120 protein-coding genes, 1 tRNA gene and 1 pseudogene (2 of these 122 running past the window's edge) are annotated in these 107,403 nt (G+C 62.6%); 52 read left to right on the top strand and 70 right to left on the bottom strand.

Going from position 1 to position 107,403, the window contains the following annotated elements; all coding sequences use genetic code 11:
- Positions 1-494, top strand: partial view of a glutathione S-transferase family protein gene (locus C5J24_RS15265; RefSeq protein ID WP_105405137.1) — the 3' portion only. 166 nt of this gene lie to the left of the window's left edge; the window shows 494 of its 660 coding nt (coding positions 167-660); its start codon lies beyond the left edge, outside the window; its stop codon occupies positions 492-494.
- A 56-nt stretch (positions 495-550) separates the two neighbouring features.
- Here C5J24_RS15265 and C5J24_RS15260 read toward each other — a convergent pair whose 3' ends face one another.
- Positions 551-886, bottom strand: a complete 336-nt coding sequence (locus C5J24_RS15260) for a hypothetical protein (protein WP_105405138.1) — start codon at positions 884-886, stop codon at positions 551-553.
- A gap of 107 nt (positions 887-993) precedes the next feature.
- On the bottom strand, positions 994-1,887 hold the full coding sequence (locus C5J24_RS15255; RefSeq protein ID WP_105418960.1) for a LysR family transcriptional regulator: 894 nt from the start codon (positions 1,885-1,887) through the stop codon (positions 994-996).
- Positions 1,888-2,274: 387 nt separating this feature from the next.
- On the opposite strand from C5J24_RS15255, the gene C5J24_RS15245 reads away from it, so the two are divergent.
- From C5J24_RS15245 to C5J24_RS15235, 3 genes are all read left to right on the top strand, one after another.
- On the top strand, positions 2,275-3,471 hold the full coding sequence (locus C5J24_RS15245) for an MFS transporter (protein ID WP_105418959.1): 1,197 nt from the start codon (positions 2,275-2,277) through the stop codon (positions 3,469-3,471).
- A 24-nt stretch (positions 3,472-3,495) separates the two neighbouring features.
- Positions 3,496-4,533 (top strand): aldo/keto reductase, encoded by a 1,038-nt coding sequence (locus C5J24_RS15240; protein WP_105418957.1) that lies wholly within the window; start codon positions 3,496-3,498, stop codon positions 4,531-4,533.
- A 104-nt stretch (positions 4,534-4,637) separates the two neighbouring features.
- Complete coding sequence (locus tag C5J24_RS15235; protein ID WP_105418954.1) at positions 4,638-5,465, top strand: aldo/keto reductase; 828 nt, start codon at positions 4,638-4,640, stop codon at positions 5,463-5,465.
- Positions 5,466-5,715: 250 nt separating this feature from the next.
- Here the strand turns inward: C5J24_RS15235 and C5J24_RS15230 are convergent, their stop codons facing one another.
- The 4 genes from C5J24_RS15230 to C5J24_RS15215 all read right to left on the bottom strand — a co-directional run bounded on the left by C5J24_RS15230 (position 5,716) and on the right by C5J24_RS15215 (position 8,985).
- Complete coding sequence (locus C5J24_RS15230; RefSeq protein ID WP_105418952.1) at positions 5,716-6,759, bottom strand: magnesium transporter CorA family protein; 1,044 nt, start codon at positions 6,757-6,759, stop codon at positions 5,716-5,718.
- Positions 6,760-7,061: 302 nt separating this feature from the next.
- Entirely contained in the window at positions 7,062-7,346 is a 285-nt protein-coding gene (locus C5J24_RS15225) for an acylphosphatase (RefSeq protein WP_105418950.1), read from the bottom strand.
- 173 nt (positions 7,347-7,519) lie between these two features.
- Entirely contained in the window at positions 7,520-7,909 is a 390-nt protein-coding gene (locus C5J24_RS15220) for a hypothetical protein (protein ID WP_007764435.1), read from the bottom strand.
- Positions 7,910-8,001: 92 nt separating this feature from the next.
- Positions 8,002-8,985 carry a YihY/virulence factor BrkB family protein gene (locus C5J24_RS15215; protein ID WP_105418948.1) on the bottom strand — a complete coding sequence of 328 codons (984 nt, stop codon included), beginning with the start codon at positions 8,983-8,985 and terminating at the stop codon, positions 8,002-8,004.
- Positions 8,986-9,101: 116 nt separating this feature from the next.
- On the opposite strand from C5J24_RS15215, the gene C5J24_RS15210 reads away from it, so the two are divergent.
- Positions 9,102-10,670, top strand: coding sequence for a helicase HerA-like C-terminal domain-containing protein (locus C5J24_RS15210; RefSeq protein ID WP_105418947.1), 1,569 nt, complete (start codon positions 9,102-9,104; stop codon positions 10,668-10,670).
- A gap of 289 nt (positions 10,671-10,959) precedes the next feature.
- On the opposite strand, the gene C5J24_RS15200 is transcribed toward C5J24_RS15210, so the two are convergent.
- Positions 10,960-11,265, bottom strand: coding sequence for an alkylphosphonate utilization protein (locus C5J24_RS15200; protein WP_046631329.1), 306 nt, complete (start codon positions 11,263-11,265; stop codon positions 10,960-10,962).
- A 425-nt stretch (positions 11,266-11,690) separates the two neighbouring features.
- Here C5J24_RS15200 and C5J24_RS15190 point away from each other — a divergent pair, with 425 nt between their 5' ends.
- Positions 11,691-13,211 (top strand): ABC-F family ATP-binding cassette domain-containing protein, encoded by a 1,521-nt coding sequence (locus tag C5J24_RS15190; RefSeq protein ID WP_105418943.1) that lies wholly within the window; start codon positions 11,691-11,693, stop codon positions 13,209-13,211.
- 275 nt (positions 13,212-13,486) lie between these two features.
- Here the strand turns inward: C5J24_RS15190 and C5J24_RS15185 are convergent, their stop codons facing one another.
- On the bottom strand, positions 13,487-13,882 hold the full coding sequence (locus C5J24_RS15185; protein ID WP_105418941.1) for a helix-turn-helix domain-containing protein: 396 nt from the start codon (positions 13,880-13,882) through the stop codon (positions 13,487-13,489).
- Positions 13,883-14,008: 126 nt separating this feature from the next.
- On the opposite strand from C5J24_RS15185, the gene C5J24_RS15180 reads away from it, so the two are divergent.
- The gene (locus tag C5J24_RS15180) at positions 14,009-14,767 is read left to right on the top strand and encodes an SDR family oxidoreductase (protein WP_105418939.1); all 759 of its coding nucleotides are present in this window, start codon (positions 14,009-14,011) and stop codon (positions 14,765-14,767) included.
- 71 nt (positions 14,768-14,838) lie between these two features.
- Here C5J24_RS15180 and C5J24_RS15175 read toward each other — a convergent pair whose 3' ends face one another.
- The 5 genes from C5J24_RS15175 to C5J24_RS15155 form a co-directional block, all read right to left on the bottom strand.
- On the bottom strand, positions 14,839-15,369 hold the full coding sequence (locus C5J24_RS15175) for a dihydrofolate reductase family protein (RefSeq protein ID WP_105418937.1): 531 nt from the start codon (positions 15,367-15,369) through the stop codon (positions 14,839-14,841).
- A 26-nt stretch (positions 15,370-15,395) separates the two neighbouring features.
- Positions 15,396-16,079, bottom strand: coding sequence for an alpha/beta fold hydrolase (locus C5J24_RS15170; RefSeq protein ID WP_105418936.1), 684 nt, complete (start codon positions 16,077-16,079; stop codon positions 15,396-15,398).
- Positions 16,080-16,271: 192 nt separating this feature from the next.
- Positions 16,272-17,084 carry a VOC family protein gene (locus C5J24_RS15165; RefSeq protein ID WP_105418934.1) on the bottom strand — a complete coding sequence of 271 codons (813 nt, stop codon included), beginning with the start codon at positions 17,082-17,084 and terminating at the stop codon, positions 16,272-16,274.
- Between the two features lie 75 nt (positions 17,085-17,159).
- Positions 17,160-17,639, bottom strand: coding sequence for a DUF1579 domain-containing protein (locus tag C5J24_RS15160; RefSeq protein ID WP_371674364.1), 480 nt, complete (start codon positions 17,637-17,639; stop codon positions 17,160-17,162).
- Positions 17,640-17,680: 41 nt separating this feature from the next.
- A complete protein-coding gene (locus C5J24_RS15155) occupies positions 17,681-18,433 on the bottom strand; it encodes a thioredoxin family protein (RefSeq protein WP_205836942.1) in 753 nt (250 codons plus the stop codon).
- Positions 18,434-18,487: 54 nt separating this feature from the next.
- On the opposite strand from C5J24_RS15155, the gene C5J24_RS15150 reads away from it, so the two are divergent.
- Both C5J24_RS15150 and C5J24_RS15145 read left to right on the top strand, forming a co-directional pair.
- Positions 18,488-18,946: a MarR family winged helix-turn-helix transcriptional regulator gene (locus tag C5J24_RS15150; RefSeq protein WP_105418930.1), complete on the top strand. Its 459-nt coding sequence runs from the start codon at positions 18,488-18,490 to the stop codon at positions 18,944-18,946.
- A 71-nt stretch (positions 18,947-19,017) separates the two neighbouring features.
- Entirely contained in the window at positions 19,018-19,392 is a 375-nt protein-coding gene (locus C5J24_RS15145; RefSeq protein WP_105418928.1) for a TfoX/Sxy family protein, read from the top strand.
- Positions 19,393-19,404: 12 nt separating this feature from the next.
- Here the strand turns inward: C5J24_RS15145 and C5J24_RS15140 are convergent, their stop codons facing one another.
- Positions 19,405-19,827, bottom strand: coding sequence for an organic hydroperoxide resistance protein (locus C5J24_RS15140; RefSeq protein ID WP_046631314.1), 423 nt, complete (start codon positions 19,825-19,827; stop codon positions 19,405-19,407).
- Between the two features lie 157 nt (positions 19,828-19,984).
- Between C5J24_RS15140 and C5J24_RS15135 the strand changes: the two genes are divergently transcribed.
- Positions 19,985-20,470: a MarR family winged helix-turn-helix transcriptional regulator gene (locus tag C5J24_RS15135; protein ID WP_205836941.1), complete on the top strand. Its 486-nt coding sequence runs from the start codon at positions 19,985-19,987 to the stop codon at positions 20,468-20,470.
- A gap of 59 nt (positions 20,471-20,529) precedes the next feature.
- Here C5J24_RS15135 and C5J24_RS15130 read toward each other — a convergent pair whose 3' ends face one another.
- The 5 genes from C5J24_RS15130 to C5J24_RS15110 all read right to left on the bottom strand — a co-directional run bounded on the left by C5J24_RS15130 (position 20,530) and on the right by C5J24_RS15110 (position 24,237).
- Positions 20,530-20,937, bottom strand: a complete 408-nt coding sequence (locus C5J24_RS15130) for a DUF6766 family protein (protein ID WP_105418926.1) — start codon at positions 20,935-20,937, stop codon at positions 20,530-20,532.
- Positions 20,938-20,999: 62 nt separating this feature from the next.
- On the bottom strand, positions 21,000-21,884 hold the full coding sequence (locus C5J24_RS15125) for an aminoglycoside phosphotransferase family protein (protein ID WP_105418924.1): 885 nt from the start codon (positions 21,882-21,884) through the stop codon (positions 21,000-21,002).
- A gap of 61 nt (positions 21,885-21,945) precedes the next feature.
- On the bottom strand, positions 21,946-22,647 hold the full coding sequence (locus C5J24_RS15120) for a L,D-transpeptidase (RefSeq protein WP_105402179.1): 702 nt from the start codon (positions 22,645-22,647) through the stop codon (positions 21,946-21,948).
- 224 nt (positions 22,648-22,871) lie between these two features.
- Positions 22,872-23,648, bottom strand: coding sequence for a L,D-transpeptidase (locus C5J24_RS15115; protein WP_245437345.1), 777 nt, complete (start codon positions 23,646-23,648; stop codon positions 22,872-22,874).
- Between the two features lie 121 nt (positions 23,649-23,769).
- Positions 23,770-24,237, bottom strand: coding sequence for an Rrf2 family transcriptional regulator (locus C5J24_RS15110; RefSeq protein ID WP_105401898.1), 468 nt, complete (start codon positions 24,235-24,237; stop codon positions 23,770-23,772).
- A 136-nt stretch (positions 24,238-24,373) separates the two neighbouring features.
- Between C5J24_RS15110 and C5J24_RS15105 the strand changes: the two genes are divergently transcribed.
- Positions 24,374-25,255, top strand: coding sequence for an NAD(P)/FAD-dependent oxidoreductase (locus tag C5J24_RS15105; protein ID WP_105418920.1), 882 nt, complete (start codon positions 24,374-24,376; stop codon positions 25,253-25,255).
- 32 nt (positions 25,256-25,287) lie between these two features.
- Here the strand turns inward: C5J24_RS15105 and C5J24_RS15100 are convergent, their stop codons facing one another.
- The 6 genes from C5J24_RS15100 to C5J24_RS15070 all read right to left on the bottom strand — a co-directional run bounded on the left by C5J24_RS15100 (position 25,288) and on the right by C5J24_RS15070 (position 31,509).
- A complete protein-coding gene (locus C5J24_RS15100; RefSeq protein ID WP_105418918.1) occupies positions 25,288-25,707 on the bottom strand; it encodes a thiol-disulfide oxidoreductase DCC family protein in 420 nt (139 codons plus the stop codon).
- Positions 25,708-25,733: 26 nt separating this feature from the next.
- Entirely contained in the window at positions 25,734-26,687 is a 954-nt protein-coding gene (locus C5J24_RS15095) for an alpha/beta hydrolase family protein (protein ID WP_371674358.1), read from the bottom strand.
- A gap of 109 nt (positions 26,688-26,796) precedes the next feature.
- The gene (locus C5J24_RS15090) at positions 26,797-27,003 is read right to left on the bottom strand and encodes a hypothetical protein (RefSeq protein ID WP_105418914.1); all 207 of its coding nucleotides are present in this window, start codon (positions 27,001-27,003) and stop codon (positions 26,797-26,799) included.
- A 64-nt stretch (positions 27,004-27,067) separates the two neighbouring features.
- Entirely contained in the window at positions 27,068-28,693 is a 1,626-nt protein-coding gene (locus C5J24_RS15085) for a cisplatin damage response ATP-dependent DNA ligase (RefSeq protein ID WP_105418912.1), read from the bottom strand.
- Positions 28,694-28,928: 235 nt separating this feature from the next.
- On the bottom strand, positions 28,929-29,939 hold the full coding sequence (locus C5J24_RS15075) for a ligase-associated DNA damage response exonuclease (protein ID WP_105418910.1): 1,011 nt from the start codon (positions 29,937-29,939) through the stop codon (positions 28,929-28,931).
- 37 nt (positions 29,940-29,976) lie between these two features.
- The gene (locus tag C5J24_RS15070) at positions 29,977-31,509 is read right to left on the bottom strand and encodes an MDR family MFS transporter (protein WP_172723985.1); all 1,533 of its coding nucleotides are present in this window, start codon (positions 31,507-31,509) and stop codon (positions 29,977-29,979) included.
- A 118-nt stretch (positions 31,510-31,627) separates the two neighbouring features.
- Here C5J24_RS15070 and C5J24_RS15065 point away from each other — a divergent pair, with 118 nt between their 5' ends.
- Genes C5J24_RS15065 through C5J24_RS15055 form a run of 3 tightly spaced genes read left to right on the top strand, consistent with a single transcriptional unit; the run spans position 31,628 to position 32,808 of the window.
- Complete coding sequence (locus C5J24_RS15065; RefSeq protein WP_105419103.1) at positions 31,628-32,179, top strand: MarR family winged helix-turn-helix transcriptional regulator; 552 nt, start codon at positions 31,628-31,630, stop codon at positions 32,177-32,179.
- Between the two features lie 56 nt (positions 32,180-32,235).
- Complete coding sequence (locus C5J24_RS15060) at positions 32,236-32,481, top strand: type II toxin-antitoxin system ParD family antitoxin (protein ID WP_105418908.1); 246 nt, start codon at positions 32,236-32,238, stop codon at positions 32,479-32,481.
- Entirely contained in the window at positions 32,482-32,808 is a 327-nt protein-coding gene (locus C5J24_RS15055) for a type II toxin-antitoxin system RelE/ParE family toxin (RefSeq protein ID WP_105418906.1), read from the top strand.
- On the opposite strand, the gene C5J24_RS15050 is transcribed toward C5J24_RS15055, so the two are convergent.
- The gene (locus C5J24_RS15050; RefSeq protein WP_105401906.1) at positions 32,805-34,319 is read right to left on the bottom strand and encodes a diguanylate cyclase domain-containing protein; all 1,515 of its coding nucleotides are present in this window, start codon (positions 34,317-34,319) and stop codon (positions 32,805-32,807) included. The genes C5J24_RS15055 and C5J24_RS15050 overlap by 4 nt on opposite strands.
- Before the next feature lie 227 nt (positions 34,320-34,546).
- Between C5J24_RS15050 and C5J24_RS15045 the strand changes: the two genes are divergently transcribed.
- Positions 34,547-35,926, top strand: coding sequence for a TIGR03808 family TAT-translocated repetitive protein (locus C5J24_RS15045; protein ID WP_105418904.1), 1,380 nt, complete (start codon positions 34,547-34,549; stop codon positions 35,924-35,926).
- Here the strand turns inward: C5J24_RS15045 and C5J24_RS15040 are convergent.
- Positions 35,923-36,201, bottom strand: a complete 279-nt coding sequence (locus C5J24_RS15040) for a type II toxin-antitoxin system ParD family antitoxin (protein WP_105418902.1) — start codon at positions 36,199-36,201, stop codon at positions 35,923-35,925. The two genes, C5J24_RS15045 and C5J24_RS15040, sit on opposite strands and share 4 nt — an antisense overlap.
- A gap of 133 nt (positions 36,202-36,334) precedes the next feature.
- Here C5J24_RS15040 and C5J24_RS15035 point away from each other — a divergent pair, with 133 nt between their 5' ends.
- Positions 36,335-36,994 (top strand): glutathione S-transferase family protein, encoded by a 660-nt coding sequence (locus C5J24_RS15035; protein ID WP_105418900.1) that lies wholly within the window; start codon positions 36,335-36,337, stop codon positions 36,992-36,994.
- Positions 36,995-36,998: 4 nt separating this feature from the next.
- Here C5J24_RS15035 and C5J24_RS15030 read toward each other — a convergent pair whose 3' ends face one another.
- A complete protein-coding gene (locus C5J24_RS15030; RefSeq protein WP_105418898.1) occupies positions 36,999-37,895 on the bottom strand; it encodes a LysR substrate-binding domain-containing protein in 897 nt (298 codons plus the stop codon).
- A 102-nt stretch (positions 37,896-37,997) separates the two neighbouring features.
- Between C5J24_RS15030 and C5J24_RS15025 the strand changes: the two genes are divergently transcribed.
- On the top strand, positions 37,998-38,198 hold the full coding sequence (locus tag C5J24_RS15025; RefSeq protein ID WP_105418896.1) for a hypothetical protein: 201 nt from the start codon (positions 37,998-38,000) through the stop codon (positions 38,196-38,198).
- Between the two features lie 83 nt (positions 38,199-38,281).
- Here C5J24_RS15025 and C5J24_RS15020 read toward each other — a convergent pair whose 3' ends face one another.
- On the bottom strand, positions 38,282-38,914 hold the full coding sequence (locus tag C5J24_RS15020) for a glutathione S-transferase family protein (RefSeq protein WP_046664465.1): 633 nt from the start codon (positions 38,912-38,914) through the stop codon (positions 38,282-38,284).
- A 68-nt stretch (positions 38,915-38,982) separates the two neighbouring features.
- Entirely contained in the window at positions 38,983-39,339 is a 357-nt protein-coding gene (locus C5J24_RS15015) for a hypothetical protein (RefSeq protein WP_046641593.1), read from the bottom strand.
- Positions 39,340-39,466: 127 nt separating this feature from the next.
- Between C5J24_RS15015 and C5J24_RS15010 the strand changes: the two genes are divergently transcribed.
- Positions 39,467-40,222, top strand: a complete 756-nt coding sequence (locus tag C5J24_RS15010) for a DeoR/GlpR family DNA-binding transcription regulator (RefSeq protein ID WP_105418894.1) — start codon at positions 39,467-39,469, stop codon at positions 40,220-40,222.
- Between the two features lie 406 nt (positions 40,223-40,628).
- Here C5J24_RS15010 and C5J24_RS15005 read toward each other — a convergent pair whose 3' ends face one another.
- Together C5J24_RS15005 and C5J24_RS15000 are read right to left on the bottom strand one after the other, a co-directional pair.
- A complete protein-coding gene (locus C5J24_RS15005) occupies positions 40,629-41,546 on the bottom strand; it encodes a LysR family transcriptional regulator (RefSeq protein ID WP_105418892.1) in 918 nt (305 codons plus the stop codon).
- Positions 41,547-41,670: 124 nt separating this feature from the next.
- Positions 41,671-42,678: an asparaginase gene (locus tag C5J24_RS15000; protein WP_105418890.1), complete on the bottom strand. Its 1,008-nt coding sequence runs from the start codon at positions 42,676-42,678 to the stop codon at positions 41,671-41,673.
- A 94-nt stretch (positions 42,679-42,772) separates the two neighbouring features.
- Here C5J24_RS15000 and C5J24_RS14995 point away from each other — a divergent pair, with 94 nt between their 5' ends.
- Entirely contained in the window at positions 42,773-43,510 is a 738-nt protein-coding gene (locus C5J24_RS14995) for a DUF3750 domain-containing protein (RefSeq protein WP_105418888.1), read from the top strand.
- A gap of 73 nt (positions 43,511-43,583) precedes the next feature.
- On the opposite strand, the gene C5J24_RS14990 is transcribed toward C5J24_RS14995, so the two are convergent.
- The 7 genes and pseudogenes from C5J24_RS14990 to C5J24_RS14965 all read right to left on the bottom strand — a co-directional run bounded on the left by C5J24_RS14990 (position 43,584) and on the right by C5J24_RS14965 (position 48,579).
- Positions 43,584-43,730 carry a DUF1127 domain-containing protein gene (locus C5J24_RS14990; RefSeq protein WP_007751079.1) on the bottom strand — a complete coding sequence of 49 codons (147 nt, stop codon included), beginning with the start codon at positions 43,728-43,730 and terminating at the stop codon, positions 43,584-43,586.
- 606 nt (positions 43,731-44,336) lie between these two features.
- The gene (locus tag C5J24_RS14985; RefSeq protein ID WP_038540835.1) at positions 44,337-44,618 is read right to left on the bottom strand and encodes a helix-turn-helix domain-containing protein; all 282 of its coding nucleotides are present in this window, start codon (positions 44,616-44,618) and stop codon (positions 44,337-44,339) included.
- Positions 44,619-44,631: 13 nt separating this feature from the next.
- A complete protein-coding gene (locus tag C5J24_RS14980) occupies positions 44,632-44,943 on the bottom strand; it encodes a type II toxin-antitoxin system RelE/ParE family toxin (RefSeq protein WP_105418886.1) in 312 nt (103 codons plus the stop codon).
- A gap of 36 nt (positions 44,944-44,979) precedes the next feature.
- Positions 44,980-45,978 (bottom strand): NAD(P)H-quinone oxidoreductase, encoded by a 999-nt coding sequence (locus C5J24_RS14975; RefSeq protein WP_105418884.1) that lies wholly within the window; start codon positions 45,976-45,978, stop codon positions 44,980-44,982.
- A gap of 101 nt (positions 45,979-46,079) precedes the next feature.
- Positions 46,080-47,885, bottom strand: a complete 1,806-nt coding sequence (locus C5J24_RS14970; protein WP_105418882.1) for a bifunctional diguanylate cyclase/phosphodiesterase — start codon at positions 47,883-47,885, stop codon at positions 46,080-46,082.
- Between the two features lie 173 nt (positions 47,886-48,058).
- Positions 48,059-48,240 (bottom strand): annotated as a pseudogene (locus C5J24_RS31885) (HdeD family acid-resistance protein); the annotation flags it as partial.
- Positions 48,241-48,270: 30 nt separating this feature from the next.
- Positions 48,271-48,579 carry a HigA family addiction module antitoxin gene (locus C5J24_RS14965; RefSeq protein ID WP_105419101.1) on the bottom strand — a complete coding sequence of 103 codons (309 nt, stop codon included), beginning with the start codon at positions 48,577-48,579 and terminating at the stop codon, positions 48,271-48,273.
- 488 nt (positions 48,580-49,067) lie between these two features.
- On the opposite strand from C5J24_RS14965, the gene betC reads away from it, so the two are divergent.
- The 3 genes from betC to betA all read left to right on the top strand — a co-directional run bounded on the left by betC (position 49,068) and on the right by betA (position 53,955).
- Positions 49,068-50,591, top strand: coding sequence for a choline-sulfatase (gene betC, locus C5J24_RS14955; RefSeq protein ID WP_105418878.1), 1,524 nt, complete (start codon positions 49,068-49,070; stop codon positions 50,589-50,591).
- Between the two features lies 1 nt (position 50,592).
- On the top strand, positions 50,593-52,056 hold the full coding sequence (gene betB, locus C5J24_RS14950; protein WP_105418876.1) for a betaine-aldehyde dehydrogenase: 1,464 nt from the start codon (positions 50,593-50,595) through the stop codon (positions 52,054-52,056).
- Between the two features lie 246 nt (positions 52,057-52,302).
- Entirely contained in the window at positions 52,303-53,955 is a 1,653-nt protein-coding gene (betA, locus tag C5J24_RS14940; RefSeq protein WP_105418874.1) for a choline dehydrogenase, read from the top strand.
- A gap of 278 nt (positions 53,956-54,233) precedes the next feature.
- Here the strand turns inward: betA and C5J24_RS14935 are convergent, their stop codons facing one another.
- From C5J24_RS14935 to C5J24_RS14890, 10 genes are all read right to left on the bottom strand, one after another.
- Positions 54,234-54,704: a DUF6644 family protein gene (locus C5J24_RS14935; protein WP_105418872.1), complete on the bottom strand. Its 471-nt coding sequence runs from the start codon at positions 54,702-54,704 to the stop codon at positions 54,234-54,236.
- Positions 54,705-54,711: 7 nt separating this feature from the next.
- A complete protein-coding gene (locus C5J24_RS14930) occupies positions 54,712-55,095 on the bottom strand; it encodes a DUF6152 family protein (protein ID WP_105418870.1) in 384 nt (127 codons plus the stop codon).
- Between the two features lie 102 nt (positions 55,096-55,197).
- Entirely contained in the window at positions 55,198-56,559 is a 1,362-nt protein-coding gene (locus tag C5J24_RS14925) for a virulence factor family protein (protein ID WP_172723983.1), read from the bottom strand.
- Positions 56,556-57,875 (bottom strand): phosphatidylglycerol lysyltransferase domain-containing protein, encoded by a 1,320-nt coding sequence (locus tag C5J24_RS14920; protein WP_105418866.1) that lies wholly within the window; start codon positions 57,873-57,875, stop codon positions 56,556-56,558. The genes C5J24_RS14925 and C5J24_RS14920 overlap by 4 nt, the downstream gene beginning before the upstream one ends.
- Positions 57,876-58,109: 234 nt before the next feature.
- The gene (locus tag C5J24_RS14915; protein ID WP_105418864.1) at positions 58,110-59,147 is read right to left on the bottom strand and encodes a sulfate/molybdate ABC transporter ATP-binding protein; all 1,038 of its coding nucleotides are present in this window, start codon (positions 59,145-59,147) and stop codon (positions 58,110-58,112) included.
- Between the two features lie 15 nt (positions 59,148-59,162).
- A complete protein-coding gene (gene cysW, locus C5J24_RS14910) occupies positions 59,163-60,041 on the bottom strand; it encodes a sulfate ABC transporter permease subunit CysW (protein ID WP_105401930.1) in 879 nt (292 codons plus the stop codon).
- The gene (gene cysT, locus C5J24_RS14905) at positions 60,034-60,891 is read right to left on the bottom strand and encodes a sulfate ABC transporter permease subunit CysT (protein ID WP_105418862.1); all 858 of its coding nucleotides are present in this window, start codon (positions 60,889-60,891) and stop codon (positions 60,034-60,036) included. The genes cysW and cysT overlap by 8 nt, the downstream gene beginning before the upstream one ends.
- 13 nt (positions 60,892-60,904) lie before the next feature.
- Positions 60,905-61,963: a sulfate ABC transporter substrate-binding protein gene (locus C5J24_RS14900; RefSeq protein ID WP_046631246.1), complete on the bottom strand. Its 1,059-nt coding sequence runs from the start codon at positions 61,961-61,963 to the stop codon at positions 60,905-60,907.
- A 435-nt stretch (positions 61,964-62,398) separates the two neighbouring features.
- The gene (locus C5J24_RS14895; protein ID WP_105419099.1) at positions 62,399-62,551 is read right to left on the bottom strand and encodes a type II toxin-antitoxin system ParD family antitoxin; all 153 of its coding nucleotides are present in this window, start codon (positions 62,549-62,551) and stop codon (positions 62,399-62,401) included.
- Positions 62,552-62,614: 63 nt separating this feature from the next.
- On the bottom strand, positions 62,615-63,070 hold the full coding sequence (locus C5J24_RS14890) for an Rrf2 family transcriptional regulator (protein ID WP_105418860.1): 456 nt from the start codon (positions 63,068-63,070) through the stop codon (positions 62,615-62,617).
- Between the two features lie 359 nt (positions 63,071-63,429).
- On the opposite strand from C5J24_RS14890, the gene C5J24_RS14885 reads away from it, so the two are divergent.
- Genes C5J24_RS14885 through cysN form a run of 3 tightly spaced genes read left to right on the top strand, consistent with a single transcriptional unit; the run spans position 63,430 to position 66,697 of the window.
- Entirely contained in the window at positions 63,430-64,200 is a 771-nt protein-coding gene (locus tag C5J24_RS14885; RefSeq protein WP_105418858.1) for a phosphoadenylyl-sulfate reductase, read from the top strand.
- Positions 64,201-64,242: 42 nt separating this feature from the next.
- On the top strand, positions 64,243-65,196 hold the full coding sequence (gene cysD / locus C5J24_RS14880) for a sulfate adenylyltransferase subunit CysD (RefSeq protein ID WP_038540771.1): 954 nt from the start codon (positions 64,243-64,245) through the stop codon (positions 65,194-65,196).
- 1 nt (position 65,197) lies between these two features.
- Positions 65,198-66,697, top strand: coding sequence for a sulfate adenylyltransferase subunit CysN (cysN, locus tag C5J24_RS14875; RefSeq protein ID WP_105401934.1), 1,500 nt, complete (start codon positions 65,198-65,200; stop codon positions 66,695-66,697).
- Positions 66,698-66,762: 65 nt separating this feature from the next.
- Here cysN and C5J24_RS14870 read toward each other — a convergent pair whose 3' ends face one another.
- Positions 66,763-67,788 carry a LacI family DNA-binding transcriptional regulator gene (locus C5J24_RS14870; protein ID WP_105418856.1) on the bottom strand — a complete coding sequence of 342 codons (1,026 nt, stop codon included), beginning with the start codon at positions 67,786-67,788 and terminating at the stop codon, positions 66,763-66,765.
- 278 nt (positions 67,789-68,066) lie between these two features.
- Positions 68,067-68,143 (bottom strand) — tRNA-Pro (locus C5J24_RS14865).
- A 259-nt stretch (positions 68,144-68,402) separates the two neighbouring features.
- Between C5J24_RS14865 and C5J24_RS14860 the strand changes: the two genes are divergently transcribed.
- Both C5J24_RS14860 and C5J24_RS14855 read left to right on the top strand, forming a co-directional pair.
- Entirely contained in the window at positions 68,403-68,759 is a 357-nt protein-coding gene (locus tag C5J24_RS14860; protein WP_046631230.1) for a hypothetical protein, read from the top strand.
- A 221-nt stretch (positions 68,760-68,980) separates the two neighbouring features.
- Positions 68,981-69,892 (top strand): MBL fold metallo-hydrolase, encoded by a 912-nt coding sequence (locus C5J24_RS14855; protein WP_105418855.1) that lies wholly within the window; start codon positions 68,981-68,983, stop codon positions 69,890-69,892.
- 99 nt (positions 69,893-69,991) lie between these two features.
- Here the strand turns inward: C5J24_RS14855 and C5J24_RS14850 are convergent, their stop codons facing one another.
- Positions 69,992-70,885, bottom strand: a complete 894-nt coding sequence (locus tag C5J24_RS14850; protein WP_105418853.1) for a DUF1499 domain-containing protein — start codon at positions 70,883-70,885, stop codon at positions 69,992-69,994.
- 109 nt (positions 70,886-70,994) lie between these two features.
- On the opposite strand from C5J24_RS14850, the gene C5J24_RS14845 reads away from it, so the two are divergent.
- The gene (locus tag C5J24_RS14845) at positions 70,995-71,273 is read left to right on the top strand and encodes a hypothetical protein (protein ID WP_046631224.1); all 279 of its coding nucleotides are present in this window, start codon (positions 70,995-70,997) and stop codon (positions 71,271-71,273) included.
- 77 nt (positions 71,274-71,350) lie between these two features.
- Here C5J24_RS14845 and C5J24_RS14840 read toward each other — a convergent pair whose 3' ends face one another.
- Both C5J24_RS14840 and C5J24_RS14835 read right to left on the bottom strand, forming a co-directional pair.
- Entirely contained in the window at positions 71,351-71,710 is a 360-nt protein-coding gene (locus C5J24_RS14840; protein ID WP_105418851.1) for a VOC family protein, read from the bottom strand.
- A 75-nt stretch (positions 71,711-71,785) separates the two neighbouring features.
- Positions 71,786-72,217, bottom strand: coding sequence for a GNAT family N-acetyltransferase (locus C5J24_RS14835; RefSeq protein ID WP_105419097.1), 432 nt, complete (start codon positions 72,215-72,217; stop codon positions 71,786-71,788).
- A 117-nt stretch (positions 72,218-72,334) separates the two neighbouring features.
- On the opposite strand from C5J24_RS14835, the gene C5J24_RS14830 reads away from it, so the two are divergent.
- Positions 72,335-72,523 (top strand): hypothetical protein, encoded by a 189-nt coding sequence (locus tag C5J24_RS14830; protein ID WP_105401940.1) that lies wholly within the window; start codon positions 72,335-72,337, stop codon positions 72,521-72,523.
- The gene (locus C5J24_RS14825; protein ID WP_105401941.1) at positions 72,516-72,803 is read left to right on the top strand and encodes a type II toxin-antitoxin system RelE/ParE family toxin; all 288 of its coding nucleotides are present in this window, start codon (positions 72,516-72,518) and stop codon (positions 72,801-72,803) included. The genes C5J24_RS14830 and C5J24_RS14825 overlap by 8 nt, the downstream gene beginning before the upstream one ends.
- A gap of 16 nt (positions 72,804-72,819) precedes the next feature.
- On the opposite strand, the gene ppdK is transcribed toward C5J24_RS14825, so the two are convergent.
- The 4 genes from ppdK to C5J24_RS14805 form a co-directional block, all read right to left on the bottom strand.
- Positions 72,820-75,489 (bottom strand): pyruvate, phosphate dikinase, encoded by a 2,670-nt coding sequence (gene ppdK / locus C5J24_RS14820; protein WP_105418849.1) that lies wholly within the window; start codon positions 75,487-75,489, stop codon positions 72,820-72,822.
- 442 nt (positions 75,490-75,931) lie between these two features.
- Positions 75,932-79,393: a chromosome segregation SMC family protein gene (locus tag C5J24_RS14815; protein ID WP_105418847.1), complete on the bottom strand. Its 3,462-nt coding sequence runs from the start codon at positions 79,391-79,393 to the stop codon at positions 75,932-75,934.
- Between the two features lie 36 nt (positions 79,394-79,429).
- A complete protein-coding gene (locus tag C5J24_RS14810) occupies positions 79,430-80,134 on the bottom strand; it encodes a DsbA family protein (RefSeq protein ID WP_105418845.1) in 705 nt (234 codons plus the stop codon).
- A 144-nt stretch (positions 80,135-80,278) separates the two neighbouring features.
- Positions 80,279-80,782 (bottom strand): DUF721 domain-containing protein, encoded by a 504-nt coding sequence (locus C5J24_RS14805; protein WP_046631622.1) that lies wholly within the window; start codon positions 80,780-80,782, stop codon positions 80,279-80,281.
- An 87-nt stretch (positions 80,783-80,869) separates the two neighbouring features.
- On the opposite strand from C5J24_RS14805, the gene mutY reads away from it, so the two are divergent.
- From mutY to C5J24_RS14790, 3 genes are all read left to right on the top strand, one after another.
- The gene (gene mutY / locus C5J24_RS14800) at positions 80,870-81,949 is read left to right on the top strand and encodes an A/G-specific adenine glycosylase (protein ID WP_105418843.1); all 1,080 of its coding nucleotides are present in this window, start codon (positions 80,870-80,872) and stop codon (positions 81,947-81,949) included.
- A gap of 84 nt (positions 81,950-82,033) precedes the next feature.
- Positions 82,034-83,326 carry an NAD(P)/FAD-dependent oxidoreductase gene (locus tag C5J24_RS14795; protein WP_245446643.1) on the top strand — a complete coding sequence of 431 codons (1,293 nt, stop codon included), beginning with the start codon at positions 82,034-82,036 and terminating at the stop codon, positions 83,324-83,326.
- A gap of 101 nt (positions 83,327-83,427) precedes the next feature.
- A complete protein-coding gene (locus C5J24_RS14790; protein ID WP_105418839.1) occupies positions 83,428-84,042 on the top strand; it encodes an HAD family phosphatase in 615 nt (204 codons plus the stop codon).
- A gap of 25 nt (positions 84,043-84,067) precedes the next feature.
- On the opposite strand, the gene C5J24_RS14785 is transcribed toward C5J24_RS14790, so the two are convergent.
- Positions 84,068-84,832: a S24 family peptidase gene (locus tag C5J24_RS14785; protein ID WP_172723982.1), complete on the bottom strand. Its 765-nt coding sequence runs from the start codon at positions 84,830-84,832 to the stop codon at positions 84,068-84,070.
- Positions 84,833-85,084: 252 nt separating this feature from the next.
- Positions 85,085-86,215 (bottom strand): site-specific DNA-methyltransferase, encoded by a 1,131-nt coding sequence (locus tag C5J24_RS14780; protein WP_105418835.1) that lies wholly within the window; start codon positions 86,213-86,215, stop codon positions 85,085-85,087.
- Between the two features lie 145 nt (positions 86,216-86,360).
- On the opposite strand from C5J24_RS14780, the gene C5J24_RS14775 reads away from it, so the two are divergent.
- Positions 86,361-86,657 (top strand): nucleotidyltransferase family protein, encoded by a 297-nt coding sequence (locus C5J24_RS14775; protein ID WP_105418833.1) that lies wholly within the window; start codon positions 86,361-86,363, stop codon positions 86,655-86,657.
- Positions 86,657-87,004, top strand: a complete 348-nt coding sequence (locus C5J24_RS14770; protein WP_105418831.1) for a DUF86 domain-containing protein — start codon at positions 86,657-86,659, stop codon at positions 87,002-87,004. Before C5J24_RS14775 ends, C5J24_RS14770 begins: the two co-directional genes overlap by 1 nt.
- Here C5J24_RS14770 and C5J24_RS14765 read toward each other — a convergent pair whose 3' ends face one another.
- Together C5J24_RS14765 and C5J24_RS14760 are read right to left on the bottom strand one after the other, a co-directional pair.
- Positions 87,005-87,352 (bottom strand): antibiotic biosynthesis monooxygenase, encoded by a 348-nt coding sequence (locus C5J24_RS14765; protein WP_105418829.1) that lies wholly within the window; start codon positions 87,350-87,352, stop codon positions 87,005-87,007.
- A complete protein-coding gene (locus tag C5J24_RS14760) occupies positions 87,349-87,678 on the bottom strand; it encodes an NIPSNAP family protein (protein WP_105418827.1) in 330 nt (109 codons plus the stop codon). Before C5J24_RS14760 ends, C5J24_RS14765 begins: the two co-directional genes overlap by 4 nt.
- A gap of 72 nt (positions 87,679-87,750) precedes the next feature.
- Between C5J24_RS14760 and C5J24_RS14755 the strand changes: the two genes are divergently transcribed.
- Positions 87,751-88,434, top strand: coding sequence for a helix-turn-helix transcriptional regulator (locus tag C5J24_RS14755; RefSeq protein ID WP_105418825.1), 684 nt, complete (start codon positions 87,751-87,753; stop codon positions 88,432-88,434).
- On the opposite strand, the gene C5J24_RS14750 is transcribed toward C5J24_RS14755, so the two are convergent.
- The 3 genes from C5J24_RS14750 to C5J24_RS14740 all read right to left on the bottom strand — a co-directional run bounded on the left by C5J24_RS14750 (position 88,385) and on the right by C5J24_RS14740 (position 90,299).
- Positions 88,385-88,855 carry a DUF1284 domain-containing protein gene (locus C5J24_RS14750; RefSeq protein WP_105418823.1) on the bottom strand — a complete coding sequence of 157 codons (471 nt, stop codon included), beginning with the start codon at positions 88,853-88,855 and terminating at the stop codon, positions 88,385-88,387. The two genes, C5J24_RS14755 and C5J24_RS14750, sit on opposite strands and share 50 nt — an antisense overlap.
- Positions 88,852-89,439, bottom strand: a complete 588-nt coding sequence (locus C5J24_RS14745; RefSeq protein WP_105418821.1) for a biotin transporter BioY — start codon at positions 89,437-89,439, stop codon at positions 88,852-88,854. The genes C5J24_RS14750 and C5J24_RS14745 overlap by 4 nt, the downstream gene beginning before the upstream one ends.
- A 191-nt stretch (positions 89,440-89,630) precedes the next feature.
- Entirely contained in the window at positions 89,631-90,299 is a 669-nt protein-coding gene (locus C5J24_RS14740) for a GntR family transcriptional regulator (RefSeq protein WP_105418819.1), read from the bottom strand.
- Between the two features lie 147 nt (positions 90,300-90,446).
- Between C5J24_RS14740 and C5J24_RS14735 the strand changes: the two genes are divergently transcribed.
- The gene (locus C5J24_RS14735; RefSeq protein WP_105401955.1) at positions 90,447-91,136 is read left to right on the top strand and encodes an HAD family hydrolase; all 690 of its coding nucleotides are present in this window, start codon (positions 90,447-90,449) and stop codon (positions 91,134-91,136) included.
- A 281-nt stretch (positions 91,137-91,417) separates the two neighbouring features.
- Here the strand turns inward: C5J24_RS14735 and C5J24_RS14730 are convergent, their stop codons facing one another.
- Positions 91,418-91,987: a PilZ domain-containing protein gene (locus C5J24_RS14730; protein ID WP_105419095.1), complete on the bottom strand. Its 570-nt coding sequence runs from the start codon at positions 91,985-91,987 to the stop codon at positions 91,418-91,420.
- 126 nt (positions 91,988-92,113) lie between these two features.
- Between C5J24_RS14730 and thrC the strand changes: the two genes are divergently transcribed.
- From thrC to C5J24_RS14710, 4 genes are all read left to right on the top strand, one after another.
- Positions 92,114-93,517, top strand: coding sequence for a threonine synthase (gene thrC, locus C5J24_RS14725; protein WP_205412867.1), 1,404 nt, complete (start codon positions 92,114-92,116; stop codon positions 93,515-93,517).
- Positions 93,518-93,550: 33 nt separating this feature from the next.
- Entirely contained in the window at positions 93,551-94,849 is a 1,299-nt protein-coding gene (locus tag C5J24_RS14720; RefSeq protein WP_105401957.1) for a pitrilysin family protein, read from the top strand.
- Between the two features lie 30 nt (positions 94,850-94,879).
- Positions 94,880-95,491 carry a GNAT family N-acetyltransferase gene (locus C5J24_RS14715; RefSeq protein WP_046607106.1) on the top strand — a complete coding sequence of 204 codons (612 nt, stop codon included), beginning with the start codon at positions 94,880-94,882 and terminating at the stop codon, positions 95,489-95,491.
- Between the two features lie 71 nt (positions 95,492-95,562).
- Positions 95,563-98,400, top strand: a complete 2,838-nt coding sequence (locus C5J24_RS14710) for an EAL domain-containing protein (RefSeq protein WP_245446651.1) — start codon at positions 95,563-95,565, stop codon at positions 98,398-98,400.
- Positions 98,401-98,406: 6 nt separating this feature from the next.
- Here the strand turns inward: C5J24_RS14710 and C5J24_RS14705 are convergent, their stop codons facing one another.
- Positions 98,407-99,111, bottom strand: a complete 705-nt coding sequence (locus tag C5J24_RS14705) for a helix-turn-helix domain-containing protein (protein ID WP_105401959.1) — start codon at positions 99,109-99,111, stop codon at positions 98,407-98,409.
- A 293-nt stretch (positions 99,112-99,404) separates the two neighbouring features.
- On the opposite strand from C5J24_RS14705, the gene C5J24_RS14700 reads away from it, so the two are divergent.
- The 6 genes from C5J24_RS14700 (at position 99,405) to C5J24_RS14675 (ending at position 102,754) form a co-directional block, all read left to right on the top strand.
- Positions 99,405-99,728 carry a helix-turn-helix transcriptional regulator gene (locus tag C5J24_RS14700; RefSeq protein WP_046631613.1) on the top strand — a complete coding sequence of 108 codons (324 nt, stop codon included), beginning with the start codon at positions 99,405-99,407 and terminating at the stop codon, positions 99,726-99,728.
- Complete coding sequence (locus C5J24_RS14695) at positions 99,725-100,156, top strand: SRPBCC domain-containing protein (RefSeq protein WP_105418815.1); 432 nt, start codon at positions 99,725-99,727, stop codon at positions 100,154-100,156. Before C5J24_RS14700 ends, C5J24_RS14695 begins: the two co-directional genes overlap by 4 nt.
- Before the next feature lie 72 nt (positions 100,157-100,228).
- On the top strand, positions 100,229-100,444 hold the full coding sequence (locus C5J24_RS14690; RefSeq protein ID WP_105418813.1) for a hypothetical protein: 216 nt from the start codon (positions 100,229-100,231) through the stop codon (positions 100,442-100,444).
- Between the two features lie 11 nt (positions 100,445-100,455).
- Positions 100,456-100,923 (top strand): DUF1801 domain-containing protein, encoded by a 468-nt coding sequence (locus C5J24_RS14685; protein WP_105418811.1) that lies wholly within the window; start codon positions 100,456-100,458, stop codon positions 100,921-100,923.
- 21 nt (positions 100,924-100,944) lie between these two features.
- Positions 100,945-101,397 carry a DUF1801 domain-containing protein gene (locus C5J24_RS14680; RefSeq protein ID WP_105418809.1) on the top strand — a complete coding sequence of 151 codons (453 nt, stop codon included), beginning with the start codon at positions 100,945-100,947 and terminating at the stop codon, positions 101,395-101,397.
- Between the two features lie 202 nt (positions 101,398-101,599).
- Positions 101,600-102,754, top strand: coding sequence for an acyl-CoA dehydrogenase family protein (locus tag C5J24_RS14675; RefSeq protein WP_105418807.1), 1,155 nt, complete (start codon positions 101,600-101,602; stop codon positions 102,752-102,754).
- Between the two features lie 243 nt (positions 102,755-102,997).
- Here the strand turns inward: C5J24_RS14675 and C5J24_RS14670 are convergent, their stop codons facing one another.
- The 3 genes from C5J24_RS14670 to C5J24_RS14660 form a co-directional block, all read right to left on the bottom strand.
- Positions 102,998-104,065, bottom strand: a complete 1,068-nt coding sequence (locus tag C5J24_RS14670) for a putative zinc-binding metallopeptidase (protein WP_105418805.1) — start codon at positions 104,063-104,065, stop codon at positions 102,998-103,000.
- Positions 104,066-104,157: 92 nt separating this feature from the next.
- A complete protein-coding gene (locus C5J24_RS14665) occupies positions 104,158-104,349 on the bottom strand; it encodes a CsbD family protein (RefSeq protein ID WP_105418803.1) in 192 nt (63 codons plus the stop codon).
- A 93-nt stretch (positions 104,350-104,442) separates the two neighbouring features.
- Positions 104,443-105,048, bottom strand: a complete 606-nt coding sequence (locus C5J24_RS14660) for a YqgE/AlgH family protein (RefSeq protein ID WP_105418801.1) — start codon at positions 105,046-105,048, stop codon at positions 104,443-104,445.
- A gap of 162 nt (positions 105,049-105,210) precedes the next feature.
- Here C5J24_RS14660 and C5J24_RS14655 point away from each other — a divergent pair, with 162 nt between their 5' ends.
- The 5 genes from C5J24_RS14655 to C5J24_RS14640 form a co-directional block, all read left to right on the top strand.
- Positions 105,211-106,068, top strand: a complete 858-nt coding sequence (locus C5J24_RS14655) for a protein-disulfide reductase DsbD domain-containing protein (protein ID WP_245446642.1) — start codon at positions 105,211-105,213, stop codon at positions 106,066-106,068.
- Positions 106,069-106,207: 139 nt separating this feature from the next.
- Entirely contained in the window at positions 106,208-106,693 is a 486-nt protein-coding gene (locus C5J24_RS14650) for a peroxiredoxin (protein WP_046631163.1), read from the top strand.
- 119 nt (positions 106,694-106,812) lie between these two features.
- Positions 106,813-107,094: a hypothetical protein gene (locus C5J24_RS14645; RefSeq protein WP_046631161.1), complete on the top strand. Its 282-nt coding sequence runs from the start codon at positions 106,813-106,815 to the stop codon at positions 107,092-107,094.
- Between the two features lie 174 nt (positions 107,095-107,268).
- A complete protein-coding gene (locus C5J24_RS32570) occupies positions 107,269-107,391 on the top strand; it encodes a hypothetical protein (protein ID WP_256427175.1) in 123 nt (40 codons plus the stop codon).
- Positions 107,388-107,403 carry the 5' end (the start) of a metal ABC transporter ATP-binding protein gene (locus tag C5J24_RS14640; RefSeq protein WP_105418797.1) on the top strand. The gene runs 752 nt beyond the window's last position, so only the first 16 of its 768 coding nucleotides appear in the window; it begins with the start codon at positions 107,388-107,390; its stop codon lies off the right edge, out of view. The genes C5J24_RS32570 and C5J24_RS14640 overlap by 4 nt, the downstream gene beginning before the upstream one ends.

The following is a 107,403-nucleotide window of genomic DNA, read 5'->3' as shown; positions in this document are numbered from 1 at the left end:
TGCTCGACGGGGAGAAACGGGTCTTCGAATCGTCGATCGTCATCGAATATCTGGATCTTCATTATCCCGGCCCGGTGAAGCTGATCCCCGACGATGCGGATGCGGCGCTCGATGTGCGGATGATGGATCGCTTCTTTGACAACTACATTTCCACCCCACAGCAAAAGGTGGTCTTCAACGCCATCCGGCCGGAAGAGCACCGCGATCCATACGGCGTGCAGGAAGCGCGCGGCATGCTGGATGCCGCCTATGGCTGGCTGGACGAACGGATGGCGGGTCGGGAATGGGCGGCGGCCGATGCGTTCAGCCTCGCCGATTGCGCCGCGGCGCCTGCCCTCTTCTACGCGGACTGGACGCACCGGATCGGCGAGCAGTTCGCCCATGTGCGGGCCTATCGCAGCCGGCTGCTCGCCCGGCCGTCTTTTGCGCGTGCGGTGGACGAGGCCCGGCCCTACCGCTCGTTCTTCCCCCTCGGCGCACCGGACAGGGACTGACAGGTCGGCGGCGCGTCTATCCGGCTACCGATCCGGCCCAGCGTGCCCCGCAACGCTTAGAACGTGCTCTCGGTCGCCAGGACGTGACCGTTCATGGCAGCCCAGATCATCCGTACCTCGCGGCGAAGCACGGCGCTGGGACGAACGCCGCCGTTGCCATAGTTCTTATATTTGTCGCGGTAAGCTGCAATAAAGACTTCGACGGCTTCTACGACTTCCGCGTGCTGTTCCACGCGGCGGCGCAGCGCTTCCTTCTCCGCATGAAGGATTTCGAAGCTCTGGACGATGAGCCGCAGGTCTTCCAGCGGCACGTTCACGTGTGGGTACTCCGACGAATCGGCAATTACCTCCGCCCGCAGACGGGCGATGATGTCGTTCAGTTGGTCACTCATGCCGGGATTCTCCTGAACCCGGGATTTGGGTACGGAAATCGGCTAAAGCAAGGCGAATCTGTGGCATAGAAGACACGTTTGCCGATCAACACGACCAGAACGGTCTCTTAAAGTCGTGCCGCGAGGAAGTCGATATAGGTGCGGATGCGCAGGGCGAGGTGCTCGTGGCCGGCATAAACGGCGTGGATTTCCTCGATGTCCTCCGGGTTGAAATCCTCCAGAACCGGTACGAGCCGGCCGGCCTCGATATCCGGCTCCACATGGAAACGCCCAACGCGGCCGATGCCGAGGTGATCCAGGCAGAACTGGCGGATGATCGAGCCGTTGCTCGCCTTGAGGTTTCCGGAAACCGGCAACAGCTCCCGGCTGCCGGTTTTCGGATCACGAAAAGGCCAGCCTTCGACCGCCCGCCGGAAATTGAAATTGATGCAGTTGTGATGGATGAGCTCGGCCGGCATCTTCGGGACACCGTGACGCTCCAGATAACCCGGCGAGGCGATCACCACCTGACGGCTCTCGCCCAGCTTTCGCGCCATCAGGGACGAGTTGCGCATCGGCCCGTGGCGGATGGCGATATCGACCCGCTCGCGGATCAAATCGACGATGTCGTCGGTCAGCGTGATATCGAGCTGCACATCCGGGAAAAGCTGCTGGAATTCGCAGGTGAGCGGCAGGACATACCGTTCTCCGAAGCCGACCGAAGCGTTGATCGACAGCGGCCCGCGCGGCAGCGTGCGGCCACCGCCGGAGACCATCTCTTCCGTATCGGCGATCTCGGCCAGGATGCGCTGCGCCCGCGCCAGATAGGTCTCCCCCTCCGGCGTCAGCTGCAGCATGCGGGTGGAACGGACCACGAGGCGGGTGCCGAGCCGATCCTCCAGCCGGGTGACCAGCTTGCTGACCGCCGACGGGGAGAGTTTCAGCTTTCGCCCCGCGGCGGAAAAGCTCTTCAGCTCGGCTGCCAGCGCAAAGACTTCCATTTCGCCGGCGCGGTTGTCCATCGTATGTTCCTAGCTTTCAATTTCCAAAACCACCGGCACCGTGGCTCCCGCCCCCCTCTGCCCTGCCGGGCATCTCCCCCACGGGTGGGGAGATCGCAAGCGGGGCGACCGTCGCTTCCAAATAAGCGTCGCGCACTCCAGCCGGAAGGCGTGCAGCAAGACACGTTGAATGGAACGTGGTGAGCAGGCGCCCAGCTGATCTCCCCACCCGTGGGGGAGATGGCCGGCAGGCCAGAGGGGGGCGGGCTTGCTCCACCATCAACGTCACCTGTGACTTCAATTCACAAATGATTATCCGCTTATGCGGCTACACACGCAAGTCCGAGGTGACGATATTGCGCTGCATCAAACTCAATTCCTTCCTCCCAAGGACAAGGACCCAAGCCAATGCCTCTCGCTCTCTACGCGCTGACGGCCGGTGCCTTCGGCATCGGGGTCACCGAATTCGTCATCATGGGCCTGCTGATCGACGTCAGCAAAGATCTCGGCGTGTCGATCTCGGCCGCCGGCCTGCTGATCTCCGGTTACGCGCTCGGCGTCGTCGCCGGTGCGCCCATCCTCGGCATGCTGACCGGCAAATGGTCGCGCAAGACCCTGCTGATGAGCCTGATGGTGGTGTTCACCGTCGGCAACCTCGCCTGTGCGCTGGCACCCGACTACTGGACGCTGATGGCGGCACGGGTGCTGACCGCATTCGCGCATGCCTCGTTCTTCGGCGTCGGTTCGGTGGTCGCCACCAGCCTCGTCGCCCCGAATAAAAAGGCTTCGGCCATCGCCATCATGTTCACCGGCCTGACGGTCGCCAACATTCTCGGCGTGCCCTTCGGCACCTGGCTCGGCCAGGCCTTTGGCTGGCGCTCGACGTTCTTTGCCGTCACCCTGATCGGCATCGTGGCGCTCGCCGTCATCGCGCTCTTCGTTCCAAAGGACAAGGCCGCGGACAATCAGGAGGAAAGCTCGCAGGGCGCGCTTGCCGTGCTCGGCCGCCGCTCGGTTCTGCTCGGGCTTCTGATCACCGTGCTGAGCTGGGTCGGCGTGTTTGCGGGCTTCACCTATATCGCCCCGATCCTCACGCAGATCACCGGCTTTTCGGAAGCCGCGGTCTCGCCGATCCTGCTCGTCTTCGGCGGCGGTCTGGTGATCGGCAACCTTGCCGGCGGGTGGCTTGCCGACCGTCATCTGGTGCCGACCATCGTCGCCAGCCTCATCGCGCTCTCCGTCGTGCTGCTGGCATTGACGGCCGCGATCCACCAGCCGGTGCTCGCCGTCATCGCCATCGGCCTGTTCGGCGCCGCAGCCTTCGCCACCGTCTCGCCGTTGCAGATCTGGGTGCTGCAGAAGGCCGAAGGCGCCGGCCAGGGGCTTGCCTCGTCGTTCAACATCGCCGCCTTCAACCTCGGCAATGCGATCGGCGCCTGGCTCGGCGGCGTGGTCATCGACCATGGCCCGGGGCTCGGCTCGGTCACCCTGATCGCCGGCCTGGTGCCGCTCGCAGCCCTTGCCGTCGCCCTCTTCGCCATCCGGCTGGACAGGCGCGAGACCACCGTCAGCGGCAATCCCGCCCTCTCCTGCCCGGCCGAATAGTTTTCACACTCGAGGATCACCATCATGGAATACCGCAATCTCGGACAATCCGGCCTCAGAGTGCCGGTCTTAAGCTTCGGAGCCGGCACATTCGGCGGCTCCGGCCCGCTGTTCAGCCACTGGGGCACGACCGATGTCGAAGAAGCCCGCCGCCTTGTCGACATTTGCCTCGAGGCCGGCGTCAACCTGTTCGACACGGCCGACGTCTATTCGGCCGGTGCTTCGGAAGAGGTGCTGGGTGAGGCGATCAAGGGCCGGCGGGGCGAGGTGCTGATCTCCACCAAGGCCAGCCTGCCGACCGGCGACGGGCCGAACGACTGGGGCTCGTCGCGATCCCGCCTGATCGGCGCGGTGGATGCGGCCCTGAAGCGGCTCGGCACCGACCATATCGACATCTTCCAGTTGCATGCCTTCGATGCCTCCACGCCTGTCGAAGAGGTCGTCTCGACGCTCGACCAGCTCGTGAAGGATGGCAAGCTGCGTTACATCGGCGTCTCGAACTTCTCCGGCTGGCAGATCATGAAGTCGCTCGCCGCCGCCGAGAAACATGGCTGGACGCGTTATGTCGTGAACCAGGTCTATTATTCGCTGGTCGGCCGCGACTACGAATGGGACCTGATGCCATTGGGACAGGACCAGGGGCTTGGCGCGCTCGTCTGGAGCCCGCTCGGCTGGGGACGCCTCACCGGCAAGATCAGCCGCGGCAAGCCGCTTCCGGAAGGCAGCCGTCTGCACGAGACGGCGGATTTCGGCCCGCCCGTCGAAGACGAGCTGCTCTACCGCGTCGTAGATGCGTTGCAGGTGGTGGCCGACGAGACGGGCAAGACGGTGCCGCAGGTGGCGATCAACTGGCTCACCAGCCGGCCGACCGTCTCCTCGGTAATCATAGGCGCCCGCAACGAGGAGCAGCTTCGCCAGAATCTGGGGGCCGTCGGCTGGTCGCTGACTGCGGAACAGATCGGCGGGCTGGATGCGGCCAGCGCCGTCACAGCCCCCTACCCGCATTTCCCCTATCGGCGCCAGGAAGGTTTTGCCAGCCTCAACCCGCCGCTTGCCGGCTGACGCCTCCTGAAATCAAGGTGGTTGATCCGTCACCGAATCGGTCCATGTAATACGGGCCTCATTTGGCCCGGCCGTATGCCGGGCTTTCCCCATAGGAGTTCCATATGTTCACAGTCAGCGCCAACGGCGCCAACATTCCCGCCCTCGGTTTCGGCACCTTCCGCATGCCTGACGAAGACGTCGCCCGCGTGCTGCCGGAGGCGTTGAAGCTCGGCTTCCGCCATGTCGATACCGCGCAGATCTACAAGAACGAGGCGGCCGTCGGCGATGTGCTTTCGAAATCCGGCATCCCGCGCGCCGACATCTTCCTCACCACCAAGGTCTGGGTCGACCGCGTCGGCCATGCCGCCTTCCTCGCCTCGGTCGACGAGAGCCTCGCCAAGCTGAAGACTGACTATGTCGACCTGCTTCTCCTCCACTGGCCGCAGAGCGAAATGCCGCTCGCCGACCGCATGGGCGCGCTGAACGAGCTCAAGAAGGCCGGCAAGGTGAAGAATATCGGCGTCTCCAATTTTTCCGTCGCGCTGATCGCAGAAGCGGTGAAGCTTTCGGATGCGCCGCTTGCCACCAACCAGGTGGAATACCATCCCTATCTCGACCAGACGAAGGTTCTGGCCGAAGTGGCCGAGCACGGCATGTCGCTGACCGCCTATTACCTGATGGCGAACGGCGCGGTGCCGGGCGACGCGGTGCTGAAGGATATCGGCGCCAAGCACGGCAAGACGGCCGCGCAGGTGACGCTGCGCTGGGCGATCCAGCAGAAGGACGTGATCGCGCTTTCCAAGACCGCGACCGTTTCCCGCCTGCCGGAAAACTTCGACCTGTTCGATTTCGCGCTGTCTGAGGACGAAATGCAGGCGATCCACGCCCTCGCCAAGCCGACCGGCCGCATCGTCAGCCCCGGCCATCTGGCGCCGGAATGGGATCTTTGAGGATTATCTTCTCCCCAGCGGGGAGAAGGTGGCCCGGAGGGCCGGATGAGGGGGGCGAAGCCACATTCTGCCTCAAACATTACGGTTCGCGTGTTCGTCGCTGCAATCGATCCAGTGGATCGATTGCTCCGGCTTCGCCGGACCGCTCCTCATCCCCCTCATCGCCTCGCTTATGCTCGGCACTTCTCCCCGCCGGGGAGAAGAGGGAGCAAACCGCGGCCTCCGCGAGAAAACGGGAGGCCTTCCTTGATCACAGCCAGCCTCTCCGCTTGAAATACAGATAAGGCATGGCCATCGAGAAGATCATCAGCGCGATCGCGGCGTGATAGCCATAGTGCCATTGCAGCTCCGGCTGGTAGGCGAAGTTCATGCCGTAGATCGAGGCGACCAGCGTCGGCGGCAGGAAGACGACCGAGGCGACCGAGAAGATCTTGATGATCTGGTTCTGTTCGAGATTGATCAGCCCCAGCGTCGCATCGAGCAGGAAATTGATCTTGCCGGACAGGAAAGCGGAGTGATCGCCAAGCGAGGTGGCGTCCCGCTGCAGCAGTTTCAGGCGCTGGCGCAGTTCCTTCGACAGCTTGCGGTCGACGCCGTCGAGCGCTGCGTAATAGGCGACGACCCTGGAGACGCTGACGAGGCTCTCGCGCACCACGGTGATGAACTCGCCCTTCTGGCCGACCTCGCGTATGAGGTCCTGCAAGTCGCGGGTCTTCTTGTTGGCCTTGGCGGCCTTGGTCGAAAAGACTTCCTGGGAAATCTGGTCGATCTCGGTGCCGAGCCGTTCCAGCGTGTCGGCCATGCGGTCGATGATCGCCTCGATCAACCCGGTCATGATCAGTTCGCCGTAACCGCAATGCAGGCCGGCGCCGTTCGGCTTGCGGGCACGCGCCATGAAGGCATCGAAGGGGCGCGGCTCGGCATAACGAACGGTGACGAGGACCTGGCCCTTGACGATGAAGGTGACGGGGACCTTCCGCGGCGTGCCGGCGTCGGGCCTGGTCAGCACCGTCATGGTCATGAACTCGGCGCCGTCCTCCTGGTAGAGGCGGGCGGAGAGTTCGATATCCTCCATCTCGTCCATGGTCGGCACGGTGATGCCGAGGCGCTCGCCAACGATGCGTTCCTCGTCGGGCGTCGGGCTGACCAGGTCGTACCAGACGACTGCAGGGGTTGCGAGGGCGGGCGTGACCGGTGCCGACGGATCGGTAGCGACCGGCGCTGCGGCAACGGCCGGCACGTCGGAAGCGACGGAAACAAGGCGATCAAGGTCGTAGGCATGGATGCGCAGCATGACGGCTCCTTTTTCGGACCATCGGTCCCTTCGGAGCGCGCATCCTTTCAAGCAAGGACTAGAGCCCCGGAGGAACGGGTCGGTATGATGACGTCGAACTTCGACTGTCGGGGTTCATCTCAATTGTCCTTTGAAAGAGTGGCGCCCGGTCGGGCGTCACTTCATTTTTGGAAATGTGCCTTAGAGGATGAAAAGTCAATGGCTTTTCTGTCGCAGCCGACGCAAAACAACTGCCGCCGCTTCGGGTCGGATAGCCGCGGAAGATGGGCCACCGAGAACCGGGAACCGAGCGATCGGCCGGGTCATCTGGTGATCCGGAAGCCGACCGGCTTTTCCGCGAGCGTTGCCGGTTGTCGCTCCGCACCGGAGACCGACGCGCCGGGCGGACCGTGCCGGAAACGCTCGAGCATTTGCGATATGCCGGCGGGTGATCCCGCGAGCAAAGCAAGGACGGAACCATCCGGCTCGTTGCGGACCCAGCCCGTCAAACCCAGCCGTTCCGCCTCCTCACGGGTCCAGGCACGGAAACCGACACCTTGCACCCTTCCGGTTATCCGCACCATGGCGGCCTCGTCATCATCGGACATGGCAACCTCCCATCTTGGGGCTACTCTCAATGACATGGAGAGTGCGAAGCCGAGGACAAGCCTGCAAGGGTGCCGACAGTATCCGATTGGTCCTCGCCGGCCTCATTGCCTTGGACAAGACAAAAAGCCGCCGGCCTCGCGGCCGACGGCTTGGAAAAGTCGAAGGATGCAGATCAGACGAACTGCGACAGGCCCGGGACCGAAGCGATGACCGTATCGACGACCTCGTCGCCGGCGTGTTCGCGGGCGACCGCCATGGTTTCCTTGGCAAGGCCGGTGATCTCGCCCATGCCGAGACCCTGGCTCATCAGCTGCTGGCCGAGCGCCATGACGCCACCGCCGAAGCTTGCCATCAGGCCGCCGAGGAGACCGCCGCCGCCGGCACCTTCGCCGTTGAACTTGGCAACCAGTTCGGAAGCACCGGGGATCGCCTCGATCATCTTGGCAACCGCGCCGTCGTCGGCCTCGCGCTGCAGGAAACCGAGCATCATGCCGATCGCCTTTTCGGCGACGTCAGGGGCAATGCCGACATTCTCGGCGACGCGGGAAACCAGTTCGTTCATCAATCTCTCTCCTGAAGGTTTTGACGTTCACGTCAAGGTAATACACACAGTCTTAGCCGAAGCCAACAGGGAGCGTGAAGCATCTCCAGGCTTCATGTTTCGCCGGAACTCTCGCCCACCGTATCGGCCATGTGGGCGCCGCGGGCGCCCAAGGGCACCGGCGTGCCGGTGGTCGAATCGCGGGCCGTCTGGTGTTCGAGTTCGGCATTGATCTCGGCACCGACGATGACGATGATGACCGATATCCATGTCCAGACCATGAAACCGATCAGCGCGCCGAGCGTGCCGTAGGTGGCGTTGTAGTCGGCAATATTCCCCAGATAGAAGGAAACCGCAATCGAGGCGGCAAGCCATGCGACGGTCGAGAATGCCGCACCCCAGGTGAGCCACTTGAGCTTGGCCGGTTCGCGGCTCGGGCCGAAGCGGTAGAGTATCATGATGCCGCCCGCGACGAACAGCATCATCACCGGCCATCTGGCCAGCCGGATGATGATTTCCGTGAAGCGGTCCAGCCAGAGATAACGCAGCACCGCCGGCACGACGCCCATCGCAAACAGGATGACGATCGCCAGCAAAAGCGCGCCGAGCGTGAAGAGAAGCGAGATGAGGTTGAGGCGGACGATGCTGCGCTTTTCCTCTTCCGCATAGGCGACGTTCATCGCCTCGAACAGCGCCTTCATGCCGTTATTGGCGCTCCACAGCGCCAGCGCCAGGCCGCCGATCAGGGCGATCGACAGCGTCGTGTTGCGCTCCGACGTCAGCGCCCGCAACTGCTCGAGAAAGATGTTCAGTCCGTCCGCCGGCATGACGGAGGTTAGGAAGGTGATTCGGTCTACGATCGCGACCGGATCCGCGACGAAACCGTAAAGGGATACGAGTGCGCTTGCCGCCGGGAACAGTGCCAGCAGCAGATAATAGGTGACGCCCGCGGCGATCAGCATGATGCGGTCCCTGGTGACACCGGCATAGACGCGCCAGAAGACGTCCTTCAGGCCCGGGGAGGGAATCTCCTCCGGAGCGTCTGCCTCGCGGCCCCTGTCGGTTTCCAATGCGGCCGCCCTTTCGCCGGTCGTCATGCCTACCCAGCCTTCCCTCGCAAGCGGGCGCGGGCCGATCTCGTTGCCGTTGCCCGGCGCCTCCGCACATCCTATAAGCAGTTGCCACAGAACGCGGTCAGGGAGCGCATAGTTGCATGGACGATACGGGAAAGCTCTTCATCGGCGGCAGCCGCAAGCCGGACGATTCGCTCAACAAGGCTGAATATCTGGAACTGAAGTTCGGCAACCGCCACGGTCTCGTCACCGGCGCCACCGGCACCGGCAAGACGGTGACCCTGCAGGTTCTCGCCGAAGGTTTTTCGAAGGCCGGCGTGCCCGTGTTCGCCGCCGACATCAAGGGCGACCTGTCCGGCATCGCCCTGAAGGGCGAGCCTAAGGATTTTCTCCTGAAGCGCGCCGAGCAGATCGGCTTTGCGGACTATGATTTCGAACAGTTCCCGGTGATCTTCTGGGATCTGTTCGGCGAAAAGGGCCACCGGGTGCGCACCACCATCGCCGAGATGGGGCCGCTCTTGCTGTCGCGGCTGATGGATGCATCCGAGCCGCAGGAAGGCGTCATCAACATCGCCTTCAAGATCGCCGACAAGGCGAACCTGCCGCTGCTCGACCTCAAGGATTTCGCCTCGCTGCTCAACTACATGGCCGAGAATGCCAGCGAGTTGTCGAGCCAGTTCGGGCTGATCTCGAAAAGCTCCGTTGCCTCGATCCAGCGTGGGCTGCTGGTGCTCGAACAACAGGGCGCCGAGCATTTCTTCGGAGAGCCGGCGCTGAAGATTTCAGACATCATGCGGACCAACCCGAACACCGGCTACGGGCAGATTTCGGTGCTCGCCGCCGACAAGCTGATGATGAACCCCAGGCTTTACGCGACCTTCCTTCTGTGGCTGCTCTCGGAACTGTTCGAGGAACTGCCGGAAGTGGGCGATCCGGAACAGCCGAAGCTGGTGTTCTTCTTCGACGAGGCGCATCTGCTCTTCAACGACGCGCCAAAGGTGCTGACCGAGCGCGTCGAACAGGTGGTGCGCCTGATCCGCTCCAAGGGCGTCGGCGTCTATTTCGTCACCCAGAACCCGCTCGACGTGCCGGAAACCGTGCTTGCCCAGCTCGGCAACCGAGTGCAGCACGCATTGCGGGCCTATACGCCGCGCGAGCAGAAGGCGGTGAAGACGGCGGCCGACACGTTCCGCCCCAACCCCGATTTCGACTGCGCCACGGCGATCACCAATCTCGGCACCGGCGAGGCGCTGGTCTCGACGCTTGAGGGCAAGGGTGCGCCTTCGATCGTGGAACGCACGCTGGTGCGCCCGCCGTCGGGACGCATCGGCCCGCTTTCCGACCAGGAGCGGCAGATGATCCTCGACAAGAGCCCGGTGCTCGGCCTCTATGACGAGGACATGGACCGCGAATCCGCCTTCGAGATCCTCGCCGCACGCGCCAAGCAGGCTGCCGATGCGGCCGCCGCCAGAAAGGCGCAGGACGAGCTGCAATCCGCCCCACCCGCCGGTTCCGGCGAGACGACCGGCTGGACCCTGCCGGGCTTCGGCGGCGGCAAGGACGACGACCAGGGCCGCGCCCAGCCGCGCCGCTCCGGCTACCAGCGCGAGACGATCATCGAAGCGGCGATGAAGAGCGTGACCCGCACGGTTGCGACACAGGTCGGCCGGGCGATCGTGCGCGGGATCTTGGGGAGCTTGAAGCGGTAGGGTTCGAGGCAGACGGGTAGATTACAGAATACGATCATAGACCTTGATCGACTGGGTTTACCCCCCTCTGCCCTGCCGGGCATCTCCCCCACAAGGAGGGAGATCGGATGGGGCGTGCGCCCTGCCCTAATCAATATGCCAGACTTGGCGACAAATCGCGGACGCCGCCCAATGGGCAGTTAGGAGCTGGCCTCTGGCCAATCTCCCCCCTTGTGGGGGAGATGCCCGGCAGGGCAGAGGGGGGTGCGCCGCGCCCGAAACCTATCGGGCTTGGCAGCGACCCGACTCCTCAGCGCTTGCGCACGAATTCCGTCCGCAGCACCAGGCCCTTGATCGCCTCGTGGCGGCAGTCGATTTCTTCGGGGTTGTCGGTCAGCTTGATCGACTTGATGACCGTGCCCTGCTTCAGGGTCTGGCCGGCGCCCTTGACCTTGAGGTCCTTGATCAGGGTGACGGAATCGCCGTCCTTGAGGACGGTTCCGGATGCGTCGCGAACCTCGGCGGCACCGGCACCTGCGGCCGCAGCCAGTTCGGAGGCCGGGCGCCAGTCGCCGGTCGCTTCGTCATAGACGTATTCGTCGTCATCGCCAGCCATCGGCGTCTCTCCTGAAAATCAACAATTCGCCAGTCGGCGATGGCCGCTTATAACAGCCGAACCGTCCCGGGCAAGCGCCGCGGCGATAACCCGGCCGAGTATGGTCCGGTTGCATTCGCCTGAGTGCGATGGTATTTCGCCAATGTGCTTTTCAAGAGAAAGGAGGATCACGTGCACAATTTCTATTTCCGGTACTACCGGACGCGTGGTCCCGTCGACGCCCTGCAAATGCGTTTGCAGGGCTGACCAGAGGCCGTTTCTCTTAAAATACACCTTCCTGGTCTGCCCTTCGTGGCCCGCAGCGCCGAGCGCCCGCTCGTGCATAGCTGCGATTTTCGAACACGCTGCAAACTGTGCATGACATCGATGATGGCCGCGAGTGCCCGCGATGTCCTGTGTCCGCAAGCCAAGACCAGAGAACAACAATGAGCCTCATCAACCTCCGCAATCTCGGAATTACCCTTTCCAGCCCGCTATTTTCCGGGCTCAACCTCACCGTCAATGCCGGCGACCGGATCGGCATCGTCGCGGCCAACGGGCGCGGCAAGTCCACGCTCTTGAAATGCATCGCCGGCACGCTCGATGCGAGCGAGGGCGAGATCACCAGAAGCCGGGGACTGACGATCGGCATGGTGGAGCAGAACGTGCCCCCTGCCCTGATGCCGGCGAGTTTTCGCGAAGCCGTGCTCCAGGCGCTCCCGGCCGACCAGATCGACAGCGAAAGCTGGCGCGCCGATGTCGCGCTCGAAGGAATGGACGTCCCCGAGGAGTTGCGTGAGCGGCCGCTTGCCGCGCTGAGCGGCGGCTGGCAAAGGCTGGCGCTGATCGCTCGGGCCTGGGTGACGGAACCAGATGCGCTGCTGCTCGACGAGCCGACCAACCATCTCGATCTTGCCAAGATCGCGCTTCTGGAAGACTGGCTGAACGCGCTCCCCCGCGACATGCCGGTGATCCTGTCGAGCCACGACCGCGCCTTCCTCGACACTGTGACCAACCGCACGCTTTTCCTGCGGCCGGAGAACTCCCAAGCCTTCTCCCTGCCCTATTTCAGAGCACGGGCAGCGCTCGACGAGGCGGATGCGGCGGACGCGAAGCGCTACGAGCGCGACATGAAGACGGCCGATCAGCTGCGCCGGCAGGCGGCGAAGCTGAAGAATATCGGCATCAACTCCGGCAGCGACCTGCTGGTGGTCAAGACCAAGCAGCTGAAAGAACGGGCCGAAAAGCTGGAGGATACGGCCAAGCCGGCGCATCTGGAACGCTCGGCCGGCGCCATCCGCCTCGCCAATCGGGGTACCCATGCCAAGGTGCTGGTAACGCTGGAGGATGCGGCGGTGACGACGCCGGACGGCACGCTGCTGTTCAGGACCGGCAAGCAGTTCATCTGCCAGGGCGACCGGATCGTGCTGCTCGGCCGCAACGGCACCGGCAAGACGCGGCTGGTGACGATGCTGCGCCGGGCGATCGCCGAACCCTCGTCAACGATCGGCGGCATCAAGGCGACACCGACGCTGATCCTCGGCTACGGCGACCAGTCGCTCGCCGATCTTGACGACCGGCAGACGCCGAACGAAACGATCATCCACCGGTTCGACATCGGCGACCAGAAGGCCCGCTCACTGCTCGCCGGCATAGGCATCACCGTGGAGATGCAGGCGCGGCCTGTGGCAGAGCTTTCGGGCGGGCAGAAGGCACGGCTCGGCCTTTTGGCGCTGCGGCTGCTCGAGCCGAATTTCTACCTGCTCGACGAACCGACCAACCATCTCGACATCGACGGGCAGGAAGCATTGGAAAGCGAGCTGATGGCGCACCAGGCAAGCTGCCTGCTGGTCTCCCACGACCGCAGTTTCGTGCGCGCCGTCGGCACCCGTTTCTGGCAGGTGGAAGGCCGGCGGCTGGTCGAGGTGGAGGGGCCGGAGAGCTTCTTTACGGCGAGCCGTTGCTGACTCGATAGAAATTGCTCCTCACCCTTTTCCCCGCTCGCGGTATGGCGATAGAATTTGAGGGGACGACGGTGCGTGGAGCCCCTCCCCCTTGTGGGGAGGGGTTGGGGAGGGGCCTTCAACCAGTATAAAAACCCCGCCCGCCTGCCGGCCACCCTCCCCACAAGGGGGAGGGTTAGGGACGCCGCACCGCCTCACGTCCCACATGCGAAAACGGGGAAGCGGTGGTGGCAGCCGGCTAAGGAGATCCCTTCCCTCCCCTCCATAAGGAGAAAAACTCAGGCTTTCCCATTCCGCTCCTCGAAGGCTTTTCGGGATGCGTCGATATCGGCGTGGTGGACCGCTGCCCATTCCCACACCGCGCAGAAGGCGGCGCTGAGGCTTCGGCCGAGTTCCGTGAGGTTGTATTCGACTTTCGGGGGGATGACCGGATAGACCTTGCGCGACACAAAACCGTCCCGTTCCATCTGCCGCAGCGTCTGGGTCAGCATCTTCTGGCTGATGCCGCCGGTCAACTTTCCGATCTGGGTGAACCGCAGCGTGCCGTGCTCCTCCAGTACCTCGAGGATCAGCATGGTCCACTTGTCGGCCACCCGGCCGATGATGCCGCGCACCAGTTCTTCCAATACCGGATCGATCTCGTCGGGGATTTCACGACCTGAGGGTGACCGCATCGACGGGCGAGTTCCTTGATCCACAGTCACTCTCCTTTTGGTGCGTATAAATCTTTTGGGTGCCTTCTTCCGAGAAGAGATTGATAGCCGTATTTTCCGGCCACGCAACACGGAAAGGCGACGACCATGAAAATGAACGGCAATACGATCCTCATCACCGGCGGCAATTCGGGCATCGGCCGGGCGCTCGCCGAGGCGTTCCATGCGCTCGGCAACCAGGTGATCATCACCGGCCGACGCCAGGCGACGCTCGACGCGGTGACCGCCGCCAATCCCGGCATGAAAGGCATGGTGCTCGATCTTTCCGATGCCGACGCGATCAAGACATTCTCGGCCGAGCTTGCGGCCGCCTATCCGTCGCTGAACGCTGTCATCAACAATGCCGGCATCATGGTGCCGGAACATATCGGCGCCGGCTCGGATTATCTCTCGACCGCCGAGCAGACGATCACCGCCAACCTGCTCGGCCCGATCCGGCTGATCGCGGCGCTGCTGCCGCAGTTGAGCACCCAGAAAGATGCCGCGATCCTGACCGTATCCTCGGGCCTTGCCTTCGTGCCGATGGCGCTGACGCCGACCTATTCCGCCACCAAGGCCGCCATCCATTCCTATTCGATGGCGATCCGCGAGCAGCTCAAGGAGGCGGGGCCGCAGGTGATCGAGATCGTGCCGCCCTATGTGCAGACATCCCTGATGGGCGAGCGCCAGGCGAGCGACCCGAACGCCATGCCGCTTGCCGATTTCATCTCGGAGGTCATGGACATCCTGACGCGGCAGCCGGACGTCAAGGAAGTGGTCGTCGAACGCTGCAAGCCGCTGCGTCATGCGGTCGAGAACGGCAATTTCGACGCGATGTTCAACGGCATCAATTCCATGAGCCACTGACTACCGACGCGTCCCGACCGCCCCTGTGGGCCTGATCCGTCGGCGCAAATCCGTCTGGCGAGGAGCGTGGTTCAGGCAGGCACGTATGTCAGCCTGATCACGTCCTCGCCAACGCGATCTGTAGAAACAAGGCGGAGCGGTGGCCGCGGGCCGGCGAAGAATGGTTTGCCGCGACCAAGTACGACGGGGTGGAGGTAGAGCCGGTACTCGTCGATAAGACCAAGGTCGGTCAGGCTTCCCGCGAGGTCCGGTCCGGACACCGAAATCTCCCCGGCGAGCCCCGCCTTCAGCCCGCGGATCACCGCCTCGACGTCACCTTCGACAAGCGTGGCGTTGGGTCCGACAGACTTCAGCGAGCGCGACACGACCCATTTCGGCAGGCGCCGCCAGGCCGCGGCGAATTCGTGGCGCTCGGCATCCCATTCGGGGCGGTCTTCGTCCCAATAGCGCATGGTCTCGTACATGTGGCGACCATACACACTGCCGGTCAGATCACGGACGTGCTCTATCCAGTGACGAAAGAGCACGGGGCCTGTCTCCATTTTTTCGTGGTCGACATAACCGTCGAGGGACAGGTTCATTCCAAAGATGAGCTTCGCCATGTCGCAAAATCTCCACTGCAGGGTATTCAGGCCGCCTCGATCAGCAGTGCCGTCAGTTCGTCCGGCATGTCGATCGGGATGTCATGGCCGCAGGCAAGCTCCCGCACGGTCCAGCCGGGGGCGCCGCGGTATTTCTCCGACATCTGGCCGAACGGCCCGTCCCAGCCGGTCGCGACGATGAAGGTCTTTTTCGGGACGCGCTCGTAGGCGCCGGTGACTTTCAGCTTCTGCCGCAACGTGCCGGAAGGCTGAGGCGTCGCCTTGGGTGCGGCCCACAGCTCGTCCTCTTCGCGCATATGCCCGCCCGGTCCTTCCGGCACAGGGATCATCGGCGCGGAATAATCTCCCTCCGGATCGTAGTCCGTGAAGCTCATGCCGTCCTCGGGAATGAAGGCCTCGACGTAAACGATCGAGCGGATGCGTTCGGGGATGCGCTCGACAACGCCGGTGGCGACGATGCCGCCATAGGAATGGCCGACCAGCACGAGATCCGTCAGGTCCTTGTAGACCGCCTCGTTGACGATGTCGTCGATATGGGTGTCGAGGTTCACGGACGGGCCTGCCAAGTGCTTGCGTTCGCAAAGCCCGGTCAGCGTCGGCGCATAAGCGCGGTGGCCTCCGGCATGCAGGCGGTTCAGCACCCTCTCCCAGGACCATCCGCCGGTCCAGGCTCCGTGAACGATCAGGAATGTCAGTTTTCGATCCGTCATGGGTCTTCCTCTCAAACCAGTTGCGATTTGCAATTGGTTGAAGCTTACCAATCCAATTTCATTTTGAAACCGGTTTTATCGAGGTGGAAAAGAGGAAGGCCCTCACCCCTTGGCGACATGCGGGCGTCTCTTTCAACGCCTCGCATGCCCTTCAGGATGAGGGCCAACACCCGCCAAAACAGACTGTGCCGCTTATTTCTTCGCGGAAGTCAGCGCGAAGAATGCTCCCTGCGGATCGAGCGCCTGGACGATCCAGGAGCCGCCGGGGACTTCCATCGGGCCGTGGACGACCTTGCCGCCGCCTGCCGTCAACCGGGTGATGGCGGCGTCGATCGAGTCGACGATGAAATAGTAGCACCAGCAGGCCATCGGCACTTCCGCCGGCTTGGTCATCATGCCGCCGATCTGACGACCGTTATGGGAGAAGATGTGGTAGACGCCCATCGGGCCCATGTCGAAGTCCTGGTCGAGGGTCCAGCCGAACATCTTGCCGTAGAAGTCCATGGCTTCCTTGCCGTTGCCGGCATAAAGTTCCCGCCAGCCGACATTGCCGACGGCGTCCGCGGCGAGTTCCTGCGGCGGATTCTCCATCGGCAGCGGCGTCATGATGCAGATGACAGCACCATGCGGATCGGCAACCACCGCGAAGCGGCCGATGCCCGGAATGTCCTCCGGCTCGCGCTGCACGCGTCCGCCATTGGCGACGAAATCCTTGGCCATCTGGTCGACGTCATCGACTGCGACATAACCCGTCCAGTTCGGCGGGATCTTGCCTTCGAGTTCCGGCGGAAAGTTCATCATACCGCCGATGCCGGGGCAATTGTCGCCCTCGCCCATCTCGAACAGGAAATAGGCGGGCATGTCGGGCACGCTCATTTCCTTGACTTTCCAGCCGACCACCGACGAATAGAATTTTCCGCCGGCATCGGTATCGGGCGTCATCAGCTCGACCCAGATGAATTTGCCATGGGTCTCCGATCTGGTCCCGGTAACGGTCTGCAACATGGTCGTCTCCTCTCCGAATGACTGCGCCGTTCGGCGCGTTGGCCGTTCGGCACGTTGATTGAGCACCCGCAAGGCTCAGCGCTTGCGGGCGTAGTTCGCTTCCATGAACTGCTGCCAGGTGCCGTCCGGCTGTTTGGCGCTGGAATTGAAGGTCCGGTGATCGTCGTCGGTGAAGATGATCTGCTCGCGGTAGTCGCCGGTCTTGCCGGGATTGGCGAAATCCGGACCGGTCGTGTAGAGATTGAGCGTCGATCCGTCGTCCGACACCTCCCCCTCGTAGACCCAAAGATGGTTCATCATCGTGCCGAGCCAGGTGCCGACATATTTGCCCTTGGCCGGATCGTAGCCGAGGGTGAGAATGGTGGTGGCGGGGCCACCGCCCCCCGGCATCTCGCCGCTGCCTTCGGCAACGAACCAGATGCCGTTCAGCGACCGGCAGACCTCGACCCATTTTTCGTCATGGCCCATGCTGGTGGAGGTCACCTCCCAGAGGCCGACCATTCTTTCCAGAAAGCCGTGTTCGGCCTGGGGTTTGGGCATTTCCATAGCGCTCATCTTTTCCTCCTCCTCTTTTCGAAGCTCCAGAATGAACCCGTTCAATGGCAGCAGGATGAAGCCGTCTCTTGTGGTTTCTGTTCGTATTCGTCGTGACGCTTGACGAAGTTCATCGTCGAGTCCTCGTTGCGACCAAGCGGCGCCCGGTCGAGGATCATCAGCGTGCCGATCAGCTCTTCGCCGCCTCGGGCATAGCTGGAATAGGTATGAAAGACCTCGCCCGCCTCGTTCCTGTAGAAGGCTGAAAGGCCCGGCAGTTCATCATGCGCCTCGGACGGCGGCACTTCACGGAAGTTATAATACACCTTCTCCTTGGCAAGGTCTTCCTTGGAAAAGGAGACGTGATAGTCGAAATTGAAATCACTGCCGAAGGACGAGACCCAGGGAAATTTCCAGCCCATGCGCTTCTTGTAGGCCTCGATCTTATCGAGCGGCGCGCGGGCGACTGCGATGAAGGTGACGTCGTGGTTGTTGAGATGCGGCAGCGTGCCGTCGATATGGTCCGACAGGAACGAGCAGCCGAGGCAACCGGCATCCCAATCCGGACCGAGCATGAAGTGATAGATGATCAATTGGCTGCGGCCCTCGAAAAGATCGGCGAGCGACTTTCTGCCCTTCGGCGTGTCGAACACATAATCCTTGTCGACCTTGACCCAGGGCATGGCCAGGCGCTCGGCGCGCACCTTGTCGCGCAGCTTCGTCTCTTCCTTCTCGAGCGCTAGAAGTCTGCGGCTGGCTTCCAGCCATTCCTCGCGACTGACGACAGGGTTTTTCGGGGACATGGTGACATCCATGACAGGTCTCCTCCTACACTTGACAGAATAAGTTGATATCAACATACTCTTTCCATGCTGTCAAACACCCCGACCATAGAAGTGATTCCCTTTTCAACGACGCTGCTGGTACGCGACACGTGCCTCTGCCTGCATGTACAGCGGGCGGCGCGGGCGCTGGCCCGACGTTTCGACAATGCGATGAAGCCGATCGGGCTCACCAACGGGCAGTTTTCGCTGATGATGTCGCTGAACCGGCCGCAGCCGGCGCCGATGGGCCAGGTCGCCAGCCTGCTCGCGATGGACCGCACGACACTGACGGCGGCACTGAAAGTACTGGAACGGCGCGGCCTGGTTGAAACCACCGTCGACCCGAAGGACCGGCGCGGCCGGCTCCTGCGCCTGACGGACGACGGAATGACCATGCTTTCCGCCGCACTGCCGATCTGGAAGCGGGTGCATGCGGAAGTCGACGCGGAGCTTGGCGAGGGCGGCCCGGAAGAGCTGCGGGCGACGCTAGGCGTGATCCGGTAAGGCGGCGGCTTGACCGGAGACGGGTGCCGGAGAGATAACCAAAACCCCTCGACCTCGAATTCCGAGAACCCATGTCCCTTTCGACCTCACGCCAGATGGCTTTAGACATTGCGGATCGGCTGACGTCGGTCGAGCCCGCCACGGTGACCCGCTATTTTGCCGGCGCCGCTATACGCGTCGGCGGCGCACAAATCGGCTTCGTGATGAAGAATTCGCTGTATTTTCGCGTGGACGATGAAAGTCGGCCGCAGTTCGAAGCGCTGGAGTCACGCCCCTTTTCCTACAAGACATCCGCCCGGAATGTCCTTGTCGCGAGCTACTACGAGGTGCCGGCCGATGTGCTCGACGATGACGACCGGCTCAACGATTGGGCAACGGCCGCCTATCGCGCGGCACGGTCGTCGCCGGACAGCAAACAAAAGAAAGCGGCCGAAGCCGCTTCCTGAAAGAGGCCCGCCTCAGGCGACCGTGACCGGGACTTCGGTCGAGGTGCGCATCGCGTGGCTATAGGGGCAGACGATGTGGGCCTTGGCGGCGAGGTCTTCGGCAACCGACCGTTCGACGCCCGGGATGCTGACCAGAAGCGATACTTCGATGCCGAAACCGCCGCCGTCTTCGCGAGGGCCGATGCCGACAGTCGCCGTCACCTTGGCGTCATCCGGGATCTTTACCTTTTCCTTGCCGGCGACAAATTTCAGCGCACCGAGGAAGCAGGCGGAATAACCGGTGGCAAAGAGCTGTTCCGGATTGGTGCCGCGGGCACCGTCGCCGCCGAGTTCCTTCGGAACCGTCAGCGTGACGTCGAGGACGCCGTCTTCCGAGGCGCCATGGCCGGCGCGGCCGCCGGTGGCGGAAGCCTTGGTGGTGTAGAGAATGGGCATGGGTCTAACTCCCTTGGTTCTAGTCCTGGGTGATAAATATCGTCCGCAATTCAATTGCGCACAATCTAATTACGCGCATTGCATTTTCCCGTCAAGCCTGCGAAAATGCGTTTGCTCGAAAAAGATAGAGCACAGGCACGTGAAGACAGGACCGGCCATGCAGAAAAAACCGCGCGACGCGGATAATTTCGAGATCGAGCTCGATGCGCAGCTGTGCTTTGCGATCTACGGCGCGGCGCATGCCTTCACGCGCACCTACAAGCCGCTGCTCGAGCCGCTCGGCCTCACCTATCCGCAATACCTGGTGATGATCGCGCTGTGGGAGGAGGACGACCAGCCGGTGAAGGCGATCGGCGACCGGCTGGGGCTCGATTCCGGCACGCTCTCCCCTCTCCTCAAGCGGCTGGAGCAATCCGGCCTCGTCGCCCGCAAGCGCGACCGCGATGACGAGCGGCAGGTGAGGATTTCGCTGACGAAAAAGGGAGCGGAGCTGAAAACCCAGGCGGCGGGCGTCGCCGGTGCGATCGGCAAGGCCGTCGGCTGCAGCTTCGAAGAGGCGGTGGCGCTGCGCGACGAACTGATCGCGCTGAAGCAGAGGCTGACCAATACGGGAAGCGAAAAAGACCCACTGCCCTCTGTTTGACAGACCTTCCACGACCGGCCGAGGCCGGTCTTCAGCAGATCGCAACGAAGCCGTCGGGCTCACGGCTTGTGGGCTTCGGGTTCGTCCGTATGGCGGCCCGAATATTGCTCGTCCAGGTCCCGGATCACGCCGTCGCCATCGACCGGATCCACCTTGCGGAGGATGACGTCGATCTTCGCCTCCAGCCGGTCGGACCCTTCCTTCGATTGCGGCGAGCCCAAAAACAGGAAGAAGGCCAGGCCCCCGACCTGCCAGAGCAGCTGCAGGAATTCCGACTGCCAGTTTTCAAAAGTGTCGCGCAACATTTCCGTCAGATAGGGGGAAAATTCGACCGGCTGTCCGTGTTCGGCCTGTTCCTGCACGAAGGCAAACCAGCCGAACAGCCAATGCCCGAAGAGACTGAAAACGAAAAATGCCAAGGTTATCCAGGCGTAGCTATACGCACGCCATAGTGAATGCTGCTGCATGGCTTCCTCCAGAACGCCCCGCGCAAAGTAACGACAAAGTTCCGAGGTGGTTCCCGCAGAGATCAGGTTCGACTTAGGTGATCTGAGACGATCCGGTCGATCCAGCGGCGGTGCTGTTCCTTGACCAGCGGGTTCGTTCCGGGTTCGCCGGCAACCGTGATCAGCGCTTTCCAAAGACACCAGCCGCGCGCCCTTTCCCAGGTCTCCGCGTCGAGCCCCACCCGGTTGCGGAAAGCGCGGGCAGCCGGTTCGTCGAACAGAGTCCAGGCGATGACGAGGTCGCAGGCCGGGTCGCCGGTGCCGGAACTGCCGAAATCGATCACCGCGGCAAGCCGTCCGCCGCGCACCAGGAGATTGCCCTCGGCGACGTCGCCATGCACCCAGACCGGCGTATTCTTCCAGGTCGAGGCGAGCGCCCGTTCCCATATTTCGGTGATCAGCGGCACATCGATTTCGCCTGAGAGAATGTCGATCGAGCGGCGCGTCTCCGCGTCATAGACTTCCAACGATCCGCCGCGGAAAAAGTTATGGGTGCCGGCCGGCGGGCCGTCGGATGCGTCGATCTTCCAGAGCGCCAAGAGGAAAACCGCGACGTCCTCTGCAAAAACGGTGAGGTCGGCGATCGCCTGGAGGCTGGATCGGTCACCCGCGATCCAGGCATAGACCGACCAGGGCCAGGGATAACCTCCGCCCGGTTTTCCGAGCCCGAGGGGCACGGGAATGGGAAGTGGCAATCGGGGGCCAAGCGCCGGCAGGAAACGGTGCTCCTTCTCCACCTGCGCGACGTAACGTTCGGCGCTCGGCAGGCGGACCGACATGCTGTCGCCGAGATGAAAGGTGCGGTTGTCCCAGCCGCCGTTCGTGACCGGCCGCACGTCCAGGCCCGCCCATTCGGGGAATTGTTCGGCGATCAGCCCTCTGACGAGAGGGACATCGATTTCAACCATGTAAACCTCCCGGCACGGCGGATCAGGCCGGGTTGATAGCAGCCCTCTGTGACAGAAAAACCTACTGCCACACCACGATGCGCGCTTTTTCCGGCACGCGGTCGTAGAGGTCGATGATATCCTGGTTCATCAGCCGCACGCAGCCGGACGACGCGGCGGTGCCGATAGAATTCCATTCCGGCGAACCGTGCAGGCGGTAGAGCGTGTCCTTGCCGTTCTGGAAGATGTAGAGCGCGCGGGCGCCGAGGGGGTTCAGAAGGCCGGGCGGCATGCCGCCGTTCTTTGCCGAATATTTGGTCAGTTCCGGCTGGCGCGCAACCATCTCGTCCGGCGGCGTCCATTTCGGCCATCTCTGCCGCCACTGGATGACGCCCTCGCCCTGCCAGGCAAAACCCTCGCGGCCGATGCCGACGCCGTAGCGCATGGCAGTGCCGCCCGGCTCGATGAGGTAGAGGAAGCGGGAGGCCGTGTCGACCACCACCGTGCCCGGGCGTTCGCCGGTCGGATCGACGACCTGCTGGCGATAATAGCGCGGGTTGACCTGGCGATAGGGGATTGCCGGGATGACGAAACCGCCGTCGACCACGGTGCCGTACATGACATCCAGTTCCGACGAGGGGCCTTCAATAGGCTCCGGACGAAAGGCAACCGTCGTCGCCAGCGGACGCGGCACGGACGAGGCGCAGCCGGCAAGCGTGGAGGCGGCGCCCGCGCCGAGGAGAGACAAAAAACTCCGGCGGGAAAAGGAAGGGTTCAGGATCATCTGAGGCAGGACCGCTCGATAGTAAAACGCAGGGAACAGCAAAATCGCTCTTTAACGGCAGGGCGGTCGAAAGGTTCCGACTCGCTCCTTGAGCTGGAGGATAGGTCTGCGGTCCTTAATCAACTATTCACGAGACCTACACGGCAGTTCAATCCCCTGAGATGACGAATAAAAAAGAGCGGCAACGCCGCTCTTTCCGCTCATCGAAGAGAATGTTTCCGTGGTCAGATGACCACGATCGCCGTGCCCGAAGGCACGCGGTCGAAGAGGTCGATGACATCCTGGTTGAGCATGCGCACGCAGCCGGACGAGGTCTGCTTGCCGACGGACTGCCAGTCCGGCGTGCCGTGCACGCGGTAAAGCGTGTCCTGGCCATCCTTGAAGATATAGAGCGCGCGGGCGCCGAGCGGATTGTTGAGGCCCGGATTGGCACCGCCCTCGGCGGCCGAAAATTTGCGCAGATCCGGCTGGCGGGCGACCATCTCGTCCGGCGGCGTCCAGCGCGGCCATTCGGCCTTGCGCTGGATCACGCCACGGCCCTGCCACGAGAAACCGGCCTTGCCGAGGCCGACGCCGTAGCGGATCGCCTTGCCGCCCGGCTGCACGAGATAGAGGTAACGTTCCCTGGTATCGACGACGATCGTGCCCGGCGCTTCGTTGGTGCGGTAATCGACGTCCTGGCGCAGATAACGGGCATCGATGCGCGAATAGGGGATGGCCGGGAGCGTGTGGCCGTCGTCGCGGATGACGCCGTACATGGCCCGGTGGACCGGATTGGAAACCGGCAGTCCATAGGTCTGGTGGAAAGTCGACGGATAGAGCTGGCGCTTGTGCGGAATGGCGCCCGGCATCGGAGGCGGCTGGTTCGACGGCGGATCGGCATAGGGCGCGACGTTGAACACCGGCGCCGTCTGCTGCACGAAGACGTCCGGGTTCATCCGGCTGGTATCGGTGACCAAGGGGATTTGGCAGCCACTGAGCGCCACGGACGCTGCGAGCATGACGGAAAGGCCAAGGGGTCGGCGGAAAGGTCGAAAGGAGAATGGCATGGGAACCCGCTTCCAGCAGATGAAGTCCCGCCGACAATGGCAGATGCGGCTGGCGCGAAGCTGGTGGAACCGTTCACGCGTGCCAGCCAGCACCGGCATGGGCCACCAATGCAGGACGGCGTGCCATGCGAGCATCGAAATCGCGGGCGATATCTGCCAGCGTCACCTTGCCGAAGCGGCTGAGAAGCAGCTTTTCTGCCTCCTCGAAAGCTTCGGAAAGGGCTGCATTGACCGCCTGCTCCACCAGGCATGCCGGCTGGTCGCAGGCAGGGCCGACCGCAAAGACCGCAGGTTCGCCAACCGCTTCGTAGATATCGAGCAACGTCATTTCCGACAGGGGGCGACCCAGTCTCCAGCCGCCGCCATGGCCCTTTTCCGAGCTCACATAGCCCTTTTCCCGAAGCCCCGCCATGGTGCGGCGGACCACGACCGGATTGGTGTTGAGCATCGCGGCGATGGTTTCCGACGTGGCCGCGCCTTCGTGGCGATCCATATGGATCAGCACATGCAGCATGCGGGACAGGCGGCTGTCATGTCTCATCGCGGCACTCCCTACGCGTTTTCGGCCGGGCATTCCTAACACGCGCACTCATTCGCAACAACATAAGTTACGAACCTATTGACCGCACGTCATCATGTAACTTATGTTGTTTCAAGACTCGTGAGGAGGATTTCGCATGGATTACGAAGCAATCGTCATCGGCGGCAGCTATGCCGGCCTCTCCGCCGCCCTGCAGCTCGCCCGCGCCCGGCGGCGCATCCTCGTCATCGACGACGGCCGCCGCAGAAACCGTTTTGCCGAAACTTCTCATGGGTTCCTCACCCGCGACGGGGAACGACCCGAGATCATCGCCGGCGAGGCCCGCTCCCAGCTGATGGCCTATCCGACCGTCGAATGGCTCGACGCACGGGCCGACGATGCCCGGAAAAGCGACGCCGGTTTCTCGGTGACATCAGGGGGCAGAGAGCTTGCGGCGAAACGGCTGGTGCTCGCCGTGGGCGTCAAGGATCACCTGCCCGAGATTCCCGGGCTGATCGACCGGTGGGGCAAAAGCGTCTTTCATTGCCCCTATTGCCACGGTTACGAATTGAACCGCGGACAGGTCGGCGTGATCGGCGTCTCCGCCATGTCGATGCATCACGCGCTGATGCTGCCCGACTGGGGACCAACCACCCTGTTGCTCAACGATGCGTTCCGACCTGACGAGGAACAGGCCGGCCAGCTGGCGGCACGCGGCGTCAACATCGAGGAAACTCCGATCTCGTCGATCGGCGGCCATGCCGAAGTCCTTCTGCAGGATGGCCGGGCCTTGAGTTTCGCCGGACTTTTCGTGCTGTCGCGGACGGAATTGGCAAGTCCCATTGCCGAACAGCTCGGCTGCGCCCTGGAGGACGGCCCGGTGGGCAAATTCATCCGCACCGACATGACCCAGCAAACCAGCATTCCCGGCGTTTTCGCCTGCGGCGATGCAGCCCGCGCGGCGGGCTCGGTGGCGATCTCCGTCGGTGACGGCGCCATGGCGGGCGCGGGGACGCACCGGTCGCTGATGTTCGGGTAATTTTTACGACACCCTCTTCACAGGATGCGGCTTCACAGGATGCGGCGAGCCTGTTCCGGTGACGGAAGCCAGCAGGCCTCTCGCCGTCCGAAGATGCGATAGCGATTTCTGGCGATCAGGCGGTAAAGCGGATCGCGAATGAACCGCGGCACCAGCCTGACGATCGACAGCGCCTTCCAGGGCCATCCGAGCCCTTCATAGATTGCCAGGACCGCGTCGCTGTCGCGCAGGACGCTCTGCCCATCCACGACGATCATGGTTTCGGGGTTTTCGGGATCGATCCCGCACCGACGGTACAGCGCCGTGCCGACCTCGCCCTGCATCGACGCCAGGCGGAACCTTGCGGCGCGATCGTGCCGAAGCACGAACTGGGCATTGGCCGAACACAGGACGCACATCGCATCGAAGACGATGATCGGCCCGCCCAAATCCATTCTGTCACTGCCGCTCATACATGCGCTCCGGCGAAGGCTCGGCCTTAACCCGTGACCTGGTTGAAGAAGCGGATGCTTTCGGCGACCGCGCCCGGCACAACGCCGTTGTGGTTGCCGGGCAGGAGCTTGGCCTCGATCTCAACGCCGGCCGATTTCGCCCGGTCCATCAGCAGCCGGTGATCGGCGTCGAAGGGCCGTTCCTCGGTGCCGCGCAGCAGGAGCGTCGGGCATTTGAGGCTGTGGCCGAAGCAGACCGAGGAGCGCATGATGAATTCCTTCTGGTCGCTCTCGTCGAAACGCACTTCCCGCTCGAACCGGCCGAAATAACGCCAGGAATTGACGCCGGCCGAGATCGGCGCGGAGGCGCGGAACTTTCGCGTCATCGAGGCGAGCAGCGCCAGCGTGCCGCCATTCGAATGGCCGGCGAGGAAGAAGCGGTTCTTGTCGATCCCCGGCAGTTGCTCCAGATAGGCGGCTGCCGCCAGCGCGTCCGAAGTCTCGTCGTAGAAGCCCGAATAATTGCCGGCCTGGCCGTTTTCGCCGCGGAACGAGGGCAGCATGACGACGTAACCCGCTTCCCAATAGGCCTTCATCAGTTCCCAATGGCCGTCGCCGGTGGCGTTGCCGCCATGCAGGAAAAGGACCGCGGGCTTCAGTTTCGCGGAAGGCTCATAGGGCGAAATCCAGGCAATCAGTTCGATCGAGCCGTCCGGTCCGCCGCGATACATCACCTTCTTCGAACCGGCGGGCGTGCCGAGCGGGGGCGACTGTTCCGGAGACGGCCCCTTGCGGATGAGGTTGGTGTGGAAATGCCGGCGAGCATCGCCGTAATCCTGCTTTTCGAGCGGCGGAACCTCGGGCACGGGAAACTCAGCGCGGGCCGCGGCCGGCAGCATGGCTGCAACCGAGAGGCCGGCGGCGCCAGCCAGCAGGGCACGGCGGGTCAGACCGCCGTCTTCCATGAGATTTCGGGAAGGAAGAATGCGGTGATCTGTCATATGTGATGAGCCTGAAGAGCGTTTCGCCGGGCCGATATCAGCATTTGCAGGAAACGCTGTCCATTCACTCATTCGCGAACTTCATAGGGAAACCCGAGGCTTGGATTGCCTACAGCTTCTTCGCGCGCATCGCATCCTTCTCCTTGCGCCACTGAACGAGCGCCTGAAGAAACGGTCCGGCAGTCACTCCAAGAACAGCGCCGCCGACCACCCATCCGAGAGCGGCGCCGCCCAGGAGTTCCTGGCCGACATAAGCGGCCGCGACGCAACCGATGAGCGCGACAATGCCCTTGATGATAAAACTCGATTTCGTCATGCCGTCATCCCCCGGGAACAAAGATCTGCAATATCGGGATTTAGATAGGCGAATTTCGCTACATTCAACCCTCGCGTGCCTCCACCATTGCCGTGAGCGTCGCCAGCCGGTCGGCGTCGCGCGGCAGCTTGTCCTGGCGCAGGCGGGCGATCCGAGGAAAGCGCATGGCGACGCCCGACTTGTGGCGGGTCGAGCGGTTGATGCCCTCGAAGGCGACTTCCAGCACGAAGCCGAAATCCGGTTCCGCACGCACCGCCCGGACCGGCCCGAAACGGTCGACCGTGTTGTCGCGCACGAACTTGTCGAGCACTTCCAGTTCCGCATCGGTAAAGCCGAAATAGGCTTTTCCGACCGGCACCAGTTCCTCGCCATCAGGCGTTTCGGCCCAGACGCCGAAGGTGAAGTCGGAATAGTAGCTCGACCGCTTGCCGTGGCCGCGCTGGGCGTAGAGCATCACCGCGTCGATATTGTAGGGGTCCCGCTTCCACTTGAACCACGGCCCCTTGAGACGGCCGGCCTGGTATGGGCTGTCCTTGCGCTTGATCATCACCCCTTCGATGACCGGATCGGGTGGTGCGATACGGATGCGGTCGAGCTCGTCCCAGGTGGTGAAGGGCACGAGATCGGAGAGGTCGAAACGATCGTGCGGCGCCCGCTGGATGATGTCGCCGAGGCGTTTGCGGCGTTCGAGAAAACTCTCGGCGCGGATATCGAGGTCGCTTTCGAACAGCAGGTCATAGGCGCGCACGAAGGCGGGGTAGTCGTCGAGCATCTTGGCCGTCACCGTCTTGCGGTTCAGCCGCTGCTGCAGGTCGGAGAAAGTGCGCGTCGGATTGTTGGAGCGGGCGGTGCCGCCGACCAGCAGTTCGCCGTCGATGACGCCTTCGAAATTGATCGACCCGACGACATCCGGAAAAGCGCCGGTGATGTCGTCGCCGGAGCGGGAATAGAGCTTCTTCGTGCCGCCGTAGCTCGACATCTGGACGCGGATGCCATCCCATTTCCACTCGGCGGCGTAATCGGCGGGGTCCAGTTTTTCGAGATCGCCCGTCTCCACCGGATTGGCCAGCATGACCGAGTGGAAGATCGCCGGCGTGGCGAGGACCGGCTTTTCCGCCCTGCCCTCCAGCCAGGCGAACAGCGGTTCATAGGGCGGCGTCAATCCGTGCCAGAGCGTCTCGATTTCGGCGACGTCCTTTCCGCTCATATCCGACAGCGCCTGCTTGGCGAGACGGGCGGAGACGCCGATGCGGAGCGCACCGGTGACGAGCTTCAGGAAGGCGAAACGGCTCGACGTATCGAGCTTGTCGAGCAGGTCGCGCACGGCCGAGCGCACCTCGGTGCGGCCGAGCGAGTTCATTCTGGTGACGACTTCGCCGAGGCGCGGCTGGTGATCGTCGTCGATCACATCCTTGGCGCCGCCATCCCAGACCAGCGAGATGGTCTCGGCAAGATCGCCGACATAGTCGTAGGAATACTGGAAGAGGACCGGGTCCATGCGTTCCAGCACGAGGTCGCGCAGCATGGCCGGCTTGACGCTTTTCAGATCGAGCCCGCCGGCCAATGCGGCCAGGCCGTAACCGCGGTCGGGATCGGGCGTATCGCGAAAATAGTCGGCGAGAAGGGTGAGCTTGCCGTTTCGGGATGGGGTGAGGACGAGGCGGTCCAGGAGGGCGGCGAAGGGTTTCATCGTGCCACCTCGTCGATGGCGTGCGTGGCATACCCCCCTCTGCCCTGCCGGGCATCTCCCCCACAAGGAGGGAGATCGACTCGCGGCATCGCCACTGCCTCGTTTTGGCCCGTCTGCTTTGCAGCAAACAAAGCGGTGGTTATTTTGGGAAGGTCGTGCCACATCCGATCTCCCCCCTTGTGGGGGAGATGGCCGGCAGGCCAGAGGGGGGTGTGACGGTGCAAGCGGCTCACCCTCAATCCCCCTCATCCTCGTAACCCACCAGATGCAGCGGCCGGGCGGGAATGTTCTTCAGTTCGCACCAGCGCACCAGCGCCTCTTCGCGGCCGTGCGTCACCCAGACTTCGGATGGGCCGATCTCCTCGATGGTCGACAGCAGTTCCGGCCAGTCGCAGTGATCGGAGATGACCAGCGGCAGTTCGACGCCCCCTTGTTTGGCGCGCTGGCGCACCATCATCCAGCCCGAAGCAAAGGCGATCAGCGGTTCGTTGAAGCGGCGCGCCCAGCGATCCTGGAAAGCCGAGGGCGGGCCAACGATGACGGCGCCCTTGAAGGCGTCGGGGCTGCTCTTCTCGACGGTCGCAGGTCTTATGTCGCCGAGATCGATGCCCTGGCCGACGTAATAGTCGCAGAGTTTTGCCAAGGCGCCATGGATGAAGATCGGCTCGGAATACCCGCAATCGCGGATCAGCCGGATCACCCGCTGCGCCTTGCCGAGCGCATAGGCGCCGACGAGATGACTGCGTTCGGGGAACTGTTTCAGCGAGGTCAGCAGCTTGTCGATCTCGTCTTTCGGGTCCGGGTGGTGGAAGACCGGCAGGCCGAAGGTCGCCTCGGTGATGAAGACGTCGCAGGCGACCGGCACGAAGGAGGCGCAGGTGGGATCGATGCCGCGTTTGTAATCGCCCGAAACCACGATCCGCAGACCGTCCTTCTCGATGGCGATCTGGGCCGAGCCGAGCACATGGCCGGCGGGATGGAAACTCACCCGCACACCGTCGACATCGATCTCCTCGCCGAAGGCGGCTGCCTGTTCCTCGCCACAAAAATCCTCGCCGTAGCGCAGCCGCATGATGTCGAGCGTCTGGCGGGTCGCCAGAACCTTGGCATGGCCGGCGCGGGCGTGGTCGGAATGGCCATGGGTGATCAGCGCCCGCTCGACGGGACGGACCGGATCGACATGGAAACGGCCGATGGGGCAGAACAGCCCGGCCGGGGTGGGATGAAGCAGCGCCTCTGGTTTCATGCCCTTGAAGATAGGGCAAAAACGCCGCCGCGCCAGATCACTCCGAGGCGGCGGCCGGCTTGTTTTCGGCCATCACCGCCTGCGGCAAACGGACCGGTTTCAGCATCAGGGCGGCGATGAGGCCGATCAGTGCCATGGCGCTGCCGGCCAGGAACACGGGCGTGAAGGCCTCGGTGTAGAGCGTGTGGACCGCGATCCGTGACGGCTCGGGCAAGGCGAGCATCATCAGCGGCGTCAGCGAGCCGATATCCTCGACGCCCGGAATGCTGGTGCCGACGCCTCGGATGCCGGCGGCGACGATCGCGCCATAGACCGAGATGGCGATCGAGGCGCCGGCCATGCGCATCAGCGTCACGGCGCCGGTTGCCGCGCCGACGTCCTCGCGGGGGGCTGAATTCTGTACGCCGATGATCGGCGCCTGCTGGCCGAAACCGATCGCCAGCCCCTGCATCAGCATGAAGCCGAGGATGACATAGATCGGGGTTCCGACCGGTAGCTGCGAGAAGATGAACAGAGCAACGATATTCAGCGACAGACCGATCAGCGTGAACGGCTTGTAGCGGCCGGTGATCGAGATCAGCCGGCCGGTCGAGATCGAGCCGATGACGATGCCGAGGGTCGTGGCGACAAAGCAGAAGCTCGCAGTCGTCGGCGACAGGCCGGTGGTCGTCTGCAGGAAGAGCGCAAAATAGTTCGCCATGCCGATCGCTACCGCACCGGTGCAGAAGGAAACGATGAGGAACAACGAAAAGGTCGAATCGCGGAAGAGTTTCAGCGGCACGATCGGCTCGGGCACCTTTCCCTCGACGATGACCCAGAGGATGGCGCAGAGGCTGCCGACCGCCACGACGACCATCGACTGCCAGGCGACCAGCGAACCGAACAACGTGACGCTGTCAGCCCAGACGACGATGCTCGCAACGGTTCCCGCCAGCAGGACGGCACCGAGATAATCGATCTTCGGCTTGCGGATCGGGCGGCGATAGGGAAGCAGAAGCGAAATGCCGGTGACCGCGACGATGCCGACCGGCAGGTTGATCAGGAAGATGGACCGCCAGCCGAACAGTTCGCTCATGGTGCCGCCGAGCAACGGCCCGAGGCTGCCGGAGGCCATGATCACCAGGCTCGAATAACTCTGGTATTTCGCCCGCTCGCGCGGCTCGAACAGGTCGGCATTGATGGAGAAGATCGATACCATGATGCCGCCGCCACCAAAGCCCTGCAGCACGCGCGAGGCGATCAGCGAATCCATCGACCATGCAAGCCCGCAGGTGAGCGAACCGACGGTGAAGATGACGATTGCCGCCAGCATCACGTATTTGCGGCCGAACAGATCGCCGAGCTTGCCGTAGATCGGCATCGAGGTGCTGCTGGCGAGAAGATAGGCTGAGCCGACCCAGCCGAAACGCTCCAGTTCGCCGAACTCGCCGATAATCGTCGGCAGCGCGGTCGAGACGATCTGGTTGTCCAGCGTCGCCATGAACAGCGCCGTCAGCAAAAAGCAGAAGATCACCAACCGCTGGCGGTGGTTGGCGACAAGCGGCACATGGGCCGGGCGGGTCATATCCATGGGTCAATCCAAAGTGTCCTGAATTTATGTGCCTTCAGCATATAATTGTCAACGGCACTCTGATGCGCAGTGCAAAGAGTGGTTGGAAAGCCTCATGGGCTTTGATATGTTTCACGCCATGACGACGAAGAGCCTTTTGAAAGAGAAACCCGCTGCCGCCTCGCCTTCCCCTGAGGATGTGGCCCGCGTGAGCGAAACGCTCGGGCGGATGCGGATCCTGATCGGCCGGCGGATCATCGGCCGCACGGCGATCGCCAATATCGCGCCGGGCCTGGAAATCTCGCATCTCGACGTGCTCGACGTGATGCGCCGGATCGAGGGCGAAGTGACGGTCGGCGCTATCGCCGAGGCGATGCGCATCGACCCCTCGCGCGGTAGCCGGCTGGTCGCCGATCTCGTCACCCGCGGCATCCTGCGCCGCGATGCCTCTCAGGCCGACGGCCGCCGTTCGCTGGTGGTGCGCACCGAATTCGGCGACAGCCTGCTGGCCGAGATCCGCGCCGTCAAACGCACCCTGCTGGCACGCGTCCTGGAGGACTGGCCGGAAGACGAACTCAACGCCTTTTCGGTGCTGTTCGAAAAGTTCGTGTCGGGTTTTGAGGAGGCTTTCGTGACGCCGGAAAAACTGCCGGAAGGCGAGCTTCCCGAAGCGTCTCCGCCGAGGCCATAGATTGCGCATAAATTTTACTCCAGATATAATTTTGGGTAGAAACTGGAGGCAGGCGCATGAATGTTTCGATCGATCCCCGCTGGGAAAAATTCATCGAGGAAGCCGTGCAGGACGGGCGCTACAGCTCGGCCAGCGACGTGGTGCGCGAAGGCCTGCGACTGGTGCAGGAGCGCGAGGCGAAGCTTTCGGCGCTGAGGGACACGCTGCAGCGGTCTTTCGAAAGAGGAGGAGATGTCAGCGAGGAAGAGCTCGACGCTTCGCTGGAAGCGGCAGCCGAAGAATTGCGCAAAGAGGGCTATTGATTGGCCCGGTTGCGATATCTCGACAGTGCCCAAGACGACTTAATCCATATCTTCAAATACATCGCCCGCGAAAGCGGCAATATCTCAACCGCAGAGCGCTTTGTGAAGGCGTTGCGCCAGAGATGCCGGCATCTGGCAAGTCTTCCGGGAGAGATGGGGCGTACTCGATCGGAACTTGGTCCAAACCTACGTAGCTCCGTCTACCGCGGATATATCATCTACTTCCGCTATCAAACTGGAACGCTTGAGGTTGGCAACATCCTCGAAGGCCATCGGGATGCGGCGCGGCATTTCGGTGTGGATATCGCCTCGGAGGACGAGGACTAGATCCCCTCGCCTCCCGAAACACGCAGACGGTCGCGGCCGAGATCCTTGGCTTCGTACATGGCGCGGTCGGCGCGGGCGAGCAGTTCTTCCGGCGTATCGCCGTCCTGCGGGAAGAAGGCGACGCCCATGCTGCAGGTGGCGGTGACGCTCTTGCCGTCGATGACGATGGGTTTCGAGATCGCGGTGCGCAACTCCTGAAGCCGGCGCACCAGGCCGAGCTCGTCCTGGCTGACATTGCTGAAGACGATCGCGAACTCGTCGCCACCAAGGCGAACCAGAAGATCGGTGACGCGAACGCAGTTGACCATGCGCCACGACAGCGTTTTCAACACCTCGTCCCCGGCCGCATGCCCCAGCGTATCGTTGATCTGCTTGAAATTGTCGAGGTCGAGATAGGCGACCGTGACCTTGCGTTTCTCGCGGCGGGCCTCATGCAGCGCGCGGCTGAACTGCGCCCAGAACAGCGTGCGGTTCGGAAGGCTGGTCAGCGGATCGTGATGGGCCATGTGCTGGATGCGCTCTTCCGCGCGGGCGCGTTCGATGGCGATGCCGGCGATGTCGGTCGCCATCGCCGTCAGCTCGAGTTCGAGCTCGGTCGGTTCGCGCGGCGCATCCGAATACAGAGCGAACGTGCCCAGCACCAGCCCGTCAGCGCTCATGATCGGCGTCGACCAACAGGAGCGGAAACCGAACCTCAGCGCCAGTTCGCGATAATTGTCCCAGAGCGGATCGGCCAGCACATCCTTGACGAAGACCGGTTCGCGCCGCCAGGCGGCCGTGCCGCAGGAGCCGACCTTCGGGCCGATCTCGATGCCATCGATCAGCTTCACATAATCGGGCGGAAGGCGGGTCGCCGCGCCGTGGCGCAGCCGGTCCGTACCCTCTTCGAGAAGCAGGACCGAGGCGATGACGTCGTCCAGTTCCTCTTCGACCGTTTTGACGATCGCATCCAGAACCGCCGACAAAGGCTGGCCCCGGGCGACCATTTCGAGAAGGCGCGCATGGCCATGCCGGCGATCGTCCTGGCGTTTGCGCTCGGTAATGTCGCGTGAGATCCCGACCAGACCGACGATCTGGCCGTGAACATCGCGCAGCGGCATTTTCGAGGTGGTGAGCCAGAGCATGCGGCCATCGCCGAGCTTGACGCGTTCCTCGCGGCCGTCGATGGCCACGCCGGTCGACATGATCTCCTGTTCGACGAGAAACAGTTCGCGTGCGGTTTCATGATCGAGAATATCGAAATCCGTCTTGCCGATCAGATCGTTGCCTTTATGCAGCTTGCTGCTGCGTCCGGCTGCGGCATTGGCAAAAACGAAGCGGCCGCGACGGTCCTTTACGTAGATGAAGTCCGGAAGCTGATCGAGAAGGGTGCGGGTTTCAAGTTCGCGGGTAGCCAGTGCGATGTCGAGGTCTATCTCGCTGTCGGCGGAAACGCGCAGGAGGCGGCTGCAGAGTTCGTCCAGCGGATCGACAAAAGTCAAGGGCATGCTATGCGACATGGGTCCCGCCATCCGAGTGCCTCCTTTTCATTTTCCAAAGAAAATACGCGGGAACTCGCGCCAAGTGCCGTATAGCATGGCGGAGAATTCCTTATCGTTGCTTAAGATCATTGTGAAATTGCCATGATTGAAGCTTCAAAAGAAGCCTTTTTACTCAATTGGTCGGAACCTTCGAGCATAGTAACAATATAAAGGGCCGGCATGGAAAATGCTTTATTGACGCAGAGGAGACGCGCTGGATGATTTCGAGACGCACGGCATTGACGATGATCGCAGGCGCGGCGGCGGCAGGAGCCGTGCCTCGGCCCCTCTTCGCCGCCGCCCAGGGTTTTTCGACGAATGATCTGCGCGGCTCGATCGATGCCGGCGCCCACGGCGTCACCCCGGACGGAGGCGACAAGCAGAACCGCAAACTCGCGGAGATCATCGCCAAGGCGGCGCGTCAGAACATGCCGGTCTTCCTGCCACCCGGAAACTACCCGGTGTCCAATCTCGATCTGCCCGAAGGCACCCGCATGACCGGCGTGGCCGGGGCTTCCCGGCTCGTCTATTCCGGTGGCGGGCGGATGTTGACGGCCGACGGGGCGCGCCGCATCGAGCTTTCCAACATCGTCATCGACGGGGCCAACCTCGGGCTCGACGACCGGAGCCCGGCGCTCGTCACCATGCGCGGCATCAGTGAGATCGTCATCGACAATTGCGAGATCATCGGCGCGCGCAAGACGGCCGTGCAACTCGAACGCTGCGGCGGGCGGATCGAGCGGAACCGCATTTCCGGCGCCGCCGAATACGGTCTCTATGCGGTCGAGAGCGCCGGGCTTTCGGTCACCGGCAATACGGTCTCCGATTGCGGCAATGGCGGCATCCTCATCCATCGCTGGACCAAGGGCGCCGACGGCACGATCGTTTCCGGCAACCGCATCTTCCGGATCGGCGCCACAAACGGCGGCACCGGCCAGTACGGAAACGCTATCAACCTGTTCCGGGCCGGCAACGTGATGGTGACCGGCAACCAGATTTCGCATTCGGCCCTTTCGGCGATCCGCGCCAACAGCGCCTCAAACGCGCAGATCGCCAACAATACATGCCTGGCCTCCGGCGAAACGGCGATCTATGCGGAATTCGCCTTCGAGGGCGCACTGGTCTCGGGTAACATCGTCGACGGCGCGGCGAACGGTATTTCGGTCGTCAATTTCAACGAGGGCGGGCGACTTGCGACCGTCGCAAACAATATCGTCCGCAACCTTATCCCCACCGGTCCCTATGTGCTCGACGGAGCGATCTTTGGCGTCGGCATCAGCGTCGAGGCGGATACCGCGGTGACCGGCAACGTCATCGAGAATGTGCCGCTCTGGGGCATGGCGCTTGGTTTCGGGCCGTACCTGCGCAACGTGCTCGCCAGCAACAACATCGTCCGGCAGGCGAAGGTCGGCTGTGCGGTGACGGTGGTCGAAGGCGCCGGCGGAGCGCTGATTTCCGGTAACCTGTTCGAGTCGGTAAAGGACGGCGCGGTGATCGGCCACCGGTGGAAGACGCCTTCCACGACCGAACTGGCTCGCGGAGACGGTCAGGCCCAGGGGTTCAAGCATCTGACGATCGCGAACAACCGGATTGTTTAGTCTTTCCCCACCATCTTTTCAAAACGGGCGTCAAGGCGTTTTCGGACCTCTTCAGGAGACAAGAGGCGCTCCGGGTGCGCTTCGATCTCATCCAGCGTCGGAACCACCTCCTCCACCAACCACTTCTCGATTGCCGCATCGCGGGCGAGCAGCGTGCGCAACCCGTCGCGGATGACTTCGCTTTCGGTGGCGTATTCTCCGGAAGCGACCTTGGCCTTGACCATCTGCGCCATTTCGAGCGGCAGGGTGATGCTGAGCGACTGAGTGGTGCGCATGATCGGATCCTTTCCAAGAAATTGGACACGATTAAATCCTATCGAAAACTTTCATGGTCGTCCAACGCGGATTGGTCTTCCGTTTTGGGCGGCCTGCCCGTAGCTTGCGCTCGCATTTCCTGGAGGGACTTTAATGCTGAAAATATATGGTGTTTACCGTTCGCGCGCCACGCGGCCGCTGTGGCTCATCGAGGAACTGGGTATTCCTTTCGAACTTATTCCGATCATCCAGGGCTACCGCCTGCCCGAACCGATGGCACCGGGCGCACCGGTCAACACGCTGTCGCCGGAATTCCTGAGCATCAACCCGATGGGCTCGATCCCGTCGATGGACGATGACGGTTTCGTGCTGCACGAGTCGCTGGCGATCACGCTCTATCTCGCCCGCAAATACGGCGGCGAACTCGGCCCGAAGGATATTGCCGAGGAAGGCCAGATGGTCCAGTGGTCGCTGTTCGGCGCGACCAGCGTCGAGACGCCGGCCCTGAAGATCTCGGCCACGATCGCCGGCGGAAGAGCGGAAACGGAAGAAGGCAAGGCCGACATCGAGGTTGCGGCCCGCACCCTGAAGCGGCCCTTCGACGTGCTCGAAAAGCACCTGTCGCAGAACAGCCACATGGTCGGCGGCCGTTTCACCGTGGCGGATATCAATGTCGGAGAAGTCGTGCGTTATGCGCAAGGATATGCGCCGCTGTTCGACAGCCGCCCGGCCTTGAAGGCCTGGATCGAGGCAGCCCAAGCCCGCCCTGGCTTCAAGGCAATGTGGGACAAGCGGACCGCCGAACCGGCGTAACGCTTTACTTCCGGCTTTCCGTGAGCGGCGGCAGTTCCGTCTTCAGCCAGTCCCGAAAAGCCCTCACCTTCGCCGGCACCCGAGCGCCGGCGCGGGTGACGAGATAATGCGCCATGCCGGTGCGTGCCCGGATCGAAAACGGCTCGACCAGCCGCCCCTGTTCCAGCGCGTAGGTCGCCAGCGTATGCCAGGCGAGCATCACGCCTTGGCCCGCAATCGTCGCATCGAGGCAGAGCGAGGCGTCGTTGAACACATGCCGCGTCGCCATGCCGGCGCCGGACAATCCCGCTTCGTTCAGCCAGATCTCCCAGGAGAACATCGAGGGGCCATCGATGATCGCCGGCAGTTTCAGGATATCCTTCGGCTCCTTCAGCTTTTCTGCAAGCGCGGGCGAGCAGACCGGAAAGACCGTCTGCTCGATCAGCAGTTCGGCATCGACGCCCGGCCAGCTGCCCGGCCCGACGCGGATGCCGAGATCGATGTCGTCGACTCCAAGATCGGCGAGCCTGGTCGTCGCGTCGATGCGCAGCCGGATTTCCGGGTGCAGGCTCGAAAACCGATCGAGCCGGTGGACGAGGAATCGGGCTGCAAACACGGGTGCGACGGAAATGGTCAGCAGCGCATCGTCCTGCCGCCTGCCGATCGCCACAGCTTCGGAAAGCGCATGGAAACCTTCGCTCAATCGCGCCAGCATGGGCCGCGCCGAATCGACCGGCATCATGCCCTTCGGCAAGCGTTGAAAGACCGGCTGACCGAGTTGGGCTTCGGCCTTGATGACCTGCTGGCTGACGGCACCCACCGAGACGCCGAGTTCGTCGGCAGCCGCCTGCAGCGAGCCCAGGCGCCCGACCGCCTCAAGAGCCCGCAAACCGTTGAGATGCACGAGGTTGAGATTGCTCATATAGCTTTTCTATAGCCACGCTCTCAAGAACTCAATTGAAAAACCGAGCGGCAAAGCGGATGTTACGTTTGCAAATGGTCACATATTTGCGAGGTAACGGTCATGGCACCGCTGAAGATTTTCTTGAACTTGAAAGCCTGGTTGGAAACGGCCGAAACATTGACGGACCTGCAGTCGAACGATCCGTTCCGTCATCCCGATATCCGCGCGATGGACCTGCGGCAACTCGCCGACCTGCCCTTCCCGCGCCCGCTTCAAGCCGATACGAACTGGAATAAGGCGCCTCTGGCGAAATGCGCCTGACGCTCCCATGATCCGCTTCCCTCGAGGGGCGGATCATGGGCTGAAGTGGGTCCGTATTTGGACAGAAAAACTTGCTTCCGGCGTTAGACCGCGGTCGCGGCCGCCTGTTCGGCCAGAGCGCGCTGAACGGCCGGGCGCTGCTTCATCCGCTCGTAGTGCGCATTGACCTTCGGAAAATCCGCACGGTCGAGCTTCATGTTGGCGAGCCAGTCGGTCATCAGGTAGAGATAGGCATCGGCCACCGAATAGGTTTCCCCGAGCACATAGGGGCCTTCGAGCAACGAGTCCTCGATCACCTGAAAACAATCGTGAAACACTTTTGGTGCCTTGGCGGCCATGTCGTCGAAGGAGGACTGGTTGTCCGCCCAGCGGTAACCGCGGCGCCAATGGGCGTAAGCGACATGCACCGTCGAGGCGATATAGGCGTTGAACGCCTGCATCTTGCCGAACAGGAACGGGTCGTCTAGCGGTGCCAGCTTTGCCTCGGGTGCGGCCTGGGCGATGAATGCGAGAATCGCGACGGACTCGGTGATAATCCCCCGGTCCGTTGCGAGTGCCGGGACGCGGCCCTTCGGATTGATCTTCAGGTAGGTTTCCGACTGCTGTTCCTTGTCGGCGAATTTCACCCATTTGATCTCGTAGGGAAGACCGGATTCGGCAAGCGCGATGTGGCTCGCCAGCGAACAGGCGTTGGGCGAAAAGAACAGCGTATACATGAAAATCCTCCTTTGGACCGCGTGTGTTCTAGCACGGTTTTTTCAGGCCAGAAGTCTCAAACCGCCGGTCAACTGACACCGGGCACATCTTCCAGCCGATGCCAGACCGGAATGCCGCGTTCGTTGGCGATCCGGACGTCGTTGTCGGCGCCCTTGGAGGCACCCGGCAGGCGCAGGACGCCTTCGCAGAGCTGCAGCAGACGTCCCGCCACCGGGTGAAAGATCTCCTCGTAGAGGTCGTCGCCCACGTGCTTTCCGCCGGCCGCATGCCAGACCGGCAGCGCCACCCATTCGCCGATCATCGGCACATGGCCAGCCTTGAACAGCGCATGCGACGGCGCTTCGAGCCGCTTCAGGTTCTCGGCCATCTTCTCGGGGTCGTCTCCGGTGCCGGAGCGGTAGGGGCCAGCGATCAAAATCAACATCTTCGTTTCTCCAAACTTGTCCGCATTCATCGCGGAATTACACGAATATGCCGGAAATTCTTTACATCGTCCGCGTTTTCAGGCATATTTGCGCTTATTCATGCAATTTCGTGCAGAGTCAATAGCCATGCTGACAACCCAACGCAAGAGCCTCATCCTCGACATGCTGCGCCGGGAGGGGCAGGTCATCGCCAAACGGGCCGCGGAAGAGTTCTCGCTTTCGGAGGACACGATCCGGCGGGACCTTCGGGAAATGGCGGCGGAAGGGCTGTTGCGGCGGGTGCATGGCGGGGCGATGCCGATCTCTCCCGACCTGCCGGATTTATCCGCCCGGCGGGCGGTGTCATCAGTTGTGAAGCAGCGGCTCGGCAGGGCTGGGGCTGATATGGTGAAGCCGGGCCAGACGATCTTTCTGGACGGCGGCACGTCGACGGCCGAGATCGCCCGCGCCCTGCCCCGCGATTTTGGCTTCACCGTCGTCACCCACAGCCCGACGATTGCGGCGGAACTGGAACACCATCCGACGGCCGAGGTGATCCTGATCGGCGGGCGGCTGTACAAACATTCGATGGTGGCGACGGGTGCAGCGGCAATGGCCCAGATTGCGCTGATGCGGCCGGACATATTCTTCCTCGGCGTCACTGCGGTACATCCCGCCCGCGGGCTTTCGACCGGCGATTTCGAGGAGGCGGCGATCAAGCGCCATATCGCCGCCTGTTCCTCAGAGACTATCACGCTCGTGACGGTGGAAAAGCTGGATGCGGCCTCGCCGCATGTGATCACGCCGGTTTCGGCATTGTCAGGCATGATCGTGCAGGAGGGCATCGACAAGGAGCGGCTGGCGTCCTACAGGGCTTTGGGGATCGCCTTGCTGGAAGCCTGAGGCCTGTCGTCGAGAGGCGGTCCAGGCGGCTTTCTCACCAATGGGCGGCAGACCACGCGAAAACAATCGACAAAAACACGGCGGATTGCGGCGTTCCGCAATTGGCGGGCGAGCCGTCCGTGATGCCTTATCACATCGGATGTCACGATAAGCTGGGGGGCCTCCTGCCGCTTCGGAAACAGGCGTGCGTATATTATTTCGCTTCCGCCTTCCTTTGCCGGGCGCGGCCGTGAACGACATCTTTGACGCTGGAACAATCGCGTGAGGAAGACAGGGGCGATCATAGGGCGGGCTCCTCTAAACACCGGGAACCGACACGCGGGGTCGCGTCGTGGCCGCTCGGGTCCGTTCCAGAAGAGGATGAGCGCCGCTCAACTATAAATCAAATGCATTGTTTCTATAATGATTATGCCTCGGACGAGGAGCCCTCGAGTCTCTTGGTCAAGGCGCTCGCCAGTCGATCGACCGCCGGGTCGAAGCGTCTCGGCATAGCGCTGCGGACCAGGGTGACGGTTGCGGGGATGACGAAATCCACCACGGACAGGATCTGCCGGCCTTCGCGATGCGGGCTGTGCTCGAACAACCGGCGCGGGACGAGCGCAAGACCTCCCGCCTTGGACAGAAGCGACAGCTGAAGATCTTCTCCGAAAATCTCGGCAGCGATTCGCATGGAAAGCTGCTGGCGATCGAAAGATCGTTCCAACGCTGCGCGACATCCACATCCCGACGGATTGAGAAACCAGTCTTCTTCGGCCAAATCCCGCAAGCGCCACGGACTGCCGTCCCGTTTTGTGGGGAGCCGCGACGCAGAAACCACGACGACCTGTTCCGCTCCGAGCGCAACACGCTGCAGCCCGGCTGGGACCGTGTGGGCGTCGGTCAACAATCCGACGGCGCAATCGATGGCGCCACTCCGCACTTCTTCGATGAGGCCGATGCTCCAATTCGAACTGATCTGGAGCCGGAGGCGGGGAAAATCCTGCCGAAGCGTTTCCAGCGGCGTGCTGAGAACTATCTCTCCCAAGCCGTGGGCCACCCCGATCTTCAGTTCGCCGGCCGGATCGGCGGCGCTCGTCGTGCAGGCTTCCAGTTCCGTCACGGCAGCAAGCACGCGCCTGCAATGTTCGAGCACATGGCTGCCAAGCGCCGTCAGTATGGCGGGCTTGACCGTGCGATTGAAAAGAAGCCCTTCTCCCACGGCGATTTCGAAGCTTTGGATGCGCCGCGTCATGGCAGGCTGGGTGAGATTGAGGCGCGCTGCCGCGCGACTCACGGAGCCCGTTTCCGCCACTGCCACGAAGGCCTCTATATCCTGAAGATTCATGCCTTTGATTTATAAACACCGGCAGATTATGCACAAGTGGGAAAAGCCCGAGCGCGGCAGAGAAGATCCATCCTTCCGCTCGATGCGAGAGGGCGCTGTAGGTCCTACCCTGCCAGTGTCGATCTCACGCAAACAGCGCGTCGGTCACCCTCACGTCACCCACATGGATGCCGTTCCAGTTCTTCATCGGCTTATTGGCCATCGCCATCAGCTTGGCGTGCACCTCGCCGCCCTTTTCGAAATAGCGGGCGATCAAGGCGAAGATCATCGCTTCGGCGGCGCGGGTGGTGCCGTCCTCGCATTTCACCGCCATGGCGATGCCCTGGTCCGGCAGCGCGGCGACGAAGACGCCTTCGGCGCCGGTCTTGGCAAAAATCTTGCCGGGGGCGACTTCCATCAGCTTGGTGCAGGCGCGGTTGGTGCCGGCAACGTAAAAGGGCTCGGCCATGCAGGCATCCATCAGCCGGCGCGAGGCTTTGGCACGTTCGGCCGACAGCGTGTTGCCCGTCGCCATCTTTGCAAAACCGTGGGCGAGGCCCTTCAACGGCACCGCATAGGTGGGGATCGAGCAGCCGTCGGTGCCGCAATTCTGGTGGCCGATGATGGCGCCGGTCAGGGTTTCCATCGTGCCGCGGATTTCGGCCTGCAGCGGATGGTCGTAATCGACATAGCCTTTCAGATTCATCCCCGTGTGGACGCAGGTGCAGACGAAGCCGGAATGTTTGCCGGAGCAGTTGTTGTGAAGTGCCGTCGGCGCCTCGATGGTGCGGGCCTGATGGATCAGCACCGCCTGTTCCGAGGACCAATGGGCGCCGCATTCGAGCGCGCTGTCGTCGCGGCCGGCCTTGCCCAGCATCGAGGCGGCCATCGCCACATGCGCGTCCTCGCCGGAGTGGGAGGCGCAGGCAAACGCCAGTTCCCGGTTGCCGAAACCGTAGGCGTCCGCCGCACCGCTTTCGATGAGCGGCAGCGCCTGCATCGCCTTGCTGGCGGAACGGGGGAAAACATGCGCGTCCGCCTCGCCGAACGAGAACAGCACCTTGCCGTCGCCATCCACCACGGCGCCGAGGCCGCGATGACGGCTTTCGACCAGCTTGCCTCTAGTAACTTCGACGGTAACGGGGTTTTGCATGGTCTGTCCTGAAAATGCCGGTTTCAATGTGCCTATCGTCTGGCGATATCACAGGCTCTTAAACGAGTCCGAGGGGATTTTCATGGGGGACCGTATGAAATCGGTTAAGCGGTTGTTTCTGGTCATCTTCATCGTCTACCTGGTTCCGACCTTCGCGTCGGCGGGGTTATGGGCGATGAAGGAGCGACCGTCGGGCTGGCGCGATGCGCGCTGGTCGTCGGCGGGCATCCTGCCGAAGCCCGAGACAAGCAACGAAGCGGCAATCTACGTCTTCTCGGCGATGACGGGAGGCATGAAGGGCGCGGTTGCAAGCCATGCCTGGATCGTCTTCAAGGAAAAAGGCGCGAAAACCTACACGCGCTTCGACAAGGTGGGCTGGGGCAATCCGATCCGCCGCAACGGCTATTCGCCTGATGCCTACTGGTATTCCAACACGCCTCAGCCCGTCACCTCGGTGACCGGCTCGAAGGCGGAACTGCTGATCCCCAAGATCGAGGGCGCGATCGCCGCCTACCCCTATGCCGAGCCGGGCGGCTACACGATCTGGCCGGGGCCCAACTCCAACACCTTCGTCGCCCACGTGTTGCGCAGCGTGCCGGAGCTCGACGCCGTGCTGCCGCCGCATGCAGTCGGGCGCGACTATCTGCCGGACGGCGAATTCATTCATGTGGACGACGACTGGCGCGACATACACCTGACCGTGCGCGGCCTCATCGGCCTGTCCGCCGGTTTGCGCAGCGGGTTCGAGGTGCACTTCCTCGGCCTGGTCGCAGGCCTCGATATCGCCAATCCCGGCATCAAGGTGCCGGCGCTCGGGCGGATCGGGATTTAAGATGGCAGCTATGCATGAAATGCAAAACGCCCGCGGATGCGGGCGTTCGACATAAATAGATGTCAGATGGCGATCAGAAGCCGACGGCCTGACGCGCAACCCGGCGGATATCGCCCTGGGCGATGCCGAGATCATTGAGTTCGCGCGGTGTCATACGGCCCAGTTCGGCAACCGTCTGACGATACTTGCGCCAATTGTTGAGAGTGCGTGCGACGTTCATGATGGTTCCCCTTTCCTGGGATTTTCGAAGCCCAGCTGCCAGTCCTTGGCGCTCTCGTTTGCTTCGATGACGCTTATATAAGCTCATCAAACGTGCACTGAAAGCGCCCACTTAGCAGGCCACCTATGCGAGGGGCGCATGGGTGTTTTCATATCAGAAATAATGAAAAATGAAGAACCGCCGGCCGTCATTAAAGCGGCTTTGAACGAAGGGCCATAAAATGGAAAAGGGCCGCTCGAGGCGACCCTTCCATGAGTTTGGTCCGGTTCAACGAACCCGGGGCGCTTCGTGAGCTCCCCGAAGGAAGATGAGGTTCAGGCCGAGGGTTGCCCCGTCAAGACCGCCACCTTTCCATTGCCCGTTACACAGACCGAAATCTCACTAGACATTGGACCACCTTCCTTTCACTACGTTGATGATGATTAAAAGGTAGGGGCCAAAGCCTGAGTCTGCAAGCCACGTTATATAAACGATCGCGAATTTAATTGAGTTGCGGAAGCGTCCATCCGCCCCTAGAATTCGCCAGCTTCGATCGAGGCAGATTCTCCCCTTCAGCTCAACGTCACCACGATCCTGCCGATTTCCGCCAGCTTGTAGGATCGGAGATCAGGCTGCGTCCGCGATATCCAGCCGCACGGAAAGCCCAACTTTCCCAGCCAATTCAACCAGTGCGTCCAGACTGAAATTTGCGATCCTGCCCCGCAGCAAGTCGTTCAGGCGCGGCTGGGTGATGCCCAGGCGAGCCGCGGCATCCTTCTGGGTCACATTCCAGTTCCGGACCTTCTGCTCGATCGCAATCAGCAGGGCCGAACGCATAGACATATTGGCCGCTTCCGCCGGGGTGTCTTCCAGCGCGTCCCAGACATTTGAAAAGCTCTGACGTTCCATAGGTCCAATCCAATCAGATCTGCCGAAGACGCGCGGTGGCGATATCCAGATCCCGCTTTGCAGTCTGCTGCGTCTTCTTTTGAAATGCATGCAAGACGTAGACGGCATCCTCTATTCTGGTCACGTAGATGATGCGAAAAGCGCCCGCTTCGTCGCGGATGCGGATTTCCCGCACGCCCGCTCCGATCGTCGCCATGGGCTTCCAGTCGCTCGGATCGAGGCCGAGCTGCACCTTGTGAAGCTGGACGCCCGCTTCCTTACGGGCTCCTTCCGGAAAGTCCCGCAGCTGGTCCAAGGCACCACCGAGAAAAACGACCGGCTTCATCACTTATACCAAAGCTGATATAATTTGACAAATTTGTCAAAGGGTCACCACGATCTTGCCGATATGGCTGCTGGTTTCCATCAGCTTGTGGGCCTCGACGACCTCTGCGAGCGGCAGGACGGAGTGGATGACCGGGGCAACCGTTCCGTCCTCCAGGAGCGGCCAGACCTGGGCCAAAAGATCGTCGCGGATGGCGCGTTTTTCGTCCGCGGTGCGCGGGCGCATGGTCGAGCCGGTGACCGTCAGGCGCTTGACCATGATCGGTGACAAGTTGACCTTTTCGGCGATGTTGCCGCCGAGGAAAGCGATGATCGACAGGCAGCCGTCCTTGGCGAGAACCGAGAGGTTCTTTTCGAGATAGGCAGCACCGATCATGTCGAGCACGACGTCGACGCCCTTGCCGCCGGTGATGTCCTTGATGACCTCGGCAAAGTCCTCGGTCTTGTAGTCGATGCCTCTCACGGCACCGAGCTTTTCGCAGGCCTCGCATTTTTCCCTGGAGCCGGCGGTCGCGTAGACCGTCGCGCCGAACGCCTTGGCGAGCTGAATGGCGGTCGTGCCGATGCCGCTGGTGCCGCCGTGGATCAGCACGCTCTCGCCTTCGGTCAGGCCCGCCATCTGGAACAGATTGGCCCAGACGGTGAAAAAGGTTTCCGGCAGCGCCGCGGCTTTCACTGCGTCAAAACCCTTCGGCCATGACAGAGCTTGCCCCGCCGGCACGACGCAATATTCCGCATAACCGCCGCCGTTTGCGAGCCCGCAGACCTTGTCGCCGGGCTTGAATTCGCTGACGCCCTCCCCGATTGCCACCACTTCGCCTGATATTTCCAGACCGAAGATCGGGCTTGCATCCTTCGGCGGCGGATAAGCGCCCTTGCGCTGCTGCACGTCCGGACGGTTGATGCCGGCCGCCTCCACCTTGACCAGGATTTCGCCCGGCCGTACCGCCGGCAGCGGCCCCCTGGCAATGGTCATTACCTCCGGCTCTCCGAAGGACGGCAGATCGACGAAACGCATTTCGGTGGGAAGCGGCATGGCGGGTCTCCTCTCAGTGCGGCCACCGACGGGATCGGTGATAGGCCCCCTGACTTAGGATAGTCGCCTTGCGATAGGAAGGCGGCGTTCCGTCGCCTAGGTCATTTTGTCTCGCCGAAACTTGCGAAAACCAGACCGCCGTCGCTTTCCTTGGCTTCCGCCTTGACGGCGGCGATCTCCGAACCGATGCGGCCGACATCGTCGAGCAGCAGGCCCTGTGGCAGTTCGAGCACGCCAATCGAGCAGCGCAGCAGCGGGAAATCCCGCTCCGTGCCGGAGCGGTCGTGGCCGCGGATCTTGCCGGCCGCGCGCTCTTCCGGGGAATAGAGTTCGACGACATCGTCATGGAAATCGGAGAGCAGGCGTTCGAGGATTTCATTGAGTTCGTCGCGGGTCCAGCCGCGCACGCCAATGAAGAAATCGTCGCCACCGACATGGCCGAGGAAATCGCCGTCGGAGAAGAAATAACGCTTCACCAGGGCGGCAAACAGCGAGATCGCATGATCGCCCATCTGGAAGCCGTAGTGATCGTTGAACGGCTTGAAGTTGTCGAAGTCGCAATAACAGAAGAAGCGGGTCTCGTCGTCGTCGCGACCGGTTTCCTGCATGAAGTCGCGGATGGCGCGATTGCCCGGCAGGCCGGTCAGCGGGTTCTGGTCCTGGGCGATCTTGAGCTGCTTTTCGTTGATGACCTTGATCAGCGAGGCGGCGGAGACGACGCCCGCATACCGCATGTTTTCGGTGAGGATGACGCAGGCGCTGTTTTCCATGTTGGCAAACAGGGTCATCAGCTCTTCGGCTTCCGCATCCAGCCCGACGATCGGGGCGCGGTCGACGAAATGCGAGATCGAGCGTTCGTAGACCTTGTTCTTCAGGAGATCGCGGCCGAAGGGCTGATAGATATATTCCTTGAGATGGTATTCGTTGATGACGCCGCGCGGCTCGCCGTTTGCATTCAGCACCGGGAAGAATGCCTGGCGCGGATTGCGACGAAACAGGTCGAAGACGCTGTCGATGCTCTGGTTCTCATAGACGGTCGGCAGGTGTTCGATCTGCTTGCGGATGAGGATTTCGTCGAGCGACTGGCTGGAGCGACGGGAACGGCCGATATCGGCGAGATAGGGGAAGGAGGGCTGCAGTTCGGACACGAATGTGGTCGGTCGGGCAATGAACCAGCCCTGGACGAGGTCGACGCCATATTCGCGGCAGACGAGGAATTCCGCCTCCGTCTCAATGCCCTCGGCGATGACGCGGATGCCGAGCACGTGGGCGATGCTGACGATGTTCTTGACGAGGTGGCGCTTGCGCGGGTTCTTATCGATGCCGGCGACGAAATGGCGGTCGATCTTCAGATAATCGACCGGATAGTCGCAGAGCAGTTTCATTTCGCCATGGCCGACGCCGAAATCGTCGATCGCCAGCTTGAAGCCTTCCTTCCGCATCTGGGTGACCAGATCGGAGAATTCCGGCACGCTGGTATTGTCGAAACGCTCGGAGAATTCGAAGCAGACGGAAGACGGAGCGATATTCGCCTTGCGCAGGTGCTGCACGACCTTTTCGAGGAAATGTTTGCCGTGGCGGATCAGCCGGACGTCGAGATTGAGAAACAGGGTCTGGGACGAGAAATCCGGCAGGCTGGCAAATTTCGCCAATGCCCGGGTTGCCATCATCTGTTCGAGCGCCAGAAGCTGGTTGGTCTCCTGGGCCTCATCGAGCAGTTCGAGCGGTGACGAGAACCCGATCCGTTCCTGGCCGCGCAGCAGCGATTCATAACCGAAGACGGACCCGGTGCCGACCTCGACAATCGGCTGAAAGGCATTTTCCAAAACCAATTTGGCCAGAGTGACAAGCTGATCGCTCGCATACCGACGGAAAACGCCCGGTTCCAAGATGGCCGCAGACGACATTACTCATTACTCCACTGCGCAATGGCCTAAAACATGCCTCAACACGAACGTCAGGTTCCCAGCAATTGGTCAAAAATACCTTTCCCGAACATGAAGGCTGGATGAAAGTTTTGTGACGATGAAAAGCATTTTTATACAAGATTTTAGAGACTTAGCGGCAACCTCTGCGTGCCTCAGGACTTGGCCGCAAGCGCTACCGCGATCAGGGCCCAGCCCTGCATCGTGAGGTCGATCGCGAGGAACAGGCCGAGGATCCAGAGGCTATTCACCGGCCAGCCGAGCGCGATCACCAGGCCTGCGAGCGCCGTTATGACGCCGCCGAAAATGACACCCAGCGGGAACCGCGCATCGGCCGCATCAACGCGTCAACGGCTCAAGGGGTCGATCATGCGGCATCGTAGAGCGGGCGGGCGCGCTCGATCCGCTCGATCTCCCTGGGGTCATGCATGGCCGCCCAGAGATCGTTGCGCCGCTGGATATTCAGCCAGAAATCCGGGCTGTTGCCGAACACCCGTGCCAAGATGAGCGCGGTCGGCGCGGTCACGCTCCGGCGGCCGTTGCAGAGTTCATTGACGTGCTTGCGCTGCACGCCCATGGCCTCTGCCAGCGCCGCCTGCGTAAGGCTCATCGGCACCATGAATTCTTCGACGAGGATTTCGCCGACCGTTACCGGTTTACGCTTGGTCGTCAGCATGCTCATGTTGAGTCACCTGCGCTTTTGGAACAGGAAGGTTCGCAAACTATCCTTGATTGCCGACACGATCAAAAATAACTCAAATCACTGAAGGAATCTAAGGCAAAATCGAAATGATGATAGCCGAGCGACGACGCATGACGCCCCGCCTCCTCAAAAGCGGCGACATTGCAGGTGGTGAAGTATCGTGGCCTATCCGCAGCAGAGCGCGCGGCTGGATCCTCGGGTCAAGCCCGAGGATGACGACGGAGAGGCCCCGGGATGACGACGGAGAGGCCCGAGGATGACCATTAAGAGGGAGGTGCGACAGATGCCCAAAGAGACCTCTGAGCGAATTGCAATGTTTCCTATTTCGCCGATCGATCCCACGCGCTCCGTCATCCTCGGGCTTGACCCGAGGATCCATGCCCCACCGAGCGGCATGCTATCGCCTACAGCATGCGTGAAAATCTGCGCCTTGGGCGCCCACGTCGACAATTGAGGACAGCATGACCAAACCCAATATCCTCATCGTCATGGTCGACCAGTTGAACGGGACGCTGTTTCCCGACGGGCCGGCTTCGTTCCTGCATGCGCCGAACCTCAAGGCGCTTGCCGCGCGCGGTGCCCGGTTTGTCAACAACTACACGTCATCGCCGCTCTGCGCGCCGGCGCGTGCCTCGTTCATGGCGGGCCAGCTGCCCAGCCGGACGCAGGTCTACGACAATGCCGCCGAATATGTTTCGTCGATCCCGACCTTCGCCCATCACCTGCGCCGCGCCGGGTATTACACGGCGCTTTCGGGAAAGATGCATTTCGTCGGGCCGGACCAGTTGCATGGGTTCGAGGACCGGCTGACGACCGATATCTATCCCGCCGATTTCGGCTGGACGCCGGATTACCGCAAGCCGGGCGAGCGTATCGACTGGTGGTACCACAATCTCGGTTCGGTGACCGGCGCGGGCGTGGCCGAGATCACCAACCAGATGGAATATGACGACGAGGTCGCCTTCCTCGCCAATCAGAAGCTCTATCACCTGGCCCGCGAGCGGGACGATGCGAAGCGGCGCCCCTGGGCGCTGACCGTCTCCTTCACCCATCCGCACGACCCCTATGTGGCGCGGAAGAAGTTCTGGGATCTCTACGAGGATTGCGTGCACCTGCTGCCGGAAGTCGGGCCGATCCCGCTCGAAGACCAGGACCCCCATTCGAAGCGGATCATCTTTTCCTGCGACTACAAGAATTTCGACGTGACGGAAGAAAATGTCCGCCGTTCGCGAAGAGCCTATTTCGCCAACATCTCCTATATCGACGAGAAGGTCGGCGAGCTGGTCGACACGCTGACGCGGACGCGGATGCTGGACGACACGCTGATCCTGTTCTGCTCCGACCATGGCGACATGCTCGGCGAGCGCGGGCTGTGGTTCAAGATGAACTTCTTCGAAGGTTCGGCCCGCGTGCCGCTGATGATCGCCGGTCCCGGCGTGCCCGCTGCCCTGCATCTGGCGCCGGCCTCCAACCTCGACGTCACCCCGACGCTCTGCGACCTCGCCGGCATTTCGATGGACGAGATCAAGCCCTGGACGGACGGCGAGAGCCTGAAGCCGATGATGGAGGGTGTTCCGCGCACGAGCCCGGTGCTGATGGAATATGCCGCCGAAGGTTCCCATGCGCCGCTCGTCGCCATCCGCGAGGGCAAATGGAAATATGTCCATTGCCTACTCGATCCGGACCAGCTGTTCGACCTGGAAAGCGATCCCAAGGAGCTCAACAACCTTGCCGACGATCCGGAACTTGCCGAAGTGGTTGCTCAGTTCCGGCGCCAGCGCGAAGAGCGGTGGGACATGGGCGCCTTCGACGCGGCGGTGCGTGAAAGCCAGGCGCGGCGCTGGGTGGTCTACGAGGCGTTGCGCAACGGCGCCTATTATCCCTGGGACCACCAGCCCTTGCAGAAAGCATCGGAGCGCTACATGCGCAACCACATGAACCTCGACAATCTCGAAGAGTCCAAACGCTACCCGCGCGGAGAATGAGATGAAAGCCCAGCCGATCGCCAGCCATTTCATCGATGGCGAATATGTCGAGGATACCGACGGCACCGTCATCGAAAGCCTCTATCCGGCGACCGGAGAGGTGATCGCGCGGCTGCATGCGGCGACGCCCGCGATCGTCGAGAGGGCGATTGCGGCCGCCAAGCGCGCTCAGCCTGAATGGGCGGCCATGAGCCCGACCGCCCGCGGCCGCATCCTCAAGCGCGCCGCCGACATCATGCGGGAGCGCAACCGTGAGCTTTCCGAACTGGAGACTCTCGATACGGGCAAGCCGATCCAGGAAACCATCGTCGCCGACCCGACATCGGGCGCCGACAGCTTCGAATTCTTCGGGGGTATCGCAGCGGCAGGACTCAACGGAAGCTATATCCCGCTGGGGCAGGACTTTGCCTATACGAAACGGGTGCCTCTGGGCGTCTGTGTCGGCATCGGCGCCTGGAACTATCCACAGCAGATCGCCTGCTGGAAAGGTGCGCCGGCGCTGATCTGCGGCAATGCGATGGTGTTCAAGCCATCCGAAAACACGCCGCTCGGGGCGCTGAAGATTGCCGAAATCCTGATCGAGGCCGGGTTGCCGAAGGGGCTCTACAACGTCATCCAGGGCGACCGGACGACCGGGCCGCTGCTGGTCAACCATCCCGATGTCGCCAAGGTGTCGCTGACCGGCTCGGTGCCGACCGGCCGCAAGGTGGCTGCAGCGGCGGCCGGGAACCTCAAGCATGTGACGATGGAGCTCGGCGGCAAGTCGCCGCTGATCGTCTTCGACGACGCCGATATCGACAGTGCGATCGGCGGGGCGATGCTCGGCAATTTCTATTCGACCGGCCAGGTCTGCTCCAACGGCACCCGCGTCTTCGTGCAACGAAGCATCAAGGAGACCTTCCTCTCCCGCCTCAAGGCGCGCACGGAAAACATGGTGATCGGCGATCCGATGGACGAGGCGACCCAGATCGGGCCGATGGTGTCCTTCGACCAGCGCCAGAAGGTGATGAGCTATATTGAAAAGGGCAAGGCCGAGGGGGCCACGCTGGTCACCGGCGGCGGCATTCCGAACCACGTCACCGGCGAAGGTTATTACGTGCAGCCGACCGTTTTCGCCGACGTCACCGACGACATGACGATCGCCCGCGAGGAGATTTTCGGCCCCGTCATGTGCGTGCTCGATTTCGACGACGAGGCCGAGGTGATCGCCCGCGCCAACGGCACCGAATTCGGTCTTTCGGGCGGGGTGTTCACGTCGGATCTCACGCGCGGCCACTGGGTAGCGGATCAGCTCGAGGCCGGCACGCTGTGGATCAATACCTACAATCTCTGCCCAGTCGAAATCCCCTTCGGCGGCTCGAAACAATCCGGCTTCGGACGCGAAAATTCGCAGGCGGCGCTGGAGCATTATTCGGAGCTGAAGACAGTCTATGTCGGCATGGGCAAGGTCGAGGCGCCATATTGATGTTCGCTCCTGCTGTCGTCGCGCAAGTCCGCCCCCCTCTGGCCTGCCGGCCATCTCCCCCACGAGTGGGGAGATCACAAGCGGCTCGACCTTCGTGCCACATAAACGTTGCTTCCGTCGGCACGGCTTTTTGTTTGGGGAAGCCGGTGCGCCCAGCCGATCTCCCCACCCGTGGGGGAGATGGCCGGCAGGCCAGAGGGGGGCGGATAGAGCACGACCTCACGACAATGTCTGGAGAACACTGACATGCTTCAGGCAGACTTCGTCATCATCGGTTCCGGGTCCGCAGGCTCCGCCATGGCCTATCGCCTGTCGGAGGACGGCAAGAATTCCGTGATCGTCATCGAGGCCGGGGGCACGGATTTCGGGCCGTTCATCCAGATGCCGGGGGCGCTTGCCTGGCCGATGAGCATGAAGCGCTACAACTGGGGTTATCTTTCCGAGCCCGAACCGAACCTCAACAACCGCCGCATCACCGCGCCGCGCGGGAAGGTGATCGGCGGGTCGTCGTCGATCAACGGGCTTGTCTATGTCCGGGGGCACGCCGAGGACTATAACCGTTGGGAGGAGCTGGGAGCGACCGGCTGGGCCTATGCGGACGTGCTGCCCTATTTCAAGCGCATGGAGCATAGCCATGGCGGCGAGGAAGGCTGGCGCGGCACGGACGGGCCACTGCATGTAAAACGTGGGCCGATGACCAATCCGCTCTTCCATGCCTTCATCCAGGCGGGCTCCCAGGCCGGTTTCGAGATGACCGAGGACTATAACGGCTCGAAACAGGAAGGTTTCGGGCTGATGGAGCAGACGATCCACAACGGCCGGCGCTGGTCGGCCGCCAACGCCTATCTGCGGCCGGCGCTGAAGCGCAAGAATGTCGAACTGATCTATGGGCTGGCGCAGAAAATCGTCATCGAGAACGGCCGCGCCGTCGGCGTTGAAATCCAAAGGCGCGGCGTCAACGAGACGATCAAGGCTAACCGCGAGGTGATCGTCTCGGCCTCCTCCTTCAACTCGCCGAAACTGCTGATGCTGTCGGGCATCGGGCCGGCGGACCATCTCAAGGAGATGGGCATCGAAGTCACGGCAGACCGGCCAGGTGTCGGCGCCAACCTGCAGGACCATATGGAATTCTATTTCCAGCAGGTCTCGACCAAGCCGGTATCGCTCTATTCCTGGCTACCCTGGTTCTGGCAGGGCGTGGTCGGCGCACAGTGGCTGCTGTCGAAGGGCGGCCTTGGCGCGTCCAACCAGTTCGAGGCCTGCGCCTTCCTGCGCTCGAGCGCCGGTCTCACGCAGCCCGATATTCAATACCATTTCCTGCCGGTGGCGATTTCCTATGACGGCCGCGCGGCGGCGAAAAGCCACGGGTTCCAGGTGCATGTCGGCTACAACCTGTCAAAATCGCGCGGAAGCGTGACGCTGCGTTCGCCCGATCCGAAGGTGGATCCGGTGATCCGCTTCAACTACATGAGCCATCCCGAAGACTGGGAGAAGTTCCGCCACTGCGTGCGGCTGACCCGCGAGATCTTTTCCCAGAAGGCATTCGACCAGTATCGCGGGCCGGAAATCCAGCCGGGCGAACAGGTCGAGACGGATGACCAGATCGACGCATTCCTGCGCGAGCACCTGGAAAGCGCCTATCACCCCTGCGGCACCTGCCGCATGGGCCGCGCCGACGATCCGCTTGCGGTGGTCGACCCGGAATGCCGGGTGATCGGCGTCGAGGGCCTGAGGGTCGCGGACTCGTCGATCTTCCCGCATGTGACCTACGGCAACCTCAACGGCCCCTCGATCATGACCGGAGAGAAGGCAGCCGATCATATCCTCGGCAAGACGCCCCTGCCCCGCAGCAATCAGGAACCCTGGGTCAATCCGCGGGCGATGGTGAGCGATCGGTAGTCAAACCGTCGACTTCATTCCATGAACCGAATGCCTCCTCCAACCGCTTTTGTGTCGCAGCCCTTTCCGCGGTTCTGGCATCTAGTTTGGATCTCAATTCGGCAAGGACTTCATCCGTGCTGTAGTAGATACCGGTGCATAGCGCGTCCTCATAAGAGGCAAGCCCTCGCAAAATGAACTCACGTTGTTCCCAAGCACGTTCGGGAGGATTACGGTCCATCAACAATCCCCGATTGATACTGAGATATTGTAGCAACTTTTAAATCGGATCAAGACGCCTACAAAAACCCGATCCACCTGCCGGCGATCACCGCGCTGATCCAGATCACGATCGAGAGGATGGCGGAAAACCGAAGTGCTGCCGTCGGCGCGTTGCCGGCCAGCACCGTCCGCCATCCGGAATTGAAATGAACAACGGCAACGTTCAGGAGCCCCAGGGCTACCAAGCCGAGTTTGGCGAGAAAGGCCGGGTTGCGGACATATTCCAGCGGCCGCACCGAGAACAGGCAGAGGCCGGTGACGACCGCTATCAGGACGCCGGCGCCGGCCAAGCGTGACAGGTAGGGCGCGATAGCGGCAAGCGGGACGACCGGGGCCAGACCCAGCAGCCGGAGGTCCAGCGCCAGGATGGCGCCGAACAGCATGCCGATGCCGAGGATATGCGCGGCGTTGACCAGCAGATAGAGCGTCGACGAGGTGATCAGCGCCCGCGCGAGCGGCGTTTCGACAAGCGACGCGAGGAATTCCATGCCCGCCTCAGTTGGTCTTGATGCGTTCCGGATAGATGTCGAAGGTCTTGCCGGAGACGACGATCCGGACCGCCTTCATGCGTTTTTCGGTGCGGTCTTCGGAGCGGTTGCCGGTGGCGGTGATCTGGTCGCCGACCTTGGCCTGCCCTTCGACGAAGCCGGAGCGCTGGGTCTGATTGGGATTACCGAGCTCGACGCGCCAGACGCCGTCTTCGGCTCTGATCTCGAGCGTCGGATGCGGCGGCGCGAACGAAATCGACTGGATCGTACCCTTGAGGTCTATCTGGTCGGCTTCCGCCCAGGACCAGCCGTGATGGGCAACGGCAGTGCCGGCGAGCGATGCGGCGATCATGGTGCCGGCTAGAATGCGGGCGATCGAAAGGCGGGGCATGACGGCTCTCCTCTGTTCCGGATCATATGCCGGAGATGTAGGATGCCTTACCGAATAACCAGAGGTTTCACCGTTTCTTGAACGTCAGCCCGCTATCGACCGTCAGTTGGTCGCAATCAGCGCCACGGCCCTGTCGACGATCAGGCGGTTGAGGGCGCGGTAGTCGCCGTCGAAATGGTGGCCGCCTTCGCGGGCGAGAACCTGGGTGCCGCGGATCTCCCGGACTGCCGGGCAGGCGCTGCCATCTTCTTTGAGGCCGTAGATGCACTGGATCTTGGACGGCTCGACCTCGCGAAGATCGTCGACCGGATCGCCGTATTTGCCATGGCCTGCAAACCCCAACCAGCCGGTCACGTTGATCTCGAAATCCGCCTGGTGCGACAGCGCCAGAAGCGAGATGAGCGAGATCGCCTGCTTGTCGGCATCCGGCAGCAGCCGGTAGGTGGCCGGCAGGATATCCGCACCGAAGGAATATCCGATCAGCAGGACGTTATCGACGTTCCAGCGTTTGCGGTAGGAGCTGATGATACGGGAAAGGTCGGCGGCGGTCTGTTCCGGGGTTCGCTCGCTCCAGAAATAGCGCAATGCATCGACGCCGACGACCGGGATGCCCTCTTCCTTCAGATAGGCGCCGAGCTGCTGGTCGATATCGCGCCAGCCGCCGTCGCCGGAATAGATGATCGCCATGGTGTTGTGCTTTGGCGTCGCATGGATCGGCACGATCGGCAGATTGAGCGGCGACGCGGACTGGGCGAGCCGGCGGACGGTGGCCGATGTATTCTCCAGCAGGGCCACATCCGCGGCCCCAGCCGTTTCCCGGTACTCGATCGCGGGATGGGTGTTTTTCAGATTTTCTGTGTGGATGCGGCCCGCCGCGTCGGCCTCGGGGGTGAACACGATCCGGACGGGATTGGGGAGATCGCCTTCAGTCAGGCCGTAGACCGTGCCGCCGGTGACTGGCGTCTTTGGCGCCGGTGTGCAGAGGATGGTCGATAGCGGGATGGCGGTCTGCGGGTCGATGGCGAGTGTCTCGGCGATCGTCGAATCCGGCGTCTGGGCGGCGATGGCTAGCGCCAGCGTACCGCCGTCGCCAATGCCTGCCACGACCGGCGGATAGTAGGTGGCGATATCGGCCGAGCGGTGCAGCTGGCGCGTCACGTCTTCGATGTCGGAAACCAGGTAAAGGCAGTCGCTCCGCTCTTCCTCGAGCGCCGCATAATAATCGCGAATATCCACGCCGACCACCAGGGCGCCGTCCCTGACCAAGGCCTCGGACGTGCGTTCCTCGCGGTCCGACCACCCCTCGCCGCCCGAAAGCAGCACCACGACGCCAGTCGCCTTGGTTTCGGGAAAAGAAATCCGGTCGATCGGCAGGCTTTTGGCCTTCAGGGCCGGGTCGGAGACGATATTGACGATGGCAGCGACGAAGGTGATGCCTGCAACAATGATCGGCAGAACCTTCATCTGCGAAGGATGCCCTTCAGCCCGCCGCCGATCAGCATGGTAACGTCGACCAGTGAAACGATTGGCAGGCCACGGCCGGAGACAGCGATGTAACGCGGCTGCCATTCCGGATCGAACTTGTCCTTGAACAACCTCACGCCGCGGAAATTGTAGAAACGCTCGCCATTCTGGAAGATGCGCTCGCCCACGTGGTTCCAGAGCGGCGCCTTGCTATGGGTCGAAAGGCCGGCGAGCGGCGCCATGCCGAGGTTGAGGGTGCGAAAGCCCGCAGCCCTCAAATGCTCCATGATCCGCACGAACAGCAAGACCATCATGCCCTGATGAGCATTTGGCAGGTGGCGCATCAGGTCGATGCAGGCGTCCCCGGCGGAGCCGGTCGAAAGGACGTTGGCGAATGCAACAATCTTGCCCTCGATGCGGATGACGCCAACCGGGCCGGTCGCCACGTATTGAGGCTGGAAGGTTCCGAGCGAAAAACCTTTTTCCGTGGCATTCTGGGCCGTCAGCCACGCACGGGAGACGGAACGGAGCTCATCGAGAACGGCGGGCACGTCATCTGCCTCCATCATCGAAAACTCAAGACCATCGCGAACCGCGCGGTTGACGGCGCGCCGAAGCCTGATCCGAGTGCCACCCTTGAGGTCGAAGTTCGTCAGGTCAACCACCGCCTGTTCGCCGAGCTTGTAAGGCTTCAACCCGGATTCGACGGTGAGCGGCAGGAAATCCGGGGAGACCTGATAGAAAACAGCGCGGCAGCCCGACTTGCGGGCATGTTCCATGAATTTCAGCGTCAGGCCGGACCAGGCGCTGCCGGGGCCGATGGGATCGAACAGCGCCACCCAGGAACGACCCTGCTGGGCGTACATGATGAACGCGTTGCCGCAATCGGAAAAAAGCAGCTTCTTGTCGCCGAGGCGTACGAGACCGGCGCTCGCATTCGGTTGGGTGGCGAGAATTTCGACGGCGCGGTTCAGCTCGTCGCTCGCCGGCGGCTTGCGGCAGCGCCGCGGGCGCCGCAGCCGGTTGGTGGCAAGCGTGCCGATCAGGAGCGTCAGCGCCAGGCCGGTCGGCGCTTGGATATTGGTGTTCGACAGAAGCAGGCTCCAGCCGAGCCTCACCAGATTTTCCTCGAGGAAGACACTCACGCCAAGTGCGATCACGAACAGAACGAAACCGAAAGACAGGAGAATGCTCGTATCGGGAGTCAGGCGATCAATCAGCACCCTCCCCATGGAGATGGCCGATTGTGCCGACTGTTTTGCCGGCGAGCCGGCGACCGGCTCGGAGGGTTCTTCCAGGTGGGCAATGTCTGCCATAGGTTATCCGTCGCGGAAATAAGCGTTAGGCCTGCATTTCGTCAGAGCTTGCGCCCAAAAGGTTCTTACCTGTTCTGTGCCAATCAACAATTGACACATATCAATTTTGAAAAACTTTCCGTGATTAAGGTAAAAACGCCACGCAACAACGGCGCGTGCACTGCGATTTCAGCGGCATCGTATATGCCGCAGCGTGTAACGGGCGGCTAACGTCATCTTGAGGCTGCGGAAACGCTATTTGCGGAAAACCTTCCAGCGTGTCGGACGGAAGCGAGTTTCACTGCCGAGCTCGATCGGCGCATGCAGCGGCACCTCCACCTCGACGTGATACGGCGCGTGGCCGTCATTGGCGATGTCGATCTCGGCGATGCGGGTGCCGGCGAGACGGCGGCAGGCGGTGACCTTGCCGAACAGCGCATCCGGCGCGTCGACAAGCGTCACGTCTTCCGGCCGGAAGAACAGTTCCCCTGCCCCGTCGCCCGCCTCCGCAATGCCAATCGGCTGGCCCTGGAAGAGCATGGTGCCGTCTCTTACCTCGACCGGGAGCTGCGAGGACTCGCCGATGAAGGAGAAGACGAAGGGGGAGCCGGGCCGGTCGTAGACGTCATCGGCCGAGCCGACCTGCTCGATTTTGCCCTGGCTCATGACCACGACGCGATCGGCAAGTTCCAGCGCCTCTTCCTGGTCATGGGTGACGAAGACGGTGGTGTGGCCGGTGCGGTCGTGGAATTCCCGCAGCCAGCGGCGCAATTCCTTGCGCACCTTGGCGTCGAGCGCGCCAAACGGTTCGTCGAGCAGCAGGATGCGCGGCTCGATCGCCATGGCGCGGGCAAGTGCGACGCGCTGGCGCTGGCCGCCGGAAAGCTGGTTCGGATAACGCTTCTCAAGCCCGCCGAGCTGGACCATCTCCAGGAGTTCGGAGACCCGGCGGCGGATTTCCGTCTTCGGCGGGCGGCTGGCGGTCGGCCGGACCTTGAGGCCAAAGCCGATATTCTCGGCAACCGTCATATGCCGGAACAGCGCATAATGCTGGAAGACGAACCCGACATTGCGCTCCTGCACCGAATGATGCGACGCGTCCTGATCTCCGAAGAAGATCTTGCCCGATGTCGGGAAATCGAGGCCGGCGATCAGGCGCAGGAGCGTCGTCTTGCCGGAGCCCGAGGGACCGAGCAGCGCGATCAGCTCGCCGGACGCGATCTTCAGCGACACGTCGTTCAGCGCCGGGAAACGTTCGAATTCCTTGCGGATATTGTTGATGGTGACTTCCATCTAGCCTCAGACCTTTCAATGCCTGCCGCCGGCAGCGCCGGCTCCGAACCGAAGTTCGAGAAGAGTTTTCAATGCAAGGGTGACGAGCGCCAGCAAGGCCAGCAGCGAGGCCACCGCGAAGGCCGCGACGAAGTTATACTCATTATAGAGTATCTCCACATGCAGCGGCATGGTGTTGGTGAGGCCGCGGATATGGCCCGAGACGACCGAGACGGCGCCGAACTCCCCCATGGCGCGGGCGTTGCAGAGGAGCACGCCGTAAAGCAGGCCCCACTTGATGTTCGGCAGCGTCACATACCAGAAGGTCTGCCAGCCGGATGCGCCGAGCGACAGCGCCGCTTCCTCGTCGCCGGTGCCCTGGTCCTCCATCAGCGGGATCAGCTCGCGCGCGACGAAGGGAAAGGTGACGAAGACCGTGGCGAGCACGATGCCCGGCACGGCAAACAGGATGGTGATGCCTTGGCTTTTGAGGATCGGGCCAAGCAGGCTGTTGGAGCCGAAGAGCAGCACGTAGACCAGGCCGGAGATGACCGGCGAGATCGAGAACGGCAGGTCGATCAGGGTGATCAGGAAGGACTTACCCTTGAACTCGAACTTGGCGATCGCCCAGGAGGCGCAGAGCCCGAAGACGAGGTTGAGCGGAACGGAAATCGCCGCCACCAGAAGCGTCAGGCGGATCGCTGCCGCCGCGTCGGGTTCGATCAGCGCCTCGTAATATTCCGACCAGCCCTTGCGAAAAGCTTCCACAAAGACGGAAACCAGCGGCAGGAGCAGGAAGAAGGCGAGGAAAACCAGCGCCAGCCCGATCAGCAGGATCTTTGCGAGCGGGCGCTCGTCGGCGGGGTTGCGGAAGGCCGGCGGTTTGCCGAGCGCGGAGCGGGAGACTTCAGACATTGCCGTATCTCCTTCGGTTCCAGGCCTGGATGAGGTTGATGATGAACAGCATCACGAAGGAGATGATCAGCATGATGGTGGCGATCGCCGTCGCGCCCGCATAGTTGAACTCCTCCAGCCGGATGACGATGAGGAGCGGCGCGATCTCCGAGACATAAGGGATGTTGCCGGCAATGAAGATGACCGAACCGTATTCGCCGACGCCTCTGGCGAAGGCGAGCGCAAAACCGGTCAGGATCGCCGGCGTCAGCCCCGGCAGGATCACCCTCGAAATGGTCTGGAAGCGATTGGCGCCGAGCGTGGCTGCGGCTTCCTCCACCTCGCGGTCCAGTTCCTCCATGACCGGCTGCACGGTGCGCACCACGAAGGGAAGGCCGATGAAGACCAGCGCGACGACGATGCCGAGCGGCGTGAACGCGATGCGGAACGGCATGAACAGCGAACCGACCCAGCCGTTGGGCGCATAGAGCGCCGCAAGCGCGATACCGGCGACCGCCGTCGGCAACGCGAACGGCAGGTCGACGATCGCATCGATCAGCCGGCGACCGGGAAAATTGTAACGGGTCAGCACCCAGGCGACGACGGTGCCGAAGACGACATTGACCAGCGCGGCCACGAAGGCCGTGCCGAAGGATATATAAAGTGCGTCCTGCGTGCGCTGGTCGGTCAGAACGGCGAAAAACCCGCTCCAGCCAAGCCCGGCGGTACGCCAAAGCAGGCCGGCAACGGGGATCAGGATAATTATCGACAGGTAGGCGAGCGAAAAGCCGAGCGTCAACCCAAAACCTGGGATGATGCTCGGCCGTTTCAGTCGCCACTTTGCCGGTGAGGCAGTGGCGTTATGGATCATTTAATATTCCGACTTACTTACCGGGCTTGTAGATCTGGTCGAAAATGCCGCCGTCACCGAAATGTTCGGGCTGCGCCTTCTTCCAACCGCCGAAGATCGGATCGTCGATGGTGACGAGCTTGATGTTCGGCAGGGCCTTCAACAAATCCGGCTTTACCACATCGGGCTTCGAAGGACGATAGAAGTGCTTCGCCGCGATATTCTGGCCTTCATCGGAGTAGAGATACTGCAGATAGGCCTCCGCCTGCTTGCGGGTACCCTTGGAATCGACGGTGGCGTCGACGACCGCGACCGGCGGCTCGGCGAGGATCGAAATCGGCGGAACGACGATCTCGAAGGCATCCTTGCCGAACTCGGCGCCGGCGAGATAGGCCTCGTTTTCCCAGGCGAGCAGCACGTCGCCGATCTGGCGCTGGGCGAAGGTGACCGTCGAGCCGCGGGCGCCGGTATCGAGGACCGGAGCGCGCTTATAGAGCTCGCCGACATAGGCCTTGATCTTGGCCTGATCGCCCTTGTACTCCTCGTTCGCCCAGGCCCAGGCGGCAAGGTAGTTCCAGCGGGCACCGCCCGAGGTCTTGGGGTTCGGCGTGACGATCGCAACGTCGCCCTTCACCAGGTCGCCCCAGTTCTTGATCCCCTTCGGATTGCCCTTGCGGACGAGGAAGACGATCGTCGACGTGTAGGGCGATGCATGGTTCGGCAGCCGATCACGCCAGCCGGCCTTGATCTTGCCGGACTTCTCGATCGCGTTGATGTCGCTTTCGAGTGCCAGCGTCACCACATCGGCCTCCAGACCGTCGATTACGGAGCGGGCCTGCGCGCCGGAACCGCCATGCGACTGGCGGATCGTCACGTCATCGCCGCCTTGCGCCTTCCAGTATTTCGCGAAGGCGACGTTGAAATCCTTGTAGAGCTCGCGGGTGGGATCGTAGGAGACGTTGAGAAGCTGACTTTGGGCAAAAGCCGGCGCGACGATCCCGACCGAAATGCCGGTCGTCAGGGACAGACCAAGTGCGACGGCGCCCAAACGGGCACCTAGTCGCCGGCCCAATCCCGGGGCAAAATTGAACATGAGGTTCCCTCCTGTGGTTCTGCCAAAACTCTATCGGTTAGGTCGTCTTAGTCAATCGAGGCTGGGAAGAAGGCAAAACTGTTTCCCTTTGGCGGCCCGCGACGACAAAGAAACCATTAACCCTCACTACATGGACAGAACGCCCGCGTTGGCAAACGGGCGGTTTGCAAAATCACAATCCCGCCATAATCGGGGCTTTGGGGGTGCGGGAGGAGAATTTTGCGGGCGATTTGCGAGAAATCTGCTGAGGTGCTGGCGGATAAGGGTTGGCCATCGAGGCTGGCACCCTCTTCTCCCCAGCGGGGAGAAGGTGGCCCGAAGGGTCGGATGAGGGGGTAGCCAACACCAGGCGAGCTTTGCGGGCGTGGCCCCCTCATCGCCTCGCTTTGCTCGGCAGTTCTCCCCGCTGGGGAGAAGAGGGAATTCGTAGTGCGGCTACCGGCCGTACCGTTCACGCATGCGCTTGAGGAAAGCTTCGTTGTCGAAGGACTGCGGCGGCCCGGATAATTCGCCGGCGATCAGGGCATCCTGCAATGCCTTGATCCGCGCTAAATGATCATCGAGGGAGATCGGAGTGTTGTGCGACATGTCAGCCTCCAGCTTCGCGACCATACCAAATTTTGGTACATCACCAAGCCGAAACCAGAGGCCTCAGGCCGTCAGCAGTTCCCTGACCGGCGGCTTGGCGTCGCCGGCGCCTTCGACGGCATCGGCGATCGTGGTGTTGAACAGCACGTCGCGGGTCGCGTCGGCGACGCGGGCGAAGACGTGGCGGATTTCGCAGAGGTGCTCGCCGTCGCAATCCTCGCATTTGCGGTAGGCGGTCTGCGAGAGGCAAGGCAGCGGCGCGATCGGGCCGTCGACCAGGCGCAGGACTTCGCCGAAGGTGATGGCGTCGGCCGGCTTGAGGAGGAGATAACCGCCCTGCTTGCCGCGGCGGGAAACGACGATACCGGAGCGTTTGAGGTCGAGCAGGATCTGTTCCAGGAATTTCTTCGGAATGCTCTGCTGGAGGGCAATCTCGGAAATCAGCATCGGCTCTGCGGGATCGGCCTGGGCCAGGGCGGCCAGGGCCCGAAGGGCATATTTCGCTTTCTGGGATATCATCACGCAACCATCGACAATAGCGCCGCCGCAAGGAAATAGTCCTCACGGCGCCGCTCACTTCAGCTTCGTTCGGGGCATCCACGGGGGCGCCGGAAGGGCGCTCAGGGGCTGCATATCCGCCAGGGGAAACAGAGCCCCGGAGACATGTTCCCGCAATATCTCAAATCACGAGAAAATACAAACCAATGCAGGGGTTTCGGGGATAAAATTGGTCACTTTTGGTTAAGGCGGCAGGTTTTCTGTGTGAGCGTCGCTTTGGAGAGATATTTGCTCCGCATCACCATGGGAAGAAACGGGTTTTCCTGTCCTTGCGCGCGTGGAATCCGGATAATCCAGCGATTGCTCACGGAAGAAGACCCATGACACTGCACGATGCCGCCGGCCAGGACCGTTCGGGACTGGCCGCTACCCTCGACGCAAAGCTCGGAAGCCTGGACCTTGCCGGGCGCCTGGCGCTTGCCGCCGAACTCGGTCACGCCGTGTTCACCACATCGCTCGGCATCGAGGACCAGGTGATCACCGCCGCGATCGGCACGCACCGCCTGCCGGTCGAGGTCTCGACGCTCGAAACCGGGCGGCTGTTCAAGGAAACCGTCGACCTGATCGGCGAAACCGAGGAGCGCTACGGCATCGAGATCCGCCGGTTTCGGCCGGAACAGGACGACGTCGACGAATACGCTGCGAAATACGGGCTCAACGGCTTCTACGACAGCGTCGAAGCCCGCCACGCCTGCTGTCATGTGCGCAAGCTGAAGCCTCTCGCCAAGGCCTTAGCTGGCGCCGACGTCTGGGTCACCGGCCTTCGCCGCGGCCAGTCCGGCAATCGCGCCACGACGCCGTTCGCCGAATACGACGCCGAGCGCAACCTGATCAAGATCAACCCGCTGGCCGACTGGGACATCGAGACAATCAATGCCCATGTGGCTTCCGAAGCCATCCCGGTCAACCCGCTGCACAAGCGCGGTTATCCGTCGATCGGCTGCGAGCCCTGTACCCGCGCCATCAAGCCCGGCGAGCCCGAGCGCGCCGGCCGCTGGTGGTGGGAAAACGACGAAAAGCGCGAATGCGGCCTACACGTGCCGGAAAACGCCGCTCAACCGATCGCAGAGCCTGGCCCCCAAGCGAACTGAAGCTCTTTCTTGTTTGTTTCTAGAGACTACCCGGAGACCGAAATGCCTTTGTCAGTACAGGAAACGGAAGTGAAGAACCCGCCCGTTTCCAGACCGCCGCTCGATCCGCATCTGAAGGCCCTCGAAAACGAAGCGATCCACATCTTTCGCGAAGTGGCGGCGGAATTCGAAAAACCCGTCATGCTCTATTCGATCGGCAAGGACTCGTCCGTCCTGCTGCATCTCGCGCGCAAGGCCTTTTATCCCGGCCGCGTCCCCTTTCCGCTGCTGCACGTGGATACGACGTGGAAGTTCAAGGAGATGATCGAGTTCCGCGACCAGATCGCCGAAAAATACGATCTCGACCTCGTGGTCCACACCAATCCGCGCGGCGCCGAGGAAGGCATTACGCCGTTCAGCCACGGTTCGGCGCTCTACACCGACATCATGAAGACCGAGGCCCTGCGCCAGGCGCTGGATGCCGGCGGCTACGACGCGGCCTTCGGCGGTGCCCGGCGCGACGAGGAGGCCTCCCGCGCCAAGGAACGCATCTATTCGTTCCGCACCCCGGACCACAAATGGGACCCGCGCAACCAGCGTCCGGAACTGTGGAACGTCTATAACGGCATGGTCCGGAAAGGGGAAAGCGTGCGCGCCTTCCCGCTTTCCAACTGGACCGAGGTCGACATCTGGCGCTACATCCAGGCGGAGGACATTCCGCTCGTGCCGCTCTATTACGCCGCCGAACGCCCCTATGTGGAGCGCGACGGAATGATGATCCTTGCCGAGGATCCGCGGCTTGAACTGCTGCCCGGCGAAACCGTGCAGCAGGGCATGATCCGTTTCCGCACGCTCGGCTGCTTTCCGCTGACCGGCGCCATCCGCTCGACCGCGTCCAACCTCGAAGAGGTGATCGCCGAGCTCGAAATCGCTACCGTTTCCGAACGCCAGGGCCGCGCGATCGACCGCGACCAGTCCGGCTCGATGGAAAAGAAGAAGCGCGAAGGATATTTCTGAGATGACCGCTCCCGCCCAAAACGCCTCGGCGACCATCCTGCCCTTCGCAGAACCCCTGAAGGCCGTGCGCGACACGCGCCCGCTGCGCCTCATCACCTGCGGCTCCGTCGACGACGGCAAGTCGACGCTGATCGGACGACTGCTCTGGGACACCAAGGCGGTCAAGGAAGACCAGGCCGCGACGCTTGCCCGCGACTCGGGTGGCCAGAACGACCTTGGCCTGCCGGACTTCGCCCTGCTGCTCGACGGCCTGCAGGCCGAACGGGAACAGGGCATCACGATCGACGTCGCCTATCGTTATTTCTCGACGGACAGGCGTTCGTTCATCGTCGCCGATACGCCCGGCCATGAGCAATATACCCGCAACATGGCGACCGGCGCTTCGACCGCCGATCTCGCCATCCTGCTTGCCGACGCCCGCGCTGGGCTTCTCGAACAGACCCGCCGGCACGCGACGATCGCCGCCCTGATGGGCATCCGCCAGTTCGTGCTCGCGGTCAACAAGATCGACCTCGTTCACTACGACAAGGCAATCTTCGACAGGATCTCCCACGAATTCCGCGAATTCGCCCTGTCGCTCGGCGTACGCCAGATCACCGCCATCCCGATGTCGGCGCTCAAGGGCGAAAACGTCGTTTATCCGGCCGATGCCTCGATGCCCTGGTATGACGGCCCGACCCTGGTCGAGACGCTGGAGCTGGCGACGGTGCGTTCCACCCAGGCCGGCGGTTTCCGCCTGCCGGTGCAGCGCGTCGTCCGTCCCGGCGAAAGTTTTCGCGGATATCAGGGGACCGTCGCCGGCGGCTCGGTGAAGCCGGGCGACTCGGTCGTCATCCTGCCTTCCGGCACGGTCGCCAATGTCAGCCGCATCGTCACCTTCGACCTGGTGCGCAACGCTGCTGTGGCGGGCGACGCCATCACGCTGGTCCTCGACCGGCAGGTGGACGTGGCGCGCGGCGACGTGATCGTTTCGCTCGACGGCCAGCCGATGACCGGCCACCATTTCGACGCCCAGCTCGTCTCGCTGCAGCCGGGCGGCATCGAGCCCGGAAAACGCTACTGGCTGAAGAGCGGTTCGCGCCGCCAGCGCGTCGCGGTCGAACCGATCAGCCAGCTCGAGCTTGCGACCGGCAAGTGGCAGCCGCATGCCTCGACGCTCGCCATGAATGCGATCGGCAAGGTGCGCCTTTCCTTCGAGGAACTGGCGGTCTTTGACGCTTACGAGCAGAACCGCTCGACCGGCGCCTTCATCCTGATCGATCCGGATACGCTGAACACGGTGGCGGGCGGCATGATTACCGCCAAGCGCGCCGAAATCGGCGGCATCCACCGTGGCCAGGGGGGCGAAGGCCAGCGCGTGGTACTGTCGCTGCCGGCCGACCTTGCCGAGCAGCTGATGGCCAGCGAACTCTTCGCCAACCGCCGCGACGAGACCGAGGTCAAGCGGATGACCGCCAAGCAGGCGGCGGAACTGTTCTCCAACGCCGGCGGCGACATCTGATCGTTTCGATCGGCGGGAAATGGAAAAGGGGCCGGAAGGTCCCTTTTTTCGTTGCCCAGCCCCCGTCAGGCGAGCGGCCGCGTCGAACCGCGCTGGATGAGATCGAACGGCAGCTGGATGACGCGGCTCGGCAGGCATTCGTCGTTGATCGCCCGGACGATGAGATCCGCGGCCTGATAGCCCATCTGGAAACGCGGCACGCGGACAGTGGTCAGCCTCGGCTCGGCGCAGAGCGCGAAATCGAGGTCGTTATAACCGCAGATCCCGAAATCATCCGGCACGCGCAGGCCCGCCCGTTGCGCCTCGAACAGCGCGCCGAGCGCAAGATCGTCGTTCTGGCAGAATACCGCATCGACATCGGGCGCCGTTTCCAGCAGCCGCTTGAAGAGGTCGCAGCCGAGCTGCATGCTGGTTTGCTTGTGCTCGGTCATGACGAGGCCCGGATCGTAGAGCCCCGCCTCCTGCATCGCCAGCGCATAGCCGTCATGACGCCGTTGGGCGCGAAGATCGCGGCTACCGCCGATCAGGCCGATGCGGCGGTATCCGCAGGCGAGCAGATGGCGCGTCGCAGTTTCCGCCGCCTCGCGGTGATTGATACCGACCGCGATACCCGAGGGCAGCAGGTTGAGATCGACGATCTGCACCACCGGGCACGGCGCGAGCTCAAGCAGATCGCTGACCCGCTGGTCCTGCAACCCCGTCAACAGGATGCCGGCCGGATGCTGTGACAGGAAAAGCTTGACCTGACGGTATTCCTGCTCCGCATCGTGGTTGGTATTGGCATATTGGATGCGGAAATCCGTATCGCGCACCCGTTCTTCAATGCCGCTCATGATGCCGAGATAGGCATGATTGGTCAGCGCCGGCGCCAGAACCCCGATGATGCCATTATGACGGCTTGCGAGCGCCCGGGCGGCAAGATCGGGCACGTAACCCATCTGCTCCACCTGGCAGAGGATCTTCTGCCGAAGCGGCTCGGACACCTTTTCCGGTTCTCGCAGGGCGCGGGAAACGGTAATCGAGCTGATCCCGAGAACGTTCGCAACGTCGAGCAGGGTCACCCGTTCCGATCTGGCGCGTCTAGGCGGCATGCGCTCTGCGGCCCTCTCCACGCCCGGGTGCAGGCTACCACCCGAAGCGGTTCCTGAGCCTGGAAATCTTTCGACAAGTTACAAGTTCCCGCCGCCATGATGCAGCAATGTCATGTCGAGACCTAGTATATTTTCGCCCCATTAAAGTGCGGGTTGTGGATAAGAGCAATACGCCGCGCCAAGCTCGGCATAGTCAGCCGGATAGCGGTCCACTGGGACTGCAATTTGATCGGAAAAACTTCGGGAGAAAGGAACCTCTGGAAAGCCAGAGTTCTATCTGGTCGGAGTGAGAGGATTCGAACCTCCGACCCCCACGTCCCGAACGTGGTGCGCTACCAGACTGCGCTACACTCCGTGACCAGCGGCGCCTCTATAGACCAGCATTTTTCATTGCACAAGCGCCGCTCATGAAAAATATGCGACGGCATCGCGATCGCCGGCAACCCGGCTCCGGAAAGGCGGAAAACCAGGGCGTTGCAAAAAAGCGGCGCAGGACAAATTTGATGTCGGCGGGCGCTCATCGCCTCGCGAAGCCTGACAAAAATCTGTTACGTGCAGTCTCGAAAACCCTGCCTCCCAGGCACAACAGAAGACATGAAGGATTTTTCAGGATCATGAGCCGCCGCGTCATCGCATCGACTGCCCTTTTCGCGCTCGCCCTTTCGGCCTGCACCACCGTCAGCGTTGCCAGCAATCCGATCGAGAGCCGCTGGGTGGGTCACTCGGCCGGCGAGTTCTTCGCGAAATTCAGCCCGCCGATCAGCGATATCGATGAGGGCTCCACGACTGTCTATACTTGGCGCGGCGGCTATAACCGCATCAAGCAGCAGGGCGGCCGCACCGCCAGCGTCAGCTGCACGGCCAAGATCACCGTGTCCTCCAGCTACGTGATCCGCGACATCACCATCATCTCCGATCGTCCGGGCGCCAACGGCCCGAGCTATTGCACGGAACTGCTGACCGCCGGCTGAGGCGCGTGAGCCCGCGCAAGCGGACGACATAGTCATGAAAGCCGCCGGCCGTCGCCCGACAGGGTAAGGGCCGGCGGCAATTTCCGAATGCACCGCAGCGAAAGCGATGCTAGATCTCACGAGCGCCTTGAACAGCGTAAACGACGCGATCAGAGGCCCGGCGCAGAACGGCAATGCCGCGACGGCCGTCATCGAGATCGCATCAGGCGCGGAGGCCCGGCATGGCGGAAGACATTACCTTCGACATGGAATTCACCCCTTCCTATGGCGTGCCGGTTACCGTTGCCGAAGGCGTGCAGCGGCTGACCGTCAACAATCCCTCGCCGTTCACCTTTCACGGCACCAATAGCTACATCGTCGGCGGCTCCTCGGTCGCGGTCATCGATCCCGGCCCCGAGAACGAGGCACATTTCGAAGCGCTGATGGCGGCGCTGAAGGGGCGCGAGGTCACCCATATCTTCGTCAGCCATACGCACCGGGACCATTCCCCGCTCGCCCGCCGGCTGCGCGAAGAAACCGGCGCGATCACCGTCGCCGAAGGACCGCACCGGGCCTCGCGGCCGCTGCATGCGGGCGAGGTCAACCCGTTCGCCGAAAGCGCCGACGGCGATTTCGTGCCCGACATCGCAGTCGCCGACGGGCAGTTGATCGAAGGGGACGGCTGGGCGCTGACGGCCGTGCATACGCCCGGTCACACGGCCAACCATTCCGCCTTCGGGCTGGAAGGAACCGGCGTACTGTTTTCCGCCGATCACGTGATGGCCTGGGCGACCACGATCGTCGCGCCGCCGGATGGGTCGATGGCGGATTTCATGGCTTCGATCGAAAAGCTGCTGCCGCGCGAGGACCGCATCTTCTTTCCGGGCCATGGCGGGCCGGTGAAGGAGCCCGGCTCGTTTCTGCGGGGGCTTCGCACCCATCGGCGCATGCGCGAACGGGCGGTGCTGGAGCGCATCAAGGCCGGCGACCGGCTGATCCCCGACATGGTCAAGGTGATCTATGCCAGCACCGATCCGCGCCTGCATGGGGCAGCTGCCCTTTCCGTGCTTGCGCATCTGGAAGACCTGGTCGAGAAAGGCCGTGTGCTGACCGAAGGCCCGCCGTCTCTCGCCGGGGTCTACTGGCCGGCTTGAAGCGTGCCGCGATCCTTCGGATTCGCGGCACGCTTCAAGTCTTTAGTTTCTCCGCATGCCGTTATCGCAAAACCGCTGCACACTTTTGCGCGACATGCTTTAGTTCCCGGCGATTCCCAGAAGTTCGGTATCGAGCCGGTCGAGGAAATCCTCGGCAATGGCTTCGCTCATCCCGAGGTCATGCGGCCCGTAACGCGAGGCGACGCGGATATCGACGGAGGTCGTCTCGGCATCTTCGCGCAGCCGGATCACCAGGTCGAAACGCAGGCCGAGGATCAGGGTGCGGGTCTCGCCCTGCAGCAAGACATCGCCGGCATTGATAAAAACCGGTGCGAGCGAGGGTTCCGGGCGCGGCAGCGGGATCGGCGCCACGTCGGGCACCGGCGCCTGTTCGTCCTGCGGCGCGGGGCGCTGGGCGATATCCGGCGCGATCAGTTCGACGCCTTCCTTCTTGGTGATCGCGATCCGGGCGGAAAGCACCGCCTTCTGCACACCCTGATAGACGCGGTCGAGGGCGCCCTCGTAACGCCTGCCGGTGAGGCCGGGATAGGCGGCGAACTGCACCCGCCGATCGGCAGGCGTAATGATCGTCGAGCGCGGCAGCCATTTCTGGCCGGCCTTCGGCTCGGCAACCCATGGCGGCGGGTCGGCAATATCGGTGGAAATGTCAAAGAGCGGCGGCAGGGTGTAATAATAGAAGGCTCCGGTCGCCACCACGGCAAGCGGGATACCGGCATAGATCAGCCCTTTCGTCGCCGCGACGCCACCGGTTGCGCCGACCTGCCAGAGCCGGATCAGGCCAATCAGCGACAGAGGCACCGAAACGGCGGCAATCGCCGCCGAGAGGAACAGCAGCGCCAGGAAATCCGGGGTCGCGAGCGGGCCGAAACGATGGGCCAGCGCGGCGATGACAAACAATGCCAGCGCCGACAAGGCCAGCCTGCGGGCCGTATAGGCCGAATGGGAAACGGGCCGGACAAAACGGACGGGCATGGGATCGGCAAAGGCTCCATGGCAAAAGCGCTTGCTCCTGTGTAAAACAGCTTCGCCCGGAATGGAATCCCAAGGTTGCAGCCCGGCCGAATGAAAAGGAGTTCATGTCATGCGCCCTCACCGCCTTCTCCTCATCGCCTCGCTTATTGCGCCGCTGGGCGCCCTGCTGGCCGGCTGCCAGACGATGACACCGGAGGAACGCCGCGCGGCGGACGAGACCACCTGCGCCAGCTACGGCTTCAGGCGCGGCACGGATGCGATGGCACGCTGCATGCTCGACATCGAACTCGACCGCCGCGCCGAAGGCCGTTCGATGCAGTCCCGTGCCGATGCGATGATGTGGCGGCCGATGGTGATCGAGCGCCGGGTGATCGTCGAGCGGCGCTGAACCGCCGGCATAAGGGCGGTGCTGTAGAACGGCGCACTCCTCCAAACCAGCTTTCCCGCCGAACGCAGCCCATTCGATCACCGGCGGTATTGCAGCTCGATCTTCACGCTTTCCGGGCCGTAGACGAAGATCTGGCCGATATCGGTATCGGGTATGGCGTCGTGTTCGAAGCGGTAACCTGTCGCTTCAATCTCCCTGACGGCAACATCGTGGTCGTAAAAGGAGAAGGCTACGTGGTCGTAGATGCCGACCGGAGGATCGTCTTCCCGCTCGACGATCAGCAGGTGAATGCAGGAGTGGCCGTCGATATAGAGCCAGTGGCCCGGGAAAGGGAATGGCGGCCGAAACCCTTCCTTTGCTCCCAGCACCTTTTCAAGGAACGCCATCATCGGCCCCGCATCGCGGGTGCGGATCGTCACGTGGTCCAAACGCGGCATATGCCCCTCCCCTTTGTCGCACGTCTGCGCCGAGCATAACACGGCAACACAGACGTGTGAGCAAAAGATCGAGAGTCAGAAGTTCTTCATGTTGTAATGCGGAATTCCGACGTCGAAGAACTCTTCCCCATAAGTCTTGAAACCGAAACGTTCGTACATGGAAATCTTGTCGCTCTGGGCCGCCAGATGAAAGTGGTTGTCCCGCGCTTGGCCGTGCGCCTCCATGGCGGCGCGGATCATGGCGCTGGCGACGCCCTTGCCGCGCCACGGACTGGTGACGGCGACCCGGCCGATCTTGACGCAATCTTCCGCGTAAATGACCCGTAGCGTGCCGCAGACCTCGCCCGAAACGACGGCCACGAAATGGAAGGCGGCCAGGTCGTCGGCATCGAATTCCATGTCGGCGGGCACGTTCTGCTCGACGATGAAGACCTCGCGGCGAAGGCGGAAACCCTCGTTGCAAAGCGTGCTGAACACGGGCACGGCGAGAACAGTGACTTGGTTCATGATGGTCTCCTCGGCCTTCATTTCGAATAGCGATTTTGTTTTGCCGGTGACGGCCGGCATGACATAAACATCCCCAATCAGCTTTTAAAAGCGGGCTCGATCTGCCATGATCCTTCCATGAGCGAAACGCAAAAGCCAATTTCGATTGAGGATGCTATTTCGCCGGCGCCGACGGAGGCAGCCGACGATCTGCACGCGTGGCAGGTCAAAAAACTGGCAGAGCGAAAAAAGTCGGCTGATGCCGGACGATTTGCTTCCGCGGAGACAGTGAAGGCCGTGATCCGCAAATTCGTCCCCAATGGATGAACTCGTCTGGCTGGACGAGGCACTGCAAGATCTCGATGAGATCGGCTCCTATATCGCACTCGACAATCCGCACGCTGCCGAGAACGTGGTCCGTCGCATCGTGGAAGCTGTTTCAATGCTGGCGTGGCACCCGAAAGTCGGACGACTCACCTCGGATGGGGATACACGGCGCCTCACCATCGCCGGTACCCCCTACATCGCCTTTTATCGCCTCCGCGAACGAGCGGAGATATTGGCCATATTTCACACGTCCCGAAAATGGCCGGACCATCTGAAATAGGGAGTGGCTCTCCGGTTCATCCCTTCCTCCTTTCGATCGCCGCCTGCGCTGCGGCAAGGCGGGCGATGGGCACGCGGAAGGGCGAACAGGAGACGTAGTCGAGGTCGGCATTCTCGCAGAAGCGAATCGAGGCGGGATCGCCGCCATGTTCGCCGCAGATGCCGAGCTTGAGGTCGTTGCGGGTCCGGCGTCCACGCTCGGCGGCCATCTGGATGAGTTCGCCGACACCGTCGAAATCGAGCGAGATGAACGGGTCGTGCTCGATGATCCCCTTCCTCTGATAGGTGGGGATGAAGGCCGCCGCATCGTCGCGCGACATGCCGAAGGTGGTCTGGGTCAGGTCGTTGGTGCCGAAGGAGAAGAACTCAGCCGTCTCGGCGATGACATGGGCGCGGATCGCGGCGCGCGGCAGCTCGATCATCGTGCCGGCGAGATAGGCGATCGGAACGCCGGTTTCCGTCGCGACATCCTCGGCGACACGGTCGATGACGCCCTTCACATAGTCCAGCTCCTTGCGCAGGCTGACGAGCGGCACCATGATTTCCAGCTCGACCGGTTCGCCTGTGAGCTTTCCGGCCTCCACCGCCGCCTCGAAAATGGCGCGCGCCTGCATTTCGGCGATCTCGGGATAGGAAATCGCCAGCCGGCAGCCGCGATGGCCAAGCATCGGGTTGAACTCGTGGATGGCGTCTATGCGGCGAGCGAGGAAGGCTGGCGGCATCGCCATCGCCTTGGCGACCTCGGCGATTTCGGCTTCCGTCTTCGGCAGGAATTCGTGCAGCGGCGGATCGAGCAGGCGGATCGTCACCGGCAGGCCGTGCATGATCGAGAACAGCTCGATGAAATCCGAGCGCTGCATCGGCAGGAGTTTTCCGAGCGCCTCGCGGCGGCCCTTCTCGTCCTCGGCGAGGATCATCTCGCGCATGACGTGGATGCGGTCGCCCTCGAAGAACATGTGCTCGGTGCGGCAGAGGCCTATGCCTTCAGCCCCGAAGGAGCGGGCGGCGCGGGCGTCCTGCGGCGTATCGGCGTTGGTGCGCACCGTCATGCGGCGGGTCTTGTCGGCCCAGGCCATCAGCTTGCCGAAATCGCCGGAGAGTGCGGGCTGGATCATCGGCACCGCGCCCTTCAGCACCTGCCCGGACGAGCCGTCTATGGTGACCGTGTCGCCGCGCTTCAGCGTCACGCCGGCGCCGATCAGGAGTTCGTTGCGCAGGTCGACCCGCATCGAGCCGGCACCGACAACGCAGGGGATGCCCATGCCGCGGGCGACCACCGCGGCATGGCTGGTCATGCCGCCGCGGGTGGTGAGGATGCCTTCGGCAGCGTGCATGCCGTGGATGTCCTCAGGGCTCGTTTCGATGCGCACCAGGATGACCTTGCGGCCTTCGTGTTCCGCCTCGACCGCCTCTTCGGCGGTGAAGACGATCTCGCCGGTGGCGGCACCCGGGGAAGCCGGCAGGCCGGACCCGACCACGTGGCGCTCGACGCGCGGATCGATGGTCGGGTGGAGAAGCTGGTCGAGCGAGGGCGGCTCGATGCGGCAGACGGCCTCTTCCTCGGTGATGACGCCTTCTTCCACCATGTCGACGGCGATCTTCATCGCAGCGCGGGTGGTGCGCTTGCCGGAGCGGGTCTGCAGCATCCATAACTTGCCGCGCTCGACGGTGAATTCGAGATCCTGCATTTCGCGGTAATGGGCTTCCAGCCGGTCGCAGATCGCCTTGAACTCGGCGAAGGTTTCCGGCATCAGCTTTTCCATCGACGGCTTGTCGGAGCCTGAAGCGATACGCCCTTCCTCGGTAATCGATTGCGGCGTACGGATGCCGGCGACGACATCCTCCCCTTGCGCATTGACCAGAAACTCGCCGTAGAGCGCCTTGTCGCCGGTCGAGGGATTGCGGGTGAAGGCGACGCCAGTCGCCGAGGACGAACCGAGATTGCCGAACACCATGGTCTGGACGTTGACGGCCGTGCCCCACTCCTCCGGAATGCGGTGGAGCATGCGATAGGTCATGGCACGCGGGTTCATCCAGCTCGAAAAGACGGCGCGGATGGCGCCCCAGAGCTGCACATGCGGATCCTGCGGAAAGCTGCTGCCCAGCTCATCCTCGATCATCCTTTTATAGAGGCTGACGACGTGCTGCCATTCGACGGCGGAGAGATCGGTATCGTAGTCGTGGCCGAGCCGGGCCTTCTCGTCCTCGAGTATCTCCTCGAAAATCTCGTGGTCGAGGCCCATGACCACATCGGCATACATCTGGATGAATCGGCGGTAGCTGTCCCAGGCAAAGCGCGCATCGCCGGCGTCGTGCCCGAGCGACTGCACCGTTTCGTCGTTGAGGCCAAGGTTGAGGACGGTATCCATCATGCCGGGCATGGATGCGCGGGCGCCGGAGCGCACGGAAAGCAGCAGAGGCTTCGTCCTGCCGCCGAAGACGCGGCCCGTCAGCCCTTCGATCGCGGTAATGCCTTCGAGGACCTGCGCCTTCAGGTCGTCCGGAAGCGTCCTGCCATTCTCGAAATAGAAAACGCAGGCATCGGCAACGATGGTCAGCCCTGGAGGAACCGGCAGGCCAAGGCTTGCCATCTCGGCGAGATTGGCGCCCTTGCCACCCAGCCGCTCGACATCCGTGGCGCGGCCCTCCGCCTCGCCACCGCCGAAGCGATAGACCCATTTCGACATTGCTGCTCTCCACCCGTCGCAGTCTTTTGCGCAATAACTACAAGTTTTATGACGGTTTGGAAACGGATCTAGGCAGGAATATGTTGCGTCGCAACAAGAGCGGCCGGAGACGGTTACCAAATTGGCCCGGGAGCGCTGGAAAACAAAGCTTTGCGGGGCCGGATCACAGGCGGCCCCGCAAAGCTTTCCGCCCGGGACAGGAAACCCGGACGGGGGGTAGGAAACTTTGAGTTGGACTGCGAAGCGTATGGACGCTCAGGCGCGTTCCAATTCCACAGTCCACAAAATAACAATAGTCAGAAAATTACATCCCCCATATGGGTGATTCTACGTAGGTCGCAGGTACTTTACCCCCGGATGCAGCCTTAAAAATTGATGCTAGTCAATGAATTGACGTAAATTACGTCGCTAGAGAATGCAACTCGCAACAACGGCACCCCATTCAGCTCGCCTCGCGCAGAAGTTCCGCGGTCTGGAGATCGACGGAAACGAGCTGGGAAACGCCCTGTTCGCCCATCGTCACGCCGAAAAGGCGGTTCATGCGGGCCATGGTGATGGGATTATGGGTGATGATGATGAAACGGGTCTCGGTCGATGCCGCCATCTCGTCCATCAGATTGCAATAACGTTCCACATTGTGATCGTCGAGCGGGGCATCGACCTCGTCCAGCACGCAGATCGGCGCCGGATTGGTGAGGAAGACGGCGAAGATCAGCGCCATCGCCGTCAGCGCCTGCTCGCCGCCTGACAAAAGCGTCATGGTCTGCGGCTTCTTGCCCGGCGGGCGGGCGAGGATTTCAAGACCGGCTTCGAGCGGGTCGTCCGATTCGATCAGCTGCAGTTCCGCCGTGCCGCCGCCGAAGAGATGGGTGAAAAGCCGCTGGAACTGCTCATTGACCACGTCGAAGGCGGCCAGCAGCCGCTCTCGGCCTTCGCGGTTGAGGCTCTGGATCGCCCCGCGCAGCTTGCGGATCGCGTCGATCACGTCGGCGCGTTCGCGCATCAGGTTGTCGAGCTTGTCGGAAAGCTCCTTTTGCTCTTCGTCCGCGCGCAGGTTGACGGCGCCGAGCCTCTCGCGCTCCATGCGCAGGCGGTCGACCTCGCGCTCGATCTCGCGGACATCCGGCAGGGCCGAGTCGGGCTTCAGGCCCGCCAGCCGCAGGACCTCGTGGGGCGCGACATTGAGCGCCTCGCGGATACGGTTCTCGCTCTCATGGCGCTTCTCGGCAGCCGAAACCAGACGTTCCTCGGCACGGCCGCGCTTTTCGCGCACCTCGGCCAGTTCGGACAGCGCGACGGTGGCAATCCGGTCAGCCTCGCGCTGATGGGTTTCCGCTTCGGCCAACCGGTCGGCGGCGGCGCGGCGGGCCTCTTCCGCCTTCTGCAACTCGGTCAGCAGCGCACGGCGCTTGTCGTCGGACTCCTCCGGCGCGGCTTCGAGATCGGCGATCTCCTCGCGGGCCTCTTCCTCGCGTTCTCGAAGGCTGGCGATATGATCGGCGGCGCTCGCCGCCCGGGCCGTCCAGGAGGCGCGCTCCTGGGCGATCGCGGCAAGGCGCCGCTTGCGAGCTTCGGTCTCGCGGCTCAGGCCCTCGTAACGGGCGCGCGCTTCGGCGAGCAGGCCGCGATCGGTCGCGACAACCGCCTGCTGGTCGCGCAGCCGGTTATCGAGATGGGAAATATCCGGCGCGTCCTCGAGCTCGATGCGGGCGTTTTCTTCCTGGACGCCGAGATCCTCGATCTGCGCCGTCACCTGGTTCACCGCCTCGCCGGCCACGTCGCGGCGGCGCATCAGGTCGCCGGCTGCACGTTCGGCAGCGGCCAGCGCATCGCGGGCTTCGGACAGCTGGCGCGCGCCGATGCGAGCGCGGTCGCGGGCGTCGGTGAGGCGCCGTTCGGCGGAGGTGATTTCGGATGCGGCGGCGGCGAGCGCCACTTCGGTTTCGGACAGCACGATGCGCGCTTCGTCGATCTCGGCTTCCAGTTCCGAGAGCCGGTTCTTCTGGGATAGTCGCAAGGCAGCCGCACCCGGCGCCTCGGAGCCGGTAACGTGGCCGTCCCAGCGATAGACGGCGCCTTCGCGGGTCACCAGGCGCTGGCCGGGCCGCAGCAGGCGCATCATCCGCTGGGCCTCCGCCGAAGCGACGACGCCGATCTGGGCAAGGCTGCGGGACAGTTCCGGCGGCGCGGTGACATGCGCGATCAGCGGCTGAGCGCCCTGGGGCAGGCCGGGATCACCGGAACCGTCGCCATTCACCGACCAGTAGGTCGGAGCCGAGGCATCGACGGGGCTTTCGAGGTCGTCGCCAAGCGCTGCACCGAGGGCTGCCTCGAAACCGCGATCGACGCGGATCATGTCGGCGACCGCGACGAAATCTCCCGACGTGGCACCGGCTGCGAGCATTTTCGAAATGGTGCGGGCCTCGGTCTCCAGCGCATTGAGCGCAGAGCGTGCAGCCTCCACCGGGCCGCGGGCCATCAATTCGGCCGAGCGGGCGGCGGAAAGTGCCGCCTCCACGTCTTCGACCGCAATCGTCGCGTCTTCGACGGCGATTTCCGCCGCCTCGACCGCGTCACGCCTTTCGGCCGGATCGTCGAGGGCGGATAGCCGCTCGTTGATCGCGTCAAGCTCGCCCGTGGAATCGCCAAGCTGCCGGTCGAGGCGCTGGCGGCGCTCTGCGAGATCGCGGATCAGCCGTTCGAGCTGGTGACGCCCGGCGGCGGCCTCGGCGCGCTCGGCGGTGATTGCCGAAAACAGCGCCTCGCTCGCCGCCAGCGACGCGGCGGCGGCCTCGAAGGTCTCGCGCATCTCCTCGGCCTCGGCGCCGGAATCGGCGAGCATGTCGTTGAGCTCGGCCTCTTCCTCGCCGAGTTTCTCGAGGAAGGCGGTATTGTCGGCGGCGAGCCGTTCTTCACGGCTGATATCCTCGCCGAGCTGGACGAGCCGACGGGTCAGTTCGTCGCGGCGCTTCAGCAGGCGGTTTGCCTCTTCCTCCAGCTGGCCGCGGGCGATCTGCAGGCGCTGCAGGGCGGCACCGGCCTTCGCCTCCTCGTCGCGCAGTTCCGGCAGCTTGAGGCTGGCGATCGCCTGTTGCTTAGCGGCCTCCATCTGCGCTTGCGCCTTTTCGGCAACGACGCTGGTTACCTGATTGAGCGCGCTTTCCGCCTCGCCTTCCGCCTCCCTGGCCTGCACCCAGCGGATATGCAGGAGCATCGCCTCGCGGGCCCGGATATCGGCCGACAGGGTCTTGAAGCGGCTCGCCTGGCGGGCCTGGCGTTTCAGGCTCTCGATCTGGCTTTCCAGCTGCGAAAGCACGTCGTCCAGGCGTTCCAGATTGCCTTCGGCGGCGCGCAGCCGCAGTTCCGCCTCGTGGCGGCGCGAATGCAGGCCGGAAATACCGGCTGCCTCTTCGAGCAGCTGGCGGCGCGCCTGGGGTTTTGCCTGGATCAGTTCGCCGATGCGCCCCTGCCCGACCATGGACGGCGAGCGGGCGCCGGTCGAGGCATCGGCAAACAGAAGCTGCACGTCCTTGGCGCGGGCCTCCTTGCCGTTGATGCGGTAGACGGAGCCGGACTCGCGTTCGATGCGGCGGGTCACCTGGATTTCGTCGGAATCGTTGAAGGCGGCAGGTGCCGTGCGGTCGGAATTGTCGAGATAGAGGCCGACTTCGGCCGTATTGCGGGCCGGCCGGTTGCCGGAGCCCGAAAAGATCACATCGTCCATGCCGGACGCGCGCATGTTCTTGTAGGAGTTTTCCCCCATCACCCAGCGCAGCGCCTCGACGAGGTTCGACTTGCCGCAGCCGTTCGGGCCGACCACGCCGGTCAGCCCGCGCTCGATGATAAATTCCGTCGGTTCGACGAAAGACTTGAATCCGAGAACGCGCAGCTTGTTGAACTTCATGCCGCGCCCCTCACCTTCCCGTCGGGGAAGGCGTGCTCACAACAGGCTGTCGATGAGCTTGGACATGGATTCAACAGACATATCTCCCGAATACTTCTTGCCGCCAATCAGGAAGGTCGGCGTGGAATTGACGCCAAACTCGTCCGCGCCCCTCTTAACGACGGCGTTCACTTCATCGAGAAGCTTCTGGTTCGTCAAGCAGGCCTCGAAAGTCTGCTGTGAGTAACCTGCGAGTTTGACCGCCTGGAGCAGCGCATTGCGCACATTTCCGTCCGCGGGCGCCGCCCAGCCGCGCTGCTGCTTGAAGAGCATCGAGACCATCGGGAAATACTGGGCGGGCGTCGAAAGCTCGGCGGCGTTCTGCGGGCTGCAGCGGGCAAGCATGAAAGCGGCGGTCGCGACCGGATCGAACGGGAATTCGCGGAGGATGAAGCGCACCTTGCCGGTGTCGATATACTTGGTCTTGATCGTCTCGAAGGTCTTGTTGTGGAAATTGGCACAATGCGGGCAGGTCATCGACATGTATTCGATGATCGTGACCTTCGCCTTTTCGTCACCCAGCGCCATTTCCGGCAGCGGACCCGGCTTCACTGCAGCGGCCATGTCCACGGTGCCCTGGGACTCCGGCAATTCCTGCGCGAAAGCTTCGGAAGTACCAAGCGGCAAGGCTAGGCAAACAGCGGTGACTGCCACTCCGCCGAGAAGCGCGCGCCTGGTCATGGTCATTTCGTTCATCTGCATGGAACACCCGTGTGCGAGAGATCTTCAATAGAGGTGACATTCCGTATCGCGGCGCCCCAGCGCGAACAAGCTGTCGATAGGCAAATCTCTTCAAAGAATTGTGACAAATCGGAGATCTATCAAGAGGATCGGCGGGCTTCTCTCTCAGACCTTGCGTTTCTGCTGCAGCACGGCGGTGCCGAGCCTTGCCACGGCCTTCCTGAGGGCCTCGCTTTCGATGCCTTCCATCATGGTTTCCAGCCGCTTGGCGGCCTCACCCTTCAAGGGCGGCGGCTTGCGGGGATGCTTGAAGGTCTGGGAGACCGGCTTCTGGACGATGCGGATCTGACGCACCGCCGGAAAACCGAAAAAGCCGTTGATGCGGGCGATCAGTTCGCCTTGGGCATGGGTGAGGAAAAGCGCCCGCGCCCCTTCGCAGGCGATCGTCAGCACACCCGCCTGATGACCGCCGCCGGAACCGGTGCCTTCGTCGCGGCGCGGCCAGGCGATCTTTTCCGGCCGCGTGCAATCGGCAAAGTCTTCGCCGGCGATCTCGTCCCAGGAGCCGAGCAGCGCCGTCGAGATGCCGGCGCGGCGGGCGAGCACCGGATCGATGATGCCGTTCGCGATCTCCGATATCTGCAGCTCGCGTTTCTTGGGATAACTCATGACGCCCGCCATTGCGGCCCCGGCAGGCCTTGATGCCGGCGCACTATTCCCACAACTATACGCCATCTCTTCCCATTACGGCAAACAATGCTCCAGACGATCCACATCACCCATGCGCAGAAGCTGCTGACCTGGTACGACCGGCACCATCGGGAGCTTCCATGGCGGGTAAGCCCGGCTGCGGCAAAGGCCGGAAAACGGGCCGATCCCTACCACGTCTGGCTTTCGGAAGTGATGCTGCAGCAGACCACCGTGCAGGCGGTGAAACCCTATTTCGCCAAGTTCCTGACGCTCTGGCCCAAGGTGACCGACCTTGCCGCCGCCCCGGTCGAGGACGTGATGGCGGCCTGGGCGGGGCTCGGTTATTACGCCCGCGCCCGCAACCTGAAAAAATGCGCCGAAGCGGTGGCGGCCGAGCATGGCGGTGTGTTTCCCGACACCGAGGAAGGCCTGCGAGCGCTTCCCGGCATCGGCGACTATACGTCCGCCGCCGTCTCTGCCATCGCCTTCAACCGCCAGTCCGCGGTCATGGACGGCAATGTCGAGCGGGTGATTTCGCGGCTTTACGCCATCGACGCGCCGCTTCCGGGCTCCAAACCGGCGATGAAGGCAAGGGTGGCTGAACTGACGCCGACTGAGCGGCCCGGCGATTTCGCGCAGGCCATGATGGATCTCGGCGCGACCATCTGCACTCCGAAACGGCCGGCCTGCGCTCTCTGTCCCTTCCGCGACGACTGTCTGGCCCTTGCAGAACACGACCCGGAACGGTTTCCGGTCAAGGCAGCGAAGAAGGAAAAGCCCGTGCGGTTCGGCGCCGTCTTCGTGGCCGTGACGCCGGAGGGCGAAGTGCTATTGCGGCGGCGGGTCGACAGCGGGCTGCTCGGCGGAATGACCGAAGTGCCGACCACCGCCTGGACGTCGCGCCTCGACGGCGGGACCACGACCGACCATGCCCCCTTCCCCGCCGCATGGGAGGCATCGGGCTCCGTAACCCACGTCTTCACCCATTTCGAACTGAGGCTCTCGGTCTTCCGGGCGAAGACCGCGAAGGTCGCCACCGCCGACGGCTGGTGGGAGCCGGTCACAAATCTCGAGGCCCAGGCCTTGCCTACGGTGATGAAAAAAGCGATCACCCAGGCTATTCCACTGGCCTTCGAAAAAGCGTGATTATGTAGCGACTACCATCGATAATCCCGCTCGGCCAGTCGGGGGAATCGGCGGTGCTGGACTCATTGCCGCGGACAAGGCTTAATGCTGCGCGGGGATGACGAAATTGCCGGGGCAATTATGCGATCACCGCAGCAAATGACTGATGACAGCGATGTTCTCGATGCTGTCGTCATCGGGGCCGGTTGGGCCGGCCTGGGTGTCAGCTACTGGCTGGCGCGACGGGGCCTGCGCCACAGCGTGTTGGAGCGGGGCCGCATAGGAGAGACCTGGCGCGCGCAGCGATGGGATTCCTTTCGGATGAATACTCCCAACGTGCAGACCGTCATGCCGGGCGACTGCTATGACGGTCCGGATCCGGATGGCGCCCTGACGCGCGACCAGTTCGTCGCTCTCCTTGAGGACTTCGCCGAGCGCAACGCGCTGCCGATCGAACCTGATACTGCCGTGAGCGAACTTACGCACGAGAATGGCGCCTATCGACTGAGTACCTCACGCGGCACGCTTTTGGCACGCAATGTGATCGTCGCAAGCGGCAGCCTGAATTGTCCGGTGCGCCCGGTCTGGGCCGCCACGTTGACGCCCGCTCTCCACCAGATCAACGCTTCCGGCTACCGCAGCGCTGCCGATCTGCCCGACGGAGCGGTGCTGGTGGTCGGAGGCGGCCAATCTGGTGTTCAGATCGCGGAAGAATTAGCGGGCGCGGGTCGAACGGTCCTCCTTGCGACCAGTCGTGTCGGACGGCTGCCACGGCGCTACCGGGGTCGCGACATCATGGTCTGGCTGCTCGAAAGCGGGTTTCTCGACGGGCGCCGGGAGGAAGTCATTCGACTTGCCGGACGCATCCCGCCGCGTGGTGTGCTTGGGTCGACGCATACGATAAGCCTTCAGGCGCTAAGCGCCCAAGGCGTCGTGCTTCTTGGGCGTCTCATCGACATCGTGGACGGCGGCAGCCTCTCGTTTGCCAGCGATGTCGAAGCGAATGTCCGCTTCGCGGATGAAGCCTCCGACAATATCAAGCGCCATGTCGACGACTATATCAGCCGCGCCGGGATCGACGCACCCGTTGCGGAGCCGGACCCGGCGGAGACTGTCGCGATGCGTCAGTCGAGCCCGACGATCGGTACGCTCGATCTCTTCCGCTCCGGCGTAACGAGCGTGGTGTGGTGCACGGGCTTTAAGGGCGATTTCAGTTGGATGAGGCTTCCCGGTGCGCTCGACAGTGCGGGACAGCCTGTTCACGCAGATGGCGTGGCCGTCCTGCCTGGCCTTTACTTCGCAGGGCTGGACTTTGCCTCCACACGCAAGTCAGGCATCATCTTGGCGATCGCCGAGGAAGCACCTCGCCTTGTCGGACATATCGCGGGGCATTCGTGACCGCCTTTGGCGCGATCCGGCCGTCATGCGTTCCCAGGTTGGTGGCATTTGCTACCGAATCGCGCGAAAAATCCTCGAACTGATATTCCCGGGACCTGTTCATGGCAGCCAAGATCGACCACATCGTCTTCGACATCGGCAAGGTGCTGATCCACTACGATCCGAACCTTCCCTATGCCCGCGTCATTCCGGACGAGGAGGAGCGCAGATGGTTCTTTGAGAACGTCTGCACCCATGAATGGAACCTGGAGCAGGATCGCGGCCGAAAGTGGGAAGATGCCGAGGCGCTGCTGGTCGCGCAATATCCGGAGCGCGAGGAACAGATCCGCGCCTTCCGCAAATGCTGGCACGAAATGGTGCCACATGCCTATGACGGCTCGGTCAAGATCATGGAAAGCCTGATCGACAAGGGCCGCGACGTGACGATGCTGACCAATTTCGCCGCCGACACGTTCGCCGAGGCTAGGCAGATCTTCCCCTTTCTCAACAAGCCGCGGGGCGTCACCGTGTCGGGCGAGATCGGCCTGATCAAGCCGGACGTGGCGATCTACGAAAAGCACGCCCGCGACTTCGGCCTGACCCCGGAAGCCTCGATCTTCATCGATGACAGCCATGCAAACGTCGAAGGTGCGCGCGCGGCCGGCTGGCAGGCGGTGCATTTCAAAGATGCCGAGACGCTGCGGCAGGACCTGATCGCCCACGGCATCGAGGTATAAGACCGTCCGGTCGCGGGGCTGGTTCCTAGAGGATCCGGCTCGCGGCGCAGACGCGCCCGACGACTTTCAGCTCCGCTAAACCGTCCTTCAGGACATGCTGCGAGCGATACCGCTCCAGATTGTCCGGCAGGAGTTCGACACTGCCGTCGGCAAACCGCTGCACCCGCCGGGCGATCAGTTCCGCGCCGGCATCGAACAGATAGACGCTCCCGTCCTCCAGCTTGCGGTCGCTGATGTCGACAAACATCGGCGTACCGCCGACGATCGTCGGCGACATGCTGTCGCCGCTCGCAGATACGACCCGCATGTTCTCCGGATCGACCGAGAGCATCGCCCAGAAACCTCCGTGGATGGCCGCCCATGTGGTGTCGAGGGAAGACTGTCCGGGCACGACGTCTTCATAAGCCGGGATCACCATGCGATCAGCGAGATCCCAGATCGGGCTCGGCTCGGAAAACCCGGCCGGCGGGATTTCCGGAGGTGAAAAATGGATGACTCCATCCTCGACCGACCAGTCATTGCCGAGATATTCGATGGGCACTTCGGCGAGTTCCGCCATCATGTTGAGCGTGCTGTGGCGCGGCTCGGTCTTGCCGTGACGGTAGTTGTCGAGCGTGTTGTCGTTGAGGCCGAGCGCATCAACGACGCGCAGGCGGCCGCCGGCCAGTTCGCAGAGGATCAGCATCTTCAGCGCCACGGCACGGCGCGCGGCATCCCTGCCCTCCCAGCTTGGAGAGAACCGCGCCAGCGCACGCTCGATCCGGTGGCGCAACTCGCCATTGACAGGCATGGACATTCTAAAAAACGCTAAATTGGAAATTCGTTCAACCCCGTACAACCTACGATATCAAGCGCAGGTGACGGCGGGAATACCTGAAATTTCGCAAAGTCGAGTTTGGCCGGGGCGGCAGAGGCTGCCAACGCCACGCCGAAAAAAGAAATGGCGCCCGGGATCAGCCTTCCCGGGCGCCAATTATCCTCGTCCGGGACTAGAGGTACAAACCGGACAAGGCATTCGGTCGATATGGCGGGGACCGGTGGATCAGTCCAGTTTCGCCATACCGTTTCGGATCACGGATCGCAGTTCATCGATGGGCTTGAGCGATTGCCCGTCGTCGAAATGCCAGAAAGTCCATCCGTTGCATGCATCAAGGCCCTGCACTTTCGCGCCGAGGCGATGAATGGAACCGGCGTCGCCATTTGCCGAGAGCGTGCCGTCGGCGCGGATGATCGCGCTGTGGCGGCGCTTCGCATCGGTCAGGACCTGGCCGGGCTTGACGAGACCGCTTTCGACCAGCGTGTTGAAGGCGACACGAGGTTCGGCCTTCTTGCCGGTCATGACCGTCAGTTCCGCCTTGCCGAGCGGCTCGACGGAGGCGATGCGGGCAGAAGCCGCATCGATATAATCCTGCTCGCGCTCGATGCCGACGAAATTGCGGCCGAGACGTTTTGCGACGGCGCCGGTCGTGCCGGTGCCGAAGAAGGGATCGAGAATGACGTCGCCCGGCCTGGTCGAGGCCATGATCACACGGGCAAGCAGCGACTCCGGCTTCTGGGTCGGATGGACCTTCTTGCCGTCGTCGCCCTTCAGGCGTTCGCCGCCGGAGCAGATCGGGAACAGCCAGTCGGAGCGCATCTGCACGTCGTCGTTGGAGGCCTTCAGCGCATCGTAGTTGAAGGTATAGCCTTTCGACTTGGCGTCGCGGCTCGCCCAGATCATCGTCTCATGGGCGTTCTGGAACCGGCGGCCCTTGAAGTTCGGCATCGGGTTCACCTTGCGCCAGACGATGTCGTTCAGCAGCCAGAAGTTCAGGTCCTGCATGATCGCGCCGACGCGGAAGATGTTGTGGTAGGAACCGATGACCCAGATCGTGCCATTCGGCTTCAAGACGCGGCGGCAGGCGAGCAGCCAGGCGCGGGTGAAGGCGTCATAGACTTCGAAGGAGGCGAACTGGTCCCATTCGTCATCGACGGCATCAACCAGCGACTGGTCGGGACGGTGCAGCGTGCCGCCGAGCTGGAGATTATAAGGTGGATCGGCGAAGATCGCGTCGACGGAATGATCCGGCAAGGCTTCCAGAGCAGCGACGCAATCGCCCTTGATGATGGAGTTTAGCCAAGTGTCCGGACGGACCTGACGCTTCAGGTCGGCCAGCGGAAGAACTGCTGCCATGTGCTACTCGCTACGCTCTACTCGATACGAATTTTACTGCCTGTTATGGTTACCTATTTTGGTTACCAAAGCCTGAAGCGGTGCACGATTTCGGGAAAAATTTTGAGGCGTGGAAAGATGGTGCGGGTTGCGTTAGGATCAGGTCATGAAGAGAAGTGAAGCGATCGAAAAGCTGAAACAGCAGGCCGACGCCATCCGCGCGCTCGGCGCGACCTCGCTTTATCTTTTCGGCTCGGTCGCACGCGACGAGGCCGGGCCGACAAGCGATCTCGATTTGTTTATCGATTATGATCCGCGGAGCCGCTTCAATGCATTCGACCTCGTCGGAATCAAGCTTTTCCTGGAAGATGAGCTTGCGACAGAGGTCGATATAACAACGCGCGATAGCCTTCACCCGATTCTGAAGGACAGGATCGAAAGCTCCGCGTTGCAGGTCTTCTGATGTCCCGCGAGGTCCGGCATTTTCTCTACGATATCCGCCAAATGATCTCCATCGTCGAGAATGCGACTGCTGGCAAATCGTTCGCCGACTATAGCGGCGATCCGATTCTCAAACTGGGCTTGGAGCGCGCTGTCGAAATCATCTCGGAGGCAAGTCGTGGGATTCCGGATGATCTCAAAACATCACGTCCGGAAATCCCCTGGCCGAAAATTAGAGGTATCGGCAACGTCTTGAGGCACGAATATCATGGCCTTTCAGACAAGATCATCTGGGGCGTGATCGTGGACGAGATCCCGAAGCTTAGGCTTGCCATAGAAGCGATACTGCGAATGGTCGAGGAGCAATAGCTAAGCCGCATGCACCTCGCGGCTATCCTTCGGCGCCTCGTTCCGCTCGAACATGCCGTAGTCCCTGACGACATGGCCGATGCGCAGGCGGTAATCGGCGAAGACGCCGCCGCGGCCGGCTTTCTGGGCGGCGCGGTGGCTTTCCAAATTGCGCCACGCCTTGACGGCCTCCTCGTCGCGCCAGAACGACAGGGAGAGGATTTTTCCGCGCAGGGTGAGGCTTTCGAAACGCTCGATCGAGATGAAGCCGTCGATGGTTTCCAGTTCGGATCTGAGTTCGCCGGCAAGGTCGAGATATTTGTGGCGCTCGCCCATATAGGGGATGACTTCGAAGATGACGGCGATCATGGCTTTACCAAAGCTCCGTGCGGCATGGATACGTTCTTGAGGAAGATCCGGTCCTCCTTCAGGATGAAACGTTCGCGTTTCGAGAACGCATAATTCTCCTGGCCGAGCGGATCTGCCGTCAGCCGGGCGCGATAGGCCTCGTAGGCGGCGAGGCTGTCGATGTTGTAGACGCCGTAGGCCGTCGTCGCCGAGCCCTCGTGCGGGCCGAAATAACCGATCAGATCGGCGCCGCAGCGCGGGATCGCCTGGCCCCAGTTGCGGGCATACTCAGTGAAGTCGTCCTTTTTGAACGGGTCGATTTCGTAGCGGATGAAACAGGTGATCATGGCTTTTCTCCTTGTGCTGTGGAGGTGTTTTGCCATGTTGCCAGACGAAGATGCTTCGGTTACGGTCGAAGTATGAAAGAAGGTCCAGACATTGCCCGCATCGGGATGCTGTTCGGCGATCCCGCCCGTGCCAACATGCTGACCGCCCTGATGGGCGGCCAGGCGCTGACGGCGACCGAGCTTGCGCAAGCGGCCGGCGTGACGGTGCAGACGGCCAGTTCGCATCTCTCCAAGCTCGAGGAAGGCGGCATTCTCGCCCAGCGCAAGCAGGGCCGGCATCGCTATTTCACGCTTGCCGACGCGGCCGCCGGCACGCTGCTCGAAAACATCATGGGGTTTGCGGCAAGCAGAGGCCATCTACGCCACCGGCCAGGGCCGAAAGATCCGGCATTGCGCAAGGCGCGCGTCTGCTACGACCATCTCGCCGGCGACTACGGGGTCAGGATGCTCGACAGTTTCGTGGCCCGCGGCGCGATCGAGAGCGACGGCGAGAACCTGACGATGACCGAGGACGGGCGCGCGGAACTCGGCACGCTCGGCATCGATGTGGCATCGCTCACATCCAATCGCCGGCCGCTCTGCAAATCCTGCCTCGACTGGAGCGAGCGGCGTTCGCATCTGGCCGGAACGCTCGGCAAGGCGCTGCTTGCCCATTTCCTCGAAAACGGCTGGGCACGGCGCAGTGACGAGAGCCGCGCCGTGCTGTTTACGCCCGACGGCGAGCGGAAGTTTCTTTCGCTGTTTCCGGCCGGCTGAACTTCATCACCAGCGCACCTTTGTATTCTTCTCCTGCGATGCGATCGCAAAGGCTGCTCCATTCGCAGCCCGTGCAAGCGTCGCGGGTCACGCCGGCAGAGAAGGCGCGGCGCAGTTGCTCGAACAGCGCCTGATCGGAGGCGATCACCGCCCCGATCTCTAGCTCCCGCCCAAGCAGGCGGGCGATATCCGCCAGCGCCGCTGCATCGCGGCCGGCAACCGAAGCACCGAAACAATGTGCACTTTCATCCGACAGGAGCGGAGCGCAGATATCGTCGGGACCGGAGACGATCTCGATCGTCTCGCCGGCGGAAAGCCGGCCGGCGAGACGACGATAGTTGGCGACGAAGGCTGGGCTATAGCCCTCGCCGACAAAGGTCAGCATGCAGAGAAGATGATGCGGCCGCAGCCTCACCGTCATTCTGCCGCAGTGCGGTTGCGGGAGGCGACGGCGGCAAGGACGGCTGCAGCCAGGCCCGATTTCAGTGCAGCACCGAGGATGAACGGAGCAACGCCGGCCCAGAACGCCTTTTCAGCGCCGATCAGTGCAGCGAGCCAGGCCCAGCCGAGCGCAAGGCATAGAAGGTTTGCGATCAGATGCGCCGAGAAGCTGGCGAGTATGCGCCGCCCGGTCCAGCCGCGTTCGGCAAGCCAGCCGGCAACGGCTGCAATCACCGGAAAGGAAAAGAGATAACCCGCGGTCGGCCCGGCGAACACGGCAATGGCGCCCGCCCCACCGGCGAGCACCGGCGCTCCAAGCGCAGCCTCCCCAAGCCACGCAAGCACCGTCACGGCGCCAAGCCGCCAGCCGTAAAGCGCGCCGATCATGGTCACCGCGAAGGTCTGCATGGTGATCGGGACCGGGACCATCGGCACGGCGATCCGGGACGCGATCGCCAGCACCAGCGTACCTGCAACCACGAACAGGACTTTGGCGGGCAAGGACCGCTCGACAAGTCGAAAGGGATCGAAAACAAGCGTCTGGGGGGAATTAATCAGGGACATCGAACTCTCCTTCTAAAATTATAGATAATTTTGCTTCCCATCTATTTTATGAGGTGAATTTTCGACGGACGCAATAGCTATGGCGTCGAGTACACGATGGAGGGAACCGAAACGACGGCACAAATCCACCCGAACAGGCCGATGGAAGCCAGTTTTCGCGGAAGTAAATTATCTATAATTTCGAGGAGTGACTAACCGACGATGGCGAAAGTCTCGCGCGCGGCACCAGTCTTGGCCGGCTGCGGGCCACGGCCGATCCATTGCACATGTTTCTGCAGGATGGCGGCGGCCTCGTCGGCCTTGCCCTGCCTAAGAGCGGAGAGGATGGCGCGATGGTCGTGGTCGGTACGTTTTTCCCAGCCGGATTGCCAGGCGGAGAACAGGAACCTGGCGCTTGCCGCATGCAGATCGTCGATCGAAGCGAGCAGGCGCTTCATGCCGCAGGGGGCGAGGATCAGCCGGTGGAAACGGCGGTTCGCCGCCTCCCAGGCATGCACGTCGGCGGCGGCATCGCCCTCACGGGCCGCGTCTTCCGCCGCATCGAGGATGGCCGGGGTCAGGTGGCGGGCGGCATGACGGAGCGCCAGCACTTCCAGCACGGCACGCATTTCCGCCACTTCGCGGACTTCGGCGAGATCGAAGGAGGCGACCCGCACGCCACGCCGCGGCTCGCTGATCGCCAGCCCTTGCGCTTCCAGCCGGCGGAACGCCTCGCGCACCGGCACGTGGCTGGTCTCGAATTCCTCAGCGATATGATCCTGGCGAAGACGGGCGCCGGGGGTGAGCTCGCCACGCACGATGCGGTCGGCAAGCACGCGGCTGATGCGGCTGGCGATGGTGTCTTCCGGTTCCTTGCCCATCAGCGTTCCTTAGTGCGCCGTTTTCCGCTTGTCGAGAGCCGCCCGCTACGCTTGTCCCAGCCATGCGCGGCGGTTGGTTGAGGTTTGTCCTGCCATCGTATAAAAGGCCGCCTCACCTTATATCAGGCCCATGGAAGGCATTTCCTCATGAGCAGCTTCGACCTCATCATCTTCGATTGCGACGGCGTTCTCGTCGATTCAGAAATCATCGCGGCGCAGGTGGAATCCAGGCTGCTCACCGAAGCGGGTTATCCGATCAGCGTCGAGGAAATGGGCGAGCGCTTCGCCGGCATGACCTGGAAGAACATCCTGCTGGCCGTGGAAAAAGAAGCCGATATTCCGCTGTCCGCCTCGCTGCTCGACAAGTCCGAGACAATCCTTGACGCACGGCTTGCCCGCGACGTGAAGATCATCGACGGCGTGAAATTCGCGCTGGCAAGGCTGACGACGCAGCGCTGCATCTGCTCCAATTCGAGCACCCACCGGCTCGACGTGATGCTCGAAAAGGTCGGCCTGAAACCTTATTTCGCGCCGCATATCTATTCGGCCAAGGATCTCGGGCCGGATCGGGTCAAGCCGAAGCCGGATATCTTCCTGCACGCCGCCGAGCAGTTCAAAGTTTCGCCGGAGAAGTGCCTGGTGATCGAGGATTCCACCCATGGCGTCCATGGCGCCAAGGCGGCCGGCATGCGCGTCGTCGGTTTTACCGGCGCATCGCACACCTATCCGAGCCATGCCGACCGATTGACGGACGCCGGTGCCGAAACCGTGATTTCGCGGATGATGGACCTGCCGGCCGTTATTGCTGCGCTCGGCGAATGGGCCGGGGCGCTCTGAGCGAATTCACGCATTGGTGACGTCTCGTCGAGCGCTCTGCCATGCGATAGAGGCGAACCTTAGCGCTTAATTTTGCGTAATATTCATCATTGCACTTGAGCTTAGTTGTGCCATCTTGCGGCAGCAGGCAGCGCCTTTTCTTTTTGCTGAAAGGTGCGCGATGAACGATATTCTCTCCTTCAAAGCTTGGGGCATTGAGGCGACCGCCAACGGCGGCATGGCGATCAGTGCACTCGCCCTGATCGTTCTATCTTACCTATTGCTCCGAAGCCTTCGATGATTCAGCTCCGGCGGGCCGGCTTCTTTGCTGGGCCGGTGTCGTAGCCGAGGCGGACGCGGGTGAAGCGCGAGGCGCCGCCTTGCGCGTTCGGGATCTGCACATCCGCCTTGTTGAAGATGAACTGGGTGCCGCCGGCCGGCATGTCGACCGGGAAGGACACCTTCTGCGAATAGATGACGCTGTCGCCGTCGACCACTTCGATGAGGATCGGCAGAGTGACCGTGCCGGGGACGCCGACCGGGCCCTGGACGAGACGTCCTTGCGCGACGACGTTGATGGTCAGCGTCGTCTCATTGGCGGTGCACTGGCGCGTCGCATCGGCGAGCGAGGCCTGATAGAGCAGTTTTTCCGGCTTATTTTCACCGCCGCGCGCATAGGCGCGGTGAATGGCGGTCTGTTCCAGCATGACGACCGGCGGGCAGAATGCCTGCACGACGGGAGTTGCTGCCTCAGCGGCGGGGGCGGCGGTTGCGGTCGGGGTCAGCCCCTCTGTCGGCGCCGAGGAATTGCAGCTTGCGAGAACCGCCACGAGCGACACCGCCAGAAGACCACGCGAAATCTTTGCAAACACCGTACTCAACCCTCTTCGATCCCAATTTCTTGGCCATTCACCTGGCGAACCGGAGCGTCACTTTCCGGTCTTTCACCGCCCATTTTCCTGGTCTATATCAGCGGCGCGAATAAAAATCGATTGGGGTTGATGGTCGTGGACTATATTTCTACCCGGGGCGAAGCCGCTCCGCTCGGATTCCGGGATGCGCTGATGGCGGGCCTTGCCCGCGACGGCGGCCTTTACGTGCCACGCCAATGGCCTTCGCTCTCCAAAAAGGAGATCCGCGCCCTGCGCGGCAGGACCTATCAGGAGGTCGCCTTCGAGATCCTCAAGCACTTCGTCGGCGACGAAATCCCCGCCGACAAGCTGAAGGGCATGATTGACGAGGCCTATGCCACGTTCCGGCATCCGGCCGTCGTGCCGCTGGTGCAGACCGGGCCGAACGACTTCGTGCTCGAGCTCTTCCACGGCACGACGCTCGCCTTCAAGGACGTGGCGATGCAGCTGCTCGCCCGGCTGATGGACTATGTGCTGGCCGAGCGCGGCGAGCGCGCCACGATCGTCGGCGCGACGTCGGGGGATACCGGCGGAGCGGCCATCGACGCATTCGCGGGCCGCGAGCGCACCGACATCTTCATCCTTTTCCCGCATGGCAAGGTCTCGTCCGTGCAGCAGCGGCAGATGACGACCTCCAGTGCCGCCAACGTGCATGCGCTGGCGCTGAGGGGCAATTTCGACGACTGCCAGAACATCGTCAAGGAGATGTTCAACGACGTCGCCTTCCGCGACCGGGTGAAGCTCTCGGGCGTCAACTCGATCAACTGGGCGCGCATCATGGCGCAGGTCGTCTATTATTTCACGGCCGCCGTTTCGCTCGGCGGGCCGGACCGGAAAATCTCCTTCACGGTGCCGACCGGCAATTTCGGCGATATTTTCGCGGGTTATGTGGCCAAGAAGATGGGCTTGCCGATCGACCGGCTGGTGATCGCCACCAATGACAACGACATTCTCGCCCGGACGCTGAAGACCGGCCGCTACGAGATGCGCGACGTCAAGGCGACCACCTCGCCGTCGATGGACATCCAGATCTCGTCCAATTTCGAGCGGCTGCTGTTCGAAGCCTATGGCCGCGACGCCGCTTCGGTGCGCGCCGCGATGGCCGGGCTGAAGCAGTCCGGCAGCTTCGAGATCAAGCCGGAGGCGCTGAAAGCCGTCCGCCGCGAGTTCCGTGCCGGGCGGGCGACGGAGCGACAGGTTGCCGCAACCATCCGCGAAACGCTTTCCGAGACCGGATACCTCCTCGATCCCCATACTGCGACCGGTGTTTTCGTCGCAGGCAAGAACGCAAAACCGGCAAGCCCGATGGTCACTCTGGCCACTGCGCACCCGGCCAAATTTCCGGCCTCGGTAAAATCCGCTTGCGGAATTGATCCGGCGCTTCCATCATGGCTTGCTGATCTTATGCAAAGGGAGGAGCGCTTCGATATCTTGGAGCCTGAGCTTAAGGCCGTCGAAACATTCATCGGCCAGCATGCCCGCGCTAAGTAACAGAGGTATCGGCGGCGCCGGAAAGACGTAAACATGAATGTAGAAATCACCCGGCTCGCCTCCGGGTTGACGGTCGTCACCGAAACCATGCCGCATCTGGAGAGCGTCGCGCTGGGTGTCTGGATCAAGTCCGGATCGCGTAACGAGACCGAGGACGAACATGGGATCGCCCACCTCCTCGAGCACATGGCCTTCAAGGGCACCGCCCGCCGCAGCGCCCGTGACATCGCCGAAGAAATCGAGAATGTCGGCGGCGAACTCAATGCCGCAACATCCACCGAAACCACCTCCTATTACGCCCGGGTGCTCAGGGACAACGTACCGCTCGCGGTCGACATCCTTGCCGACATCCTGACGGAATCAGCCTTCGACGAGGAAGAACTGCGTCGCGAAAAGCACGTCATCCTCCAGGAGATCGGCGCTGCCAACGACACGCCCGACGATGTGGTGTTCGACAAGTTTTCCGAGGTCGCCTATCGCGGTCAGACGATCGGCCGACCGATCCTCGGCACGCCGGATACGGTCAAGGGTTTCACGCCAGGGCAGATCCGCAACTACCTTTCGCGCAATTACACGACCGACCGGATGTTCGTGGTCGCTGCGGGCGCCGTGGATCACACGACGTTCGTCAAGCAGGTGGAAGAGCGTTTTGCCCGCCTGCCCATGACCCCGAGTTCGCCGCCTGTGTTGGAAGTCGCCCGTTACATCGGCGGCGACGTGCGCGAAACCCGCGACCTGATGGACGCGCAGGTGCTGCTCGGTTTCGAGGGCAAGGCCTATCACATGCGCGACTTCTACTGCTCGCAGATCCTCGCCAACATCCTCGGCGGCGGCATGTCCTCGCGCCTGTTCCAGGAAGTGCGCGAACGTCGCGGCCTGTGTTATTCGGTCTATGCCTTCCACTGGGGCTTTTCCGATACCGGCATCTTCGGTATCCATGCGGCAACCGGCGGCAACGAGTTGCCGACACTGGTGCCTGTGATCATCGATGAGCTGCGCAAGTCCTCGGAGACGATCCACCAGCAGGAAATCGACCGTGCCCGCGCCCAGATCCGCGCCCAGCTTCTGATGGGCCAGGAAAGCCCGGCCGCCCGCGCCGGCCAGATCGCCCGCCAGATGATGCTCTATGGTCGCCCCATCCCCAACCCGGAAATGATGGAACGGCTGGAAGGTATCACCACGGAGCGGCTTACCGACCTTGCCGGACGGCTGTTTTTCGATACAGTTCCCACCTTGTCGGCGGTCGGCCCGATCGAACAGCTCGCGCCATTGACCGACATCTCCACGGCGCTTTCCACGCCGGGGATCCAGACGAAGAAGGCTGCCGGTTAAACCGGCCGCCCTGCCCGGAGCAGCGTTAGCATGACCAAATCGGTGTTTCGGTTCCTGTCGCGACAGCCGGACACACCAGAGCTTTATGGCGAAAACCACCTGCTCCGGCTTCCCCGTTATTCCGACTACAAACAGTGGCAGCGGTTGCGCTCGGAAAGCCGGCCGTTCCTGCAGCCCTGGGAGCCGATCTGGCGGCCGGACGAGCTGACCGAAGGGGCGTTCCGCCTGCGCGTCGTCAGAAGCGGCCAGGAATATGCCTCGGGCCTTGCCGTGCCGCTGCTGCTCTTCCGCCGCGACGACCAGGTGCTGCTCGGCGGCCTGACCATCGGCTATATCCGCCGGGGTGCGGCGCAGAGCTGCATGGTCGGCTACTGGATGGGCGAGAAACATTCCGGCCAAGGCCACATGTTGGCCGCATTGAAGGTGGCTATCCCGTATATCTACGGCGGACTTCAGTTGCACCGGATCGAGGCAGCCTGTATTCCGGAGAACTGGAAAAGTGTCCGGCTTTTGGAAAAGGCCGGTTTCGAGCAGGAAGGTCTTTTGCGCAAGTATCTCAAAATCAATGGCGAATGGCGCGACCACCTGATGTTTTCCCGCCTGCCGGAAGACGGTGAGTTCGGGAAGATGCTGAAGCCATGAACGCCTCAGCCTTGCGTCTTGCGTCATTGATCCGCTTTTTTCCGGCAATCATCGCCCTCCTCGCAGCCGCCATGGTCCTGACGGCTGCGCCAGGTGCGCGCGCCGCGGAGCCGGTCAAGATCTCGCGAGACGACACGGCGCTCGACCTCACGAGAACCACCGATATCTACGTCAACCAGGGCGAGGCCTTCCAGGTGTCGACCGCCGCCGCTGCGGATGGCATCCGCCGCCGCATCGAGGTGCGTGCAAGCTCTCCCGGCCACCAGGGCGACTGGGCGGTCTTTGCACTTTCCAACGTTTCGGAAGAACAGCTCGAACGGGTGATCGTTGCCCCGCATTTCCGGCTCGCCAACTCGAAAATGTTCTGGCCGGACCTCGGCTCGCAGCGCATCATCTCGATCACGCCCTCGGAAGGTTTTGCGCTCGACCGGATACCGAGCCCGGATGCCGACGTTTTCCGGATCACGCTGAACCCCGGTTCGACCATCACCTTCGTCGCCGAGCTCGCGACGCCGTCGCTGCCGCAAATCTATCTTTGGCAGCCGGACTCCTACAAGGACACGGTCAACTCGTTCACGCTCTATCGCGGCATCGTGCTTGGAATCGCGGGCCTGCTGGCGGTGTTCCTGACCATTCTCTTCGTCGTCAAGGGCACCTCGATGCTGCCGGCGGCGGCAGCGCTTGCCTGGGCGGTACTCGCCTATATCTGCGTCGATTTCGGTTTCCTGGACAAGCTGATCACCGTCACGTCGGGCGACCAGCGCATATGGCGCGCGGCGGCGGAGGTGGCGCTCGCGTCTTCGCTCGTCATCTTCCTGTTCACTTACCTCAACCTCAACCGCTGGCACGTGCATCTCGGTTACGCGACGCTTGCCTGGGTGGTCGGCCTGGTGCTGCTCGGCGGTGTGGCGATCTACGATCCCTCGGTCGCGTCGGGCATCGCCCGCCTCTCGTTCGCACTGACCGGTACCGTCGGCATCCTGTTGATCATCTATCTCGGCTTCAACCGCTACGATCGGGCGATCCTGCTGGTGCCGACCTGGGCGCTGATCCTGGTCTGGCTGTTCGCCGGCTGGCTGACGGTGACCGGCAAGCTCGACAACGACATCATTCAGCCGGCGCTTGGCGGCGGTCTCGTTCTGATCGTGCTTCTCATCGGCTTCACGGTCATGCAGCACGCCTTTGCCGGCGGCGCCTATCAGCAGGGCCTGTTCTCCGATCTCGAACGGCAATCGCTGGCGCTCACCGGCAGCGGCGACACCGTCTGGGACTGGGACGTGGCCCGCGACCGCGTTGTCACCACACCGGACATCTCGACCCGCCTCGGGCTCGATGTCGGCGCCATGCACGGGCCGGTGCGCAACTGGGTGCCGCGGCTGCACCCCGACGACCGCGACCGCTTTCGCGCGACGCTGGACGTGCTGCTCGAACACCGCCGCGGCCGTCTGAACCACGAATTCCGCATCCGCGCCGAGGACGGGCATTTCCACTGGCTGCAGATCCGCGCCCGGCCGGTGCTCGGCTCGAACGGCGAAATCATCCGCTGCGTCGGCACGATCATCGATGTGACCGAGCAGAAAAATTCCGTCGAACGGCTGCTCCAGGACGCACTGCACGACAACCTGACCGGCCTGCCGAACCGCCAGGTCTTCCTCGACCGGCTGCAATCGGTGCTGACGCTGGCGCCGGCCGGCGACACCGTGCGGCCGACCGTCATGGCGATCGACATCGACCGCTACAAGCAGGTCAACGATAGTCTCGGCATCGCCGCCGGCGACAATATCCTGATCGCGCTGACCCGCCGTCTGCGCCGGCTGCTGAAGCCGCAGGACACGCTGGCGCGACTTGCCGGCGACCAGTTCGGACTGATCCTCGTCTCCGAGCGCGACCCGGCCAAGGTGGCGGATTTTGCCGATGCGGTCTCCAAGGCGATCATGGTGCCGATCAACTTCGCCAACCGCGAAATCATCCTGACAGCCTCGATCGGCCTCTCCTCGTGGGTCGACCAGCAGGAAAGCGCCTCCGGCATGCTGGCCGACGCGGAACTTGCCATGTACCGGGCGAAACGCTCCGGCGGCAACCGCGTCGAGCCTTTCCGCCCCGCCTTCCGGGCCGCCGGCGCCGACAAGCTGCAGATCGAGACCGATCTTCGCCGCGCCATCGAGCGCAAGGAACTGTTCCTCGCCTATCAGCCGATCATCAGCCTGAAGGATGGCGAGATAGCGGGTTTCGAGGCGCTGATGCGCTGGGATCATCCCAAGCGCGGCAGCATACCGCCTTCGGAGTTTATTCCGATTGCGGAAATGTCGGACCTGATCGGCCCGCTCGGCCTGTTCGCCCTCGACCGGGCCGCCTCGGACCTGATGGTCTGGCAGGGCCAGACCGGCGACCTGCCGGTGTTCGTGTCGGTCAACCTGTCGAGCGCCCAGCTTCTCAACGCCGATCTCTACAACGACGTGCGCGCGCTATTGCAGAAGACCCAGGTCAATCCGGGCCAGCTGAAGCTCGAACTCACCGAGTCGCTGATGATGGAGAACCCGGAACAGGCGCGGCTGGTGCTTGGCAAACTCAAGGAGACGGGCCTCAGCCTCGCGCTCGACGATTTCGGCACCGGCTATTCGTCGCTCGCCTACCTTACGCAGTTCCCGTTCGACACGATCAAGCTCGACAAGGCGCTGGTTCGCAACGCAACGGAAAAGCGGGCAGTCCTTTTGCGTTCCGTGATCGCCATGGCCCGTGCGCTGGAAATGACCGTGGTGGCGGAGGGCGTCGAGACCGACGAGGATGCGGCGGAACTTGCCAAGATGGGCTGCCATTTCGGCCAGAGTTATCTGTTCGGCCCGCCTGCCCCGGCAGATGCCGTGCTCCGTCTTCTGAAAGAGCGCTTCCCGCTGACCAAGCGGGCGTAGGCTTTCTCAAGCGGCCTTGCCCGCTCTCGGACGCTCGCGGGCGAAGGGGCTGAGGCCCAGCCATTGCTGCATCGAGCTCGCCATTTCCGGATCGCCGTCCAGCTCCAGCCTTCCCTGCGCCATTTCGGTCCGCACCGTCGCGATACCCATCCAGATGGCGGTCATCGTCCGGAGCGAACTGGTCACGTAGAGGTCGATCTCGAAGCCGGGATCGGTCGAGCAGACATCGACATCGCGGCCGTCGACGACCAGCCAGTAGCGCTGCTGGGCCGCCGGCCGCTCCGGAAAGAGAAAGAGGACCGTGCAACGCCGCGAAGGCATCGGCGTCGGATCGAGGTGGCGGCGCATGTCCCACATCAGCAGCGACGGATCGAGTTTCTGAAGCGAATGCTGGGTCTCGACCCAATGTTGGCCCCAGAAGCCGAGGGTCATCACCACCTCGCGCAAATCCTCGCCGGCCGGCGTCAGATGATATTCCATCACCCCATCGGCCGCCTTGCGGTTTTCGACGATGCCCGCCTGGACCAGTTCCTTCAACCGTTTCGAAAGCAGGGTCGGCGACATGCGCGGCACGCCGCGCCGGAGGTCGTTGAAACGGCAGCTGCCGCACAGAAGTTCGCGGAGCACGAGCGGCGTCCAGCGGGTGCAGAATACCTCCGCCGCCATCGCCACCGGACAGAACTGGCCGTAGCTCGCCGTCACCTCCAACATCGCCATCTCCTCGCATGCCCCGGGGCAGAATAATCCCGTTCCGGAAACCGACCAAGTCCGCTTTATGGACTATTGGCCTGACAACGGGGCGGCTCCGGATGACGGATATCAAACACCTCGTCCGTCCCGGCGCGTGCCGAACGCTCGGACACGATACATAGCTGCCAAGGCATGACGAATCTAAACGCTATCATCACAGAGCAATCGATATAGCATTGCCGCCTCATCCCCTCTTGACTCATTCATAGCTCTAGAGCTATACGTAAATCCATAGCCAATGAGGTATGAATTCAGTGTCGAACGCCCACGATGTGCTCTTTCGAACGCTTGCCGACCCGACGCGGCGAGCCATATTCGAGCGGCTGTGCCGCGAAGGCGAGAGGACGGTCGGGGTCCTGACGGCGCAGGCCGGGGTTTCTCAGCCGGTTGTCTCGAAACATCTCGGGGTGCTGAAGCGGGCCGGGCTGGTGCGCGACCGCCATGAGGGCCGCCAGACCCATTATAGCGCCCAGCTCGGCGCGCTCGCGCCGCTGGTCGACTGGACGAGCCAGATGGCCGGGTTCTGGCAAAACCGCTTCGACCGCCTCGAAGACCTGCTCAAAAGGATGGACCAATGAACGATACTTCGACCCAAACACGCACCGTCGTCGTCGAGCGAGATATTGCTCACCCGGCGGAAAAGGTCTGGCGGGCGCTCACGCAACAGCACCTGATCGAGGAATGGCTGATGAAGAACGATTTCCAGCCGGTCGTGGGTCACCGTTTCAAGCTTCGCGGCGAGTGGGGCGGCGTCCTGGACTGCGAAGTGCTGGCCGTGGAGCTTCACAGAAAGCTCTCCTACACCTGGGACCATGCGCATGAGGATGCGGCCTACGATCTGAGAAGCGTTGTGACCCTGACGCTTACCCCGACCAGCACAGGAACCCATCTGCGCATGGAGCAGTCGGGCTTCCGGCCGGATCAGACGCTCGCCTATAACGGCGCCCGCCACGGATGGCAGGGGTTCGCCAGTGCGCTGGAGACGGTTCTGGCGAGGATCGACTGACGCCTTGCGAGAGGCCGAGGCCGGAATTTTTACAGGGCGGCACTGCCGTCGTTTTCAGGGGAGGTATTATCGTTGAACTGGAACACGTTAACGCGGCAGGTCCACCGCTGGCTGTCGATCGTCTTTACGGCGACGGTCATTGCGAACTTCGTCGCCATGGGCATCGGCGAGCCGCCCTTGTGGATCGTCTACTCTCCCCTCATCCCCCTGTTCCTGCTAATGTTGAGCGGTCTTTATCTGTTCGCGTTGCCATACGCCCGTCGTAGCGGGCAACGCGCCAGCGGATAGGAGTGAACAGAATGGCTGAAAAGACGCCCAGGAAATCCGGGGCTGCCAAGCCGGCACCCGCCAGCCGCGTCGCTGCGGAGCCGGCTCTCCTTTCGGGCGGCAACCCGCAGATCGCCAAGGGTTACGGCGACGCACCCGTGCAGGCCTATATCGCCGCCATGCCGGGCTGGAAAAGCGATGTCGGGCGCCGCCTCGACGCACTCGTCACCAGCACCGTCCCCAACGTCTACAAGGCGGTCAAATGGAACTCGCCGCTCTACGGCATCGAAGGCGACGGCTGGTTCCTCAGCGTCCATTGCTTCACGAACTACATCAAGCTGGCCTTCTTCCGCGGCACCTCGCTCAACCCCGTCCCTCCCGGCACGTCCAAAACGCCGCAGACGCGCTACTTCCATATCCATGAGGGAGACGAATTCGACGAAAAACAGCTCGCCGACTGGGTGAAACAGGCCAGCCAATTGCCCGGCGAACGGATGTAGCGACGGGCGAACGGCGACAGCATGAAGAAAGCGACGGCAACAATGGAAACCATGAACAGCATTTCGGCGGACAAAGACCCTTCTCCGGCGCAGTTGATCGATGCGAGGATCCGCGAGCTTGGCGACTGGCGGGGCGAGACGCTCGCCCGGGTCCGGTTCCTGATCAAGCAGGCCGAGCCCGACGTGGTCGAGGAATGGAAGTGGCGAGGGGTCCCGGTCTGGGAGCGCGACGGGATCATCTGCACCGGCGAGACCTATAAGGCAGCCGTGAAGCTGACCTTTGCCAAAGGGGCTTCGCTGGAGGATCCTTCCGGCCTCTTCAACTCCAGCCTCGACGGAAATACCAGGCGTGCGATCGATTTTCACGAGGGCGACAAGATCGATGAGGAGGCGCTGAAGGCACTCATTCGGGCCGCCGTGGCGCTGAATACCGCCCGCCCCGCCCGCTCGCAGAAGAAGCCGAAGAGCGCCTAAAAGTACCGCTAAACGGTGCGGATCGATCCGCTTTCCGATGCCATGATCAAGGGCTCCGGGTTACCGGATTTGCCCCGGTCATCCTCGGCGCCGCGGCGGCGGCTATCCGTGTCCGGCAGGGTCTAGTCCATTTCCTGTACTTGCGGCGGCTCGCCGAGCGGCCAACACTCCGCCCATTCTCGACAAATGGGAGGAGAAAAAAATGACAACGGCAACCGAACTCAAACCCGCCCACACGGTCCATTCGAATGCGGTCGGCATTGCCAGGTCGCTCGGGCCGGTCTTTGCCGCACGCGCCGCGGAGTCCGATGACGGCGATGCCTTCGTCGCCGACAATTATCGCGACCTGCGCCATTCCGGCCTGATCGAGGCCGGCGTCCCCGCCGATCTCGGCGGCGGCGGCGCTGAGGTTCGCGAACTCTGCGATATGATCCGGGAGCTCGCGCACCATTGCGGCTCGACGGCGCTCGCCTTCTCGATGCACACGCATCAGGTGGCGATCCCCGCCTGGCGCTGGACACGTCAGAAGGCGGCACCGGTGATGCCGCTTCTCAAACGCGTGGCGGCGGAGCGGGTCGTCCTGCTCTCGAGCGGCGGCTCGGACTGGATCGAAGGATCGGGCAAGGCCCAGAAGGTCGATGGCGGTTACCGGATCACCGCGCGCAAGATCTTCACCTCCGGCTCGCCGATCGGCGACATCCTGATGACCGGCGCGGTGCTCGACGAACCGGATGGACCGAAGGTCCTGCATTTCGGCCTGCCGATGAAATCGCCGCATGTCAAAGTTCTCGACACCTGGAAGGTGATGGGGATGCGCGGCACCGGCTCGAACGACGTGATGATCGAGGGCCATGTGGTGACGGAAGAAGCGGTCGCGCTGAAGCGCAACCAAGGCGAATGGCACATGCTGTTCCACATCATCTCGATGATCGCCTTCCCGCTGATCTACGCGGCCTATCTCGGCGTTGCGGAAAGCGCACGCGATATCGCGGTCGAGATGGCGAAGCGGAAGGAGCCGGACGCCCATGTGATCGAGCTTGCCGGGCGGATGGAGACCGAACTCAGGGCCGCGCAATACGCCCATGCCGCCATGATTGCAGCGGCCGAGCGCGGCGAACCTTCGCCGGCCACGACCAACGAGATCATGATCGGCCGCTCGCTGGTCGCCCGCCACGCGATGGCCGCGACGGAACTCGCCATGGAGACAGCGGGCGGTGCAGCCTTCTATCGGGACAAGGGCCTCGAACGCCGCTTCCGCGACATTCAGGGCGCCCGTTATCACCCCATGAGATCAGGACCGCAGCAGGAGTTTTCCGGCCGCATGGCCTTGGGGCTCGATACGCTCAGGACCTTTTGAGAAACAAAAGCTTGAGGTGGCGACGCATAAAAACCAGCATAGGCTGCATTTTTACTCCAGAATGCACGATAAAAAGGGCAAGTTCAACGTAAAGTAGCGCCTGTTAAAATATGATAATGCATGTTTTGGAGTTGACGAAATCGTGATCTTGCCCCCTAATTCCCAGGGGTCTCTGAATGCGCCCCATAAACTACTTCCCGCCTTTCGATCCACCGAAAGGCGGGTTTTCTTTTTGGGGCGGGGCTATCCCCTCTGCGCCTGGATAAGCCGGTGAATATATTCCAGCTTGACCATGACGGCCTGCGAGAGGACGAAGGGATAGAGATCCGGCTGGCCCATCGAGCGATGGATGCTGTTGAGCGCCATGCTGAACGGCACCCAGGCTGAGACGAGCTGTTCCGCATCACGTGCCGCATAAGGGTTGAAAGCCACTTCCGCCGCCATTTCGGCATGGCCACGCGGCTCGATCACCATGCCATAGGCACGGGCGGTCTCCAGCGTATCGACGATGTGCAGGTAGTGGGCGAAGCACTCGGCGAAATCTTCCCAGGGGTGGGTGCTGGCATAGGTGCTGATGTAGAAATCCTGCCAGCCGGGCGGCGGGCCCAGCTCGTAATTTCTCTGCAGCGCCGCGCCGTAATCGATAGTCTCGTCGCCGAAGATGGCGCGGAACTCCTCCAGCCTGCCGCCGTCGCGCACCAGCTTGTCCCAGATATAGTGACCTGTCTCATGGCGAAAATGGCCGAGCATGGTGCGGTAGGGCTCGTTCATCGAGACGCGCACCTGCTCGCGGGTCGCATCGTCGGCCTCGGCGGCGCGGATCGCGATCAGGCCATCCTCGTGGCCGGTCATGGCCGGCACGATGGTGCCGTCCGGCTGAATCTCGTCGATCAGGAAATCGAAAACGAGGCCGCCCTGCGGATCCTCGTCGCGATTGGTGTGCGGCAGGTTCCAACGCATCAGCGAGTAGAAGAGATGCCGCTGCGCCTGGCTGATGCGTCGCCACTGGCTGAGGCCGACCTCGGTCGAGGCGTCCGGAACCAGCCGGTTATGCCGGCAGGCAGGGCAGAAGGGATGCGGATCGTCGGCGCTGACCGTCCAGTTGCAGATGTCCATCGCGGCATTGGCGCAGTGGCGCACCTTGTAGTCCGGCCGGGCGACGAGATGCCATGCCCCCTCCCCTTCATCCTGCGCGAGCGCGTGCATGGCCAGATGCTCCGGGACGAATGCCAGCCGATGGCCGCAGTTGACGCAGGAGCGATTGTCGAAATGGATGGTCTGGCCGCAATGATCGCAGTCGTAGAGGCGCATGGAACGTCCGTCGGTTTCAAATGGGCGGATACAGAAAACCTGCTCCGGCCGGAGCCGGAACAGGTTCGCATTCTAAGCTTGTAGAGTAACCGTTACATGCGGTCGACAACACCCTTCGCCGCATCCTTGACCTTGCCCTTGGCCTGCTGCGCATGGCCCTTGGCTTCCTGGCCCGCACCCTTTGCCTTGAGCTTCGGATTGTCGGTCATGTCGCCGGCCGCCTGCTTGACCTTGCCGGCCATTTCGTTGGCCTTGCCGGCCATCTTGTCACTGGTGCTGCCCATCGTGCTTCTCCTCGGTGAGGACGCCCATCGTCCTGCTGGGAAAAGAACTCCGGGCTGCAGGCTTCGTTCCGGAAATCTTTCGAAATTGGACGATCAGGCGTGGCCAGCTTCGCTGGAGAGCATTTCCGGACTGACGCCCAGGAGCGCCAGGGCGCGTTCGTACTTGCCTTCCAGCGCGCGGTCGAAAATCAGCGCGTCGCTGGCAGGACAGTTCAGCCAGCCGTTGTTGGCGATCTCGAGTTCCAGCTGGCCGGCGCCCCAGCCGGCGTAACCGAGCAGCATCGTGGCACGCGCCGGTCCCCGCCCGTCGCAGATGGCGCGGATGATATCGAGCGTTGCGGTCAGCGAGATGTCGTCACTCACCGGAATGGAGGACTCGCTGACGAAATCGTCCGAATGCAGCACGAAACCGCGGCCTGTCTCGACCGGACCGCCGGAAAGGATCGGCAGATCACGGGTCTGCACCGGCAGCATGATCGCATCGGCCTGATCCATGATCTTCAGGTGAAGGAGAACGTCCGTGAACGAAATCTGCTGCGCGCGGTTGATGATGAAGCCCATCGCGCCAGCCGGCGAATGGGCACAGACATAAACGACGGCGCGCGTGAAATTGCTGTCCTGCATGCCCGGCATGGCAATCAGGAACTGTCCGTCCAGGAAGCCCCGTTCGCTCTTGTCCTCGAGGGTCGAGAAAGACATGATGCCTCCAGCCTGCCTTCCGGCCCGGCCAAACGGGCAGGAGAGCGTCAATTGCAATTCCATCAAGATGGGGCAGTCGCCCCGATCAATCAACCGAAAATGATCAGTTTGCGTGGGCTCGTGACTGGTTCGGGCAAGGCCAATCGGTTAAACGCTTGGTCGATGAAGAGAATTTTGCCGAGCAGCATTCCGTCACGCGCGCCAGCAGCGCTCGCCGCCTGCATCACTGCAGGCGCAGTCCTGGGCATTGCCACGATGAGCTGCGCCGAGACCACGCCTTGGGCGAGCAACGAGGGCGGCCGGATGCGGGTGGTGGCGATGCCGCCCGAGCCGGACGGCACGGTGCGTGGCGCGCTGCAGATCGAACCAAAGGCCGGCTGGATCACCTACTGGAAGGAGCCGGGCGATGCCGGCATTCCGCCACAGATGATGTTTTCCAAGGCAAGCGGCGTGACGCTGAACAGCATGAGCTACCCCGTGCCGAAGCGGATCGACAACGGCAAGCTGCGCGATATCGGCTACGACCATGCGGTCACCCTGCCCTTCGAGCTGAAGATGGAGGATCCCGGCAAGCCGCTGAACCTCGGCGCTTCCGCCTTCGTCGGCCTATGCCGCAATATCTGCATTCCGTTCCAGGCGGAATTCTCGCTGCAGCTCGGTGCCAACAAGGGCACGCCCGTCGAGGAAGCAATGATCCTCAACGCCGCGGCCTCGAAACTCCCGGAACCTCCCTCGGACGATTTCGCCGTCACCTACTACGCGATGACGCAGGGGCGCGACAAGCTGGCCCTGAAGCTGAAACTGCCGCCCGAGGCCTCGGCACCGCCGCAGGTGATCGTCACCGGTCCGCAGGGCCACGTGCTCTTCGACGGCGTCAACGGTCGGCGCGACGGCGACGCTTACGCGCTCGACATGCCGGTCGGCAAATTGCCGAAGAATTACGACATCAAGGGCAAGCGCTGGGGCATTCTGGTGATCGCCGGCAACCGCGCCATGGAAACCTCGCTCGCCTTCGAGTGACGTCACGTCCTGTTGATCGGACCTGCCTCCGACGGCCTGCTGCATTGCGGCCTTTCCCTTGTCTTGACGAAAGTGCGCTCTATAGTGCGCCGCGAATGGCGGGCCTGAAACAGGCGCTCGCCCAACCGAGGAGAGCCCCATGACGATTGCCATCGGCGACAAACTTCCCCCAGCCAAGTTCAAGGAAAAGACCGCGGACGGTCCGGTGGAGATCACCACCGAACAGCTGTTCGACGGCAAGAAGGTGGTTGTCTTCGCCGTGCCCGGCGCCTTTACGCCCACCTGCACGCTGAACCACCTGCCGGGCTATCTCGAGAACCGCGACGCGATCCTCTCCAAGGGGGTCGACGACATTGCCGTCCTCGCCGTCAACGACTGGCACGTGATGGGCGCCTGGGCGACCCAGACCGGCGGCCTCGGCAAGATCCACTTCCTGGCCGACTGGGACGGCGCCTTCACCAAGGCGCTCGGCCTCGACGCCGACCTTTCCGCCGGCGGTCTCGGCGTGCGTTCGAAGCGTTATTCGATGCTGGTCGAAAACGGCGTCGTCAAATCGCTCAACGTCGAAGAAAGCCCCGGCCAGGCCACCGTCTCCGGCGCCGCCGCGATGCTGGAACAGCTCTGAGCGCCATTGATTTTGCTTCCAAAGGACGCCTGCGGGCGTCCTTTTTGTTTGCGGCAAAGTTCGGAACTTCGAGCAGCTCTTCCGGTTACGCTCTCGAATAACATCGAGAGGATATCGCAATGGAAAACGCCATGTGGTTATTCGTCGTTGCGGGCGGCGCGGCAATTCTGGGACTGGCCCTCGCCTTCGGGATCATCAAGCAGAATCCGGCCAGGGGGATCGGCGCGATCGCCGGCGCATTCATCGTCGCGATCGGGGCCGTGGGGCTGGGATATCTGGTTTCCAGCCAGACCGAGACCGCACCGTCCAAACCATCGGATGCGCAAGGCAGCCAATATGAAGCTCCCGCAAGACCTTCCGATCAGAACGCGCTACCGGGGTTGAACCAACAGAACCGCTGACATTCTCAATCGCAACCGACGACACCGCGTCTATCCGGCGGTGTGGGGGCCTGCACGGCGACGGAACGCTTTGCCGGGCCCCCCTCCGGCGATCACTGAATATAGACACCCGCCCTCTTTCCGCCGCATTTGTTATAACATAACTGTAATGTTATTACATAAATGGCGATTGCGATGGCACGACTTCCTCACTCCTCCAGCCTGATCGGCAGTTCGGCCCTTGGCCGCCTCGTCTACGTCGCGCTGCTCCTTGGCCTTCTCTGGTTGGCGATCGCCTGGGCGGCGATGCTTCCGTGAACGCCCTCCTCA

This window comes from Neorhizobium sp. T25_27, from assembly GCF_002968565.1.
Classification (GTDB): domain Bacteria; phylum Pseudomonadota; class Alphaproteobacteria; order Rhizobiales; family Rhizobiaceae; genus Neorhizobium; species Neorhizobium tomejilense.
Note: the sequence above shows the minus strand (reverse complement) of the source record. Positions and strands in the feature narration are given on the sequence as shown.

Excerpts from the sequence above, each read along its gene's own strand:
- C5J24_RS15260 (WP_105405138.1), bottom strand. The coding sequence starts at position 886 with ATGAGTGACCAACTGAACGACATCATCGCCCGTCTGCGGGCGGAGGTA.
- C5J24_RS15255 (WP_105418960.1), bottom strand. The coding sequence starts at position 1,887 with ATGGACAACCGCGCCGGCGAAATGGAAGTCTTTGCGCTGGCAGCCGAG.
- C5J24_RS15245 (WP_105418959.1), top strand. The coding sequence starts at position 2,275 with ATGCCTCTCGCTCTCTACGCGCTGACGGCCGGTGCCTTCGGCATCGGG.
- C5J24_RS15240 (WP_105418957.1), top strand. The coding sequence starts at position 3,496 with ATGGAATACCGCAATCTCGGACAATCCGGCCTCAGAGTGCCGGTCTTA.
- C5J24_RS15235 (WP_105418954.1), top strand. The coding sequence starts at position 4,638 with ATGTTCACAGTCAGCGCCAACGGCGCCAACATTCCCGCCCTCGGTTTC.
- C5J24_RS15230 (WP_105418952.1), bottom strand. The coding sequence starts at position 6,759 with ATGCTGCGCATCCATGCCTACGACCTTGATCGCCTTGTTTCCGTCGCT.
- C5J24_RS15225 (WP_105418950.1), bottom strand. The coding sequence starts at position 7,346 with ATGTCCGATGATGACGAGGCCGCCATGGTGCGGATAACCGGAAGGGTG.
- C5J24_RS15220 (WP_007764435.1), bottom strand. The coding sequence starts at position 7,909 with ATGAACGAACTGGTTTCCCGCGTCGCCGAGAATGTCGGCATTGCCCCT.
- C5J24_RS15215 (WP_105418948.1), bottom strand. The coding sequence starts at position 8,985 with ATGACGACCGGCGAAAGGGCGGCCGCATTGGAAACCGACAGGGGCCGC.
- C5J24_RS15210 (WP_105418947.1), top strand. The coding sequence starts at position 9,102 with ATGGACGATACGGGAAAGCTCTTCATCGGCGGCAGCCGCAAGCCGGAC.
- C5J24_RS15200 (WP_046631329.1), bottom strand. The coding sequence starts at position 11,265 with ATGGCTGGCGATGACGACGAATACGTCTATGACGAAGCGACCGGCGAC.
- C5J24_RS15190 (WP_105418943.1), top strand. The coding sequence starts at position 11,691 with ATGAGCCTCATCAACCTCCGCAATCTCGGAATTACCCTTTCCAGCCCG.
- C5J24_RS15185 (WP_105418941.1), bottom strand. The coding sequence starts at position 13,882 with ATGCGGTCACCCTCAGGTCGTGAAATCCCCGACGAGATCGATCCGGTA.
- C5J24_RS15180 (WP_105418939.1), top strand. The coding sequence starts at position 14,009 with ATGAAAATGAACGGCAATACGATCCTCATCACCGGCGGCAATTCGGGC.
- C5J24_RS15175 (WP_105418937.1), bottom strand. The coding sequence starts at position 15,369 with ATGGCGAAGCTCATCTTTGGAATGAACCTGTCCCTCGACGGTTATGTC.
- C5J24_RS15170 (WP_105418936.1), bottom strand. The coding sequence starts at position 16,079 with ATGACGGATCGAAAACTGACATTCCTGATCGTTCACGGAGCCTGGACC.
- C5J24_RS15165 (WP_105418934.1), bottom strand. The coding sequence starts at position 17,084 with ATGTTGCAGACCGTTACCGGGACCAGATCGGAGACCCATGGCAAATTC.
- C5J24_RS15160 (WP_371674364.1), bottom strand. The coding sequence starts at position 17,639 with ATGAGCGCTATGGAAATGCCCAAACCCCAGGCCGAACACGGCTTTCTG.
- C5J24_RS15155 (WP_205836942.1), bottom strand. The coding sequence starts at position 18,433 with ATGGATGTCACCATGTCCCCGAAAAACCCTGTCGTCAGTCGCGAGGAA.
- C5J24_RS15150 (WP_105418930.1), top strand. The coding sequence starts at position 18,488 with ATGCTGTCAAACACCCCGACCATAGAAGTGATTCCCTTTTCAACGACG.
- C5J24_RS15145 (WP_105418928.1), top strand. The coding sequence starts at position 19,018 with ATGTCCCTTTCGACCTCACGCCAGATGGCTTTAGACATTGCGGATCGG.
- C5J24_RS15140 (WP_046631314.1), bottom strand. The coding sequence starts at position 19,827 with ATGCCCATTCTCTACACCACCAAGGCTTCCGCCACCGGCGGCCGCGCC.
- C5J24_RS15135 (WP_205836941.1), top strand. The coding sequence starts at position 19,985 with ATGCAGAAAAAACCGCGCGACGCGGATAATTTCGAGATCGAGCTCGAT.
- C5J24_RS15130 (WP_105418926.1), bottom strand. The coding sequence starts at position 20,937 with ATGCAGCAGCATTCACTATGGCGTGCGTATAGCTACGCCTGGATAACC.
- C5J24_RS15125 (WP_105418924.1), bottom strand. The coding sequence starts at position 21,884 with ATGGTTGAAATCGATGTCCCTCTCGTCAGAGGGCTGATCGCCGAACAA.
- C5J24_RS15120 (WP_105402179.1), bottom strand. The coding sequence starts at position 22,647 with ATGATCCTGAACCCTTCCTTTTCCCGCCGGAGTTTTTTGTCTCTCCTC.
- C5J24_RS15115 (WP_245437345.1), bottom strand. The coding sequence starts at position 23,648 with ATGCTCGCAGCGTCCGTGGCGCTCAGTGGCTGCCAAATCCCCTTGGTC.
- C5J24_RS15110 (WP_105401898.1), bottom strand. The coding sequence starts at position 24,237 with ATGAGACATGACAGCCGCCTGTCCCGCATGCTGCATGTGCTGATCCAT.
- C5J24_RS15105 (WP_105418920.1), top strand. The coding sequence starts at position 24,374 with ATGGATTACGAAGCAATCGTCATCGGCGGCAGCTATGCCGGCCTCTCC.
- C5J24_RS15100 (WP_105418918.1), bottom strand. The coding sequence starts at position 25,707 with ATGAGCGGCAGTGACAGAATGGATTTGGGCGGGCCGATCATCGTCTTC.
- C5J24_RS15095 (WP_371674358.1), bottom strand. The coding sequence starts at position 26,687 with ATGACAGATCACCGCATTCTTCCTTCCCGAAATCTCATGGAAGACGGC.
- C5J24_RS15090 (WP_105418914.1), bottom strand. The coding sequence starts at position 27,003 with ATGACGAAATCGAGTTTTATCATCAAGGGCATTGTCGCGCTCATCGGT.
- C5J24_RS15085 (WP_105418912.1), bottom strand. The coding sequence starts at position 28,693 with ATGAAACCCTTCGCCGCCCTCCTGGACCGCCTCGTCCTCACCCCATCC.
- C5J24_RS15075 (WP_105418910.1), bottom strand. The coding sequence starts at position 29,939 with ATGAAACCAGAGGCGCTGCTTCATCCCACCCCGGCCGGGCTGTTCTGC.
- C5J24_RS15070 (WP_172723985.1), bottom strand. The coding sequence starts at position 31,509 with ATGGATATGACCCGCCCGGCCCATGTGCCGCTTGTCGCCAACCACCGC.
- C5J24_RS15065 (WP_105419103.1), top strand. The coding sequence starts at position 31,628 with ATGACGACGAAGAGCCTTTTGAAAGAGAAACCCGCTGCCGCCTCGCCT.
- C5J24_RS15060 (WP_105418908.1), top strand. The coding sequence starts at position 32,236 with ATGAATGTTTCGATCGATCCCCGCTGGGAAAAATTCATCGAGGAAGCC.
- C5J24_RS15050 (WP_105401906.1), bottom strand. The coding sequence starts at position 34,319 with ATGGCGGGACCCATGTCGCATAGCATGCCCTTGACTTTTGTCGATCCG.
- C5J24_RS15045 (WP_105418904.1), top strand. The coding sequence starts at position 34,547 with ATGATTTCGAGACGCACGGCATTGACGATGATCGCAGGCGCGGCGGCG.
- C5J24_RS15040 (WP_105418902.1), bottom strand. The coding sequence starts at position 36,201 with ATGCGCACCACTCAGTCGCTCAGCATCACCCTGCCGCTCGAAATGGCG.
- C5J24_RS15035 (WP_105418900.1), top strand. The coding sequence starts at position 36,335 with ATGCTGAAAATATATGGTGTTTACCGTTCGCGCGCCACGCGGCCGCTG.
- C5J24_RS15030 (WP_105418898.1), bottom strand. The coding sequence starts at position 37,895 with ATGAGCAATCTCAACCTCGTGCATCTCAACGGTTTGCGGGCTCTTGAG.
- C5J24_RS15025 (WP_105418896.1), top strand. The coding sequence starts at position 37,998 with ATGGCACCGCTGAAGATTTTCTTGAACTTGAAAGCCTGGTTGGAAACG.
- C5J24_RS15020 (WP_046664465.1), bottom strand. The coding sequence starts at position 38,914 with ATGTATACGCTGTTCTTTTCGCCCAACGCCTGTTCGCTGGCGAGCCAC.
- C5J24_RS15015 (WP_046641593.1), bottom strand. The coding sequence starts at position 39,339 with ATGTTGATTTTGATCGCTGGCCCCTACCGCTCCGGCACCGGAGACGAC.
- C5J24_RS15010 (WP_105418894.1), top strand. The coding sequence starts at position 39,467 with ATGCTGACAACCCAACGCAAGAGCCTCATCCTCGACATGCTGCGCCGG.
- C5J24_RS15005 (WP_105418892.1), bottom strand. The coding sequence starts at position 41,546 with ATGAATCTTCAGGATATAGAGGCCTTCGTGGCAGTGGCGGAAACGGGC.
- C5J24_RS15000 (WP_105418890.1), bottom strand. The coding sequence starts at position 42,678 with ATGCAAAACCCCGTTACCGTCGAAGTTACTAGAGGCAAGCTGGTCGAA.
- C5J24_RS14995 (WP_105418888.1), top strand. The coding sequence starts at position 42,773 with ATGAAATCGGTTAAGCGGTTGTTTCTGGTCATCTTCATCGTCTACCTG.
- C5J24_RS14990 (WP_007751079.1), bottom strand. The coding sequence starts at position 43,730 with ATGAACGTCGCACGCACTCTCAACAATTGGCGCAAGTATCGTCAGACG.
- C5J24_RS14985 (WP_038540835.1), bottom strand. The coding sequence starts at position 44,618 with ATGGAACGTCAGAGCTTTTCAAATGTCTGGGACGCGCTGGAAGACACC.
- C5J24_RS14980 (WP_105418886.1), bottom strand. The coding sequence starts at position 44,943 with ATGAAGCCGGTCGTTTTTCTCGGTGGTGCCTTGGACCAGCTGCGGGAC.
- C5J24_RS14975 (WP_105418884.1), bottom strand. The coding sequence starts at position 45,978 with ATGCCGCTTCCCACCGAAATGCGTTTCGTCGATCTGCCGTCCTTCGGA.
- C5J24_RS14970 (WP_105418882.1), bottom strand. The coding sequence starts at position 47,885 with ATGTCGTCTGCGGCCATCTTGGAACCGGGCGTTTTCCGTCGGTATGCG.
- C5J24_RS14965 (WP_105419101.1), bottom strand. The coding sequence starts at position 48,579 with ATGCTGACGACCAAGCGTAAACCGGTAACGGTCGGCGAAATCCTCGTC.
- betC (WP_105418878.1), top strand. The coding sequence starts at position 49,068 with ATGACCAAACCCAATATCCTCATCGTCATGGTCGACCAGTTGAACGGG.
- betB (WP_105418876.1), top strand. The coding sequence starts at position 50,593 with ATGAAAGCCCAGCCGATCGCCAGCCATTTCATCGATGGCGAATATGTC.
- betA (WP_105418874.1), top strand. The coding sequence starts at position 52,303 with ATGCTTCAGGCAGACTTCGTCATCATCGGTTCCGGGTCCGCAGGCTCC.
- C5J24_RS14935 (WP_105418872.1), bottom strand. The coding sequence starts at position 54,704 with ATGGAATTCCTCGCGTCGCTTGTCGAAACGCCGCTCGCGCGGGCGCTG.
- C5J24_RS14930 (WP_105418870.1), bottom strand. The coding sequence starts at position 55,095 with ATGCCCCGCCTTTCGATCGCCCGCATTCTAGCCGGCACCATGATCGCC.
- C5J24_RS14925 (WP_172723983.1), bottom strand. The coding sequence starts at position 56,559 with ATGAAGGTTCTGCCGATCATTGTTGCAGGCATCACCTTCGTCGCTGCC.
- C5J24_RS14920 (WP_105418866.1), bottom strand. The coding sequence starts at position 57,875 with ATGGCAGACATTGCCCACCTGGAAGAACCCTCCGAGCCGGTCGCCGGC.
- C5J24_RS14915 (WP_105418864.1), bottom strand. The coding sequence starts at position 59,147 with ATGGAAGTCACCATCAACAATATCCGCAAGGAATTCGAACGTTTCCCG.
- cysW (WP_105401930.1), bottom strand. The coding sequence starts at position 60,041 with ATGTCTGAAGTCTCCCGCTCCGCGCTCGGCAAACCGCCGGCCTTCCGC.
- cysT (WP_105418862.1), bottom strand. The coding sequence starts at position 60,891 with ATGATCCATAACGCCACTGCCTCACCGGCAAAGTGGCGACTGAAACGG.
- C5J24_RS14900 (WP_046631246.1), bottom strand. The coding sequence starts at position 61,963 with ATGTTCAATTTTGCCCCGGGATTGGGCCGGCGACTAGGTGCCCGTTTG.
- C5J24_RS14895 (WP_105419099.1), bottom strand. The coding sequence starts at position 62,551 with ATGTCGCACAACACTCCGATCTCCCTCGATGATCATTTAGCGCGGATC.
- C5J24_RS14890 (WP_105418860.1), bottom strand. The coding sequence starts at position 63,070 with ATGATATCCCAGAAAGCGAAATATGCCCTTCGGGCCCTGGCCGCCCTG.
- C5J24_RS14885 (WP_105418858.1), top strand. The coding sequence starts at position 63,430 with ATGACACTGCACGATGCCGCCGGCCAGGACCGTTCGGGACTGGCCGCT.
- cysD (WP_038540771.1), top strand. The coding sequence starts at position 64,243 with ATGCCTTTGTCAGTACAGGAAACGGAAGTGAAGAACCCGCCCGTTTCC.
- cysN (WP_105401934.1), top strand. The coding sequence starts at position 65,198 with ATGACCGCTCCCGCCCAAAACGCCTCGGCGACCATCCTGCCCTTCGCA.
- C5J24_RS14870 (WP_105418856.1), bottom strand. The coding sequence starts at position 67,788 with ATGCCGCCTAGACGCGCCAGATCGGAACGGGTGACCCTGCTCGACGTT.
- C5J24_RS14860 (WP_046631230.1), top strand. The coding sequence starts at position 68,403 with ATGAGCCGCCGCGTCATCGCATCGACTGCCCTTTTCGCGCTCGCCCTT.
- C5J24_RS14855 (WP_105418855.1), top strand. The coding sequence starts at position 68,981 with ATGGCGGAAGACATTACCTTCGACATGGAATTCACCCCTTCCTATGGC.
- C5J24_RS14850 (WP_105418853.1), bottom strand. The coding sequence starts at position 70,885 with ATGCCCGTCCGTTTTGTCCGGCCCGTTTCCCATTCGGCCTATACGGCC.
- C5J24_RS14845 (WP_046631224.1), top strand. The coding sequence starts at position 70,995 with ATGCGCCCTCACCGCCTTCTCCTCATCGCCTCGCTTATTGCGCCGCTG.
- C5J24_RS14840 (WP_105418851.1), bottom strand. The coding sequence starts at position 71,710 with ATGCCGCGTTTGGACCACGTGACGATCCGCACCCGCGATGCGGGGCCG.
- C5J24_RS14835 (WP_105419097.1), bottom strand. The coding sequence starts at position 72,217 with ATGAACCAAGTCACTGTTCTCGCCGTGCCCGTGTTCAGCACGCTTTGC.
- C5J24_RS14830 (WP_105401940.1), top strand. The coding sequence starts at position 72,335 with ATGAGCGAAACGCAAAAGCCAATTTCGATTGAGGATGCTATTTCGCCG.
- C5J24_RS14825 (WP_105401941.1), top strand. The coding sequence starts at position 72,516 with ATGGATGAACTCGTCTGGCTGGACGAGGCACTGCAAGATCTCGATGAG.
- ppdK (WP_105418849.1), bottom strand. The coding sequence starts at position 75,489 with ATGTCGAAATGGGTCTATCGCTTCGGCGGTGGCGAGGCGGAGGGCCGC.
- C5J24_RS14815 (WP_105418847.1), bottom strand. The coding sequence starts at position 79,393 with ATGAAGTTCAACAAGCTGCGCGTTCTCGGATTCAAGTCTTTCGTCGAA.
- C5J24_RS14810 (WP_105418845.1), bottom strand. The coding sequence starts at position 80,134 with ATGCAGATGAACGAAATGACCATGACCAGGCGCGCGCTTCTCGGCGGA.
- C5J24_RS14805 (WP_046631622.1), bottom strand. The coding sequence starts at position 80,782 with ATGAGTTATCCCAAGAAACGCGAGCTGCAGATATCGGAGATCGCGAAC.
- mutY (WP_105418843.1), top strand. The coding sequence starts at position 80,870 with ATGCTCCAGACGATCCACATCACCCATGCGCAGAAGCTGCTGACCTGG.
- C5J24_RS14795 (WP_245446643.1), top strand. The coding sequence starts at position 82,034 with ATGCTGCGCGGGGATGACGAAATTGCCGGGGCAATTATGCGATCACCG.
- C5J24_RS14790 (WP_105418839.1), top strand. The coding sequence starts at position 83,428 with ATGGCAGCCAAGATCGACCACATCGTCTTCGACATCGGCAAGGTGCTG.
- C5J24_RS14785 (WP_172723982.1), bottom strand. The coding sequence starts at position 84,832 with ATGCCTGTCAATGGCGAGTTGCGCCACCGGATCGAGCGTGCGCTGGCG.
- C5J24_RS14780 (WP_105418835.1), bottom strand. The coding sequence starts at position 86,215 with ATGGCAGCAGTTCTTCCGCTGGCCGACCTGAAGCGTCAGGTCCGTCCG.
- C5J24_RS14775 (WP_105418833.1), top strand. The coding sequence starts at position 86,361 with ATGAAGAGAAGTGAAGCGATCGAAAAGCTGAAACAGCAGGCCGACGCC.
- C5J24_RS14770 (WP_105418831.1), top strand. The coding sequence starts at position 86,657 with ATGTCCCGCGAGGTCCGGCATTTTCTCTACGATATCCGCCAAATGATC.
- C5J24_RS14765 (WP_105418829.1), bottom strand. The coding sequence starts at position 87,352 with ATGATCGCCGTCATCTTCGAAGTCATCCCCTATATGGGCGAGCGCCAC.
- C5J24_RS14760 (WP_105418827.1), bottom strand. The coding sequence starts at position 87,678 with ATGATCACCTGTTTCATCCGCTACGAAATCGACCCGTTCAAAAAGGAC.
- C5J24_RS14755 (WP_105418825.1), top strand. The coding sequence starts at position 87,751 with ATGAAAGAAGGTCCAGACATTGCCCGCATCGGGATGCTGTTCGGCGAT.
- C5J24_RS14750 (WP_105418823.1), bottom strand. The coding sequence starts at position 88,855 with ATGACGGTGAGGCTGCGGCCGCATCATCTTCTCTGCATGCTGACCTTT.
- C5J24_RS14745 (WP_105418821.1), bottom strand. The coding sequence starts at position 89,439 with ATGTCCCTGATTAATTCCCCCCAGACGCTTGTTTTCGATCCCTTTCGA.
- C5J24_RS14740 (WP_105418819.1), bottom strand. The coding sequence starts at position 90,299 with ATGGGCAAGGAACCGGAAGACACCATCGCCAGCCGCATCAGCCGCGTG.
- C5J24_RS14735 (WP_105401955.1), top strand. The coding sequence starts at position 90,447 with ATGAGCAGCTTCGACCTCATCATCTTCGATTGCGACGGCGTTCTCGTC.
- C5J24_RS14720 (WP_105401957.1), top strand. The coding sequence starts at position 93,551 with ATGAATGTAGAAATCACCCGGCTCGCCTCCGGGTTGACGGTCGTCACC.
- C5J24_RS14715 (WP_046607106.1), top strand. The coding sequence starts at position 94,880 with ATGACCAAATCGGTGTTTCGGTTCCTGTCGCGACAGCCGGACACACCA.
- C5J24_RS14710 (WP_245446651.1), top strand. The coding sequence starts at position 95,563 with ATGGTCCTGACGGCTGCGCCAGGTGCGCGCGCCGCGGAGCCGGTCAAG.
- C5J24_RS14705 (WP_105401959.1), bottom strand. The coding sequence starts at position 99,111 with ATGTTGGAGGTGACGGCGAGCTACGGCCAGTTCTGTCCGGTGGCGATG.
- C5J24_RS14695 (WP_105418815.1), top strand. The coding sequence starts at position 99,725 with ATGAACGATACTTCGACCCAAACACGCACCGTCGTCGTCGAGCGAGAT.
- C5J24_RS14685 (WP_105418811.1), top strand. The coding sequence starts at position 100,456 with ATGGCTGAAAAGACGCCCAGGAAATCCGGGGCTGCCAAGCCGGCACCC.
- C5J24_RS14680 (WP_105418809.1), top strand. The coding sequence starts at position 100,945 with ATGAAGAAAGCGACGGCAACAATGGAAACCATGAACAGCATTTCGGCG.
- C5J24_RS14675 (WP_105418807.1), top strand. The coding sequence starts at position 101,600 with ATGACAACGGCAACCGAACTCAAACCCGCCCACACGGTCCATTCGAAT.
- C5J24_RS14670 (WP_105418805.1), bottom strand. The coding sequence starts at position 104,065 with ATGCGCCTCTACGACTGCGATCATTGCGGCCAGACCATCCATTTCGAC.
- C5J24_RS14665 (WP_105418803.1), bottom strand. The coding sequence starts at position 104,349 with ATGGGCAGCACCAGTGACAAGATGGCCGGCAAGGCCAACGAAATGGCC.
- C5J24_RS14660 (WP_105418801.1), bottom strand. The coding sequence starts at position 105,048 with ATGTCTTTCTCGACCCTCGAGGACAAGAGCGAACGGGGCTTCCTGGAC.
- C5J24_RS14655 (WP_245446642.1), top strand. The coding sequence starts at position 105,211 with ATGAAGAGAATTTTGCCGAGCAGCATTCCGTCACGCGCGCCAGCAGCG.
- C5J24_RS14650 (WP_046631163.1), top strand. The coding sequence starts at position 106,208 with ATGACGATTGCCATCGGCGACAAACTTCCCCCAGCCAAGTTCAAGGAA.
- C5J24_RS14645 (WP_046631161.1), top strand. The coding sequence starts at position 106,813 with ATGGAAAACGCCATGTGGTTATTCGTCGTTGCGGGCGGCGCGGCAATT.
- C5J24_RS32570 (WP_256427175.1), top strand. The coding sequence starts at position 107,269 with ATGGCACGACTTCCTCACTCCTCCAGCCTGATCGGCAGTTCGGCCCTT.